The organism is Phytohabitans sp. LZ39, assembly GCF_059359075.1.
The window spans coordinates 1-115343 of the sequence record NZ_JCADBM010000006.1 but is presented as its reverse complement, the minus strand read 5'-3'; the positions used below and the strand labels follow the sequence as shown (position 1 = coordinate 115343).

The 115343-nt window shown below is 69.2% G+C and carries 96 protein-coding genes and 7 pseudogenes (1 of these 103 running past the window's edge); 48 read left to right on the top strand and 55 right to left on the bottom strand.

Annotated elements, in window-relative coordinates; genetic code table 11:
- A protein-coding gene (locus AC5L36_RS14220; RefSeq protein WP_441218821.1) for a glycoside hydrolase family 130 protein crosses the window boundary here: on the bottom strand, positions 1 to 1774 show its 5' portion. Its footprint begins 1445 nt before the window's first position; 1774 of the gene's 3219 nt are visible here — the first part of the coding sequence; the start codon lies at positions 1772 to 1774; its stop codon lies off the left edge, out of view.
- Positions 1775 to 1982: 208 nt separating this feature from the next.
- Between AC5L36_RS14220 and AC5L36_RS14215 the strand changes: the two genes are divergently transcribed.
- On the top strand, positions 1983 to 3032 hold the full coding sequence (locus AC5L36_RS14215; RefSeq protein WP_441218819.1) for a LuxR C-terminal-related transcriptional regulator: 1050 nt from the start codon (positions 1983 to 1985) through the stop codon (positions 3030 to 3032).
- 5 nt (positions 3033 to 3037) lie between these two features.
- Positions 3038 to 3529, top strand: a complete 492-nt coding sequence (locus AC5L36_RS14210; RefSeq protein WP_441218817.1) for a hypothetical protein — start codon at positions 3038 to 3040, stop codon at positions 3527 to 3529.
- Positions 3530 to 3593: 64 nt separating this feature from the next.
- Here AC5L36_RS14210 and AC5L36_RS14205 read toward each other — a convergent pair whose 3' ends face one another.
- From AC5L36_RS14205 to AC5L36_RS14185, 5 genes are all read right to left on the bottom strand, one after another.
- On the bottom strand, positions 3594 to 4292 hold the full coding sequence (locus tag AC5L36_RS14205) for a hypothetical protein (protein WP_441218815.1): 699 nt from the start codon (positions 4290 to 4292) through the stop codon (positions 3594 to 3596).
- A gap of 44 nt (positions 4293 to 4336) precedes the next feature.
- Positions 4337 to 5197, bottom strand: a complete 861-nt coding sequence (locus AC5L36_RS14200) for an alpha/beta fold hydrolase (protein WP_441218813.1) — start codon at positions 5195 to 5197, stop codon at positions 4337 to 4339.
- Between the two features lie 54 nt (positions 5198 to 5251).
- On the bottom strand, positions 5252 to 5887 hold the full coding sequence (locus tag AC5L36_RS14195) for a class I SAM-dependent methyltransferase (RefSeq protein WP_494908168.1): 636 nt from the start codon (positions 5885 to 5887) through the stop codon (positions 5252 to 5254).
- A gap of 769 nt (positions 5888 to 6656) precedes the next feature.
- Positions 6657 to 8549: a 5'-methylthioadenosine/S-adenosylhomocysteine nucleosidase family protein gene (locus AC5L36_RS14190; protein WP_494908167.1), complete on the bottom strand. Its 1893-nt coding sequence runs from the start codon at positions 8547 to 8549 to the stop codon at positions 6657 to 6659.
- A 103-nt stretch (positions 8550 to 8652) separates the two neighbouring features.
- Positions 8653 to 9339, bottom strand: coding sequence for an SDR family NAD(P)-dependent oxidoreductase (locus AC5L36_RS14185; protein WP_441218807.1), 687 nt, complete (start codon positions 9337 to 9339; stop codon positions 8653 to 8655).
- Between the two features lie 79 nt (positions 9340 to 9418).
- On the opposite strand from AC5L36_RS14185, the gene AC5L36_RS14180 reads away from it, so the two are divergent.
- Together AC5L36_RS14180 and AC5L36_RS14175 are read left to right on the top strand one after the other, a co-directional pair.
- Positions 9419 to 10027 (top strand): TetR/AcrR family transcriptional regulator, encoded by a 609-nt coding sequence (locus tag AC5L36_RS14180; protein WP_441218805.1) that lies wholly within the window; start codon positions 9419 to 9421, stop codon positions 10025 to 10027.
- A 51-nt stretch (positions 10028 to 10078) separates the two neighbouring features.
- Entirely contained in the window at positions 10079 to 10681 is a 603-nt protein-coding gene (locus AC5L36_RS14175; protein ID WP_441218803.1) for a hypothetical protein, read from the top strand.
- Between the two features lie 611 nt (positions 10682 to 11292).
- On the opposite strand, the gene AC5L36_RS14170 is transcribed toward AC5L36_RS14175, so the two are convergent.
- The 3 genes from AC5L36_RS14170 to AC5L36_RS14160 all read right to left on the bottom strand — a co-directional run bounded on the left by AC5L36_RS14170 (position 11293) and on the right by AC5L36_RS14160 (position 17138).
- A complete protein-coding gene (locus tag AC5L36_RS14170) occupies positions 11293 to 13629 on the bottom strand; it encodes a beta-L-arabinofuranosidase domain-containing protein (protein WP_441218801.1) in 2337 nt (778 codons plus the stop codon).
- A 64-nt stretch (positions 13630 to 13693) separates the two neighbouring features.
- Positions 13694 to 15784 carry a family 43 glycosylhydrolase gene (locus AC5L36_RS14165; RefSeq protein ID WP_441218799.1) on the bottom strand — a complete coding sequence of 697 codons (2091 nt, stop codon included), beginning with the start codon at positions 15782 to 15784 and terminating at the stop codon, positions 13694 to 13696.
- A gap of 259 nt (positions 15785 to 16043) precedes the next feature.
- On the bottom strand, positions 16044 to 17138 hold the full coding sequence (locus tag AC5L36_RS14160; RefSeq protein ID WP_441218797.1) for a GNAT family N-acetyltransferase: 1095 nt from the start codon (positions 17136 to 17138) through the stop codon (positions 16044 to 16046).
- A gap of 289 nt (positions 17139 to 17427) precedes the next feature.
- Between AC5L36_RS14160 and AC5L36_RS14155 the strand changes: the two genes are divergently transcribed.
- From AC5L36_RS14155 to AC5L36_RS14115, 9 genes are all read left to right on the top strand, one after another.
- Positions 17428 to 18390, top strand: coding sequence for an endo-1,4-beta-xylanase (locus tag AC5L36_RS14155; RefSeq protein ID WP_441218795.1), 963 nt, complete (start codon positions 17428 to 17430; stop codon positions 18388 to 18390).
- A gap of 116 nt (positions 18391 to 18506) precedes the next feature.
- Positions 18507 to 21161 (top strand): ATP-binding protein, encoded by a 2655-nt coding sequence (locus tag AC5L36_RS14150; protein WP_441218793.1) that lies wholly within the window; start codon positions 18507 to 18509, stop codon positions 21159 to 21161.
- 210 nt (positions 21162 to 21371) lie between these two features.
- Positions 21372 to 23966, top strand: a complete 2595-nt coding sequence (locus AC5L36_RS14145) for a choice-of-anchor P family protein (RefSeq protein WP_441219283.1) — start codon at positions 21372 to 21374, stop codon at positions 23964 to 23966.
- 346 nt (positions 23967 to 24312) lie between these two features.
- On the top strand, positions 24313 to 25698 hold the full coding sequence (locus tag AC5L36_RS14140) for a glycoside hydrolase family 43 protein (protein ID WP_441218791.1): 1386 nt from the start codon (positions 24313 to 24315) through the stop codon (positions 25696 to 25698).
- 450 nt (positions 25699 to 26148) lie between these two features.
- Positions 26149 to 27813, top strand: coding sequence for a hypothetical protein (locus AC5L36_RS14135; protein WP_441218790.1), 1665 nt, complete (start codon positions 26149 to 26151; stop codon positions 27811 to 27813).
- A 56-nt stretch (positions 27814 to 27869) separates the two neighbouring features.
- Positions 27870 to 28514: a GNAT family N-acetyltransferase gene (locus AC5L36_RS14130; RefSeq protein ID WP_441218788.1), complete on the top strand. Its 645-nt coding sequence runs from the start codon at positions 27870 to 27872 to the stop codon at positions 28512 to 28514.
- A 113-nt stretch (positions 28515 to 28627) separates the two neighbouring features.
- Positions 28628 to 29800, top strand: coding sequence for a serine hydrolase domain-containing protein (locus AC5L36_RS14125; protein ID WP_441218786.1), 1173 nt, complete (start codon positions 28628 to 28630; stop codon positions 29798 to 29800).
- A gap of 51 nt (positions 29801 to 29851) precedes the next feature.
- Complete coding sequence (locus AC5L36_RS14120) at positions 29852 to 30190, top strand: hypothetical protein (RefSeq protein WP_494908161.1); 339 nt, start codon at positions 29852 to 29854, stop codon at positions 30188 to 30190.
- A gap of 53 nt (positions 30191 to 30243) precedes the next feature.
- Entirely contained in the window at positions 30244 to 31257 is a 1014-nt protein-coding gene (locus AC5L36_RS14115) for a phosphotransferase enzyme family protein (RefSeq protein ID WP_441218782.1), read from the top strand.
- Positions 31258 to 31369: 112 nt separating this feature from the next.
- Here the strand turns inward: AC5L36_RS14115 and AC5L36_RS14110 are convergent, their stop codons facing one another.
- The 8 genes and pseudogenes from AC5L36_RS14110 to AC5L36_RS14075 form a co-directional block, all read right to left on the bottom strand.
- Positions 31370 to 35257 carry an ALF repeat-containing protein gene (locus AC5L36_RS14110; protein WP_494908158.1) on the bottom strand — a complete coding sequence of 1296 codons (3888 nt, stop codon included), beginning with the start codon at positions 35255 to 35257 and terminating at the stop codon, positions 31370 to 31372.
- Positions 35258 to 35268: 11 nt separating this feature from the next.
- Complete coding sequence (locus AC5L36_RS14105) at positions 35269 to 37626, bottom strand: S1 family peptidase (protein WP_441224356.1); 2358 nt, start codon at positions 37624 to 37626, stop codon at positions 35269 to 35271.
- Between the two features lie 118 nt (positions 37627 to 37744).
- A complete protein-coding gene (locus AC5L36_RS14100) occupies positions 37745 to 38392 on the bottom strand; it encodes a DUF5825 family protein (protein ID WP_441224355.1) in 648 nt (215 codons plus the stop codon).
- Complete coding sequence (locus tag AC5L36_RS14095; protein ID WP_441224354.1) at positions 38389 to 40326, bottom strand: RiPP maturation radical SAM C-methyltransferase; 1938 nt, start codon at positions 40324 to 40326, stop codon at positions 38389 to 38391. The genes AC5L36_RS14100 and AC5L36_RS14095 overlap by 4 nt, the downstream gene beginning before the upstream one ends.
- Before the next feature lie 16 nt (positions 40327 to 40342).
- Positions 40343 to 41617, bottom strand: a complete 1275-nt coding sequence (locus tag AC5L36_RS14090) for an MFS transporter (RefSeq protein ID WP_441224360.1) — start codon at positions 41615 to 41617, stop codon at positions 40343 to 40345.
- 17 nt (positions 41618 to 41634) lie between these two features.
- Positions 41635 to 42045, bottom strand: a complete 411-nt coding sequence (locus tag AC5L36_RS14085) for a radical SAM protein (RefSeq protein ID WP_441224361.1) — start codon at positions 42043 to 42045, stop codon at positions 41635 to 41637.
- 301 nt (positions 42046 to 42346) lie between these two features.
- A pseudogene (locus AC5L36_RS14080) lies at positions 42347 to 42769 on the bottom strand (radical SAM protein); the annotation flags it as partial.
- Positions 42770 to 43088: 319 nt separating this feature from the next.
- Positions 43089 to 45980 (bottom strand): AfsR/SARP family transcriptional regulator, encoded by a 2892-nt coding sequence (locus tag AC5L36_RS14075; protein ID WP_441224353.1) that lies wholly within the window; start codon positions 45978 to 45980, stop codon positions 43089 to 43091.
- Positions 45981 to 46290: 310 nt separating this feature from the next.
- Between AC5L36_RS14075 and AC5L36_RS14070 the strand changes: the two are divergent.
- The 3 genes and pseudogenes from AC5L36_RS14070 to AC5L36_RS14060 form a co-directional block, all read left to right on the top strand.
- Positions 46291 to 46620: pseudogene (locus tag AC5L36_RS14070) on the top strand (hypothetical protein); the annotation flags it as partial.
- Between the two features lie 162 nt (positions 46621 to 46782).
- A pseudogene (locus AC5L36_RS14065) lies at positions 46783 to 46884 on the top strand (hypothetical protein); the annotation flags it as partial.
- 50 nt (positions 46885 to 46934) lie between these two features.
- Entirely contained in the window at positions 46935 to 47495 is a 561-nt protein-coding gene (locus AC5L36_RS14060; RefSeq protein ID WP_441224352.1) for an RCC1 domain-containing protein, read from the top strand.
- Between the two features lie 12 nt (positions 47496 to 47507).
- On the opposite strand, the gene AC5L36_RS14055 is transcribed toward AC5L36_RS14060, so the two are convergent.
- From AC5L36_RS14055 to AC5L36_RS14040, 4 genes are all read right to left on the bottom strand, one after another.
- Positions 47508 to 47822 carry a hypothetical protein gene (locus tag AC5L36_RS14055; RefSeq protein WP_441224351.1) on the bottom strand — a complete coding sequence of 105 codons (315 nt, stop codon included), beginning with the start codon at positions 47820 to 47822 and terminating at the stop codon, positions 47508 to 47510.
- A 13-nt stretch (positions 47823 to 47835) separates the two neighbouring features.
- Positions 47836 to 49095 carry an amidase domain-containing protein gene (locus AC5L36_RS14050; RefSeq protein WP_441224350.1) on the bottom strand — a complete coding sequence of 420 codons (1260 nt, stop codon included), beginning with the start codon at positions 49093 to 49095 and terminating at the stop codon, positions 47836 to 47838.
- A gap of 139 nt (positions 49096 to 49234) precedes the next feature.
- Complete coding sequence (locus AC5L36_RS14045) at positions 49235 to 50647, bottom strand: glycoside hydrolase family 62 protein (protein WP_441224349.1); 1413 nt, start codon at positions 50645 to 50647, stop codon at positions 49235 to 49237.
- 73 nt (positions 50648 to 50720) lie between these two features.
- Complete coding sequence (locus AC5L36_RS14040) at positions 50721 to 54227, bottom strand: ThuA domain-containing protein (RefSeq protein WP_441224348.1); 3507 nt, start codon at positions 54225 to 54227, stop codon at positions 50721 to 50723.
- Positions 54228 to 54980: 753 nt separating this feature from the next.
- On the opposite strand from AC5L36_RS14040, the gene AC5L36_RS14035 reads away from it, so the two are divergent.
- Positions 54981 to 56279 (top strand): ricin-type beta-trefoil lectin domain protein, encoded by a 1299-nt coding sequence (locus AC5L36_RS14035; protein ID WP_441224347.1) that lies wholly within the window; start codon positions 54981 to 54983, stop codon positions 56277 to 56279.
- Here AC5L36_RS14035 and AC5L36_RS14030 read toward each other — a convergent pair.
- Positions 56276 to 56719 (bottom strand): hypothetical protein, encoded by a 444-nt coding sequence (locus AC5L36_RS14030; protein WP_441224346.1) that lies wholly within the window; start codon positions 56717 to 56719, stop codon positions 56276 to 56278. The two genes, AC5L36_RS14035 and AC5L36_RS14030, sit on opposite strands and share 4 nt — an antisense overlap.
- Before the next feature lie 130 nt (positions 56720 to 56849).
- Between AC5L36_RS14030 and AC5L36_RS14025 the strand changes: the two genes are divergently transcribed.
- From AC5L36_RS14025 to AC5L36_RS14010, 4 genes are all read left to right on the top strand, one after another.
- On the top strand, positions 56850 to 57227 hold the full coding sequence (locus tag AC5L36_RS14025; protein WP_441224345.1) for a VOC family protein: 378 nt from the start codon (positions 56850 to 56852) through the stop codon (positions 57225 to 57227).
- Between the two features lie 78 nt (positions 57228 to 57305).
- Positions 57306 to 58640, top strand: coding sequence for an ABC transporter substrate-binding protein (locus tag AC5L36_RS14020; protein WP_441224344.1), 1335 nt, complete (start codon positions 57306 to 57308; stop codon positions 58638 to 58640).
- Complete coding sequence (locus AC5L36_RS14015) at positions 58640 to 59566, top strand: carbohydrate ABC transporter permease (RefSeq protein WP_441224343.1); 927 nt, start codon at positions 58640 to 58642, stop codon at positions 59564 to 59566. The genes AC5L36_RS14020 and AC5L36_RS14015 overlap by 1 nt, the downstream gene beginning before the upstream one ends.
- On the top strand, positions 59563 to 60402 hold the full coding sequence (locus AC5L36_RS14010; RefSeq protein ID WP_441224342.1) for a carbohydrate ABC transporter permease: 840 nt from the start codon (positions 59563 to 59565) through the stop codon (positions 60400 to 60402). The genes AC5L36_RS14015 and AC5L36_RS14010 overlap by 4 nt, the downstream gene beginning before the upstream one ends.
- 44 nt (positions 60403 to 60446) lie before the next feature.
- Here the strand turns inward: AC5L36_RS14010 and AC5L36_RS14005 are convergent, their stop codons facing one another.
- On the bottom strand, positions 60447 to 61091 hold the full coding sequence (locus AC5L36_RS14005) for a substrate-binding domain-containing protein (protein WP_494908152.1): 645 nt from the start codon (positions 61089 to 61091) through the stop codon (positions 60447 to 60449).
- Between the two features lie 236 nt (positions 61092 to 61327).
- A pseudogene (locus tag AC5L36_RS14000) lies at positions 61328 to 61528 on the bottom strand (LacI family DNA-binding transcriptional regulator); the annotation flags it as partial.
- A 243-nt stretch (positions 61529 to 61771) separates the two neighbouring features.
- On the opposite strand from AC5L36_RS14000, the gene AC5L36_RS13995 reads away from it, so the two are divergent.
- The 3 genes from AC5L36_RS13995 to AC5L36_RS13985 are packed head-to-tail and all read left to right on the top strand — an operon-like array spanning position 61772 to position 65643.
- Entirely contained in the window at positions 61772 to 63244 is a 1473-nt protein-coding gene (locus AC5L36_RS13995) for a glycoside hydrolase family 62 protein (RefSeq protein ID WP_441224340.1), read from the top strand.
- Between the two features lie 16 nt (positions 63245 to 63260).
- Positions 63261 to 64316: a cellulose binding domain-containing protein gene (locus AC5L36_RS13990; protein WP_441224339.1), complete on the top strand. Its 1056-nt coding sequence runs from the start codon at positions 63261 to 63263 to the stop codon at positions 64314 to 64316.
- A gap of 10 nt (positions 64317 to 64326) precedes the next feature.
- Entirely contained in the window at positions 64327 to 65643 is a 1317-nt protein-coding gene (locus tag AC5L36_RS13985; RefSeq protein ID WP_441224338.1) for an extracellular catalytic domain type 1 short-chain-length polyhydroxyalkanoate depolymerase, read from the top strand.
- Between the two features lie 79 nt (positions 65644 to 65722).
- Here the strand turns inward: AC5L36_RS13985 and AC5L36_RS13980 are convergent, their stop codons facing one another.
- Both AC5L36_RS13980 and AC5L36_RS13975 read right to left on the bottom strand, forming a co-directional pair.
- Positions 65723 to 66571, bottom strand: coding sequence for a spermidine synthase (locus AC5L36_RS13980; protein WP_441224337.1), 849 nt, complete (start codon positions 66569 to 66571; stop codon positions 65723 to 65725).
- 117 nt (positions 66572 to 66688) lie between these two features.
- Positions 66689 to 67027 carry a hypothetical protein gene (locus AC5L36_RS13975; RefSeq protein WP_441224336.1) on the bottom strand — a complete coding sequence of 113 codons (339 nt, stop codon included), beginning with the start codon at positions 67025 to 67027 and terminating at the stop codon, positions 66689 to 66691.
- A 206-nt stretch (positions 67028 to 67233) separates the two neighbouring features.
- Here AC5L36_RS13975 and AC5L36_RS13970 point away from each other — a divergent pair, with 206 nt between their 5' ends.
- Positions 67234 to 67818 (top strand): carbonic anhydrase, encoded by a 585-nt coding sequence (locus tag AC5L36_RS13970; RefSeq protein WP_441224335.1) that lies wholly within the window; start codon positions 67234 to 67236, stop codon positions 67816 to 67818.
- A gap of 162 nt (positions 67819 to 67980) precedes the next feature.
- Entirely contained in the window at positions 67981 to 68202 is a 222-nt protein-coding gene (locus AC5L36_RS13965) for a hypothetical protein (protein ID WP_441224334.1), read from the top strand.
- 9 nt (positions 68203 to 68211) lie between these two features.
- On the opposite strand, the gene AC5L36_RS13960 is transcribed toward AC5L36_RS13965, so the two are convergent.
- Entirely contained in the window at positions 68212 to 68712 is a 501-nt protein-coding gene (locus AC5L36_RS13960; RefSeq protein WP_441224333.1) for a MarR family winged helix-turn-helix transcriptional regulator, read from the bottom strand.
- A gap of 66 nt (positions 68713 to 68778) precedes the next feature.
- On the opposite strand from AC5L36_RS13960, the gene AC5L36_RS13955 reads away from it, so the two are divergent.
- Entirely contained in the window at positions 68779 to 69615 is an 837-nt protein-coding gene (locus tag AC5L36_RS13955) for an NAD(P)H-binding protein (protein WP_441224332.1), read from the top strand.
- A complete protein-coding gene (locus tag AC5L36_RS13950; RefSeq protein ID WP_441224331.1) occupies positions 69612 to 70073 on the top strand; it encodes an anthrone oxygenase family protein in 462 nt (153 codons plus the stop codon). The genes AC5L36_RS13955 and AC5L36_RS13950 overlap by 4 nt, the downstream gene beginning before the upstream one ends.
- A 422-nt stretch (positions 70074 to 70495) precedes the next feature.
- Here the strand turns inward: AC5L36_RS13950 and AC5L36_RS13945 are convergent, their stop codons facing one another.
- Positions 70496 to 70729, bottom strand: a complete 234-nt coding sequence (locus AC5L36_RS13945; RefSeq protein ID WP_441224330.1) for a hypothetical protein — start codon at positions 70727 to 70729, stop codon at positions 70496 to 70498.
- 299 nt (positions 70730 to 71028) lie between these two features.
- On the opposite strand from AC5L36_RS13945, the gene AC5L36_RS13940 reads away from it, so the two are divergent.
- Together AC5L36_RS13940 and AC5L36_RS13935 are read left to right on the top strand one after the other, a co-directional pair.
- Positions 71029 to 71880 carry an oxygen-binding di-iron domain-containing protein gene (locus AC5L36_RS13940; protein ID WP_441224329.1) on the top strand — a complete coding sequence of 284 codons (852 nt, stop codon included), beginning with the start codon at positions 71029 to 71031 and terminating at the stop codon, positions 71878 to 71880.
- A gap of 168 nt (positions 71881 to 72048) precedes the next feature.
- Positions 72049 to 72277 (top strand): annotated as a pseudogene (locus AC5L36_RS13935) (ADP-ribosylglycohydrolase family protein); the annotation flags it as partial.
- A 217-nt stretch (positions 72278 to 72494) separates the two neighbouring features.
- On the opposite strand, the gene AC5L36_RS13930 reads toward AC5L36_RS13935, so the two are convergent.
- From AC5L36_RS13930 to AC5L36_RS13915, 4 genes are all read right to left on the bottom strand, one after another.
- The gene (locus AC5L36_RS13930) at positions 72495 to 72641 is read right to left on the bottom strand and encodes a hypothetical protein (RefSeq protein WP_441224328.1); all 147 of its coding nucleotides are present in this window, start codon (positions 72639 to 72641) and stop codon (positions 72495 to 72497) included.
- A 274-nt stretch (positions 72642 to 72915) separates the two neighbouring features.
- Positions 72916 to 73860: a C45 family autoproteolytic acyltransferase/hydrolase gene (locus tag AC5L36_RS13925; RefSeq protein WP_441224327.1), complete on the bottom strand. Its 945-nt coding sequence runs from the start codon at positions 73858 to 73860 to the stop codon at positions 72916 to 72918.
- Positions 73861 to 73902: 42 nt separating this feature from the next.
- Positions 73903 to 74031: a hypothetical protein gene (locus tag AC5L36_RS13920; protein ID WP_441224326.1), complete on the bottom strand. Its 129-nt coding sequence runs from the start codon at positions 74029 to 74031 to the stop codon at positions 73903 to 73905.
- A gap of 227 nt (positions 74032 to 74258) precedes the next feature.
- On the bottom strand, positions 74259 to 74459 hold the full coding sequence (locus AC5L36_RS13915) for a LuxR C-terminal-related transcriptional regulator (protein ID WP_441224325.1): 201 nt from the start codon (positions 74457 to 74459) through the stop codon (positions 74259 to 74261).
- A 180-nt stretch (positions 74460 to 74639) separates the two neighbouring features.
- Between AC5L36_RS13915 and AC5L36_RS13910 the strand changes: the two genes are divergently transcribed.
- Complete coding sequence (locus tag AC5L36_RS13910) at positions 74640 to 74909, top strand: transposase (protein ID WP_494908146.1); 270 nt, start codon at positions 74640 to 74642, stop codon at positions 74907 to 74909.
- A 205-nt stretch (positions 74910 to 75114) separates the two neighbouring features.
- A complete protein-coding gene (locus AC5L36_RS13905) occupies positions 75115 to 75426 on the top strand; it encodes a transposase (RefSeq protein WP_441224359.1) in 312 nt (103 codons plus the stop codon).
- 22 nt (positions 75427 to 75448) lie between these two features.
- On the opposite strand, the gene AC5L36_RS13900 is transcribed toward AC5L36_RS13905, so the two are convergent.
- On the bottom strand, positions 75449 to 75934 hold the full coding sequence (locus AC5L36_RS13900; RefSeq protein ID WP_441224323.1) for a PaaI family thioesterase: 486 nt from the start codon (positions 75932 to 75934) through the stop codon (positions 75449 to 75451).
- A 65-nt stretch (positions 75935 to 75999) separates the two neighbouring features.
- On the opposite strand from AC5L36_RS13900, the gene AC5L36_RS13895 reads away from it, so the two are divergent.
- Together AC5L36_RS13895 and AC5L36_RS13890 are read left to right on the top strand one after the other, a co-directional pair.
- The gene (locus tag AC5L36_RS13895; protein ID WP_441224322.1) at positions 76000 to 77328 is read left to right on the top strand and encodes an aminotransferase-like domain-containing protein; all 1329 of its coding nucleotides are present in this window, start codon (positions 76000 to 76002) and stop codon (positions 77326 to 77328) included.
- Positions 77329 to 77858: 530 nt separating this feature from the next.
- Complete coding sequence (locus AC5L36_RS13890; RefSeq protein WP_441224321.1) at positions 77859 to 79478, top strand: PHP domain-containing protein; 1620 nt, start codon at positions 77859 to 77861, stop codon at positions 79476 to 79478.
- A gap of 420 nt (positions 79479 to 79898) precedes the next feature.
- Here AC5L36_RS13890 and AC5L36_RS13885 read toward each other — a convergent pair whose 3' ends face one another.
- Together AC5L36_RS13885 and AC5L36_RS13880 are read right to left on the bottom strand one after the other, a co-directional pair.
- Complete coding sequence (locus tag AC5L36_RS13885; RefSeq protein ID WP_441224320.1) at positions 79899 to 80105, bottom strand: RNA-binding S4 domain-containing protein; 207 nt, start codon at positions 80103 to 80105, stop codon at positions 79899 to 79901.
- Between the two features lie 93 nt (positions 80106 to 80198).
- Positions 80199 to 80684: a MarR family winged helix-turn-helix transcriptional regulator gene (locus tag AC5L36_RS13880; protein WP_441224319.1), complete on the bottom strand. Its 486-nt coding sequence runs from the start codon at positions 80682 to 80684 to the stop codon at positions 80199 to 80201.
- A 119-nt stretch (positions 80685 to 80803) separates the two neighbouring features.
- Here AC5L36_RS13880 and AC5L36_RS13875 point away from each other — a divergent pair, with 119 nt between their 5' ends.
- Complete coding sequence (locus AC5L36_RS13875; RefSeq protein WP_441224318.1) at positions 80804 to 81451, top strand: FMN-dependent NADH-azoreductase; 648 nt, start codon at positions 80804 to 80806, stop codon at positions 81449 to 81451.
- 20 nt (positions 81452 to 81471) lie between these two features.
- On the top strand, positions 81472 to 81600 hold the full coding sequence (locus AC5L36_RS13870; protein ID WP_441224317.1) for a hypothetical protein: 129 nt from the start codon (positions 81472 to 81474) through the stop codon (positions 81598 to 81600).
- Between the two features lie 241 nt (positions 81601 to 81841).
- Here AC5L36_RS13870 and AC5L36_RS13865 read toward each other — a convergent pair whose 3' ends face one another.
- Complete coding sequence (locus AC5L36_RS13865; protein WP_441224316.1) at positions 81842 to 82810, bottom strand: glycoside hydrolase family 6 protein; 969 nt, start codon at positions 82808 to 82810, stop codon at positions 81842 to 81844.
- A 335-nt stretch (positions 82811 to 83145) separates the two neighbouring features.
- Here AC5L36_RS13865 and AC5L36_RS13860 point away from each other — a divergent pair, with 335 nt between their 5' ends.
- A complete protein-coding gene (locus tag AC5L36_RS13860) occupies positions 83146 to 84159 on the top strand; it encodes a LacI family DNA-binding transcriptional regulator (RefSeq protein WP_441224315.1) in 1014 nt (337 codons plus the stop codon).
- A 275-nt stretch (positions 84160 to 84434) separates the two neighbouring features.
- Here the strand turns inward: AC5L36_RS13860 and AC5L36_RS13855 are convergent, their stop codons facing one another.
- Positions 84435 to 84956, bottom strand: coding sequence for a hypothetical protein (locus AC5L36_RS13855; protein ID WP_441224314.1), 522 nt, complete (start codon positions 84954 to 84956; stop codon positions 84435 to 84437).
- A gap of 454 nt (positions 84957 to 85410) precedes the next feature.
- On the opposite strand from AC5L36_RS13855, the gene AC5L36_RS13850 reads away from it, so the two are divergent.
- The 3 genes from AC5L36_RS13850 (at position 85411) to AC5L36_RS13840 (ending at position 87877) form a co-directional block, all read left to right on the top strand.
- The gene (locus AC5L36_RS13850) at positions 85411 to 85971 is read left to right on the top strand and encodes an RNA polymerase sigma factor (protein ID WP_441224313.1); all 561 of its coding nucleotides are present in this window, start codon (positions 85411 to 85413) and stop codon (positions 85969 to 85971) included.
- Positions 85964 to 87010, top strand: coding sequence for a CU044_5270 family protein (locus tag AC5L36_RS13845; protein WP_441224312.1), 1047 nt, complete (start codon positions 85964 to 85966; stop codon positions 87008 to 87010). The genes AC5L36_RS13850 and AC5L36_RS13845 overlap by 8 nt, the downstream gene beginning before the upstream one ends.
- A 402-nt stretch (positions 87011 to 87412) precedes the next feature.
- Entirely contained in the window at positions 87413 to 87877 is a 465-nt protein-coding gene (locus AC5L36_RS13840) for a hypothetical protein (RefSeq protein ID WP_441224311.1), read from the top strand.
- Here the strand turns inward: AC5L36_RS13840 and AC5L36_RS13835 are convergent, their stop codons facing one another.
- From AC5L36_RS13835 to AC5L36_RS13800, 8 genes are all read right to left on the bottom strand, one after another.
- On the bottom strand, positions 87878 to 88549 hold the full coding sequence (locus AC5L36_RS13835) for a LiaF transmembrane domain-containing protein (RefSeq protein WP_441224310.1): 672 nt from the start codon (positions 88547 to 88549) through the stop codon (positions 87878 to 87880).
- A 421-nt stretch (positions 88550 to 88970) separates the two neighbouring features.
- The gene (locus tag AC5L36_RS13830) at positions 88971 to 90260 is read right to left on the bottom strand and encodes a vanadium-dependent haloperoxidase (RefSeq protein ID WP_441224309.1); all 1290 of its coding nucleotides are present in this window, start codon (positions 90258 to 90260) and stop codon (positions 88971 to 88973) included.
- A gap of 548 nt (positions 90261 to 90808) precedes the next feature.
- On the bottom strand, positions 90809 to 91327 hold the full coding sequence (locus tag AC5L36_RS13825; RefSeq protein ID WP_441224308.1) for a hypothetical protein: 519 nt from the start codon (positions 91325 to 91327) through the stop codon (positions 90809 to 90811).
- Between the two features lie 18 nt (positions 91328 to 91345).
- On the bottom strand, positions 91346 to 91675 hold the full coding sequence (locus AC5L36_RS13820; RefSeq protein ID WP_441224307.1) for a hypothetical protein: 330 nt from the start codon (positions 91673 to 91675) through the stop codon (positions 91346 to 91348).
- A 1-nt stretch (position 91676) separates the two neighbouring features.
- Positions 91677 to 95834 (bottom strand): polymorphic toxin-type HINT domain-containing protein, encoded by a 4158-nt coding sequence (locus AC5L36_RS13815; protein WP_441224306.1) that lies wholly within the window; start codon positions 95832 to 95834, stop codon positions 91677 to 91679.
- 50 nt (positions 95835 to 95884) lie between these two features.
- Positions 95885 to 97747, bottom strand: a complete 1863-nt coding sequence (locus AC5L36_RS13810) for a S1 family peptidase (protein WP_441224305.1) — start codon at positions 97745 to 97747, stop codon at positions 95885 to 95887.
- 252 nt (positions 97748 to 97999) lie between these two features.
- Positions 98000 to 99871: a S1 family peptidase gene (locus tag AC5L36_RS13805; RefSeq protein WP_441224304.1), complete on the bottom strand. Its 1872-nt coding sequence runs from the start codon at positions 99869 to 99871 to the stop codon at positions 98000 to 98002.
- Positions 99872 to 100407: 536 nt separating this feature from the next.
- Positions 100408 to 100806, bottom strand: coding sequence for a VOC family protein (locus AC5L36_RS13800; protein WP_441224303.1), 399 nt, complete (start codon positions 100804 to 100806; stop codon positions 100408 to 100410).
- A gap of 348 nt (positions 100807 to 101154) precedes the next feature.
- Between AC5L36_RS13800 and AC5L36_RS13795 the strand changes: the two genes are divergently transcribed.
- The 3 genes from AC5L36_RS13795 to AC5L36_RS13785 all read left to right on the top strand — a co-directional run bounded on the left by AC5L36_RS13795 (position 101155) and on the right by AC5L36_RS13785 (position 103895).
- Positions 101155 to 102174, top strand: a complete 1020-nt coding sequence (locus AC5L36_RS13795; protein WP_441224302.1) for an alcohol dehydrogenase catalytic domain-containing protein — start codon at positions 101155 to 101157, stop codon at positions 102172 to 102174.
- A gap of 19 nt (positions 102175 to 102193) precedes the next feature.
- Positions 102194 to 103075, top strand: a complete 882-nt coding sequence (locus tag AC5L36_RS13790; protein WP_441224301.1) for a LysR family transcriptional regulator — start codon at positions 102194 to 102196, stop codon at positions 103073 to 103075.
- A 442-nt stretch (positions 103076 to 103517) separates the two neighbouring features.
- Positions 103518 to 103895 (top strand): hypothetical protein, encoded by a 378-nt coding sequence (locus AC5L36_RS13785; RefSeq protein WP_441224300.1) that lies wholly within the window; start codon positions 103518 to 103520, stop codon positions 103893 to 103895.
- 160 nt (positions 103896 to 104055) lie between these two features.
- On the opposite strand, the gene AC5L36_RS13780 is transcribed toward AC5L36_RS13785, so the two are convergent.
- Complete coding sequence (locus AC5L36_RS13780; RefSeq protein WP_441224299.1) at positions 104056 to 104478, bottom strand: hypothetical protein; 423 nt, start codon at positions 104476 to 104478, stop codon at positions 104056 to 104058.
- 256 nt (positions 104479 to 104734) lie between these two features.
- On the bottom strand, positions 104735 to 104980 hold the full coding sequence (locus AC5L36_RS13775; RefSeq protein WP_441224298.1) for a hypothetical protein: 246 nt from the start codon (positions 104978 to 104980) through the stop codon (positions 104735 to 104737).
- A gap of 366 nt (positions 104981 to 105346) precedes the next feature.
- Here AC5L36_RS13775 and AC5L36_RS13770 point away from each other — a divergent pair, with 366 nt between their 5' ends.
- Together AC5L36_RS13770 and AC5L36_RS13765 are read left to right on the top strand one after the other, a co-directional pair.
- The gene (locus AC5L36_RS13770; RefSeq protein WP_441224297.1) at positions 105347 to 105652 is read left to right on the top strand and encodes a hypothetical protein; all 306 of its coding nucleotides are present in this window, start codon (positions 105347 to 105349) and stop codon (positions 105650 to 105652) included.
- 164 nt (positions 105653 to 105816) lie between these two features.
- On the top strand, positions 105817 to 106206 hold the full coding sequence (locus tag AC5L36_RS13765; RefSeq protein WP_441224296.1) for a hypothetical protein: 390 nt from the start codon (positions 105817 to 105819) through the stop codon (positions 106204 to 106206).
- A gap of 466 nt (positions 106207 to 106672) precedes the next feature.
- On the opposite strand, the gene AC5L36_RS13760 is transcribed toward AC5L36_RS13765, so the two are convergent.
- From AC5L36_RS13760 to AC5L36_RS13740, 5 genes and pseudogenes are all read right to left on the bottom strand, one after another.
- Positions 106673 to 107311: a hypothetical protein gene (locus AC5L36_RS13760; RefSeq protein WP_441224295.1), complete on the bottom strand. Its 639-nt coding sequence runs from the start codon at positions 107309 to 107311 to the stop codon at positions 106673 to 106675.
- A 341-nt stretch (positions 107312 to 107652) separates the two neighbouring features.
- A pseudogene (locus AC5L36_RS13755) lies at positions 107653 to 107841 on the bottom strand (VOC family protein); the annotation flags it as partial.
- A gap of 92 nt (positions 107842 to 107933) precedes the next feature.
- On the bottom strand, positions 107934 to 108602 hold the full coding sequence (locus tag AC5L36_RS13750; protein WP_441224294.1) for an HAD family hydrolase: 669 nt from the start codon (positions 108600 to 108602) through the stop codon (positions 107934 to 107936).
- A 334-nt stretch (positions 108603 to 108936) separates the two neighbouring features.
- Positions 108937 to 109200, bottom strand: a complete 264-nt coding sequence (locus tag AC5L36_RS13745) for a VOC family protein (protein WP_441224293.1) — start codon at positions 109198 to 109200, stop codon at positions 108937 to 108939.
- Between the two features lie 364 nt (positions 109201 to 109564).
- Entirely contained in the window at positions 109565 to 109903 is a 339-nt protein-coding gene (locus AC5L36_RS13740; protein ID WP_441224292.1) for a hypothetical protein, read from the bottom strand.
- A gap of 375 nt (positions 109904 to 110278) precedes the next feature.
- Between AC5L36_RS13740 and AC5L36_RS13735 the strand changes: the two genes are divergently transcribed.
- Positions 110279 to 110665 (top strand): VOC family protein, encoded by a 387-nt coding sequence (locus AC5L36_RS13735; protein WP_441224291.1) that lies wholly within the window; start codon positions 110279 to 110281, stop codon positions 110663 to 110665.
- 1576 nt (positions 110666 to 112241) lie between these two features.
- On the opposite strand, the gene AC5L36_RS13730 is transcribed toward AC5L36_RS13735, so the two are convergent.
- Complete coding sequence (locus tag AC5L36_RS13730; protein WP_441224290.1) at positions 112242 to 112556, bottom strand: histone-like nucleoid-structuring protein Lsr2; 315 nt, start codon at positions 112554 to 112556, stop codon at positions 112242 to 112244.
- Positions 112557 to 113313: 757 nt separating this feature from the next.
- Here AC5L36_RS13730 and AC5L36_RS13725 point away from each other — a divergent pair.
- Positions 113314 to 113429 (top strand): annotated as a pseudogene (locus AC5L36_RS13725) (ISAzo13-like element transposase-related protein); the annotation flags it as partial.
- 137 nt (positions 113430 to 113566) lie between these two features.
- Here AC5L36_RS13725 and AC5L36_RS13720 read toward each other — a convergent pair.
- Positions 113567 to 114151: a dihydrofolate reductase family protein gene (locus AC5L36_RS13720; protein ID WP_441224289.1), complete on the bottom strand. Its 585-nt coding sequence runs from the start codon at positions 114149 to 114151 to the stop codon at positions 113567 to 113569.
- 524 nt (positions 114152 to 114675) lie between these two features.
- Positions 114676 to 115059: a MerR family transcriptional regulator gene (locus AC5L36_RS13715; RefSeq protein ID WP_441224358.1), complete on the bottom strand. Its 384-nt coding sequence runs from the start codon at positions 115057 to 115059 to the stop codon at positions 114676 to 114678.
- 59 nt (positions 115060 to 115118) lie between these two features.
- On the opposite strand from AC5L36_RS13715, the gene AC5L36_RS13710 reads away from it, so the two are divergent.
- Positions 115119 to 115343, top strand: a 225-nt coding sequence (locus AC5L36_RS13710; RefSeq protein WP_441224288.1) for an SDR family NAD(P)-dependent oxidoreductase, incomplete at its 3' end; no start/stop codon positions are given.

Genomic DNA, 115343 nt, shown 5'->3' with positions numbered 1-115343 from the left:
CGCTCACCGCGTGGTCGGCCTCGTCGAGCGTCGCGGCCGCCATCGCATAGTCACCGGCGCGCGTCGCGGCGATCGCGGTGCTTTCGAGCGCACGGAGCAGCACGTTGCGGCGGTACCGGTCCACGACCGGATGGGCGGCCCGGTCGAGGATGGGGCGGATCAGCTCGACCGCCGAGCGGATCAGCTCGGGACGGGCGAAGTCGGGATTCGCGTTCGACTCGATGCCCGCCATCATCAGCATGTCGGCCCGGACCACGGGATCGGAATGCTCACCGAGCGCTTGCGCGGCCTGTAGCGCGGCGCGGGCGTCGTCGAAGCGCTGGAGGTAGTTCAACGCGCGGGCCACCGCGACCTCGGCCGACGCGCGAAGGGCGATCGTCCCGTCATTCGCGGTCCACGTCCGCGCCGCCTCCGCCAGGGCCAGCGTCGAGCGCCTCAGGCCTTGGCGCACACCAGCTTCTACCCCACGGTGAACACAGATCAGGGCATGTTCGACCTGGCCGGCCTCGTACCAATGGTGGGCCATCGCCCGGTAGCCGCCGAACGTGTGACCTCCCTGCCGCTCCAGCAGCTCGGCACAGCGCTCGTGCAGATACGCGTGGTCGTACCGGTCGGTGGAGACGCGGGCGAGCAGCAGGTCTTGCAGCAGGTTGACGGCGAAGGCGTAGCTGCCACTCTGCGGACCGTCACCGCTGACCAGCATCGCCCGCCCGCGGCACAGCCGGCGCAGGGCACCACGCACCTCTGACAGTGGCAGCTCCGCCACCTCGGCGATGTCGTCCGGACGCATCGGCGGGCCCAACACGGCGCAGACCTCCAGCACTCGGAGGTCGACCTCGGGCACCCCGTCGAGCCGCTCGTTGAGCACCGCCTCGAGCCGCTCGGGCAGCAGCAGGCTCCTCTCGTCCAGGCCGCGGATCGCGTCCTGCACCGACGACTCGGTCCACGTGGTCGGGTCCGGAAACCCGCGGTGGGTCAGCGCGTACAGGTACTCCCCGAGATAGAGCGGGTTTCCTCCGGTGCGGACACCCACCCAGCGGGACAAGCTCGACGGCGGAGCGAACCCGGTCAGCTGTCGCACCAGCTCCGCCACATGCCGGTCGCCCAGACCCCCCAGAGTTAGGCGCGTGGTCGTAACGAACCGCGACAGGTCACGCACGATCCGCTCGATCACGTCGCTCGTCGCGCCGTGCGGTCGGTACGCCGCGACGAGCAGCATGGGCACCGGATCGTCACTCGCCCGGCGCATGATGTCGAACAGCAACGCCGCGCTGTCCTCGTCCATCCACTGAAGATCGTCGAGCACCAACACCAGCGGCCGCTCCGCCGCCAGCCGGTGGGCCAGGTCGACAAGTTGGTCGGCGAGGGCTGTCGCCGGGTGACGACTCGCGCCACGCTCGGCCTGCACCGCCTCGATCGTGGCGCCGAGGATGCTGCCGACGGCGGGCACCGCGGCGATCACCTTCGGCGCCACCGCCCACACCAGCCTGCCCAACCGACTGACGCGACCGGCACGCTGCTCCCGCTCGGCCAGGGTGCGCAACGCCGAGGCGAGTGGACCGTAGCCTTCGCGATGCCTGGTGGAATGCCCCAATCCCACCCACGGCGGACTCGGACCCGCCTCTTGGCCCAGCTCGGCGACGAAACTCCGCAACAGCATCGTCTTACCGATCCCGGCATCGCCAATGATCGGAACCACATGCCCCGAACCGGCACCCACGACATTCGCATACGCCTGCCGCAGCATGCCCAACTCGTGATCCCGATCGATCATGGGCGGACGCGGCAGGCCGACGGACATCAGCACATCCTCTATCCCCTCCCCCGCCGCCGCAGTCCCGATCACGACAAGTCGAGGGCCGCGCTAGTTGCGGAATCTAGCAATGAATTCTGTGATGATCCTTCAGGAATGCAGACATCGTCGTACTCCAGTGCTTGTATCGCTGCGTACCGAGGTCTGTCGGTTCGGGGGAGGGTCGTACGTGGCAGGCAGGAAAACGGGGGTGCTCGCCATTGGTAAGGCCGTACCGGCGCTGGTCCGCTGGGGTGTCTCGGCGGACGCCGATTTGGTGTATCGGTGTCTGCTGACCCTCGGGCCGCAGACCGCCGGGGAGGTCGCGGTCGAGCTCGGCCTGGGGATGCGGAGGGTCCGGGCCGCGCTAGACGAGTTGCTGGCCGTCGCCATCGTCGAGGTGGAGCGCGAGCCGTCGGGGCACGGCACGGACGCCTCGGCCTGGCGGGCGCTGCCCGCGGACGCGGTCGTGACGGCCCTGCGGCGGCAGGCGTTCCGGCGCGCCGCCGCGGCCACCGGCGCCGATACTGAGCCGTTCGAGCGGCTCACGCTTCCGGCGCGGCTCCTGCCGGACCGCGAGTCCCGCCGCCGGCGCATAGCCGAGTTGGCGGCCGTGGAGCGGGTCGAGCACCTGTCGATGCAGCCCGAGCAGGTTTTCAGCACGGACGAGCTGGCCGTCGGGGCGCCGCTGGATGTCGCGGCCCTGCGTCGCGGCGTCCGGATGCGCACGCTGAGCCGCCCGCCCGCGGACGGCGACCGCTCGGCGCAGCACGCGATCGAGTTCGGTCGGCTCGGCGGCGAGTACCGGGAGGCGGCGCGGCTGCCACAAAAGCTCATGATCTTCGACCGGCGGGTGGCGCTCCTGGCCGTCGAGCCCTTCGACCTGGACCGTGGCACGTGGGAAGTCGTGGACCGAGCCGCGGTCGATTCGCTCGTCAGGCTGTTCGTCCGCCATTGGGGAAACGCGGTGGACCCGAGCCGAAACGGCGTACCCGCGATCGTGTTGACATCGCGGGAGAAAGCGATCGTCGCGCTGCTCGCCAAGGGGCATACCGACGCCGCCTCCGCGCATCAGCTCGGCATGTCCACCCGTTCGCTCACCTACACGCTGCGGGGGTTGATGGACCGTCTCGGCGTCGACAATCGCTTCCAGTTGGGCCTCGCACTCGGCGCACTGAACGCGGCGACACCACCCGGCCTATCCACACCCGCCGACATCATCGATGGGGGAAACCATTGAAATACTTGACCGTGCTGGCCGCCGTGCTCGTCACGCTGTTCGTCGTCGCTTCACCCGCGGCGGCGGATCCCGGATGGGAGCGCATCCCGTGCTTCTCCGGAGCCATCGAGCACGCGGAAGCCACCGGCGGCGACTACATCACATTGACCGGATATCTGGACTGCGGTGTGTCGCCCGACAACCCGGGGCCGCGGTGGGGATACGCGGCCTACATCGCGGGCCTGCCCCACGGGACCCTGAACGACGAGGACATGCACTGGTACTCATTTGGGGACAGGACGGCCTTCTCCAACATGATGCTGGTCGAGCCGCTCCCAGAGCTGGGGATCTGTGTCGTCACGGACTACGACGTGCGGATCGCGTGCGTCAAAGTGACCCGAAAGAGCTCGACTTCGCCGGTCCAGGTGTGGGCCACGTCCGTCGACGACGAACTTGTCAACAAGCCGTTCCAACGCCGGTCCGAGGGGGATCCCAATCCGGTCTGCGGCCATTGCTAGTGCGCTGGCCCGGGTGGGCGGCCGAAGGCCGCCCACCCGGTGGCGTCCGGTTCGTCGCCGGCCGTCACAGAAATTGCTCCTGCCGCCATGAGCGAGGCGCGATCGTGGGCGGCCCAGGCAGCGCCGGCTTGATGGCGTGCCAGCTCGCCCGCCATGTGCTCGGCCCACGTGCGAGAGTCTCGCAAACGTCGTCGGCCAGCTCTACGGGGCGGCGGCCGCGCCAGGGGGTATCGACGAATATCTGATAGTCGTCGTCCAACCGGAGGGCCACCCGAAACAGTTCAGGGTCACGATAGTGATTGGCCACCCAACTGACGGTGAGGCTGTGAGTCCGCAGCACATCGCGGTCCACGTGGGTCAGGACGAGTCGCCCGGCGGTCCGCTCGGCGGTCTCCCAGGAATGGTCACCGGCCGCCCGCCGCACTTCCGCCTCGTATTGAGCGGTCCGGAAGGAGACACCGCGCCGCATGGGCACCTCGAGCAGCCACTCCCAGTGCACCAGGTCGCCGTCAGCGCTGATGGTCACGTCGGTCGATCCGCAGCCGTACACGCCGCAGGTGCACCGGGCGATCGGCACCGTCCGCGGCCGGGGGCCGGCGAGAAGCCGGTTCGTGGGAATCAGCAAGTCGTACGGGTCCATCCCGAGACCCGCGCCCGCCGACGTCATCTCGGTGCCGTTGACGTAGACCTCGACCTGAAAGCCACCCCTGGCATCCTCGGGCGCGGGCACCACCGCCAGGCGGAGGGTATCGATCCCAGTCATGCCAACATCATCCCCGCGGCCGGCACGAACTCGTACCGAATTCACTACGCGAGGAAGCGGTGCAGCGCCGCCGCCAGGTCGTCGGGGTTTTCCTCGGCAACGTGATGTCCGGACTCAATCGGCTCGCCCCGCAGGTCCGGAGCCCACGACCGCCACACAGCGAGCGGATCGCCGTAGAGATCCTCCATGTCGTCACGGGTCGACCACAGAAACAGCGTCGGACAACGGACGGTGCGACCGGCACGCCGATCGGCTTCCTCATGATCGCGGTCGACGCCGAGACCGGCGCGGTAGTCCTCCAACATCGCCCGCACGGTGGCTTCGTCGTGGATGGCTTCCCGAAGTTCGCGGTAGTTTTCGACGCCCATGGTCTGCGGCCGCGCGCTGTCGTACCAGGCGTCAGGATCGGCGGCGATGGCCCGTTCCGGCTTGTCCGGCTGGGCGAAGAAGAACCAGTGGTACCAGTCTCGGGCGAACCTCGCGTCGCATCTGGCGAGGGCTTCGCTGATGGGCACACCGTCCATGACCACCAGCCGGCTGACCGCGCCGGGATGATCCAGCGCCAGACGTAACACCACGTAGCAGCCGCGGTCGTGGCCAACCACGGCGAACGTCGAATGGCCCAACTCCGCCATCAACCGGACCATGTCTCCGGCCACCGCACGCTTGGACTGCTGGAGGTGGTCCGCACGAAGCTCCGCTTTACCGGACTGCCCGTAACCGCGCATGTCAGGGCAGACGACTGTGAAGCCACGACTCACCAGCCGTGGAGCGACACGATGCCACGTCGACCCGGTACGCGGATGCCCGTGAATGAGCAGAACCGGAAGCCCTTGCCCGGCATACCGGACCCGCAGCTCCACCTCCCCCACCCCGACCCGCGTGTCGATGAAACCGTCGAACATACGCGGCAAGTACCCAACCCGACGTGTTTCATCGCCTGTTGGCCGTTCCCCTGGCTAGGCGGCCTGCTCCGGGCGGTTTCCGCTGCCCCAGTAGAACGGACCGGCGGTCGGATGTACCTTGATGCGCCAACCGATCCGGTCCAGCTGTCGTTCGAGGTCCGCCGGCGAATGCGGGACCTTGAGGATCCGATAGGCCGTCCCGTCCGTGAGCCGCCGTTGAATCACCGGGGAACGCTCCCCCTCGATGAGCTCCTCGTCCGTGCGATACCCGTCGTCGACGAAGAACACCCGTCCGTCCGGTTGGAGACAGTCGGCGACCAGCGACCAGAACGACGCGAAGCGTTCGGCCGGAACGTGCGACAGCCAGAACCCGAAGAACACGACATCGTAGCGACGGTCCGGCCGCCAATCGAACAGGTCTGCCAGCACGAATCGCACCCGCCGCGGGCCCACCTTTGCCGCGGCGATGCCGAGCATCTCGGCGGAGGCGTCCACGGCCGTGAGCTCCGTGGCGTGTCGCAGCAGCTGGCTCGTCCAGGTGCCTGGACCACAGGCGAGCTCGAGCACGCTGCCGGCAGGCCGGAAGGCGTCCAGCGCCTCGACCAGCTCACCACCGCCGGGAAGCGGGAGCGCGTGGTCGTCGTACTCGGGCGCGACCGCCCGATAGAACGCGGCCTGCTCGTCGAGCAACGCCGCCAGATGATCACCATCGCCCATCCGTCGACTATCGCCGAACCTCGGCCGAGCCGCAACGGCAAGGCGGCACGCTCGGGGCCCCGACCGTCCGCTGCCAGGCCCGCGGCGATCTCGGCCCGGCGGGTCCGCGGCGGCCGGGGTGGCGCGGAGCCGGGGGGCGGTGCTGGGGTGCGGCCGCGGGCGAAGACGTACAGGCGCAGCACCAGAAACCGGCCGATGCCGGCCAGCGCGGAGGCGCCGAGGTAGACGGCCTGCTCCCAGCGGATGCCGGCGGATGGCCGCACCGCGTGCAGAAGGAGGACAGCAGCGGAGGTGACCAGGTAGGCGGCGGTGGCCGAGCCGGCGGACTGAAGGTGCTCGTGCCATCGCGCGCGCCGGCCGGCGCCGAAGGTGAAGCGTGCGTGCAGCTCCGTGCAGAGCAGCGTGGTGGCGACGGTGATCAGCGCGTTCGCCGCCACCCATGGCATGAGGGTGGCCACCAGCGGCACCGCGGCGCTGGAGGCGAGACCGACACCACCGCCGAACAGGACGAACCTGGCGAACGAGCCGAGTGCGCTCTGGCCAACCGGTCGGGTGGCGGCGGTGTCGGGCTTTCGCATCATGCTCTCCAACGGCCGGTCGTCATCTGGCGCCCGGCGGCTCGTATCTCCGCCGTGCACACCGACCCTGGCCGCCCCCGCTGACACCGCCCTATCAGCGCGCTGACACGCACGCCTCGCCCGCCTCCACGCGATGACAGGCGCTCACCCGGCGTGGGACGCCGCTAGCAGGCGGGGCGGGTCCAGGCCTCGCCGTCGTCCGGTAGCGCGGCGTCGGGCACGAGCCGCACCTCGTAGTCGGCCGAGGGCAGCCGGACCACCTCGGGCGGCACCGTGCTGTCGCCGATCGGCCGCAGGAGCACCCAGTACGAGTCGCCGTCGCTGGCGACCACGCTGGCGGCGCGGTCCGGTGGGCGCCGGCACAGCGCCAGCGGGTCCTCGCCGGGGTGCCGTGGTGTGATCGTCGCTGGGCGTACCGGCGTCGGCAGAGCCGCGGATTCGTGGTCGAACGGCACGTAGCCGAGGTCCAGCGCGATGCGACCGGCGGTCGCCCGCCCGTCGAGCCAACTCACGATTCCCCAGAGCACCGCGGCGAGCAGAGCCGACGACGCCACGAGGGAGGCGGCGACGATCCGGTGTGCCCGCCACCGAGGAGCCGCGCCGCGAAAGTCGCGGATCGAGGGCATGACGTCGGTCCACGCCTGTTTGACGAACGCCCAGGGTGTGGTCTCACCCGTGTCTTCGGCTCGCCGGTGGAGCCGCAGCTCGCGGCGGATCCACAGCCCGAGGAACGCCATCGCGACGCACACGGTCGTGAAGAACAGCACGAGGGGCCACGGTCCGGGCAGCCATCTGTTGGTCGCGGCGGCCAGGACGAAGAGGAGCGCGAGTGTCGCCGCACCGATTCCGGCACCGCCAAACAGGTGCTGCGCCTTCTGCCTGCCCGCGCGGCCGGTGAGTCCAAGGGCGAGCATCCCGACGATCACCACGGCCAACGACCGCCCGACGCTGTCCGAGATGAACGCCAAGCCGCTGAAGGTCGTCAGGCACAGCATGGTGGCCAGGGCGGTTGCGGGTACGGCGGCGCGGGTCGGTTCACCCGCGGGCAGCAGTGCGGCACCCGCGACGAGGGCGATCAGCGCGACCGCGGTGACGGCGAGACCGAGGACCGCCTGGAAGAGGAGCGGGCCCACCATGTCGGCGACGCCGATGGGCAGCTCGCTCGCCTCGGCACCGAGCGCCCCGTAGAACCCGTCGAGGGCCAGCCGGATCGCGTAGTACGCGACGATCCCGAACACCAGGAGCGACACGACCGCCGCGGTCGCGAGACGGCGGCGGGTGACCCGCCTGGCCCATCGCTCGCGCGCTTCGTCCTCCGCCCGCACATCGCTGAAAGACCTGATCAGCGCCATCGCGAACGCGGCGGCGTTCGCCGCCGCTTTCGGTTTCCACCCCGCGGCGTCGGTCTCTTTCTTGGTGCCGTCGGCGGGGTCGCTGATCCCACGGATCGTGAGCGCCACTCGCGCACCGCTCAGATGGTCCGCCCGCAGCACGCCGGAATCCTCCATGTCGACCGCGGCGGCGTCGTCGTACCGGGCACGGATCGAACCCACGTCGCCGTCCTGGAGCACCTCTCCGGCGACGATCGGCGCGAAATGCACCGCGGTCGACGACTCCAGATGCGCCTTCCACGCGCCGGTGCGTTCGACCTGGTGAGCTATCTGGACCAATTCGTGCGCGGCTTCCCAACTGCGGACCCGTGGGCGAAACCCGTCCGGCGTCCGCACTCCGCTGTGGTAGTTGTAAACGAGGGTCCCGACGACCACGTCGCCGAGCTTGACCTCTTTCCTGAGCCCGCCGGCCACCCCGACGAACAGCATCGCTTTCGGGGTGAACAGCGCGCTCGCGCGCTCGGTCAGCGTCGCGGCGGTCTGGTTGCCGTCACCGATGATCGCGAGCGCCACCCGGCAGGTGCTGCCACGACCGGTGCCGATCTCGAAAAAGGTCCCCCGATGGCGGATCACCTTCAACTCCACAAGGTGGGAGCGGATCGCCTCGTACTCGGTCTTGATAGCGGTAAGCACCACGACATCGGCGTGGACCCCGGACTGGTTCAACAATCTCCCTCCGCAAGCGACCGATAGTCACATCGACGCAGCGGAGATCGCATCCGTCAATCGGTTGACTTCTTCCGGGACCGACCTCGGCGGTCCGGTACACCTACCAACTCAGGTGGCCGAACTCGTCGGTGAAGGTCCCGGTCGGGCCGTCCGCGTCGAGCGTCGCCAGGCGTACGACGGTCTTGGCGCTTTCCACCGCTGGCCTTCCGACGCCGAAGGCGGCGGTCATGTCGGTGGCGGTGGTGCCGGGCTCGAGTGCGTTGAACTTAACGCCCGGCTCGGACTTGGCGTACTGGACGGTGAGCATGGTGGCCGCCGACTTGGACGCCGCATAGAGCGCGAGCGGCAGGTTGAACTCCGGCCGGTCGGGATTGGTCACGGCCCAGAAAGATCCCATGCTGCTCGACAGGGTGACCACCGTGGGGTTCGAGGACTTTCGCAGCAGGGGCAGGGCTGCCTCCGTGACCCGGACGATCCCGACCACGTTGGTGTCGAACACGCGCAGGGCCGTTGGTCCGTCGACGCCTCCGGCTCCGAGGATGCCCGCGTTGTTCACCAGGACGTCGAGTCGACCCTCGGCTGCGTCGATCGTCGCCAGCGCTTCGCTCACGGACGCGTCGTCGGTCACGTCGAGCCGCACGAATCGTGAGCCGAGCGCCGCCGCGGCCTTCTCGCCCCGCTCGGCGTCGCGTGCGCCTATGTAGACGGTGTGGCCCAGTTCGAGAAGCTGTTTGGCGGTCTCGAAACCGATGCCCTTGTTCGCGCCGGTGATCAGTGTGACGGTCATGCCGGCCACGCTAGCCCACTTTTGTACCGATCGGTTGGTGAGGCGAGTCACGTTTTGTACCGAGCGGTAGGCTAAGCGCATGAGCACCGATAGGCCGACCACCGGACGACCCCGGGCTTTCGACGAGGAGACGGTCCTCGGCCGCGCCGCCGAGGTCTTCTGGCGCTACGGCTACGAGGGGGCTTCGCTGAGCGCCCTCACCAGCGCGATGGGCATCAACCGGCCGAGCCTGTACGCCACGTTCGGAAGCAAGGAGCAGCTGTTTCAGCGCGCCTTCGCCCGCTATCACGCGACCCAGGTGGCCAGTGCCCGCGCCGCACTCGCACAACCCACCGCGCGCGCCGCCATAGAAGCCTTTCTCCGCTCCAGTGCCGACGCCCTCACCGCCGACGACCACCCCGCCGGCTGCCTGTCCATCCAGGGAGGCCTGGCCTGCTCGCCGGAAAACACCCACATCTCGGAGATCCTCGCCACCGGCCGGGCCGCCACCGAGTCCGCCCTCGAAGAACGACTGTCCCGCGCGGCGAAGGAGGGAGACCTCCCGCCGGGGATGGACGTCCGGGCGCTGGCACGATTCGTGATGGCACTCAGCGAGGGCCACGCCGTCCACGCCGCCGCCGGCGCGAGCCGCGAAGACCTCCACGCCTCCATCGACATCGCCCTACGGGCCGTCGCGCTCCGGTCCTGATTGCTATCGTGGCGCGGTCGTTATGGATGGTTGCTAACCAAGGGGGATCCGTTGACGCCAGTAGCCGCCGCGTGGACTGTTCGCGAAGCAGTCGACCGGATCGTCCAGCTCGGGCTCACCAGCCCTGACTCCGCGGACGCGATGACGAGTTCCGGGCACCGCGACGACCTGGATCAGTCGTTGCTGGACGGCTATGACTCGCTGCCCGAGGCGCTGGCCGAGATCCTCGAAGAAGCCGGCATCGGGTTTCAGGTCGGCACCGACGACGACGTGACGCCCGGCTACGAGGCTGACGCGTACGGCTCACTTCTCGAGGAAGCCGCGCAGTGCACCGGCGGCCTGATCACCATCACCGACGTCGAGATGGGCCAGGACGACGGGTCCGGGCCGCGTCTCGAGTTCCGGTGCAACGACAAGCCGTGCTCGTGGCCGGTCGAGCTGCGGGGCGAGTACCTCGACCTGATGGCCTTCACCCAGTACATCGACGACCTGAACGCGCCACCACGGGTGTGGGACAGCATCGACGTCGACGAGAGCGAAGGCTGCGACCCCGGAAACCTCGAACTGAGAAACTTCTACTTCTTCGGCGAGCGCACCGCACTCCGTCAGCTCGCCACCGACTTCGGCGTCAAGCTCGTCCGACTCGGCGACTGAGATTTGACCTCCGCGCCCCTGACACAGCGTCACCAGCACTCGGACAGGACTCCGAGATCTAGCGACCTTTCGGAGTCAGGGTCTGCTCGAAACAGGTTTCCCGGATTCGCGTCAGCGGCGGACCGCCGCTCCCGCCGGAGACCGCTGCGGCCGGCGGCTCGCAGCGCTCGCCGAAACCCCCGGCCTCCGCTGCCACGCTCGCGCGGCAAGCCCTGGTGAGGAGATCGTGGTACTTGAGACCCCCTATGGGGGTCTGGAATACCACGATCTCTTGGGCACGACTGGAGGCCTTCGCGGGCCGGCTGTGGGCCGATCTGTCGGGAAGGCGATCGAGCTGCACGCAGCAATGCGTCCACACCCGACGGCCTCCCCTGCTGGCGGCGGGCCGAATAGGGGTGGCCACTCCAGGGAAGCAGAGCAAAGGCACCCCCGCCCGCACCTACCCAGCCGGGGCCGTAAGGCCCGGCGCAGCCGCCGGGGTGAGCGCGACCAGCGGCGGACGAGTGAGGCCGCGGGAGCAGCGGTCTGGACCACGACGGACATCGCGGTAGCTCACATCTCTGTCCAAATAGGCATCCAGAGGCCGAAGCTACCCCGACTCCGAATGCTGTCTAGTTGACGCGGACGAGGCGCCAGCGGTTGTCGGCGCTGCCGTTGTCGGGGTCCTGGACGGCTTGCGTGCCCCAGGCGGTGCCGCCGTTGAGGACGCCGAGGAGCTTGCCGCTGTTGGCGTTGCGGATCTTGTACGTGCCGTCGCCGTTGTCGACCAGCGTCCAGCGGTGGTCGGCGGTGCCGTTGTCCGCCCACTGGAGCACGCGCGCGTTGTCGGCGGTCGACATGTTCTCCACGCCCAGCACCTTGCCGCTGTGGGCGTTGCGGAACCTGACCGCGTTGCCGTCGGTCACCATCACCCAGTTGTGGTCGGCGGTGCCGGTGTCGCCCCACATGACGGCCAGGCCACCGTCCGCTGTGGACATGTTCTGCACGCCCAGGACCAGACCGGTGGCGGCGTTGGTCAGCTTGTACGTGCCGCCGGTGCCCCCGCCCGATCCGGTGTTCCAGTACACGGTGTAGTTGAAGCCGTGCGCGTCGTGGAACGGGCCGATGTTCACGGTCGCGCCGTTGGCCGTCGCCGTGAACGCGAGCGCGGTGGTGCTGGTCCGGGTGATCGTCGAGGTGTTCAGCGAGGGCAGCGCGCTGAGCGACGTGTTGCCGTAGTTGCCGCACAGCACCGCCGGGCCGTACGTGATCGCCTGGACGTTGGTGTTGTCGTTGGCTGCCTGCATGATGACCCGCATGGGCAGGCGTACGGTGATCGTGTCACCCGCCGCCCAGGTCCGGGTGACGGTCGCGTAGCTGCCCGGCGTCGTCGAGACGCTCTGTGCCTGGCCGTTGACGCTGATCGTCGCGCCGCTGGTCCACGCGGGGATCCGGATCCGGACGCTCCACGAGCCGCTCATCGTGCCGGCGAGCGTGAGCGTCGTGGTGTCGGCGACCGGGTACGTGGTGCTCTGCGTGACGGTGATGCCCCGCTGCGACCAGTCCAGCACCGACGGCACGAACAGGTTAACGGTGAGGGTGGTGCCCTCGTAGAAGTAGATGGAGTCCATCAGCCTCGTGTTGACCTCGACGCCGGTGCCCTGGCAGCACCAGAACGAGTTGTAGTCGGTGCTCCACGTGCCACCGCCCCACGCCGGGCCGACGCCGCGGCGGCCACCCGGGTTGAGTGGCGTGAAGTAGGTGATGTGGCCGCGGCTGTCGGCGGGGTTCTGCGCGCCGATGAGGTGGTTGAGCAGCGCTCGCTCGTAGTAGTCGAAGTAGGCCGCCCGGTTCGGGTCGATCAGCCACAGCTCGCGGGTCAGCTTCAACATGTTGTACGTGTTGCACTGCTCGCACGTGTCGGTGTTGAGGTAACCGGCGATCGCGTTGGGCGCCCGGAAGTGCTCGGCCTGGCTGTTGCCCCCGATCGCGTACGTGTGCGCGTTGACGGTGATGTTCCAGGCGTTGGTGGCGATGTCGCGGTAGCGGGTGGTGCCGGTGGCCTTGTACTCGCGGGCGGCGCCGATCCACTTGGGCACCTGCGTGTTGGCGTGCAGCCCGTTGAGCTGGTCCTGATTGGACGCGAGCGGGTTGAACACCGCGGCGTGGTCGAACCGTTGCGCGGTCGTCAGCCAGCGGCCGTCGCCGGTCTGCTGGTAGATGTCGGTCAGCACGGCGTTCATGCCGCCGAACTCGGTGCCCAGCATGGCCTGCATCTGGCTGGCGGACAGCCGCGAGGTACGCGTGTCCACCCATCCGGCGAGCGCCAGCAGCACGGTGCGGGCCTGTGTGTTTCCGATGTACCGCCACGCGTCGAGCAGTCCGGCGAGCGTCTTGTGGATGCAGTAGTAGGGCACGTTGCCGTTGCTGAGCGTGCGTGCCTCCAGCGCGGCGAACTCGGACTCCGGGAAGCCGGACAGGTAACCGGCGCCGAACCCGGCGGCGCCGTTGTTGGCCTGGCACTTGGCCATCTCGGCGACCATGTAGTTGGCCTTGTCACGGCACGTGGTGTCGCCCAGCACCGCCCACGCCTGGGCCCACGCGGTCAGGAAATGCCCCTGCATGTGTGTGCGGAACGGGAAGGTCGGGCTGTCCCAGCCTCCGTTGGACGCCGCGCCGTTCGTGGAGAGCCGGTGGTTGGCGCGGAAGTTGTAGAGCAACCGGTCGACGTCGACGAACCGCAGGTAGTTGAGCGTGCGGGTCTGGTTGTCCATGAACCGGCCGGCGGTGAGCCGCACCTGGCCCAGCGGAAACGAGTACGCCGAGACACCGAGGTCCGCGCGTGCCGGCGGGAGCTCGGCGGCCGACGCCGCACGCGGGCCGAGGAGCTCGGCTCCGGTCGCCGACACGAGGGCACCGCCCGCGGCGGCCTGCATCAGGCGGCGCCGGCTCAGAGGCTGGGAAGGCATGAGAACTCCAAGGCTCGTGTCAGGTCCGGACGCCGGTGCCGGCGTCCGGACCTGACGGACAGGGTCAGGGGGTGGTGAGGTCGAAGCGGCGCACGGTCACCGCGCCGCCCAACGCCGACGTGGCGTAGTTGAAGACGCCGAACCGGTAACCCATGAAGAACTGCCACGCGTTGTTGAGCGTGAACGCCGGCCCGAGGGCCGTGAAGGTGGTGCCGTCGGTGCTGTACGAGAACGTGGCCTGACGGCCGGAGCCGGGCCTGATGTCCGCGCTGGCGCGCAGCCAGATCCGGCCGCCGGAGATGCTCGCGGAGGCCTGTTCGCTGCCGGTGCCGGTGGTGGCCCAGCTGGAGTTCATGGTCAGCCCGTTGGTCATCGACACCCGGTAGGCGCCGTTGTCCCGCCGCACACCGATCCACGCCGACGAGTCCCGCAGCATCGCCAGGCCGGCCCGGTCGCCGTTGGCCATCGTCGAGTAGTCCAGCTCGATCGTGGCCGTCGAGCTCGGCCCCTGGATCCGATGCGTGACCGTGTTCCGGGCGTTGTACAGGTCGTTGGTCACGGTGGCGGTCTGAAGGCGCAGGCCGTTGGCGACGGTGAACCGGCTGGTGTCCGGGTTGTGGTTCCACTCCCACCGGTGTCCCAGAGTGGGGCCCGTGAAGGTGTCCGGTCCGGTCATCGGCGCCACGGTCATCGAGGTCGTGATGTTGGGCTTGGGGTAGTTGACCGCCCAGCGGCCGTTGACCGTCTGCACGCTCGGCCAGCCGTCCGACGACCAGTTCAGCGGCGCCAGGGTCGGCATGCGGCCGCCGGGGTAGGCGTCGGTGAAGGCCATGTAGTACCAGTCGCCGTTCTGGGTCTGCACGATCCCGCCCTGGTGCGGCACGCCGCCTCCGCTGATGGGGCCGGGCAGGTCGAGCAGCACCTGCCGCTGCTCGTACGGGCCCCACGGGCTGGACGAGCGCAGCACGTACTGTCCGTTGGCCGGTCGGGTGAGCCAGATGTAGTAGTAGTTGCCACGCTTGTACATCCGGGCGCCCTCGAGGGTGCCGATGTTGGACGGGGTCTGGTACACCGTCTGCGCCCGCACCTGGCTGGTCAGATCCGGCGAGAGCTGCGCCACGCTGATCGTTCCGTTGCCGTACGCGACGTACGGGGTGTCGTTCGTGTCGAACAGCAGGCCGGCGTCGTAGTAGCAGGGCAGCCGGGCCCGCTTGGTCCAAGTGCCGTCGACCGCCGCCGCCGTGTACACATAGGAGCGGTTGAACTCGATGCAGCCCAGCCAGTAGTAGGTGCTGTTGCTGGCGCGATAGTTGAGCGTGGACGCCCAGATGCCCTTGACGTAGGCCCGGCCGCCGCTCATGTCGTAGGCCGAGGACTCGAAGTCCAGCCGCGGCACCGAGTGCCCGGCGTACTCCCAGTTGACCAGGTCGTACGAGCGCAGGATCGGCGCGCCCGGCGAGTAGTGCATCGTCGAGGCCGAGTAGTAGTACGCGTCGCCGACCCGGATGATGTCGCCGTCGGCGAAGTCCTGCCACACCACCGGATTGGTGAACTGACCGGTGCTCGGCGGCGGCGTGGTGGGAGTGGGTGTGCTGCCGCCGACCTGCACGAGCTGCCACTGCTGGTTGTTGCCACCCCAGTCGGTGTACTGCACGATGTTCGCCCCGTCCGCCGTCGACGCGTTCTGCACCTCGACGGCTTTGCCGCTCTGCCGGCCGATCAGCCGCACATAGCCGCCGGCCGAGTCGGCCAGCCGAAACTGCTGGTTCTGGCCGTTGCCGTCGGCCCACTGCACGATCGCGGCTCCGTCGGCGGTGGAGAGGTTGTAGACGTCGAGCACCTTGCCCGAGTGCCGCGACTTCAGCCGGTAGTAACCTCCACCGGAGTCCACGAACTGCCACTGCTGGTTGTTTCCACTGCTACGTGTCCACTGCGTGATCCGCGCACCGTCGTTGGTGGCGAAGTTGTACACGTCCAGTGCCTTGCCACTGTTGCGATTCACCAGCACGTACCAGGCGCTGGTGTCCACTGTGGCCGCTGACGCCGACGACGCGGCGACCGCGACAAGAGCGCCACCCACGACCACCGCCGCCGCTGCGCCGGCGAGCCCCGCTCGCCAGCCGCGACGCCATCGTGTGGAAGACCCAACCGGCATCCCTGCTCCTCCGTTATCCACGGGCTAGGCGGATCGAGGAGCCTGACTGTTAGCGTTAACAGACGGTGCCCACTTGACCCGGACAGCGATATACAAAGTTGTCGGCCGATGACGATGGCCCGCACAAGGACTTTGAACGATGACAGTGACCCTCGTCAAGATGTTACGCAAAATTTTCGGAATCGAATCGCTCTTTGCTAAAACGATCCACGTCGGTTGGGGCGGTCACGGAGGGCACGTTCGACGGACCCAGCCGGTCTCAGGCGTGCAAGGCCTTGACGGCACGCAGCACCGCGGCCTGGCCCCCGCTCGACAGGCGATCGCGCACGCGCACCGCCGCGGTGACGACTCGGGGCTCGAAGCACAGTTCGTCGAACGAGGACGGCTCCGCCCGGAAGTGCTCCTTGAACTGCTCAAGCGACACCACACCCCCGGATTGTCCCATGTGGACATACCCGCAACCGGCGTCCGCGGCGCGCTCCAGCGTGCGCGCCAGGAGCAGGTAGTTGAGGTACCGGTTCCGGGCCCGGACGAGGTCCTTGTCGCTCGTCGCGCGCCAGTAGTGTGCGTGATGGTGGCCGACCAGCGCGATCACCGCCGCCGCCGGTTCCCCGCCGATCCGGGCCACCGCGATCTGCCAGCGGTCACCGAGAAGGCGGGCGATCGTCTCGAAGCGCCGGTACGAGTCGCGTCGCTTGGCCGCGGCGACGGCCAGGGCCGTCGGGATGCCGCGCTCCTTCGCCCGCTGCGCCGCCCACCGCAGGTAGAGCTCCCAGTACGTGCCCAACTGCTCGGGGCCCGGCGCCCACCGCACCTCGACGCCGTCCTTCTCCGCCTTCCGGATCTTGTAACGGGTGCCCTGGCCGAGGCTCGCGTGCAGCGCCGCGTATCCGCCGCGCAGATCCACGAGGTGTACGTCGTGCCGGACCCGCCGGCGCGCGCTGACCCGGTCCCAGGCCACGGTCGTCATCGGACCGGGCGAGATGACCAGCCTGCGCGACGCCGCGAGCAGGTCCGGCAGCACCGCCGCCACATCCTGTGCCGCCAACGGCGTGGTCCCGAACGCACCGGCCCACTCGCGCGGCAGCGACCACGAGGTACGCCGCCGCAGCGGGCCCAGCGCACGGCGGCGCACCAGCGGCACGACGATCCGCGCTCCGTCGACGGTCTCGTAGAGCCGGCTGGCGTCCTCCAGCCCGTCCGCCGCACAGATCGCGTCGAGCCACTCCGGCAGGTGGAAGACCGTGGCCTCGGTGCTCGCCGCCCAGGCGGCCCGCCACTCGTCCCGGGGCGCGGGACTTACGACGCTCCGTACCGGTGGGCGGATCGCTGCCGGGCGCGGTATGCCGGCCATAAGACCATGCTGGGCCGACACGCCGGGTCACGACTCCGGAAACGCCGGAAGTCGCCCGACCCGCCGCCCGCGTAGCGATAATGCCGGCGTCCACCCGGCTCGCCGAGCTACAGGCAAGCCAGGTCTGTCGATCCACGGGCCGCCGATGCCGTACATTGATGGGCATCTAAGTGTTGCCGCGCTGGGCCACCGAGGAGGAACCATGGTGAACGGGCCATCCAGCGGCAGGGCAAGACGGTGGCATCGCTTACTCCTCTCCGCCGCCGTCGGGGCGCTGACCCTGACCGGCGTGACGGCGGTCCCCGGCGTGGCCAGCGCGGCGACCGGCCTCGGTGATGCCGCCGCCACCCGTGGTCGCTACTTCGGCGCCGCCGTCCAGCCAGCCAAGCTCACCGACACGGCCTACACCCGGATCCTCGACCAGGAGTTCAACTCGGTCACACCGGAAAACGCGCTGGAATGGGATGCGGTGGAGCCCGCTCGTAACCAGTTCGTCTTCACCGTCGCCGACCGGGTGGTGGACTACGCCCGGTCACAGGGCGCCAGCGTCCGGGGTCGAGGACTCGTGTCGCCGAACGCCAACACCGTCGCCTGGGTGACCCGGCTCGGCACCGCCGACGACGCGCGAGCGGCGCTGCACAGCCACGTCACTGCCACCGTGAGCCACTTTCGCGGCCAGGTCAGGACCTGGGACGTGGTCAGCGAGGCGTTCGCCGACAACGGTGCCGTCCGGCAATCGGTGTTCGCGAACCGCCTCGGACCGGCCTACATCGAGGAGGCGTTCCGCGTCGCCAGGGCGGCCGACCCCGCCGCCCGACTGTGCTACAACGACTTCAACATCGAGGACATCAACCTCGCCAAGACGCAGGCCGTCTACAACCTGATCCGCGACTTCAAGACCCGCGGAGTGCCGATCGACTGCGTCGGGTTGGAGAGCCACTTCATCGGCACCACCGCCATTCCCGCCGCCTACCAGCAGACCATCTCGGCCTTCGCGGCCCTCGGCGTGGACGTGGAGATCACCGAACTCGACATCGGGGGCTCGGGAACGGCACAGGCCGAGGCGTACCGGCGCGTCGTCAGCGCCTGTCTCGCGGTGCCGCGCTGCGCCGGCATCACGGTCTGGGGCGTACGCGACAGCGACTCGTGGCGCGCCGGCCTGACCCCGCTGCTGTTCGACTCCGCCGGTGCCCGCAAGCCCGCCTACCACGGGGCACGCTCCGCGCTGGGCCTCTGCACACCGATCGGTTGACCCCTCCCGCGTCAAAGTGCGTCTGTCTTGGTTTGCGCAGTGACCGGATGCCGACTCTTATCGTGTCATTTCGGGCGTACAACCGTACAGTCAGCGCACCTGATCTGGAGGTCGCCATGGGTTCGCTGCCTAGGCCGGACCTGCCCGACGGCCCGGCCCGCGATCTGTTCGACGAGCTGCACGACCTGCACCATGAGGCCGGGTGGCCGAGCCTGCGCGACATGGCGAAAGAGGTCGGGTGCAGCCACACGACCGTGTCGGCGGCGTTCTCGGGTCCACGGCCGCCGCGGTGGGGGCTGCTGGAGCTGATCGTCGAGGCGCTCGGCGGTGACACCGAGCGTTTCCACCAGCTGTGGCTGGCCGCCAGCGCGGCACCGGACGACGGGCAACGCGTCCGCGCCGACCCGCTCGTACCCGAGCCGACCAGGCGACCCGTGCCGCCGCGCGAGCTGCCCGGCGACGTCGCCGCCTTTACCGGCCGGGCGGACCAGCTCGCTCACCTGGACGGCTTGCTGGACCGGCCGCGCACCGCGGTGGTCGTCTCGGCGGTGTGCGGGACGGCGGGTGTCGGCAAGACCGCGCTCGCGGTGCACTGGGCGCACCGGGTGGCCGACCGCTTTCCAGACGGCCAGCTCTACGTCAACCTCCGCGGTTACGACCCGGAGCGGCCGATGCGGGCGGCCGAGGCGCTCGGGGTGCTGCTCCGCGCGCTCGGTGTCGAGGATGCGGCGATGCCGCACGACGTGGCGGAACGCGCCGCTCGGTACCGGACTCTCGCGTCCGGCCGGCGGATGCTGATCCTGCTGGACAACGTGCACTCGGTCGACCAGGTGCGCGATCTGCTTCCCGGCACCGGGTCCTGCCTTGTCGTGGTCACCAGCCGGGCCAGCCTGCCCGCCTTGGTGGCCCGGCACGGGGCGGAGCGGGTCAATCTCGACCTGCTGCCGCGGGACGAGGCGGTCGCGCTGCTGCGCACCCTCATCGGTGCCCGCGTGGAGGCGGAGCCGGCGGCCGCGGTGGCGCTGGCCTCGCGCTGCGCGCGGCTCCCGCTCGCGCTGCGGATCGCCGCGGAGCTGGCCGTGTCCCGTCCGGCGGTGCCGCTCGCCGCGCTGGTCGGTGAGCTCGGCGACGAGTCGCGCAGGCTCGATCTGCTGGCCGCCGGCGAGGACGGCTACACCGCCGTGCGGTCCGTGTTCTCCTGGTCCTGCCGGTATCTCGACCCGGCCGCGATGCGGGCGTTCCAGCTCCTCGGTCTACATCCGGGCCAGGACGTCGGGGTCGACGCCGCCGCGGCGCTGCTGGACACCGGCGTGGCGGAAGCCCGCGCGCGAATCGACGCGCTGGTCCGCGCCCACCTGGTCGGTGAGTACACCGCTGGCCGGTTCGGCATGCACGACCTGCTGCGGGCGTACGCGGCGGAGCGGGCGGCCAGCCGTCCGGAGGCTGACCGGCGCGCGGCGCTGGACCGGCTGTCCGATCACTACCTGCGCACCGCGACGGCGGCGGTGCGGGTCGCCTTCCCGACCGGCGTGGCGCGGCCGCCGGCCCAGCCGTTCGCCAGCAGCGACGAGGCCCGGTCCTGGCTGGACACCGAACGCTCGAACCTGCTCGCCGTCGCCGACGGCGGGTACGCCTCTCAGTTCTCGGCCGTCCTGGCCGGCTACCTCGAGGTGCGTGCGCACTACGCGGACGCGCTGACCCTGCACGACCTGGCCTACCAGGCGGCCTGTGCCGGCGGGGACCGGGTGGGTGAGGCCGCCGCGCGAAACCGGCTGGGCGGCATCCGTCGCCTCATGGGCCACTATGGACTTGCCTCGGCCCACTACGAACGGGCCCTGGCCCTGGCCCAGGAGCTCGGTGACCAGGCGGTGGCGGCCACCGCGCGGTACGGGCTTGGCACCCTTTGCTGGCGGTCCGGACGGCTCGACGACGCGCGCGAGCACCTCGCCGCGGCCCTGGCCTGCTGGCGCGGAAACGGCGACCGCGCGGGCGAAGGCGCGGCGCTGTACCGCCTGGGCACCGTCTTCCGCCGGATGGGCCGGTACCGCGACGCCCTCGACCACCACCTGCTGGCCCTGGCCACCAGCCGGGCCATCGACGACCAGGTCGGCGCGAGCCGGGCCCTCAACAACCTGGGCTCCACACTGGAACGAATGGGCGACCACGCGCAGGCCTTCGCGCAGTACCAGCGGTCCCTGGCCATCTGCCGCGAGCTGGGCAACCGGGTGGGCGTCGCGGTCGCGCTGACCAACCTCGGCAACGTCAACTCGGCGTTGGGACGGTTCGACGAGGCGCTCCACCAGCACCAGGAGGCGCTGCCGATCTACTCGGAGACCGGCAACCGGGTCGGCCAGGGCGAGGCGATGCACGGCCTCGGGCTGCTGTACTACCGGTGGGGCCGGTACGGCGAGGCCGCCGCCCACCTGCGACAGGCTGCCGCCGTCGGCCACGAGCTCGGCGACGTCGACCTGGAGTGCACCGCGCTCATCGACCTGGCGGACACGCTGCGCGCGGCCGGCGATCCCGGCGAGGCCGCGGCGCACTACCAGGCCGGGCTCGCGCTCGCCGACCACGGCGGCGACCGGTACCTGCGGGCCCGTGCCCTGACCGGCCTCGCCCACCTGCGGTGCGCGGCGGGAGACACGGCCTCGGCCGAGCGGCACCACGGGCAGGCGCTGGCCATCCTCACCGACCTCGGCCTGTCCGAGACCCACGAGGCGCGGGCCAGCCTCGCCGCCCTCCGCGACCCGGTCGGCATCCCGGTCGGGTAAGGGATTCGCCAACGCCGGGAGTGTCGCAAGGGCGACAGATCCTGGCCAGTCGTGTACGGATCCGTCAAGTACGCCGGTCCACTTCGAACACTTCGTACGTCGTTATCGCCGTTCGAAGGAGGTCCCGTGCGTTCTCAATCCGTACGACGAAGGTCCGCGCCGCGGGCCCGCAGTAGCCCGCGACCGCGACTGGCTTGGCGCTTGCTCATTGTGCTGGCGCTCGTCCTGTCCGGCCTGACGGGCTTCGCTCAGCCGGCCGGTGCGATCGGGGGCGGCTCCAACGCCACCGCCGGCCAGTTTCCCTTCATCGCCCGGGTCACCACCGGTGGCCTCGTGTGCAGTGGTGCGCTGATCCGGCCGGAGTGGGTGTTGACCGCCGGGCACTGCGTCGACGCGCTGCGCCCGTACAACATGAACGTCGCGCTCGGCGGCACCACGACGGCCAACGCGACACCCGTGGCGGTGGCCGGCGCGCGCCGCCATCCCGCGTGGCCCGGGCAGCCGGGTTCCGACCCGATCCTCGACCTCGCGGTGATCCGGCTGGCCACCCCGGTGGCGACCGCGCCGGTGCCGTTGGCCGACCCTGGCGAATCGGCGGCGTGGGACGGCCCGGCCGACCCGATGACGGCCGTGGGCTGGGGCATCACCACGGCCGGTGGACCACCGACCGACACCCTCCAGACCACGACCGGCACCGTGTCGTCCAGTGGTGGCGTGCTGGTCGCCAGCTTCGCCAACGGTGGAGTCTGCCCGGGCGACAGCGGCAGCCCGGCGCTGGTGCGGACGGCTCGCGGCTTTGTGGTCGCCGGGGCGTTGTCCAAGGCGCCCGCGGGGTGTGGCACCGGTACGTACGCGATGGTGGGCAGCGGGCCGGGTCGTGACTGGCTGCTCAGCGTTCTCGACTCGGGTCCGACCTCGCGGACCGAAAGTCCGTGGACCGGCGCACCGATCACCGACAGCCGGGTGTGTGTCGACGCGTCGGAACGCTCGACCAATCCCGGCGAGCAGCAGCTGATCCCCGGGATCGCGCCGCAGCACACCTCGTGGTGGATTTACGACCCGCCGCCGGCGTCCACCCGGGTTGTCGTCTCCACCGCCGGAAGCACGGCGAACACAGTCGTCGGCGTCTTCCACTCGACCGGGGACACCCTCCAGCACGATCTGATGACCCGGTGGACAACGGGCAACGACGACGCGCAGGGAACACCGCAGAGCCTGCACGCGTGGACGACCGCGGGCAACGAGCCGTCGGAACGGGTCTACCTCATCGGGGTCGGCACCCGTACGGCGGGCGACACCGGCCGGGTCTGTGTACAGACCCTTCCCGACTACCCGCTCAACGACCTGCCCGCCGGAGCCGTGCCCATCAGCGGTGCGACCGGCTCGCAGAGCACCACCGAGCGGGCGGGAACCGGCGATCCGGCGGAAGGCGCCGACTCCGCGCAGGCGACCGCCTGGTACCGCTGGACGGCGACGGCTGGCGTTGTCGGGTTCAGCCACGACCGCGCCAACGTGTCGGTCTATCGCGGCAGTGTCGTTGCCGGAAACCGGGTCGCGTTCGGATCGAGCGTGACCTTCCCGGCGGCCGCCGGCGAGACCTACTACATCGGAGTCGGCTGGTCCAGGTCGCCGTTGAGCGGTGCGTTGACCTGGAAGCAGGGCACGTCGCTGCGCTTTGACGGGCCCGCGTCGGCCACGTACCACGCGCCGATCACGTTGCGCGGGACGCTGACGTCCGGACCGGGCACGCCGGTCGCCGGGCGGGCGGTCGCCTTCGCGCTCGGCACGGGTGCGGCCGCGCAGAGCTGCACCGGCACGACCGACGCCAACGGCGTGGCACAGTGCCAGATCGGCTCGGTCGAGCAGGTGCCCGGCACCGTACCGGTCACGCTCACCTTCGCTGGCGACGGGCAGTTCCTACCGTCCACAGTGGCCGGATCGGTCACCGTGGAGAAACGCGCCACGGTGCTGACCTACACCGGTCCGGTCAACGTAGCCAACGACTTCCCGGCCACGCTCCGCGCGACACTGGCCGAGCAGGGCGGTGGCCCGATCGGCGGTCGGACCGTCACGTTCACGTTGGGCGCCGGCTCGTCGGCGCAGCAGTGCGGCGGCACGACCACCGGTGCCGGGGTCGTCACCTGCACGATCCCGAACGTGGCACAGCCGGCGGGTGCGACCGGCGCACCGATCCAGGTGGCCTTCGCCGGCGACAACTTCTACCGGTCGTCGACGGCCTCGGCGTCCGCGAAGTTGTTGTTCTACACCGGTCGGGCCACCGGCTTGTCGACGAGGCTGGCGATCCTGCCGCCGACGCTGGTGGGCGACACCGGTGAGGTGTCTACCGCGTCGCGGTCCACCACCGAGCGGACAGTGGCGACGGTACCCACCGGACCGGTGGTCGCCACGGGGATCAGCGCCCGCGTCACCACCGGTGACGGCGCCTCCTCGGCTACGACGACGACCGCTGACCTGACCGTCGGACTGCCCGGCCTGCCGGTCATCCGCGCGACGAACCTGCGGGCGACGTCGCAGACGAACTGCCAGACCGGTGCGTTCACCGCGAGCGCCTCCGGGTCGGCGACCATCGGCTCGCTGAGCATCGGCGGCGTCACGCAGCCGGTCGTGGCAGTCCGTCCGAACACGGTGATCACCGTGGGCGTACTGACGATCACGCTCAACGAGCAGAGCGCGGTCGACGGAGCATCGGCCGGCCTGCGGGTCGCCGCGATGCGGGTCAGTGCTCCTGGAGTCGCCGACGTGGTGGTCTCCCAGGCAAGAAGCGACATCCACAACTGCCCATAGGCATCACCGATGACGTGGTAGCCCCGGTCCCCGTCGGGGCTACCACCACGTCGGCGCGGCGCAGGTTGGATTGACGTTTGTCGAGGGCTTGACAGGCCGGTTGTTATCGCTAACATTTTCAGGTGACGCGGCCTCGACCGGCGCGTCGCAGGCGATGGCGTCAGCCCCACCGCTCGCCGCGAACCCTTTGGACCCGCGGCGAATCCCACACTTCAACGGCCTCCGGTTCCCTCCGAAGATCTGTTAACGCTAACAAGCACAGCGGTGCCGAAGTGTAGGACAGCTGCGCCCCGCGCCCGCCACGACGAATGCCCGACCGGATCACTAGAGGAATGAGGTCGCCATCGTGCTCCTGGGCCGAAGAGCGTTCGCACTGCTCGCAACCTTGTCGACGGCGGTCACCGCGGCGGTGGTGGTGACCGCGCCACAGGCCGTGTCGGCGGCGAACACGGCGTACGTGTTCGCGTACTTCACGGAGACGCCCAACATGTCCGGCGCCAACTACGGGCTGCACTTGGCGGTCAGCCAGGACGGCCTGAACTGGTCGCCCCTCAACCAGAACAACCCGGTGGCCACCCCGACCGCGGGCACGCTCGGGCTGCGTGACCCCTTCATCCTGCGCAAGCAGGACGGCACCTTCGTGGTGCTGGCCACCGACCTCAACGGCACCGATTTCGGCCAGAACAACCAGTACCTGCACGTGTGGGACTCGACGAACCTGACCAGCTTCACCGGCTACCGCCGGATCCGGATGCACGGCCTGAACACGCACACGTGGGCGCCGACCGCCTTCTGGGACGCCGCCCGTGGCCAGTACGGCATCGTCTACTCCGCCAACAACGGCACCGACGTGTTCATGGTGAACTACACGTCGGACTTTCGCACCGTCTCGACCAACCAGGTCTACTTCAGCCCCGGCTTCCCGGTGCTGGACAGCGACATCGTGGTCGACGGCGCCACGTACTACATGTACTACAAGAACCTCTCCAACGGCCTGATCTACGGCGCGCGCTCGAGCACCGGCGCGCCGAACAGCTACACCACGTACACCAGCGGGCTGCGGCAGGGCAACGCGATGGAAGCACCGCTGCTGGTCAAGAACAACGAGGGCAACGGCTGGCGGCTGTGGGGCGACTCGTTCAGCCCGGTCAACAACGACTTCTACGCCTGGTCGAGCTCCAATGTGGGCGGCAACTCGTGGACGGTGTTGAACCAGCGCACGTACACACCGCCGTTGAACGCCAAGCACGGCTCGATCGTCGGGATCAGCTCCACCGAGTACAGCGCCCTCGTGTCCCGGTGGGGGCTGCCCAACTGGACGCGGCTGAAGTCGTCGAACTTCCCCGACCGGTACGTGCGGCACGCCAACAACGTCGGTCGGATCGACGCGTACCCGTTCGACCCGCATCAGGACCAGCTGTGGCGGATGGTGCCGGGCCTGGCGGACTCCGCGGGCGTGTCGTTCCAGTCGGTCAACGTCCCCACCCGGTACCTGCGGCACAGCGACTACGCGATCCGGCTGGACGTCGACGACAGCACCGCCACATTCCGCGCGGACGCGACGTTCTACCGGGTCGCCGGGCTGGCGGACGCGGCGTGGTCGTCGTTCCGTTCCTACAACTTCCCGGACCGCTACCTGCGCCACTCCAACTACCTGCTGCGCATCGACCCGCTCAGCGCCAGCTCCAGCGCCAGCGATCGACAGGACGCGACCTTCCGGGTCGCCCCCTAGCCTGCCACCGCAACCCCACAGGCCGGGGAGCGGGTGGCGATGCCTCCCCCACAACGCCGCCCGCTCCCTTGGCTACCGGCCGCCTCCGCGAGGAGGCGGCAACGGCCGGCGGCTCGGGGCCGCCGTCGGGGACGAACGCCGGCAGGTCGGCCAGACCGCTGTACAAAGTGGTCGCGACCGGATCCGGGCTCACGGCGGCGACGCGGGTGAACCCGCTCACCGACCCGGTCGTACGCAAGGTGTGGGGATTGGATGGGATGGTTCTCGGCGCGCACGAGGCGCTGTCGCGTGGGTCCGCGCAGTCATTGTGCGAGTGGAGCGTGCGGGCGATGTCGCTGTCATGGCGCGAGCCGTTGTCGGGTACGGCGGGCTGTGGGTGCATGAGCACCGGACGGCCGTCGCCGCGGCCCCTTCGAGGCCCGGTCGGCGTACGTGAACACGTTGATCGCCATGGCTGGCCTCGGCCAGCAGGGCGACGAGGATCTGGAGCTGCGCCTGCGCGTGCGGGCGGCCGGCGAGGCCGACTACCGCGCCGGCCGGTCGGACACGATCCTCGCGTTGCTCGACGAGGCGCGGGCCTCGACCGATGCCGGCGCCCGCATCGAGGCGCTGAGCATCGCGCACCACTGCCTGCTCGCTCCGGAGCACGAGCACCTACGCCGTCGTATCGCCGACGAGCTGATCGGTGAGGCGGCCCGGACGGGTCAACGCGGCCCGGTGGTGATGAGCCTGCTCTGGCAGGTCGTCGACATGCTGCTGAGCGGCGATCGGCACGCCGGGCGGCGGCTGTCCGAGCTGCGGGCCCAACTGGCCGAGGGCCCGTACCTGGCCGCCGAGTTCGTGGTCGGCGCCATGGACGTCATGCTCGCCATCCGCGCGGGCCGTTTCGAGGACGCGGAACAGTTGGCCCAGCACTGTTACGAGCTGGGCAACAAGGCCGGTGACGCGGACGCCGAGGGCTGGTACGCGGCACAGCTCGTGGCGATCCACTGGTATCAGGGCCGGCTCCCGGAGCTGCTGCCGATGCTCGGCGCGACGGCCAGCGCGCCCACGCTGAGCGCGATCGACAACTCCCTGTTCGGTGCCGTCGCGGTCGCCTCGGCCTTGGCCGGTGACCGGCGTGCGGCGGAAAACGCGCTGGCGTCGCTGCGCGGGCCCGGCCTGGACCGGCTGCCGCGCTCGTCCAGCTGGCTGGTCACGATGTACGGCATCGTCGAGGCCGCCTACCTGCTGGACAACCGGCACGCCGCCGCGCGGGTCTACGGCCTGCTGCTCCCGTTCGCCCACCTGCCGATGATGGCCAGCCTCGGGGTGGCCTGCTTCGGCTCGGTGGAGCACGCCCTCGGTGTGGCCGCGTTGACGACCGGACACGTGGACCGGGCGATCGGGCACCTACGCGAGGCGGTGCACCGAAACCTGGCGCTCGGGCATTGGCCGGCGGTACGCAACTCGCGGCTCCGCTTCGCCGAGGCCCTGGACCGCCGCGGCGGTCCCGACGACGCCGCGGCCGCGGCGGCACAGCGCGCCGCCGCCGGCGAGTTGGCGCCGCAGAACGAGTCCGCCGCCACCGCCCACGCGGTCACCTGTGTGCGGCAGGGCCGGCGGTGGCGGGTGGAGCTTGGCGTCCGGTCGGTCACGGTCGACCACATGGTCGGCATGCTGCACCTGGCCGTGCTCACGGCCAACCCGGGTGCGGAGATCCGGTCGATCGAGCTGGCGGCGGGTGTGGAAGCACTCGGCCGTGCCGCCGCGACCGATGCGGGCCCGGCCCAGGAACTGCTCGACGAGACCGCCGTGCGCAGCTACCGGCAACGGGTGGCCGAGCTCACCGAGGCCATCGACGTGGCTGGGCGCCGCGGGGACGCCGAGGCCGTCGCCGCCATGGAGCAGGAGCGGGATTGGGTACTCGCGCAGCTGAGCGCCGGCACCGGTCTGGCCGGACGACGACGCTCTTTCGCGAACGACGAGGAGCGGGCCCGGCTGGCGGTGGGCCGGGCGATCCGGCGCGCGGTCGCGCAGATAAACCGCGTCGACCCAGTCATCGGCGCACATCTACACGCGACCGTACACAGTGGAATGCGATGCTGGTACCAGCCGGCCGGCCCGGCCGCGTAGGTGGCCGCTAGGGAAACCGGGTGCGGCGGCCGGGCGGGCTGGCTACCGTCCGAGGTGTGCCACACACCTATCCCCCGCTGAACGTCGAAGTCCGCACGCCGCGCCTGGCACTGGCCGGCGCCTCCGACGCGCTGCTGGAACGTCTCGTGCCGCTCGTGCGGGCCGGGGTCGCCGACGCCGAGCCGTGGCCGTTCGACGACCCGATGTCGTTGTACGCCGACAACCCCGAACGCGAATGGCAATGGCTGCGCGGGATCTGGGCCGGCCGCGCCCGGGTGACCCCGGACTCGTGGCGGCTGTACTTCGCCGTGCTCGTCGACGGCGAACCGGTCGGCATGCAGGACCTCATCGGCACGAACTTCACGCGGTTCGGCACCGTGTCCAGCTTCTCGTGGCTGGCCCCCGGCAGCCGCGGGCAAGGGCTCGGAAAGGAGATGCGGGCGGCGATCCTGCATCTGGCCTTCGCCGGGCTGGGCGCACGCGAAGCCGGCAGCGACGCCTTCGTCGACAACGAAGCGTCCAACCGCGTTTCCCGGTCCCTGGGCTACGAGCCGAACGGCACGGACTGGGACACCCGCCGCGGCGAGCCCGCCCGGATCCAGCGGTGGCGGCTCACCCGGGATGCGTGGGAGCGGGTCCGCCGGGACGACATCGAGCTGACCGGCGTCAAGGAATGCCTGCCCGTCCTGGGCATCAGCTAGTGCGGTGGCCGGGGGGTTAGCCTCACCTCTTATTCGCGGGCCAGCCGGATGGTCGATACATTGATCGTTTTCTTACGGTGAGTTCCTCCGCAGTCAAGAGATGGAGGAACAAGATGAAAGCACAGCTTGCCGCGTTCGTAGCAATCGTGGCTGTTGCCGGCGGCGCCACATTCGCGGCCCAGATCCCGGCCGTGGCGCGGGCCGCGCCGGTGGCCGACCGGCACCAACTACAGGCCGGTCTCGACGACTTACGCGACCTGGGTGTCGTCGGGACGCAGGGGCTGGTACAGACCGGCGACCGCGTCACGCGGGCACGCAGCGGCGTCGCGGACCGGCGGACCGGCGCGCCGATGCCGCCCGACGGCTACTTCCGGATCGGCAGTAACACCAAGACGTTCGTGGCGGTCGTCGTGCTCCAGCTGGTGGGTGAGGGCCGGCTGGCCCTGACCGACCCGGTCGAGCGCTGGCTGCCCGGTGTAGTGTCCGGCAACGGCAACGACGGCAGCAGGATCAGTGTCCGGCAGCTTCTCCAGCAGACCAGCGGGATTCCCGACTACCTCGAGGACCTGCCCGCGTTCGGCTCCGCCGACGGCTACCGCCAGCATCGGCTCGACCGCGTCACCGCCGCGGACCTCGTGGCGCTGGCGATGCGACACGAACCGGTGTTCGCACCGGGTACACACTGGGCCTACTCGAACACCAACTACATCTTGGCCGGCATGCTCATCGAGAAGGTGACCGGACGGCCATGGCCGCAGGCCGTGCAGTCGCGAATCATCAACCCGCTGCGTTTGCGGCACACATCCTATGTGGACGGCCGATCCCACCTACCCCGACCGCATGCGAGGGGTTACCATCAGTTCGTCCCTGGCGACCCGCTGGTGGACACCACCGTGCTGAACGCCAGCTACGGCGGAGCCGCCGGCGGTCTGGTGAGCACCACGACGGACCTGACCAGGTTCTGGCAAGCGTTGCAGCGCGGCCAGCTGCTGCGCCCACAGCAGATGACGCAGATGCACGACACCGTCCTGGCCGAGACGTTCCAGGGCTTGTACCCCGGACTCCGGTACGGGCTGGGCATCTTCTGGGCCCCCAACCGGTGCGGCGGGTACTGGGCACACCCAGGCGACTTGCCCGGCACCGTCGTGGTCAACGCGGTCACCGCCGACGGGAGCCGGGCCGCGGTGGTGTACATGACCACAAAGCTGGCCGACGAGGCCGCCGCCGGTGCGGTGCTGGCCCGCAGCTTCCAGCTGATGGACGACGCCGTCTGCGGAGCCGAGTGACCCGTCGGCCTGGTTGGCCGGCGGTGGAGCGCAGCCACTAGCCTCGGCGGCGTGAACACGTCGCACGCCGCCACTCTGGGTGTAGTTCTGGACGCTACGGTGATGCCTTCCGAGGTCACTGTGGAGGACGGCCGGCTGTCGGTCGTCGGCTACGTATGGGAACCCACCACCGAGCTGATCGGGGTCGACGACTCCGGCGCGGTGTGGTCGTACTCGCCGGCGCGCGGCAGCCGTGCCCGCGGCAAGATAAAGCCCGCCGCTGTCCCGCCGGACAACCGCGATGCCCGGGTAAAGCAGCTCAAGAAGGCGTTGAAGGAAATCGACCGACCCGCGGTCAAGCACGAGTGGTGGTCCGTCATCCTGGAACAGGTCGACGACGGCATCCTGTGACCGGCCGCGCCGAAGCAGCGCGGCCACCTGGTCCGCTTATAGGCTCACTCGATATGCGCGTGACCCACTCGCTCCTACACGCTGGTGACCTCGCCCAGCTCGTGAAACGGGAGTATGCCATCGCCGCGCCCGTCAAGGTGAGCTTGCTCAACCGCGGCTTCAACGACTCCTACCTCGTCACCGACGTCGAGGGTGGTCGCCGCGTGCTGCGGGTCTACAACCGGGAGAAGTACTGGATCCGTTCGGAATCCGACCTCCGCTTCGAGCTCGACCTGCTCGATCACCTGGCCGCGTCCGGGCTGGGTGTCATCCGTCCGTACCCGCGGGCTGCCGGCGACCGGCTCGGCCGGCTGATGGCGCCCGAAGGCGAACGGTGCTTCGCCCTGTTCACCCACGCGCCTGGAGCGCCCTTGCACGAAGGCACGCTGACCGCCGAGCAGTGGCGCGAGTTCGGCTCCGGCATCGCCCGGATGCACTTGGCGATGGACGCCTTCGTCACCAGCCACGACCGCTACCACCTCGACGAACGCATCCTCGTCGAACGGCCGCTGGCCAGCCTGGCTCCCTACGCCGGCTCGGGCCGGGCCGCGGCGCACCTCGCCGAGCTCGGCAAGCTCGGCGATTGGCTGACCGGCGAGATCCAGCGGCTCCGAGCGATCGACGGCGCGTACGGAATCATCCACGCGGACCTGCACCTGGGCAACGCCAACATCGACGGCGACGGACGGTTCGTGACGTTCGACTTCGACCACTGCGGGTTCGGGTTACGCGCGTACGACCTTGTCGCTCTCTACCGCGGGCCGGACGCGCCGGAGGCGGACCGCGAACGCTGGGCGGCGGTCCTCGCCGGCTACCAGCAGGTCCGTCCGCTGAGCCAGAGCGAGGTGGCCGGCTTCCCCGTACTGGCCGCCTGCCGGGAGATGTGGGACGTCGGCGATTGGCTGGGTGCCGCCGACCGTACCGGCGACGCCTGGGTGACCGACGCGGTGTTCGCCAAGCTGCTGGCGGACGTCCGCAAGGCAGGAGTGCCTTCCGATCTGGGAAGCTCTGGCTCGTCGAAGGCTTGATCCTCCGTCGAGGAAGCGCTTGCCAGACGGTCCACCGCGCCGTGTGAAGGATTCTGGACCGCCGATGAGGGCGCCGGGCATACCCGCCCGACGCCCTCCGGCTTACGTGCCTTCAGTTCTTACACTTGTTGTCCGTGTTCAGCCTGGGGAATGCGGTGACCAGATCCGGGATACCAATGATCTCTTCCTCGGTCGTGATCCAAAGGTGTTTCTCCCCGTGCGTGCCGACGACCCGGCCCATCGGGATGCACCAGACCTTGCGGCCATTGGCTTGTATCTCGATGAAGTAAGCGTCGTCGTCCGCCCGCCTGACCCACGCGGAATCGATCATTTCGAAGACGTTTTCGCCCGGCCGCAGCACGAATACCGAGTGCATTGTTTTGGTGGGGTCCGGCTGCATGTGGTCCAGCACGTGCATGAGCCGGTGCAGCTGGCCCCCGTCGCCGTACGTCGTGTAGGAGAGGCCCCCCGGGCTGACAAATGTCGCGTTGCCAACGTAGGTGAACCAACATCCGGCTTCGCGGGCGAGGTTACGCGGGCGTAAGCAGGAGCCGATCTCGAGGCCGAACATTCGGGTGAGGTTCGAGTTCGTCAGCCCGGTAAGTGCGGCGTCGGCGCCTTTCTTGGACTGGTAGAGCGCCTTGATGCTCTGGAAGCCGACGGACAGCAGCTTGCCGACTCCGTTGAGCAGCAACGCCTCGAGAGCCATCTGGCCGAGGTTGAGTATGGTCTGCCCCAGCGACTGGTCGCCGTTGAAGAGATTGACGAAGTTGAGCCCAACCTCGCCGATCGTCAGCAACGTCCCGGCCACGAGGCCGCAGACGGTCAGCATGCATCCGACGAGGGCACCCACCGCGAGCGGAGTGAACAGGGCGGTCATGGCCTGGATCGCCGCCACGAACAGCGCCATCTTCTGCCCGGCCTCGAACATCGGGTCGAGGACAGCCCCGATGCAGTTGTCGTAGCCCTGGCTGCCCTCGTCATAGAGGTACACGCACGTCGCGCTGTTTTGGTACGCCCGCTTGGCGAGTTCGTCGGGATCACCGATGGCGTTGCGGACGCAGGCCTCGATCGCCTGGCCCGCCTGCCCCGTATAGAGCTTCTCCAGAGCCTCCCCGATCGTGCCGGGACCGAAGTCCTTCATGCACTTCGTGATGTTGCCCTGGTGGTTGTACATGCCCCGGTCGAACGCGGCCTTCGCTGCCGCCGCCGCGGCCTCGGCGTCCCCATGCGCCTCCATCGCCGAGTCGTAGGCGGCCTTCGCGGCGGCGTTCGCCTCCTGAGCGGCCTGCACGGCGTTACCGTGCGACACGATCGCCCACGTGGCGGAGCGGATCGCGCTGCGGGCCGAGGTGTCGGCCCGGGTGGCGGCCGCGCGGGCGGTGGCGACCGCGGCGGCCGCCTTTTCCACCGACCGTTTGGCATCGTCCGCGTACGCCTGCGCCTGCTCTGCGTACTCGCCGGCCCGGGTCGCCGACTCGGTCGCCTGCTTCGCGTACTCGATCGCCTGCTCGGCGTCACCGCGGGCCTTCGCCGCCACCTCCTGCGCCTGCAAGGCGTTCGTGGTGGCGGTCGTGGCGACCTCGTGGATCTTCTCCAGCAGCCCACCGACGTTGGCCAGGTGAGCGGCGGCCTCGTTGTCGCGCTCCGCGGCCACGTACCGGTCGGTGCTGAGGAAGTCGCGCAGGTAGCTCGGCGGCCCGTCCAGCGCGACCTGAGCCGCCGCCTTGACCTCGGGGCCGCTGTCCGCGGCGGCGAGGATCTGGTTGACCCGCACCCGCTCACCGACGGCCTCCGCGTCGAACCGCCCGGTGTCCAGGAAGTCGCGCAGCGCCTGGAGGGTGCCGGCGTCGAGCGCGGCCTGGGCCCGCTGGGCCGTCACCGTGTCGCCGTTGGCCCGCGCCGTGGACAGGATCTGGTTGACCTTGATCCGGTCCTGTGCGTACCGGCCGGGATACTCCTGCGTCCGCAGGAACTGGCGCACCTGGGCGTCGGTGCCCTCCAGCGCGGCCTGCGCGGCGGTGGCCAGGGCGGCGTTCTCGGTGACCGCGATCCTCATCACCGCGGCGCGGTCGTCCAGGCCGTTGGCTCGGGCCACCCCGGTACGGGCGAAGACGAGGACCTCGTCGTCGCTGGCCGCGAGGGCGGCGAGCGCGGCTTCCCGGGTGTGCGGGCCCTGCGCCTTGGTCAGGTTGAGCGCGGCCGTCCGGCCGGCCTTGACCGCGTCCGCTTGCGGCGTCGCCGGGTTCTGGGCGAGGGCGAGCAGTTGGTTGGTCTGCGTGTCGCGTTTGGCGGCCTCCTCGACATCCCAGTCGGCGGCCTGTTCCAGCGCGTCGTACTGGGCCTTGGCGGCCCGCGACGCCTCGATGCCTTGGTCCTTGGCGACGGCGAGCCGCTCGGCGTCCGCCCGGCGGGCCGCCTCGTACACAGTGGACGCCTGGTTTGCCGCGTCGACCGCGGCGATCGCCGCCTCGGTCGCGGCCTTGGCGTGCTCCGTCGCCCGGTTGGCCGCCTCCGCCGCCTCACCCGCGTGCTCGGCCGCCTCTATCGCCGCCCGCGCCGCGGCTTCAGCGTTCGCCACCGCGCGGTTGGCCGCGTCCTGCGCCGCGTCCGCGGCTTGCCGCGCCACGTTGAGGTACCGCTCGGCCGCCTGGGCCGCGCGCCTGGCCTGGGTCGCCGCGGCTCGGGCGCGATTCGCCGCCGCCACCGCCTCGGACGCGCCGGCGCCCGCCGCGTTCGCGGCCTGGATCGCGTTGTCGTTTGCCGTGGCCGCCGCCTCCGCGTTGGCCGCGGCGGCGTTGGCCTGGTCGACCGCGTACATCCCGGCGTCGATCGCGAGCCGCACCGCCACGAAAAGCACGAGCTTGTGCCGCGCCTCGAGGGCGATGCGGCTCGCCTCTTCTGCCTTCTGGCGTGCCTGGTCGGCCGCCGCCTCGTTCGTCGCCGCGTCCGCGGCCGCCTTGCGCGCCGCCGCGGCCGCCTGCTGCGCCCGCGCCGCCGCCGCCGCGGTACGGGACGCCGCCGCCGCGGCCGCCCGCGCCGCCCGGGACGCCGCCGCCGCGGCACCGACCGCGACGCGCGCGGCCTGGGCCGCCTGCTCCGCCGCGTACGCCGCCCGCTTGGCGTGCGCCGCCGCCTCGTCCCGGTTGTTCCGGGCGGCTTCCGTCGCCGCCGCGGCCTCCTCGGCCGCCTTGCGCGCGGCCTCCGCCGCTTCCTTGGCCCGCACGCCCTCGTCCTTGGCGGACTGTGTCTCCTTGGTGGCCAGCGCGCTGGCCGCCTCCGCCTGGGCGAGCAGGTCGGTCAGCGAGGTGACCTCGTCGTCGTGGGCCGACGCGGTCGCCCAGCCGTACTCCAGGAACTGCTCCAGCGCCTCCGGTGTACCGGCGTCCAGCGCCCGCTGGGCGGCGGCCTTGACCTGTGGCCCCCCGCTGACCATCGCCTGGTTGACCCGCAGCCGCTGGTCGACGACCCACTTCGCCTGCCAGCCGGAGTCCACGAACTCCCGCAGCGCCACCGGGTCCTGCCGGTCGAGCGCGGCCTGGGAGGCCTCGCGTACCTGCGGGCCGGCGCCCGCCATCAGCTGGTTGACCTGTATCCGCGTGTCGGTGTCGGCGGCCTGCTGCCAGCCGCCGTTGAGGAACGTGCTGATCGCGTTCTGGTCGCCGGCGTCGGCGGCGGCCAGCGCCTGCTTGCCCGCCGCCCGTACGGTCGGGCCTGACCGGCCGATCGCGTCGAGGACGGCCTCCCGCTCGTCGAGACGCTGGGCCTCCTGCCAGCCGCCGTCGAGAAACGCCCGTACCTGCTCGTCGGAGCCGAGCAGCGCCCGCTCGGCGGCGGCACGCACCTGGGCATCGCTGCCCCGCCAGGCCGCCGCCACCAGGGACCGGTCCGCGGCTATCGGCTCCACGGCCGCCGCCGGGCTGGCGTGCAGCAGGCCGGTGAGCATCGCGAGCACCGTGAACGCGGCGATCCGCGCCCGGGGTCGACGTCGCTTGTTCATCGCCATTCCCCTCATCCGCCCGCGGTCAGGCGCAGCAGCGTGGTGGGCGAGTTGTTTTCGTCCACGCCGACGCCCACCTGGGTGCTGCCGTCGGGGTCGAGCTCGACGGTGACCTCCTGACCGTCGTCGCCGATCAGCTCCGCGGTGACCTCGTGGCCGGTGCCCTCGGTCTGGCCGTCGCCGCGGATCTCGAAGACGCCGGGCAGTTCGAGGTTGAGGATCCCGGTCGCGGAGCGGACCCGGAAGCAGACCACGTGCCCGGAGGCGACGTTCTCGGTCGTGTAGACCTCGATCAGGCCCACGCCGGCGGACGGCTGGTCGGCGCAGTCGGCGAGCACGATGTGGCCGTCGCCGGAGATCAGGCGCACGTTCATCTCGGCGAGGATCCGGTCGGCGTTCGGGTACAGGTAGTCTTCGACCGTCCCCTGTGGCGTGTCGGCCGCCGAAGCGGCGGCACGCTTGTCCACCGCGTCCACAGTGGCCGTGGCGGCACCGGCGGGCGGCGGCGCGTACCAGCCTTGCAGGTCGACGATGATGTGCGTGGCGCCGCCGCTGGCGTTGCGGATCCGGATCTTGCCGTCGGTGCCGACCCGCACCGCGGCGAGGCCGGAGCGGGCGGTGGTGTTGGGCGCCGGGTAGTTCGTCAGGGACGCGTCCGGCTCCGTACCGCCGACCGGCCAGGCCCGCAGCGACCCGATCGCGGTGTTTTCGAAGACGGTCAGGTTCACCAGCGCCGTCGTGCCCGCGGGTACCCCGAGCGCGACGTCGACGGTGCCGTTGGCGGTCACCGGCGAGCCGGTGCCGGCCTCGCGGGTGTCAAGCCTGCGCGTGCCGGCGAGGGTGCGCAGGCCGGACCCCGCGGTCGCGCTGGTGGTGAAGTAGCCCGTCGCGGTCACCACGACGTGCACCGACGATGCGCCGTTGTTCGTGATCGTGACCCGCCCGTCCGCGTCGAGCGGCACCGAGACGGCGTGCGCGGTCGTGCCCGCCACGTAGTCCATGGCGCTGCGGTCGTTGGCGCCGCCCGGTGGGTACACGCCGATCCAGCCCTGACCCGTCGCGTCGGTGACGATGAGGTCGACGAACGCGGTGCGGGTGCCGTTGGGGATGACCGTGCCGGTCAGTTTGAACGTCCGGCTGCCGCCCCAGGCCGGCACGACGCCGGTGCCGCCGCCGCCGAGCCCGGTGCGGGTGTCGACGAGCCGCGTGTAGTCGACCGGCGTGAAGCCGCCGCCGATGACGTCGGTGGTGAAGTAGCCCTGCACGTCGACCAGCACGTCGGCGGGTGAGCTGTGGTTGAAGAGGGAAAGCTTGCCGCTGGCCGGCACCGGCACCACCGCGGTGTTGGAGAGGATCTGGCCGGCGTCCGCGTTCAGCATCGACAGGGCATGGTTGAGCGGCGTCCCGTCCGGAAACAAGGTCAGGAACGTGGGCCCGGTCGTCACCGCGGTGACGTCGATGAGCACGGCGGTGACCCCGCTGGACGGGATGCCGCCGACACCGGTCACCTGGAAGGAGCCGATGCTTCCGGCCGGCCGCTGCCCCTTCGGCAGGCCCAGGTCGCTGCGGGTGTCGAGCACCTGCGCGCTGCTGGGCAGCCGGACGAAGTTGCCGCCGCGCACGGTCCGCCGCACCCAGTCCCGTACGTTGTCGAGCCGGGTCTCGGTGGCCCCGTTGCGGGTCTCCGCCGCGGCGGTACCGAGGCAACCGGCCTGCCACGAGGTCCCGTTGAGGGCGACGAGCTCGTACCCGCCGGCGACCGCGCGCACCGCCGGCCCGCCCGCGTCACCCTTGCAGATGCTCGCCGGCTGCGCCTGGCTGCCGACGACGTTCACCGTGGCGACGGCGACCGACTGGACCGCGAACGAGCCCACGTGCAGCCTGTCCGGCACCCAGTCCCCGGCGGTACGCCCGAAGCCGGCCACTTGCAGCGCTTCGCCGGCGGCTGGGGCGGTCGTCGCGAACTTCACCGGGGCCACTTCGACGACCGGGGTGTCCAGCTTCGCCAGCAGCAGGTCGCGTTGCACGTGCGGCACCACGAGGCTGACCGAGCGCACCTGTCCTTCGGCGGTCGTGGTGAGGTCTTCGCGGCCGACGGTCACCGTGGTCGGGTACACCGGCGGACCGGCCGGCACCGGCGCGGCACCCTCCGCGAAGCACGACTTCGCCGTGACTACCCACTCTGGATCGACCAGCGCGCCGGAGCAGCCGCGTGCCGCCTTGCCCACCTTGACGTCGGCCACGAAGCCGAACCCGTTCGCCGGCGCCGCGGTGCCGCCCGCGACCCCGTAGGCCGGGGCGGACAGCAGTGACCCGGAAAACAGGACCGCGGCTGTCGCCAACAGCCCACGCCGAAATAGCACCCGCATCGAGACCTCTCCCCCGTACACGACCGTCCATAGTCGGCACACATATGTGCGCGTTGGGAGTCTGACGGGGGTCGGCTTCAAACCGGTTTCAGATGGGCGTCGGCGCGGGCAGCCGCTCTCAGACCGTCATCGCGGGGATCGGCCACCGCCGGATCAGGTAGGGGAGCCAAAGCGCGCGGTCGCCGACGTGCAGGACGAGATCCTCGCCGACGAAGTCGGCGAGCGCCTGCGATGGCACGGTCGACGTCTCGGCGCAGTCCAACAGCAGCCGGATGGCTTCGAGGTGCTCGGTCTCGTCGATGGTGATGATCTTCTCGAGGCCCTTGAAGCGCCGGTCCCGTACCTGCACGAAACCTGGCCCGCGCCGGTAGACGCACTGCCCGATGAAGTGCCGCCCCGACCAGCCGCGGTGAATCTCCAACCCACGCGGATCCAGCACGGCGGACGGCGGGTAGAGGTGGCACAGCTGGCGCCAGAGCTCGACGTGACCACCGAGATGGAGCCGCCAGTCGACGACGATCGCGTACGAGGTCAGCTCCCGGATCAGCGCGAGCGCCCGCCCGGTGGCGGGGTCTTCGAGGCCTCGGCTCAGGTCGACCTCGTCATGCAGCACGACACGGCCGGTGCCTTCGGCGAAGTACCGGCGGGCCACCTCGGCCGGCTCGGACCAGACGTGATCGGGCCCCTGCGCGAGCTCTGGCAGGGTTGACAGGTCCGACGCGCTGTGCCGGTACCGGGACAACGCGAGGGCGGTCGCGGTGGTCATACCGGCACCACTTCCTCGCGTCGCTCCGCCGTGGCCGCCTCGTCCATCGCGGGTGGGTCGACCGGCAGGGCGGAGGGCAGCCGGAGCATCTCGTAGTTGGTCGCCTCCGGGACCACGTGGACGAACTGGTCCGCGTCGGTGAAGACGAGACCGAGCTCCCGCCACCGGTCGAGCAGGTCGGCGACGTCCGGCTCGCTGGTCGTCACACCCGTCTGCGCGGTGGCCTTCCGGGCCAGCGCCGCCACGCCGTGCGGCTGGTCGAGCAGCCGGAACACGGCGGCCTCCACCGGATCGTCGATGCGCAAGGTGCGCCAGGGAAAGTGCCGGCGGCGGTTGACCAGGACGATCGAGTCGCCCAGGTCGCAGTGGGCGAGCTCGGACTCCAGATGCGCGTCGGCCCATTCGGCCAATCCGGTGCGCAGCAGGTCCAGGGTCGCTTCCCCGATGCCTTGCTCGGGTGCCGTGAAGAGGTACGCGAGCCCTTCCAGCTCCTCGTCCGGCAGGTCGTAGATCAGCGCGTACTGCTCGTCGGCCCGGCGGTCCGCGAAGCCGAGCTCGGGTCGGTTGAAGTACGGGCTGAAGCGTTCGAGCGCGATGCGGGTGGCGCCTCCGCACGGCATCAGGTGGTGCAGTACGCCAAGCTGCCGGATGACCGGGAGGTAGTCGGCCTCGGTCTCACCGGGAAACCCGACGAGGAAGTTCCAGGCCACGGTCAGGCCGAGTGCCGCGGCGTCGCGGAGCATGCGGACGTTCTGGCACCCGCTGACGCCCTTGTCCATCAGCTTGAGCACCCGCGTACTGAGGCTTTCGATGCCCGGCTGGACGTTCACGACGCCCGCGTCACGAAGCAGCTCGAGCTGCGGACGACGCATGTTCGACTTGATTTCGTAGTGCATCCGCAGCGTGTAGCCGCTCTCGGCGAGCCGCGGCAGCAGCGAGGTGACGTACGACATGTCCATGATGTTGTCCACGACGACCACGTCGAGCACCTTGTGTCGCCGGACCAGGTCTTCGATCTCGTCGAAGAAGCGCACCGGGCTCTTGCTGCGAAACGCCATGGACGAGCCGTTCAGCCCGCAGAAGGTGCAGTGGTGCTTCTCGCCCCACCAACAGCCCCGCGCCCCTTCCACCACCAGCTTGGGTTCGACCACGAGCATCGCCGGGGAGCGGGCGATCCGTTCGAAGTAGCCGGTGAACTCCGGGCTGACGATGTCCTTGGGCGCCAGCGGCCGGGCACTCATCGGATTCGCCACCGGCGTGCCGTCCGCCGCACGCCAGCAGAGGCTGTCGACAGTGTCCAATGTGGTCTTCTGGTCGATGGCGTCGAGCAGCTTCGGGAAGGACACCTCTCCCTCGCCCCGGATCACGAAGTCCACGAAGGTGAAGTTGCGGTGCAGCGCCACGCCTTGTTCGCTGTCGCAGTTGGCACCGCCGAACACCGTGGTGATCCGCGGGTCGAGGCGCTTGACGTGCTTGGCGGCGGCCAGGGCGGCGACGTTCTGCTGGAAGGTGGTCGTGAAGCCGACGATGTCCGGGCGCCACCGCACGACGCGCTCGGCCAGCTGGTGGATGAATTCCGGTGTGGTCCCGTGCAGCTCGCGCGCCATCGCGATGCGGTTGCTCGGATAGGACTTGCCCTTCCGGGTGGCGTACCGGTCGAACTCGGCGATCCTCCACATCGGATCGTCGTAGAGCGCCGAGGAGAAGATCCAGTCGCCAAAGCCGGAGAAGTAGGTCTCCAGCCCGTAGTACTGGTAGTCGTATCCGTTGAACGGCCGCCTTTCGAGTACCCACTCGAAGTAGTCGATGTTGGCGTCCCACACCTCGACGGTCGCGTCCGGGTACTTCTCCGCCGCGCTGTTCTTCAGGATGCCGAGTGCCAGCGACGGCAGATCGAGCGCTCCCCAGGGCATGTTCACCAGCAGCAGGCGCACTGTCCCTCCCTTGTGGTCATTGGGCGTCGATGCTTCGAACCGAGCGGGCGGCCATGCCTACCGCGGCCGTCGCGGCCATCGCGAGGCCGGCGATGCCCAGCGCCACCGTCGATCCCCACGTGGCGATCAGGGCACCGGCGGACAGGTGGCCGACCGGGGCCAGGACCGACGTGGCCACCGCCTCCAGCGCGAAGACCCGCCCGAGAAAGCGATCGTCGATGACGGTCTGTACGAGGCCGGCGAAGGCGACGTTGGAGATGCCGTTGGCCGCCCCGACCAGCGCCAGGTCGACCACCCCGGGCCCGGAGGGCAGCAGCCCGAGCATCGCCAGCAGGACGCCCTGACTCAGCAGCAGCGCGCAGATCAGCAGCGCCCGCCGCCCGGTCCGGCGGGCGAGTCCTCCGAACCACAACATGCCGACGATCGAGCCCGCACCGAAACCCGCCACGAGAAACCCGTAGGCCTGGCTTCCACCGAGCTTGTCGGCGTAGAACGGCAACGCGATGACCATCGCCCCGGCCGCGGCGGCGCTGCCCACCATTTCGACGACGAGCAGGAGCCGGAGCCACGGCTCACCCGAGGCGAACCGCAGCCCGGCCAGCCCGTCGCGCAGGGTCTCGCGAAACGACGCACGCCCACTCGCCTGTGGCACGCCACCGGCCCGGCGGCGCCGGTACACGGCGAACCCGGCGGCGACCGCGAAGGCGTACGACACCACGTTGATGCCTATCGCGGTGCCCTCCCCCGCGGCGCTGGCCACGATGCCGGCGGCCGGGGCGGCCACCACCGCCGGAAGTTGCGACAGCATCTGGATGAGGGCGTTGCCGGACGCCAGCTTCTCGGGCGGCAGCACCGACGGGGCGATCGAGCTCATCGCGGTGAGGTAGGCCCCGGCGGTCATCGCCTGTACGGCGAGCAACGGGACCAGCAACCAGATCCCCTGACCGGTCAGGGTGAGCAGGAGGACGGAGCCGCTGGCTCCGAACGCCACCACGTTGGCGCACAACAGGAAGTTCACCCGCGGGTAGCGGTCGAGGAGCGGACCGGCGACGAAACCCCCGACGGTGCGCGACACGCTGAAGACCGCGATCACCAGAGCGAACACGAACGGCCCGAGCCCTTGGTGGATGAGGAAGAACGCGATCGCGATGCCCTGGAACGGGCCGCCGAACGAGGACACCAGCTCCCCGAACCACAACAGGGCGAAGTCTCGCTCCCGCAGCGGGCCGACGGTACGCTGCCATCGATTCGTCGGCGCTGGCCGGGCCGGGGCGTCGTCGACGGCGGTCACGGCCGATCCGGCGCCACTCAGATCACCTCCTGGGCGCGAAGCCAACCGTCGACGTGTGCGAACATCGACTTGAACTCCTTGCAGTAGACGGTGCGCTGCCCGAACCCCTCGGCCACGCTGTACCGGGTGGACATCGGTCCGCCGGCGCAGATCTGGACGAAAGCGCAGTCGCGGCACGCGTCCGGCACCCGGCCCACGGTGTCCACACAGTTCTTGAAGAACTCGTCGTAGTAGAGGTCGTCGAAGGTGTTCCGGAAGATGTCCAGACCGAGATCGGTCATCCGGTCGGCGCACGCCTTGAAGTTGTCCGTCGGCTCGACACTGCCGTCCGTCTCGATGACGGCGACCCGCACCGGCGCCGAGCCGAACTGGTCGCTCTGTGGCCGCTGGCCGACCAGGCCCTGCACCACCGCGGTGAGCAGCCCCACCCGGACGCTCTCGTCGTCCTCGCTGATCCACGCGTCGAAGACCTCGTTGAGAAAGTCCGTACGGCGTGTCCGGCCCGCTGGGGACGTAGTCGGCGGGCGGGTGCGCGTAGTTCGACTCCGGCAGCAGGAAGCTCATCCGGTCGACGCCCAGCGAACGCAGATGCTGGTACATCTCCCGTCCGGAGGCGGACGGATCGATCACGCTCAGGGCGCTTACCCCCAGCCCGCGATCGCGCCAGGCCAGCGCGGTACGCAGCCCGCGCACCACCCGGTCGTAGCTGCCGCGGCCCGCGTGGTCGACCCTGGCCCGGTCGTGCACCTCGCGCGGACCGTCGATGCTCACCGCGACCTGGAACCGGTGGGCCGCGAGCAGCCGCGCCCACTCGTCGTCCAGCAGCACACCGTTCGTGGTGATCTTGTAGGTGACCCCTATACCGGCCCGGGGGATCTCCGCCAGCCGCTCCATGATCCCCTGGTAGGTCGACTTCGACACGAGCAGCGGCTCACCGCCGTGCAGATCGATCCGGATCTGCTTTATCTGATGCTCGTCGCAATGAGAGATGACCTTGGGGACAAGCGCGTCGATGACATCCAGTCCCATTTCCCGGGGCCGGCCGAGGAAAGAGGTATCCGCGCCGTGGTAGTAGTAGCAGTAGGTGCAGTCGAGATTGCACCATGACGCGATCTTGAGAATGTATTCGTCGATCCCGGTTCCAACGGCCATGCCGGCACGCGCCTTTCTTCGCTGATGTGCCGCCCCCGCACCCGACCGCGGCCCGAGGGCGACACAGCGTCTGCCTTGCTTCCTAGCCGCTGACTTCGACGGTGGAGCTGAACTTCCAGTCGCTGATCCGCGACTCGGCGTTGGCGCCCTCACGGATCACCCGCTTGATGACGGACATACTCACCTCCTCTCTGGTGACCGTCCGCCGGCGCGAGAGTCGACCCGCGGACGTCCGGCTATGCACCGAGGCTCGCAGGAGGCATTGGCGGCCAAATATGCCGCGATTGGTTGTCGACTGGTCGGGCCCGCCAACCAGGGGTCAGTCGGCTCCCCCCGCGCGCGTCGGCGCGGACCGCTCCAGCCGGTCGAGGCTCTCCCTGATCGTGTCGGCGTCGCAGTCGACGAACGTGGTGTGGCCGAGCTCGTCGAGCAGCGCCAGGGCCGCCCGCCAGGAGTCGCGGGCCGCGTCGGCGTCGCCGGTGGCCAGCTGGCTCCCGCCGAGCTTGGCCAGCGTGTCCGCCTCGTACTGGCGGGCGCCCACCTCCCGGTACCGGTCGAGCGCGTGCCCGTAACAGGCGACGGCCTCGGCGTACTCGCCCCGCTGGTGGCGGGCGTAGCCGAGGCTGTCCCAGGTGTCGGCCTCGCCCCGGCGGTTGCCGATCGCCTGGTTGAGGGCCAGCGCCTGTTCGCAGTGGGTCAGCGCGGCACCGGGGTCGCCGAGGGCGGTGAGGTAGTAGCCGATCATGTTGAGCGTGGCGGCCTGCCCGCGCTGGTCGCCGGCGCCGCGGTACAGCTCGAGGGCGCGCTCGGCCTGCCGCAGGGCCTTGGCGTGCTCGCCTTGACCGGCCCAGGTGAAGCTGGTGCCGAGCAGGGTGTGCGCCTGCCCGACCAGGTCGTCCAGCGCGGTGAACAGGTCGAGGGCCCGAGCGAAGTGGGCGTGTGCCGGTTCGTGCTTGCCCAGCCGGGCGTGTGCCCGGGCCAGGCCCCGGTGGGCCCTTGCCCGCACCGCCGGATCCGCGAGCCGTTCCCCGGCGGTGAGCGCGGTGCGCTGGATGGCGACCCAGTCGGCGAAATGCCCTCGCCGGTTGAGGAACTCTTCCAGAGCCGAGGCGAGCCGCCACGCGTAGCCGTCCCATCCGCGGCTGCCGGCCTGCTCGACCGTCCGCACGAGGGCGGAGTGCTCGATCGCGAGCCAGGCCAGCGCGGCCGCATGACCGGTCAGCGGCTCCGGTGTCACCCCGGGCTCGGGCGGGGCCAGCGGGAGCGGGGCCTGGTGGGGATCGAGCAGAGCGGCCGCCGCGTGCGCGGTGTGCAGGTAGTAGTCGAGCATCCGGCCCGCCGCCGCCTCCCGCCGCGGTTCGGGATCGAGATCGCCGGCAAGCTCAGCGGCGTACGCGCGCAGCAGATCGTGCATCCGGTACCGGCCGGGGGTGGGCTCGGTGATCAGGTGTGCGCGGGTGAGCTCGCCGAGCTGCGCGCGGGAGACGTCCGCGGACACCCCGGCGAGGCTGGCCGCCGCCGCGACCGTAACCTCCGCGCCCGGGAGCAGCCCGAGCAGCCGGAACAGCCCGGCGGTCCGGTCGCTGAGAGCCTCGTACGACAGGGAGAACGCCGCCCGCGCGTCGGTGACCGCGTCCTCGCCGGCCAGGGCGTCCAAGGTGCTCCGGCCCCCGCGAAGCTGGCCGACCAACTCGTCCAGCGCCAGCCCGGGATCGGTGGCGATGCGGGCGGCCACGATGGCCAAGGCGAGCGGCAGCCGCGCGCACGCATCGATGATCTCCCATACGGCATCCGGGTTGGCGCCGATCCGCGCGGCACCCGCCCGGTGGGCGAGCAGCTGCCGCGATTCACCGACCGACAGCAGGTCCAACGCGATCGACCGGGCCCCTTCGGCGGCGACCAGGCTGGAGAGGCGGTTTCTGCTGGTGACCACCACGAGGCTGCCGGCCGCGCCCGGCAGCAGCGGTCGCACCTGCTCGGCGTCCCGGGCGTCGTCCAGCACGATCAAGACCCGCTTGTCGGCCAGCACGCTGCGGTACAGACCGACGAGCGCCACCGGGTTGGCGGGCATCTGCTGCGCGGGCAGCCCGAACGCGTCCAGGAACCCCTGCATCACCTCGACCGGCTTGAGCGCGGCGTCCGGCGCGCCGAACCCGCGCAGGTTCGCGTACAGCTGGCCGTCGGGAAACCGGTCGCGGACCCGGTGTGCCCACCGCACCGCGAGCGTCGTCTTGCCGACCCCGGCGGTCCCCGAGATCACGCAGATGAACGCGGGAGCCGCGCCGGACGCCTCCGCGAGCAGCGCGTCGAGCTGCCGCAACTGCGCTTCCCGACCGGTGAACCCCGCCGTGTCGGCGGGCAGATGAGCCGGCGGCGGCCGTCGCTGGACCGCTCGCCATCCGGCCTCCTGCGGAGCATCGCCGTCCGGCGCCGCCACGATCGGCGAGGCCGCGGGCACCGCGGTGTCGTCGTGCAGCAGGGCGGCGTGGGCGGCGACAAGCTCCGGCCCGGGATCGATGCCGAGCTCGTCGACCAACCGGCCGCGCATCTCGTGGTACGCGGCGAAGGCGCGCGCCCGTCGCCCGGCGGCCCGGTAGGCGTCGATCAGCCTCGCCCAGGCGACCTCGTCGAACGGCTGGCTCGCGGCCGCCTCCTCCAGCGCGGGCAGCGCGTCGACCACGGCGCCGGACGCCAGCAGCGCGTCGCCGTACTGCGCCAACGCGGTCCGCCGCTGGTCGGCGAGGCTGGTGACCTTGGGGTGCGCGGCCAGCGCCGGTACGTCGGCCAGCGGCGAGCCGTGCCACAGCTGAAGCGCTTCGGTCAGCAGCGCCGACGCCTGCCGGAGGTCGCCGCCGCGTCGCGCCGCGTTCGCGTCCGCGAGCAGACCGCGAAACCGGGCCAGGTCGAGGTCTACATCGGACAGTTCGAGCGCGTAGCCATCCCCCACGGACGGCAGGACCGCGCTGCGCGTATACGACCGGCGCCCTGGCTCCAACGCGCGGCGCAGGTGTTTCACCCGGCTCTGGATCATGTTCGTCGCGCTCGGCGGCGGTCGCTCACCCCAGAGCGCCGCGACAAGGTCGGCCCGCGACACCGGCTCGCCGCAGGCAAGCGCCAGCAGCCCCAACACCGCCCGGTGGCCGGCCGGCCCGAGGTCGATGGGGTCCTCGCCGCGCCAGGCTCTGACCGGGCCGAGTATCTGCAAGCGCACGCGACCTCCCGACCACCCGCCCCGACCAGCCGCCCCTCCGACCAGTCGGCAACCATTTGTCAGCCAGTTCCGCAGGCTAGTCTCATCCTGCCATCGGGGCATAGACCCACCACAACGGCAGCTTCCGGATCCCGCACCCCAAAGGAACCGAAACGACATGAGCCGAAAAAGCCGCATAATCCTCGCCGCGTTGCTGACGGCGATGTTCGCACTGGTCGGCGTCGGCGCCTCGTCAGCGGCGCATGCCGACCCCTTCGTCCCGCATTGCAGCGAGTGCCGATAGGACCGACCTCCAGCGGTCCACAAGGGAATGTCGAGCGCTCGCGGGCGGGCCTCACCTACGGTGACCGTCATGAATGGGCGCCTCACCCGCCGTGGCCTCGTCGCCGCCGCCTTGGTGGCCGCACTCGTCACCTCGGTCGTCTCGGCACCGCCGGCGCACGCCGCCGTGCAGTGGAGCAGCGTGTCGGCCGGCAACAGTCACGCGTGTGCGATCCGCGTCGACCACACCCTGTGGTGCTGGGGAGAGGCGGCCTACGGCCAGCTCGGCCTGGGCCGCGACCAGATCCTGCCGCGCACCGTCCCGACCAGGGTCGGCACCCGTACGGACTGGTCGTTCGTGTACGCGGGCGGCCGGCACACGTGCGCCCTCACGATGGGTGGTGTGCGCTACTGCTGGGGTGAGTCCTTGGAAGGAGCGGTCGGGCTGCCCGACATCGCCGGCCCCGTCTACGTGCCGACCAGCCAGCCCGGTGAGCAGACCTGGTGGGTGCTGACGGCCGGCAGCGAGAACACGTGCGGGATGAACGCCGGCCGGCTGTACTGCTGGGGAGACAACCAGTACGGCACGGCCGGCATCGACTCGGAGGGCGACCCGATCAACAGCCCCGAGCAGGTCTACGGATCGGACACCAACTGGGCCACCGGCTGGTTCGCGATCGGTGACCGGCACGCTTGCGCCCTCAAGAGCGGCGGCCAGCGCTACTGCTGGGATTCAACGGCTGGGGGCAGCTGGGGATGGGCCACACCCTCGAACGGCGCAAGCCGGTCACCCGGACCAACGACGGCACCTGGACGGGCGTCGCGGCCGGCGCCGACCACACCTGCGGCATCCGGCCCGACGACGAGCTGCTCTGCTGGGGCGGCAATACCAGTGGTCAGCTCGGCCTCGGCGACCTCGAAACCCGCATGCTGCCCACGGTCGTCGGGACCGAGGGCGACTGGCAAACGGTGGAAATCGCCAACCGGAGCCGGCACACCTGCGCGTTGAAGAACGACGGCCGGCGCTACTGCTGGGGTCACAACGGCGACGGTCGGCTCGGCCTCGGCGACACCAACCGCCGGACCACCCCCGCACGGCTCAGCGGTGAGGGCAGCTGGCTGTCGCTCGCGGTCGGCGCCAACTTCACCTGCGGCCTCCGAACCGACCGCTCGCTGCACTGCTGGGGTTACAACTACCACGGCCAACTCGGTGTCGGCGACACCAACGACCGGACGGTCCCGACGGCCCTCTGAGGGGACGGGCGGTCAGCGGCCGGCCAAGCCGTGGAGGACGTCGTCGATGCGGTCGGCGGCCTCGACGTCCTCGGCGGTGATCTGGACAGCGGATGAGGTGAGGTTGAGACCGACGTTGGTGATGTAGTCGATCATCTGCTCCAGTTGGGCCCTCCACGCCTGGCCACAGGCGAGCAACTGGGCTGAGGACTGCCAGCCGGCGTGCCCGTTCGCCGCCGCTTCGCCGCTGGCGAAGAGGCTGCCGACCTTGGCTTTGGCCTCGGCCCCCAGGCTCTGTAGATCGGTGCCGGCACGGGCGACCGATGTCGGTTCGATGTCGAGCACCACGTCGCTCCCGTCCTTACCACGTCTGCCGGGGCCGCACGATGACCACGTCCTGCTCAGGACCGGTCACCTCGTACTGGGCCAGCCGGCTGTCCAGGCTCCTGTTCAGCTGCGAGTCCGTGTGCTGGGTGTAGAGGATGTCGCCATCCGGCGTGACCGCCGTGACCACCGCGGCGTGGTGTGCCCGGTCTTCGCCGGCGTTTTCGAAGTAGATGACGTCGCCGGGCCTGGCATCCGTCGTGGACACCTGTGATCCGCCGTTGTCCAGGAAGAAGTCCCGCTGCGCCTCGGACTGGGTCCAGGGCCTGCTGTGCGATCGGTCGTTGCTGTCGAGCCAATCCCAGCCGGTCTGGAGGCCCCGGCCCCACGAGTTGTCGCTCCATGTGCCCCAGGGGTCCATCTTCTGCTCCAGTCCGCCATTCAGCAGCGAGTGCGAGACGAAGTTGGCGCAGTTGTTGTCGAAGATGTCGATGCCGGCGTCGTCCCAGTGCTCCTGTGCCCAGCGGATCGTCTCCACCCGGTCGTAGCCATCCGAGCCGCGCAGGCCCGCTTTGACCTCGGCCGGGATGCCGTCGAGGTCGTGCAGGTCGACCGGCACGGCGCGCTCGTACTCCGCGCGTTGATCAGGAGTGAGCGCGGCCCACCACGCCGCCACCACCTGCGGGCTCTCTCCGATGGGCAGGCTCTCCCGGATCAGGTCGATCTGGTTCTGCGCGGCCGACTGTTGCACGCGCTGCGCCAGCGTCAGGGCCTCGTCCAGGCGCCCGCCGGCCACCGCCGCCGCGACGTCCGCCGCCGCCTGGGTCAACCTACCCAGCTCCGCCTTGACCTCTTCGTCGATCCGCGTCGCCGACTCGACGGCCTCGGCGATGATCTGGTTCGCCTGGCCAACCTCCGGCGGCACTTCCAGCCGGGTGAACTCCTGCGCGCTGACCCGACCGGAATCGCTGACGGTGAGCCCGTGCCGACGCGCGTAGTCGACGGCCGACAGCAGCGTCTGCTGTAGAGCCTCGACCGACTCGCCAAGTCCGTCGAGCGTCATCGCGACGCCCCGCAGCGTGATCGCGGCCGTCTCGAACCGTCTCGCCAGCCGCCGCAGGTTGGCGGCCGCGCGCGTGCCGACCTCGTCAGTCCAGTTTTCACCGACGGGCGCCGCGCCCCGCTCGTAGATATCGCCGGCCGACTCCTCCGCCAACTGCGCCAACGCGACCGCGTCGTCGGCCGCCGACTTCCACAGCTCAGGTCTCGCGTCACGGAGTTCCAGAAATGTAACCAAAACGCACACCCTGTCCAACACCCGCTCTTACCACCGCTACGTCCAGGTGGGGCGGCTGGTTCAGAGCAAGCCCTCCGGAACGCCGCTCACACGCGGGCGGGCTCGGCACAAGGCCGAGCCCGCCGCTGCGTGCCACCGGCTAGCGCCGCAAGGTGAGCAGGCCCGGTCGGTAAGGGAGGAGGCCGTAGTCGCCGCCGGAGTTGGGGGCGCGGCCTTGGTAGAGCAGTTGGAGGTTGCAAGGGTCGACGGTCATGGTCTGGTCGGCGTTGCTACGGATCAGCTCGCCGTGACTGATGTCGTTGGTCCACGTCGCGCCGCTGTTGGCCTTGCCCGCGAACGGGTTGCTCTCACTGGCCGCCTGCGGCGTCCACGTCCCACCCAAGCTGGTCGCCGTGAACGAGCGGAAGTAGCGACCCTGCGCGCCGATCGCCTCGACGATCATCAGGTACAGGTTCTGGTTTTGGAGCTTGTAGACCTGGACCGCCTCGAACAGGTTGTTCGTGCTGTCCGTCATGATCACCGTGGCCTGGTTGCCGAAGCTGCCCGGGAAGTTCCCGATCGGCATGCTGGCCCGGTAGATGCGGCCGTTGTCCCCGGCGAAGAACAAGTACATGTTGCTGCTGTCACCGATCAACGCCTGGTCGATTGGACCGGTGTCGGAGTTGGAGATGCTCGCCGTGGACAGCACCTGCTGCGACGACCAGCCATTCGGATTGGTCGGATCGCTGGACGTGCGGTAGGAGAACGCCGTACCACCCCACTGGTAGGCCAGCACCCAAATGTTTCTGGGAGCGAAGTAGAACAACGACGGCGCCACCGTGCCCGACGACATCGTGTTCTGGCTCGCCGAGGCCATCTGCGACCAGTCGGAGAAAAGACTGAAGTTCATCGAACCCCACGACGTACCAAAATCGTGCGTCGTCGCGTAGACAAGATGCCGCCCGTTGTACGGAGCATAGGTAAAGTCCTTCAACGACACCCACCCCGACTTCGGGTTCGCCAACGGACCCGTCGACGACCAGCTGTACCTCGACGGAAGTGGGCACGTGGGGGGCGGTGTCGTCGGGGGCGGCGACGTCGGCGGCGACGTCGTGGGCGTGGTGGTCGGGGGCGTGGTCGGCACGGTCGTCGGCGGCACGCCGCCACACGCCACGCCGTTTACGGCGAAACTCGTCGGTGCCGGGTTGCTGCTCGTCCAGGACCCGTTGAAGCCGAACGACACCGTGCCGTTGGTCGGTACCGAGCCGTTGTAACTCATGCTCCTGGCGGTCACGGCCGCGCCGCTCTGCGTCAACGACGTGTTCCACGCCTGGGTCACGGTCTGCCCGGCACCGAACGACCACGTCAACGTCCAACTGGTCAACGGGTCACCCAGGTTGGTGATCGACACGTTGGCGCCGAATCCGCCGGGCCACTGCGAGGACACGGCATAGTTTACCGAGCAGCCGGCGGCCGCGGCGCCAGCCGGCAAGGCCACGACAACAGCAGCCGACGCCAGCAAGGCGGCACCCGCCGACGCCAGGCCGAGCCTTGTCGCTCTGGATCCAGTCATGAATTACTCCTAATAGGATAGTGGCGACACCGCCGGGCGGCGCGGCACCGGCTGGTGCCGCGCCGCGCCTAGATCACGTGGCGGTGCAGCTGAGCGACGACACGGCGGACGCGCCGGTCCCCGTGCCGATGAAGCCGAACGCCGTGCCGGCACCCGCGCCGAGCGACCCGTTGTAGGAGACGTTTCGCGCGGTCACGCCGGTGCCGCTCGACGTGACGGTGGCGTTCCAGGACTGGCTGATGCTCTGGCCGTTGCCCAACGTCCAGGTCACCGTCCAGCCGCTGATCGGTTCGGAGCCGGCCGTGACCCGCATCTCGGCCTGGAAGCCACCGGACCATTGGCTCGTCACCGAGTACGCCGCCGTACACGACCGGCCACCTGGCGGCGGAGTCGTGGGTGGTGGCGTGGTCGGCGGAGGCGTTGTCGGGGGCGGGGTCGTGGGCGGCGGTGTTGTCGGCGGTGGCGTGGTGGGCGGAGGCGTCGTGGGCGGAGGCGTGCCGCCGCCGAAGGTGAACGCGTCCACGTCGAACAGGTAGCCCGATCCACCGGTGAACACGAGGAACAGGTTGGTGGTGCCGGCCGGCGGGTTGACCGTGCCGGTGACGTTGGTCCAGGTCTCCCAGCCGCCGGTGGGCGCGACGGTAGCGGTGCCGACCACCGGTCCGGTGGCTGAGCCGCTGCGCAGGGAGATGGTGCCACCCGAGCCGGCGGAGGCGACCCGCGCGGTGAACGACGTGGCGCCGCTCAAGTTGTACGGGGTGAACGAGATCCAGTCGCCGTTTTCGACGAAGCCGACCGCGTTGCCGCCGTTGGCCGACGGCTTGGCCACGATGGTGGTGCCCTGCTGGCCGCTGTAGTGCTCGGCCTGCCGGGTCCGTGGCTGCATGACCACCTGCGACGAGGTCACCGCCGTGGTCCAGCCGGCCGGGGTGTACTCGGCCATCAGCGCGCCGACGATGTTCGCGTTGGCGTCGTGTTCACCGTCCACGGTGGTCTGTATCGTGCCCGAGCACCCGGTGGTGCTGGTGATGTCATGACCGTGGCTGTCGTGCCCCAGGATGTACTTGACCTTCACACGGCTACAGTCGACCGTCGGCGTGTTCGGGTCGGTGACAGTGACCTCGAACGGGATGGCGTCACCAAAGTTGAACAGCCTCCCGTTCACCGGCAGGGTGAGGGCGACCGTCGGCCGGCCCACCCCGATCACCAGGCTCGCCGTCGAGCTGCGGCCGGTGCTGTCGGTGACCGTGAGCGTGGCGGTGAACTCGCCGTTGGCCGTGTACGTGAACGCCGGGTTGGCCGCGGTCGAGTCGGTGCTGCCGTTGGTGGTGAAGTCCCACGCGTAGGTGATCGGGTCGCCGTCCGGGTCGCTCGAACCCGCCGAGCTGAACTGCACGGTCAGCGGCGCGTTTCCGCTCGTCGGATTCGCCGACGCGGAGGCGGTCGGCGAGCGACCGCCACCGGAGTTGTACTCGATCCGGTACACCGCCGAGCTTGCGTCACCGCTGCCCCAGCCGGTGCCGTAGTCGAGCACGTACAACGCGCCGTCCGGCCCGAACTCCATGTCCATCACCTGGGTGCCGGTGTAGGCCGAGAACGCGTCGATCGCACCGACCCCGCCCGATGAGGTCACGGTCGCCGTCTTGATCCACCGCCGGCCGAACTCACCGAGGAAGACCTTGCCGTTCATCGACGCCGGGAACTTCACGTCCGACGCGAGCGTGGCGCTGTAGTTGTAGACCGGGCCCCCCATCGGCGACAGGCCTCCAGAGCCGAGCGCCGGCGGATTCTGCTCCCCGCCGTACGGCAGCCACGCCCTCTGCGAGGGTGGCAGCTGGGTGATGCCGGTGTTGTTGCGCGAGTTGTTCACCGGCCCGCCGGAGCAGTTGAACGCGGAGCCCGAAGGCCCGGACGGGAAGGTGTAGTCGATGTACGGCGTGTTGTAGTTCGAGCAGTACGGCCAGCCGTAGAAGCCGGGCTGCGTGATGCGCTCGAACGCGACATGGTTTGCCGGCCCGCGGGTGGGGCTGCTCGTGCCGGCGTCCGGTCCGTACTCGCCGAGATAGACGATGCCGGTCGCCTTGTCCACCGCCATCCGGAACGGGTTGCGGAACCCCATCGCGTAGATCTCGGGCTTGGTGTTCGCCGTACCCTGCGCGAACATGTTGCCCGCCGGGATCGTGTACCCGCCGCCCGTGCTCGGCCGGATCCGCAGCACCTTGCCGCGCAGGTCGTTGCTGCTGCCCGCCGAGCGCTGCGCGTCGTAAGCCGGGTTGCGGTCGGCCCGCTCGTCGATCGGCGTGTAACCGCTGGAGTCGAACGGGTTGGTGTCGTCCCCTGTGGACAGGTAGAGGTTGCCGGCCGCGTCGAAGTCGATGTCACCGCCGACGTGACAGCACATGCCGCGACTTGTCGGCACATCGAGGACCGTCACCTCGGACGCCGCGTTCAGCGTGAAGTCCGCGTTGACGGTGAAGCGGGACAGCCGGTTCACCCCGTTGAACGGCGCGAACTGGGCAGCCGAACCCGTGGCGGGCGCGTCACCGTTCGGCGTGGACAACCTGGGCGAGTAGTACACGTACACCCACCGGTTCGACGCGAAGTTGGGATCGGCCTTGATGCTCTGAAGCCCCTCCTCGTCGTGCGTGTACACCGGGATGGTCAGCGCCACCTTCGTGTTGCCGGCCGGATCGGTGTAGCGGACCGTGCCATCCCGCGAGGTGTGCAGCACGCCCCGGTTGGGCAGGACCGTCAGGCCCATCGGCTCGCCGACCTCGGCGACGCCCTTGGCCAGCGTCACCTGGCGGTAGCCGGCCTGCGGCGGCTGGCCGGTCGAGCAGTTGCCGGTCCCCTGCGCCGCGTACCGGATACCACCCAACAGATGCCTGCGGAAGTTCGCGTCGCTGAAGCTCTCGATGGTGTGGCCCATGCCGGTGTACCACGAGCGGCCGCCGTCGTAACCACGGCACCACGCGATCGGATGATCCCCACCCATCGAGCCACCGGAATAGGTGCTCTCGTCCAATGTGGCCAGCACGTGGGTCTGCGAACGCGGGTTGGTCCGGAAGTTGTACCACTCGTCGAATCGCTGCCACGCGGTCGGCAGACCGGTCGTCGACGGATGGGCCGTGTCCTCGATCCGCACGGTGGCGTTCTGGTTGGCCGGGTGGCTGGCGAAGTAGGCGCCGACGAGGTTGCCGTACCACGGCCAGTCGTACTCGGTGTCGGACGCCGCGTGGATACCCGCGTATCCCCCGCCGCCCCGGATGAAGCCCTCGAACGCCGCCTGCTGACTGGCGTTCAGCACGTCCGCGGTGGTGGAGAGCCAGACGACCGCCTGGAAACGCGCCAAGTTCGCCGCGGTGAACTGCGCCGCGTCCTCCGTGGTCTCCACGGTGAAGTTGTTTTGGGTGCCCAGCTGCTGGATCGCGGCGATGCCCGCCGGGATCGAGTCGTGCCGGAAGCCGGCCGTCTTACTGAAGACCAGGACACTGAAGTCCGCCGCCGCCCGAGCCGGGACGGCGGTGAAGCCGACCGCCGCCATGATCAAGGCAAGGCAGAAGGCCAATCTTCGAAACATTGGTCTTGAGGTATGCGGCATCATAGGCCTTTCTCTGATGTGGACGGTGGTGGGTGACGTCTCGTGGCACGCGCCGCCCGGCCTCCGGCCGCACGCGAGGCCCGCCGAGGCTCACACCGCCGTGATGGTCCACTTGTTGTCGGTGCTGGCGTTGGGAGTCCACATGCCCGCGGCGGAGCCGGCGGTGTGTATCGTCGTCCCGCCACCTCCGCCAGCTGGAGCGTGAAATGCTGTCGTCGGTCAGCCAGTAGGGGACCTGGATGTCGGCCGGGCCGCCACGCTCGAAGTCGAAGACCGAGCCGGCTGGAGGGCCCAGCGGTGGCGAACGCGACCCCACCCCTCCGAAGACCGGTAGCGGCGGCGCCGGGGATCCCGGCCATCGTGACAAGCCCGCGTCGCGTGAACGTGAACATAGACGACGAGGACATCGTCGGGGATTCCTCTCGCGTGGGTGCCCAGCAGCGCACGAGCGCCAGGCATCACACGTTAGATCACCGTTCGAACGGAGTCAACATCTTCGATGTTCGCTATGAGCAGGGCATCCTCCATCGCGAGGACGGCGCTCTTCTAGCTGAGCGTGATAAGTCATCTGATGTATCAACCGGCCGCCACATCGACCGGGATCCATGGTTGACATCATACATCATACGACTTATGTTTCAGCCACTCGCGCATCGTCGGGGTAGGCAAGGAGACATACCTGTGCTACGTCGAGCAATCTCGGCCCCATGGCTCGGGGCGATCATGGCGGCCATGCTCACGGTCGCCGTCGGGGCGTATGTCCTCACGACCGTCACATCAGCGGCGGCGGCCACGACCGCCGGCTGTGGCAAGGCCCCGGGGCTGAACAGCGGCACCCACACCATCCAGAGCAGCGGCAAAAGCCGCAGCTTCATCCTGCGGCTGCCCGACAGCTACAACAACGCCTATCCACACCGGCTGGCCTTCGGCTTTCACTGGTTGGGCGGCACGGCGGACCAGGTCGCTTCGGGTGGGACCGACGGAGCCGCCTGGGCGTACTACGGCATGCTCTCGCAGTCGAACAACACCACGATCTTCGTCGCCCCGCAGGGGATCGGCAACGGCTGGGCCAACTCCAACGGCGAGGACGTCACCTTCACCGACGACATGATCCGCATGATCGACAACGCCCTGTGCGTCGACACGACGCAGCGGTTCTCGGTGGGGTTCAGCTACGGCGGCGCGATGAGCTACTCGCTGGCCTGTTCCCGGCCGACCGTCTTCCGCGCGGTCGCGGCGATCGCGGCGCCCGGGGCGATCAGCGGATGCAGCGGCGGCACCCAGCCGGTGGCGTACATGGGGATCCACGGCATCAACGACAACATCCAGAGTGGACGCTCGCTACGCGACAGGTTTCTCAGGAACAACGGCTGTGCCGCGCAGAACGCCCCCGAGCCCGCGGCGGGCAGCCGCACCCACATAATCACCACCTACTCGTGCCAGGCTGGGTACCCGGTCGTCTGGGCCCCGTTCGACGGCGGCCACCAGCAAGGTCCGGTGGATGGTTGCGCTGGCTGTGAGAGCGGGGCGCGGAGCTGGGTCAAGCCCGAGGTGTGGCGGTTCTTCACCCAGTTCGGACCCACTCCGCCGACCTCTCCCCCGCCGTCGAGCCCTCCGCCGTCGAGCCCACCGCCCGGCCAGCAGAACGTGATGGTCGCCGGTGGCCAGTCGGGCCGCTGCCTCGACATCCCCAACTCCAGCACCAGCAACGGCACCCGGGTGCAGCTGTGGGACTGTCACGGCAGCACCAACCAGCGCTGGACGCACACCGCCAACCGCACATTGACCGTCTACGGCAACAAATGCCTGGACGCCAGCGGGGCGGGCGGCGGCAACGGCACCGCTGTGATCATCTGGGACTGCCACGGCGGCACCAACCAGCAGTGGAACCTGAACTCCAACGGGACCATCACCGCCGTCCAATCAGGACTCTGCCTGGACGCCGTCGGTGCCGGCACGAACAACGGCACGCAACTGCACCTGTGGACCTGTCACGGCGGCGCCAACCAGCAGTGGAGCACCCGCGGCTAGCCGGCGGGCGCTTCCCGTGCGGGTGAGCCGCGCAGAAGGCGGTACGCGAGGTACAGCGTGGCGAGGCTCAGCAAGACGTTCGCCACTCCACTGAAGATCAGCACGGCGGTGGGCACGTCCGGGCTGGGTATCCCGAACGCCTCGCCGCTGCCGCCGATGATGATCAGCAACGACACGAGGACGATCACGATCGTGCCCACGGTGCCGATCCGGCCGAAGCTGGCGGCGGCGAGTGTCGCCGCCGCCAGCACGATCGTCAGGACCACGGGCGCACCGATGGCGGTGCCTCGCAGCCACATCTCCGCGGTCACGTTGTCCGGATCGCCCGCTCCGCCGAATTGCGCCGGCCAGCGCAACGCCACGCAGATCGCCGTGGTGACGACGTGAAACGCGACCACTGCGACGTTGAGCTGGATGAAGCGGCTTCTCACCTGGTCCATCGCCAATCTCCCTCGGTCGTCGGCATCAACCTACGCCGCGCCGCATGTCGCGGGTGAACAGCGTGGACGGCGGCGTTCCTGGTGTAGACAGGTAGGAGGTCGCCGAATCCGGGGAAGGGACAGATCTGCCATGCCCGTACAGCTCAACCACACCATCGTCGAGGCTCAGGACCGCGACGCCACGGCAGAGTTCCTGGTCGAGATCCTGGGGCTGGAGCCGGCTGGGACGTTCGGGCCGTTTCGCGTCGTCGAGCTCGGCAACGGAGTCTCCCTCGACGTCGCCCAGGCCGGCGGGCCGGTGCACTCCCAGCACTACGCGTTTCTGGTCAGCGAGGACGAGTTCGACCAGATCTGGACCCGCATCAAGGATCGCGGGCTCGCCTTCTGGGCCGACCCGTTCCACCGCCAGCCCGGGCGGATCAACACCAACGACGGCGGCCGTGGTCTCTACTGGACCGACCCGAACGGCCACAACCTCGAGATCATCACCCGCCCATACGGGGGATAAGTTTCAATATCTTGCCGCCGGGGAACAAGCGCCTCTCGGCCGACATCGACGCCGGTCGGTCCTGTGGGGGAGGCGCAGATGGCAAGGGTTCGCAGGGTCGCGGTGCTGGCGGCGGTCACCCTCGCCGTCACGGGGTGTGGCGGGGTCGGCGGCGGCGACGACACGGCCGGCAAGGGTGCGATCAGCACCCTCGGTTTCAGCCTGCCGGACGAGATCGCCACGACCCGGGTGGAGACCTTCAAGAAGGCTCATCCCGACATCCCGGTGACGATCACCGAGGGCGCGTTCGACGAGCAGCAGTTCCTCTCGGCCGTCGCGTCCGGCAACCCGCCGGACCTGGTCTACATGAACCGCAAGCTGATCGGCACGTACGCCAAGCAGGGCTCGGTGCTGGCGCTCGACGACTGCGTCGCCAAGCAGGGCATCGACATGGCGCAGTACCGGCCGGCCGCCAAGGACGAGGTCACCCTCGACGGCAAGGTCTACGGCATCCCCGAGTTCTACAGCGTCCGAGTCGTCTACATGAACGAGGCGATCCTGCGCGAGGCGGGCCTGACGCCGGACGACGTCGACCTCTCCGACTGGGCCGGCCTGGCCGGCGTCAACGCCAAGCTGGCCAAGGTACAGGGCGGCAAGCTCACCCGGATCGGCATCGATCCCAAGCTCCCCGAGTTCCTGCCGATGTGGGCCAAGGCCAACGGCGCCGACCTGCTCCTGCCCGGCGGCAAGACGGCCAACCTGGACCATCCGAAGGTGGCCGAAGCGCTGGCCACGGGCCTGTCGTTGATCCGGGCCCAGGGCGGTTGGGGCAACTTCAAGGCGTTCCGCGACACGTTCGACTTCTTCGGCGCGCAGAGCCCGCTGGCCAAGAACCAGATCGCGGTGTGGCCGATGGAGGACTGGTACCTCAACGTCGCCGGCCGGGAGACGCCGGAGGCGGAGCTGGCCGTGCGGCCGTTCGTCGACCGGTCGGGCAACCCGCTGACGTTCGCGTCCGGCTCCGCGTGGGTGATCCCGAAGGGCGCGAAGAACCCGGACGCCGCCTGCACGTTCGCCAAGACCATGACGGCCACCGACACCTGGTACGCGGCGGCCAAGGTGCGGGCGGACAAGCGCGCGGCCGACAAGACGCCGTTCACCGGGCTCTACACCGGCAACATCGAAGCCGACAAGCGGATCTTCGACGAGCTCTACAAGCCCAGCGGCAACAAACGCTTCGACGACGCGGTGCAGACCATCCTCTCGGTGCAGGACAAGGGATTCTCGCTGCCCGCGTCACCGGCCGGCGCCGAATTCGACAAGGCATGGTACGACGCCGTCAACCGGGCGCTGTCCAGCGGCGGTGACGGAAGCGCGGAGCTCGCCCGCGGCCAGCGCGAGGCGTCAGCCGCGCTGAGCCGCGCCGCCGGCTGATGACCGCCCGGCGCCACCGCTCGACCCTCACCCGGCAGGAGGGTAGATGGGCGCTGCTCTTCCTGGCCCCGTGGATCGTCGGCTTCCTGGTGTTCTACGCCGGACCGATGCTCGCGAGCCTGTGGCTGAGCTTCACCGACTACGACATCGTCAATCCGCCGAGGTTCGTCGGACTCGACAACTACCGGCAGATGGTCGCCGACCCGATGGTCGCGCGGAGCCTGCGCAACACCGTCTACTACACCGTGCTGCACGTGCCGTTGGCGATGGCCATCTCGCTCGGCCTGGCGCTGCTGCTCAACCGGGTCGGTCGGCTGTCCGGCTTCTTCCGTACCGTGTTCTACCTGCCGGTGATGACGCCGGCCGTGGCGGTCGGCATCCTGTTCCTGCTGCTGCTCAACACGCAGGACGGGTTGGTCAACAGGTTCCTCGGCTGGTTCGGCGTCGACGGGCCGAGCTGGACCACCGACCCGGATTGGGTGATGCCGGGCATCGTGCTGATGAGTCTGTGGAGCCTCGGCTCCACGGTGATCATCTACCTCGCCGCGCTCCAGAACGTACCGCGCGAGCTGCACGAAGCGGCCATCGTGGACGGTGCCGGACCGTGGCAGCGGTTTCGGGCCGTCACGCTGCCGATGATTTCGGGCGCGCTGTTCTTCACGTTGGTGGTCAACACGATCGCGTCGCTCCAGATGTTCAGCGAGGTCTACACGATGTACTTCGGCAACCAGACCACGCAGCAGCGGTTCAACGCCGACGCCGCCACGTTCTACGTCATCTACCTGTTCCAGCAGGCCTTCCAGTTCCTCCACATGGGATTCGCCTCGGCCCTGGCCTGGCTGCTCTTCCTGGTGATCCTCCTCATCACCGTCATACAGGTGCGCCTGTCGAAACGGTGGGTCTACTACGAGAGCGAGGAGTCGTGACGTCGCACCGGCGCGGCCCGTGGCGGATCGTCTTCCTGGCGGCCCTCTCGGCCGCGGCCGTGGTCTTCATGTTGCCGTTCGTGTGGCTGATCAGCGCGTCGCTGCGGGAGCCCGGCTACGTCTTCTCCCCTGGCCTGCTACCGCTGCCGTTCCGCCCGGAGAACTACCACGAGGCCCTCAACGCGGTGCCGCTGCCGCTGTGGCTTTTCAACAGCCTGCTCGTCGGCGTCGCCGCGGCGGTCTCGGTGACCCTCTCCAGCGCCTGGGTGGCGTTCGGCTTCGCGTACTTCCGGTTTCCCGGCCGGGACCTGCTCTTCGGCCTGGTGCTGGCAACGATGATGCTTCCGTTCGCGGTCACCATGATCCCGACCTACTTGATCTGGTCGGAGCTGCGGTTGGCCGACACCCAGGTGCCGCTGTGGGCGGGCAACCTGTTCGGGTCGGCGTTCTACATCTTCCTGCTCCGCCAGTTTCTGCTGTCGCTGCCGCGCGACCTGTTCGAGGCCGCCCGGGTCGACGGCGCCAGCTATCCCGGGCTGTTCTGGCGGGTGGCGTTTCCGCTGATCCGGCCGGCGCTGCTGGTGGTGCTCGTCTTCGAGTTCAAGGCGAGCTGGACCGATCTGATGAAGCCGCTGATCTACCTGCGCGACGAGAGCCTGTTCACCCTGCCGCGCGGCCTCAAGGTCGTGCTCGACCGGTTCGGCTACGGCGGCGAGCAGGACTGGCACGTGGTGCTCGCGGGCAGCGTCATCGCGACGATACCGATGATCATCGTGTTCTTCCTCGGCCAGCGCCACTTCATCCAGGGCATCGCGACCACGGGCCGCAAGGGCTGACACCACGGCCGCCGGTTCGCGGGTCGATCGGCCGGTCGACGCGGTCAGGGCCGGGCCGGCGGCGCGGTGCTGTCGCGGACGACCAGTGTGGTGGCCAGCTCGGTCCGCGGCTGGCTCAGGGCCTCGCCTGCGGCGAGGGCGAGGACCATCCGGGCGGCCACGGCGCCCATTTCGGTGAACGGCTGCCGCACGGTCGTCATCGGTGGCCAGCACCAGTTGGTGGTGTCGATGTCGTCGAAGCCGACCACGCTCAGCTCGTGCGGGATGCGCAGGCCGAGCTCGGCGGCGGCCGTGTACACGCCGAGGGCCTGGAGATCGTTGCCGCACAGCACGGCGGTCGGCGGGTCCGGCAGGCGCAGCAGCTCGCGGCCGAAGTCGCGACCGGCCCCGAAGTCGAAGGGCCCGGTGCGCACCAGCCGGGGATCCAGCGGGCTGCCGGCGGCGTCCAGCGCCGCTCGGCAGCCCTCCAGCCTGGCCCGCGCGCCGAGGTACTCGGCCGGTCCGCCCGGGTGGCGGCGATCGCGCCGCTCCAGTTGGTCGCGCCGACCGAGGGGGTCGGGTGCACCGGCTCTCCCGTCGGGTCGAGGGTCACCATCGGGATCGCGCTGGCGGCCAGTTGCGCGCGCTGCGACGGGGTGGTGTTCGGGTACACGGCGATCACGCCTATCGGGCGCCGCGCCAGGACCCACTCGGTCCAGGGCCGGCCCTGTGAGGTGCCCTCGTCGTTCACCTCGGTGAAGCCGAGGGCGAGCTCGTGCTGGCGGGCCACCTGCTCCACCCCACGCATGATCTTGATCGCCTGATTGCTCTCCAGCCCGTGGAACACCACTTCGACGGTGGCCGTGGGAGGCACCGCGTCGGGCCGCCGGTAACCGTGCTCGGCCAGGAGCGCCTCGACCCGCTGCCGGGTCTCCACCGCGACACCGGTCCTTCCGTTGAGCACCTTGGACACGGTCGGCTTCGACACGCCGGCCAGGCGCGCGATCGTCGCGATGGTCAACTCTCCGCGCCGACGGCCGCGCCGCTGGCCTTCCACAATCCGTTCCGTCACGGCGGCAGTGTATGAGGCGGCCCCGATCAAATCGATGACGATCACGGCGCATCGGTCAAAACCGAGCTTGGTCATCACCGGGGCCGGGTTGCCAACCGAACTGTTTCCATCGATACTGCTAACTGTTTCGAGCCGGACGCGGTCGGACGGAGTGGCAGTCCACGACCGCATCGCTGGACGTCGCCCCGCGACGCCCCGGCGCCTCGGTGCCGCCTGACCACGAGGCGGGCCGCCCCCTGATCGGCCAGCACCGGCATCGTCTCACCGCGATGTTAACGCTCACTTCCTCACCCCCATCCCCCACCGAAAGGGTTCGAGATGCGCAATCGCATACCGCTACGCGCTCGTCTGGCAACCGTCGCGGTCGCCGGCCTGGCCATAGCCGGGACGGCTGTCGCCTTGTCCGGTCAGGCCTCCGCCGCCGCCGGTTGTCAGGTGAACTACTCGGTCAGCTCGCAGTGGCAGAGCGGGTTCGGCGCCAACGTCACCATCACCAACCTCGGCGACCCGATCAACGGGTGGACGCTGACCTGGTCGTACTCAGCCGGGCAGCAGATCACCCAGGCGTGGAACGCGACGGTGACGCAGTCCGGCGGTCAGGTCACCGCCCGCAACGCCAGCTACAACGCGGCGATCGCCACCAACGCCAACGTCGCGTTCGGGTTCAACGGCTCCTGGAGCGGCAGCAACCCGGCCCCGACCAGCTTCACGTTGAACGGCACGGTGTGCACCGGCGGCGTGAACCCGACCACCGGGCCGCCCACCAGCAACCCGCCGACCAGCGCTCCGCCCACGAGCGCGCCACCGACGACGACACCGCCGTCGGGCAGCCTGCCGACCAGCTTCCGGTGGCGGTCGACCGGGCCACTGATCGCGCCGAAGTCGGACGCCACCCACAACATCCTCGCGGTGAAGGACCCGTCCGTCGTGTACCACAACGGCCGGTACCACGTCTTCGCCAGCACCGCCAACAGCAACGGCAACTACAGCATGGTGTACATGAACTTCACCGACTGGTCGCAGGCCGGCTCGGCACAGCACCACTACCTGGACCAGACCCCGGTCGGCGGCGGGTACAAGGCCGCGCCGCACGTGTTCTTCTTCGCCCCGCAGAACCGCTGGTACCTGGTCTTCCAGACCGGTGACAACGCGGCGTACTCCACCACCAGCGACATCAGCAACCCGCAGTCGTGGACCGCGCCGCAGCGTTTCTACCCGGGCGGCATGCCACAGATCATCCGGGACAACATCGGCAACGGCTACTGGGTCGACATGTGGGTCATCTGCGACACCGCGAAGTGCTACCTGTTCTCCGACGACGACAACGGTCACCTGTACCGGTCCGAGACGTCCATCGGCCAGTTCCCGAGCGGCATGACGAACACCGTCATCGCGATGCAGGACACCCGGAACCGGCTCTTCGAAGCGCCGAACATCTACAAGATCACCGGGTCCAACACGTACCTGATGATCCACGAGGCGATCGGCTCGGACGGCAAGCGCTGGTTCCGGTCCTGGACGGCACCGGCCATCACCGGCCCGTGGCGGGCACTCGCGGACACCGAGGCGAACCCGTTCGCGCGGGCCAACAACGTCACCTTCGACGGCGCCGCGTGGACCCGGGACATCAGCCACGGCGAGGCGATCCGCGCCGGCAACGACCAGACCCAACCGCTCAGCCCGTGCAACATCCGCTACCTGTACCAGGGCATGGATCCCAACGCCGGCGGCGACTACAACCGCCTGCCGTGGCGGCTCGGCCTGCTCACCCAGACCAACTCCACGTGCTGACCGAAAGGAGGACCCGATGCGGAGGATAAGCGGCCTGCTCGCCGCGGCGTCGGCCGCCGCGATCGCCGTCGCCGGAACGCTGCTGGCCATCAGTCCCGCCAGCGCCGAGTCGAACGGCGGCGTGCGCGTCATGCCGCTCGGCGACTCGATCACCGACGGCCTGAACGTGCCCGGCGGCTACCGGATCGAGCTGTGGCAGAAGTTCGTCGCCGGCGGATACAAGATTGACTTCGTCGGCTCCCAGTTCAACGGGCCACCCAGCCTCGGCGACCACGACCACCAAGGCCACTCGGGCTGGACCATCGCGCAGATCGACGCCAACGTGGTGAACTGGCTGCGCGCCACCACCCCGCGCACCGTCCTGCTGCACATCGGCACCAACGACATGTTCAGCCAGTCCGCCGGCGCGCCGCAGCGACTGTCCACATTGATCGACCGGATCACGAACACCGTGCCGGACGCCGAGGTCTTCGTCGCCTCGATCATCCGGTTGAACGGTGCCGACGCGCAGGTGCGCACCTACAACGCGGCGATACCGGGGATCGTGCAGAGCAAGGTCAACGCCGGCAAGCGGGTGCACTTCGTGGACATGTACCCCGCGCTGGGCGCCGGTGACCTGGCCGACGGCGTGCACCCCAACGCGGGCGGCTACGCCAAGATGGCAACGGTCTGGTTCGACGCGCTACGCGCGGTGCCACGCAGCATCACGGACGGCACCACGCCCACGTCGCCGCCGCCGACCACCACACCGCCGACGAGCGCACCGCCAGCGGGTGCTTGCTCCGCTACATATCGGACGGTCAACTCGTGGGGCGGTGGGTTCCAGGGTGAGGTGACGGTGCGTGCCGGCAACGCGGCGATCAACGGTTGGACGGTGCGGATGACCCTCGCGAGTGGACAGAGCATCACCAACTTGTGGAACGGCGTGAACACGGGCACCAGCGGTCCGGTCAGCGTGCGGAACGCGGCGTACAACGGGGCGCTGGGTGCCACCGCGTCGACCACGTTCGGGTACGTCGCCAACGGCAACGGCGCCGCCGCTCCCACCGGTATCACCTGCACCAGCCCCTGATTGGAGAAGAGTGAAGAAGAAACTGTTCTGCGCGTTGGCGGCGGCCGTGCTGGCCGCCGCCACGGCGGCGGTGACGTTCGCGGCGCCCGCGTCGGCGGCGACGCTGACCGAGGTGACCGGCTTCGGCACCAACCCCAGCAACATCCGCATGCACATCTACGTGCCGGACCGCCTCGCCGCCCGGCCGCCCATCGTGGTCGCCGTGCACTACTGCGGCGGCTCCGGGCCGGGCTTCTACAACCAGACCGGATACGCCGGGCTGGCCGACCGCTACGGCTTCATCGTCATCTACCCCTCGGTCACCCGTAGCAGCGGCTGCTGGGACGTCTCCTCGCCGTCCGCGTTGCGCCGCGGCGGCGGCAGCGACCCGGTCGGGATCGCCTCGATGGTCAGCTACACCCAGCAGCGGTACAACGCCGACCCCAACCGGATCTTCGTCACCGGCAGCTCCTCCGGAGCCATGATGACCAACGTGCTGCTCGGCGACTACCCGGACGTGTTCAAAGCCGGCGCCTCGTTCGCCGGTGTGCCGTTCGCCTGCTTCGCCACCACGAACGGCTCGGAGTGGAACAGCACCTGCTCCGGCGGCCAGCTCATCAAGACGCCGCAGGAGTGGGGCGACCTGGTCCGCAACGCCTACCCCGGCTACACCGGCCCCCGACCGCGGATGCAGATCTGGCACGGCACCAACGACGACACCCTGCGCTACCCGAACTTCGGTGAGCAGGTCAAGCAGTGGACGAACGTGCACGGGCTGAGCCAGACGCCGTCGTTCACGGACACGCCGCAATCCGGGTACACGCGGACCCGGTACGGCGGCACGGGTGGCATGGCGCCGGTCGAGGCGATCAGCATGCAGGGCGTCACCCACAACCTGCCGATCGACGCCGCCCAGGTGATCCGGTTCTTCGGCCTGGACAGCTCCACACCGCCGACGTCCAGCCCGCCGACGTCGGGTCCGCCCACGTCCGGTCCGCCGACCTCGGCGCCGCCCACGACGGCGCCACCCGGTGCGTGCCGGGTGACGTACGCGGTCAACGCCTGGAACACCGGCCTCACCACGGCGATCACCATCACGAACACGAGCACAGCCGCGGTCAACGGCTGGAACCTGGCCTTCACGCTCCCCAGTGGACAGACGATCACCAGCGGGTGGAACGCCTCCTACACGCCGAACACCGGGTCGGTGACCGCCCGCAACGTCTCCTACAACGGGGCGATCGCGCCGAGCGCGTCGGTCGGGATCGGCTTCCAGGCGACCCACACCGGCAACACCGGCCGGCCGCCGTCGTTCACTCTCAACGGATCCGCCTGCACGGTGGGCTGACCGACCGCCGAACGTGAGGCCATCGCAGCGCCCCGGGCGGCGGTGGCCTCACCGGCCCGTCGCGGGCTCCCGCCGGACGCTAGACCGGGTCGGCGCCGGCGCCGGTGTTGGTCGGGCGGGGATCGCGCAACGGCCGGGCGCCGGCGACGAAGCGGTCCAGGGCCGCGCCGTGCAGCACGGTGCCGGCGGCCGGGTCACGCAGCGCGCGGGTGGTCAGCCGGGCCACCGGCAGCCGGCCAGGTTTCCGCGCGGCGGCCAGAACGACGTTGCCGTGCCGCCGGCCGCGTAGCATCGCCCGGCCGGCGATCAGGCAGACGTCGGGGAACACGGCGCGCAGCGTCGCCGCCTGGACCCGCGAGTAGCCAAGGGGCGGCAGGTCGGTCAGGTTGACGGTGTAGAGCCCGTCGGGCCGCAGCACCCGCGCCACCTCCGCCGCGAACTCGACACCGGCCAGATGCGCCGGCATCTGGGCCGCCTGGTAGACGTCGGCGAGCACCAGGTCGTAGCTGGCCGCCGGCTCGGCCTCGACCGCCTCCCGGGCATCGGCCAGCAGGACCCGCAGATCCCCCCGGGGTAGCGGGAGCTCGCGCCGGACCAGGTCGAGCACGGCGGCGTCGCGCTCCACCACGACCTGGGTCGAGGCCGGGCGGGTCGCGGCCAGATAACGCGGCAGCGTGAAGCCGCCACCGCCCAGGTGAAGGGCGCGTACCGGCTCACGCGTGGGCGCCGCCGCGTCGACGACCGAGGCCATCCAGCGCACGTAGTCGAAATGCAGGTAGGTCGGGTCCGCCACGTCTACATAGGACTGGGCGACCCCGTCGACATACAGGATATGGGCCTCCGGGCGGCCCGAAACGGGCGTGAGCTCGGCCACCTGCGACCCGCCCGGCGCCCGGTCGGCGGCACGTCGTCGCTGGTGTCGGGCCATAGCGCCCACGCTAGCCCGGTCTGGCCGTACCAGCGACGACGCCGCCACGACCATCGTCGTGAACGCGCCGAAGGTCTCCCCCGGCGACGTCGTCGAGACACCCGGCAGGCGACGACCTCAGGCTTCGCCGTGGCCGATGACCACGAAGCCGAGCGGGTCGGCGAAGATCGCCGGCACGGCCTCCCACTTGTCGGAGAAGATCGCCGGCGCGGCCTCCCACTTGTCGGAGAAGATCGCCGGCGCGAAGCCGAAAGGATCCTCGAAGGCCGCGTGCGCGAAGTGGAACGGGTCTTCGAAGATCGCGTGCGCGAAGTCGAACGGGTTTTCGAAGATCGCCGGTGCGACGGCCACCGACTCGTTCCAACCCACCTGGGCCGATGCCGCGGCGGCAGGCTGGACCGGCGCCAACACCACCGCCGCGGTGGCAACCAGGACAGCAACGCGGGACAGGTTCACGATCGTCCTCCTCGAGGAGCTGGGCGAATCTACGGCGCCAAGCCTGCGCCAACGCGTTCATCGAAATCGCATCACCTGATTCATCGATCAGGGTGCCGCCGCGACGACGGCAGTCCCCGCCCATGGGGCGGGCGTGTCATCCTCGTCCGGTGGAACCGGGCCGATTGTTCTCCGATGCGACGGCTGCGCCGATCCCGTCGCAACATGTGTCGCGATACCTCGGTCGTCCGGACCCGGTCGAGGCGCTGGCCCGCCTGCGCGCCGGCAATGTCCGGTTCACCCTGGGCACCTCGCCTCCCGCCCGCGCGCTGAACGGCGGCGTCGCCCCGCAGCCCTTCGCGGTCGTCGTCGGCTGCATCGACGCGCGGGTGCCGGTGGAAGCGGTGTTCGGGCAGGGCATCGGCGCGATCTGCGTGGTCCGTTCCGCCGGCCACGTACTGGACCGCGCCGTGATGGGTTCGGTCGAGTTCGCGGTGACCGACCTGGAGGTGCCGCTGGTGGTCGTGCTCGGCCACGACGACTGTCGCGCGGTAGCGGCCGCGTACGAGGCCGTCCGCACCGGACGCCGACCCGCCGGCGCTCGCCAGTACCTGGTCGACGAGATCGCTCCCGCGATGCCGACGGCCGGATCGGTCGACTACAGCCTCGACGAGGCCACGCGCAGCCACATCCATCGCACGGTGGCCACTCTCCGGCAAGCCGACTACCTGAAAGAGGCACTCGCGGCCCACCGGATCGACGTCGTCGGTGGGATCTACCGGCTGGAGAGCGGTCACGTCGAAATGCTGTAGTCCCTTCGGGCGCTCAAGGGTCGCCGGTCGTCCCGGCGGTCGTCGGGGAGGCCGCGTGCGGCCGGACCGCGCCGCGACATCCATGCGACCAGCGCGCACGATCGGCGGTAGAGTACGCAGCTGACCGCGCTCATCGGGCCGTTCGTCCGTATCGGCGGCGTCGTGGAGCCGTACCAGGTCAACGGGCAGCCGGGTGCGATCCTCCGCGACCGCGACGGCAAGGTCGTCAACACCGTGGCGCTCGACATCCTCGACGGACAGATCCAGGCGATCCGCACGGTGCTCAACCCCGACAAGCTCACCCACGTAGGCCCGGTGGCCGACGCTTGGACCGTCCTCCGCGAGACGACCCAGGCACGCACGCGCGGCGACCGCGAGGACTGACCACGCCGGTCAGGTAGTTACGGGGCCGGTGCCGGCCGTGAGAGTGCGGGTCGCGGTGAGACCGGCGTCCGTGGTCCTGCGGAGGAAGTCGGCGAGCAGCTCGAGCTGCTGCTCGTCGTAGTCGCCGCAGATCGAGTCCATCGCCGAGTTCATGCCGGCGAACAGCTTGTACATCTCGCGGCCGCGGTCGGGCAGCGCCCGGACGGTGACCGCGCGCCGGTCCGCGGGGTCGCGTTCACGAGCGATCCAGCCGGCGTTTTCGAGCCGGTCGAGGATTCCGGTCACGGTGGCCGGATGCAGCCCGGCCTGGCGGGCGAGGTTGCTGGGGCTCAGCGGCCCGTGCCGGTTGACGAGGTCGAGGCAGTCCATATCGGTGTCCTTGATGGCGAGTTGGACGCCGACCTGGCGGTTGAGCGTCGACAGCTGGTTGTGCAGGTCACGCAGGGCGTCCTTGATCTGGGTGGTGAGTTGCCTGCGGGCACGCCCGCTTCCGGATGTTACGTGACTCATATTGTTTGGAATCCAAAGTCAAGATAGTTTGAGTCTCATACGATACGAGATAGAGAGGGGTTAGTCATGATCCTGGTTACGGGCGCCACCGGCGTCGTCGGCAGGCACGCCGTCCGGCTACTTGTCGAGCAGGGGGCGAAGGTCGCCGCCGTCACCCGCGACCCGCAGGCCGACCTCCCGGCGGAGGCACATCTCGTCCACCCCAGCGAGGTCACCACCCTGCCCGGCGTGGAGGCCATCCTGCTCAGCCCGCGCGCCACCGGAGCCGCCACCGTCGACCTGCTGGCCCACGCGCGCGAAACAGGCGCGACGAGGGTGGTCGTGCTGTCCTCCCTGACCGTGCCGTACCCGGCCGGGCACGCGCGCTTCCGGCAGCAGTTCCAGGCGGTGGAGAACCTCGCCAAGGAGTCCGGCCTGGACTGGACGATCCTGCGCTGCGCCGACTTCGCCGCCAACACCCTCGCCTGGGCCGGGCAGATCCAGGCGACCGGCACCGTGCGAGGGGCATACCCCGACGCGAGGACCTCGACCATCGACGAACGCGACATCGCCGCGGTGGCGGCCATCGCCCTGACCCAGCCGGACCACACCGGCCAGACGTACCTGCTCACCGGCGAGCAGTCGCTGAGCCAGCCGGAGAAGGTCGCCGCGCTCGGTGCCGCGCTCGACCGGACACTGTCGTTCGTCGAGGCCACACCGGACGAGATCCGTCGCGGCATGCTCGCCGCCGGCCTGCCCGACGAGGTACCCGACCGGCTGCTCGGCTCGCTGGCCGACTACGCCCGCGAAGCCGGACCCACCACCGGCACCGTGCGGCGGCTGCTGGGACGCCTGCCGCGCGCGTACGCCACCTGGGCGGAAGACCACAGCGCCGCCTTCACCCGGAAGCAGACAGGATCATGACCAGGTACGCCCGTTTCGCCAGCCTCGTGTTCGCGGGACTGTTCGCCGGGTTTCTCACCGGAGTCCTCGTCCTGGAGCTCTCGCTGCGAGGCTTCGACAGCGCGGTCTACACCCAGGTCCGGTTGGTCGAGCTCGACTCTCTCGACAATCTCGCCGTCGCCACGCTCCTGCCGGCGTTGATGGCCACAGCGGTGCTGGTCTACCGGACCTTCCAGACAAACACCCGATGGTTGACCGTCGCCGCCCTGGCCCTCCTGGTCTTCATCTTCGGCCTAACGCTCATCGTCAACCTGCCCATCAACTCCGACCAGCTCGGCTGGAACGCCCAGTCCCCGCCCTCCGACTGGGCCGACGTGCGGGATCGCTGGCAGATCGCCCACACCGTCCGCACGGTGGCCGCGGTCCTCGCCTTCGCGGTCCTCGCCCTCGCCGCGCCGATGTCCACCCGGAGCCGATAGAAACCCAACACACGCCCAGCCCGCCCCGATGGCGAGCTGGGCGTGCCCAGTTGAACTTCAGCGGCCCGACGCGGCCCGCCCGTCGCAGAACGCCTCGTCGACGCGCCTACGCACCGCCTTGCGGAACGCCGCCACCATCGACATCGCGATATCGTCCACATAGGTCACTTAGGCAGTCAGGATCTTAGCGCCGCCGGGTGTGCTGTACATCAGCGTCGCGTAGCCCTGGACGCCGCCGTTGTGGTGAGGACGGTGACGCCGCAGCTTGGCGGGGGAAACGGAGTCGGCGTGGTGCCGTCCTGCACGAACAGCGCCCTGCCTAGCACACGTCGGTCAGCCACCGGCCCGCCTTCGAGCCACGCCTCCGCCGTTGAGCAGGGCCGATGTGTGGTAGGTGCTGGGCGTGGCCCTGCCGGGCGGGATCATCGAGCGGATGCTGTTAGCGCGTTACGTGGGTACCGCGCTGCAAGGCGCGATGGCAGCGGAACGTCGCCGCCTTCTTCCCAGTCCTGGCAGTCCTCGATGAGCACCGCGACCGGCCATTGTGGATCGTCCTCGTTGAGCTCACCCCACGACACCGGGTCGATCTCCTCGACCGTCTCCCACGCCTCGTCGTCCTCCCACCACGTGTCGGCGCCCCGGCCGAACTCGGCCATCACCGGCTAGTCGAGGGAGCCCTGTGGGCATGATCGAGTGCGCGCTCATCGGCATTACCGGACACCGACGAGCGATGTCGCCGTCCGTTCGTGACGCCATGGAGGCTTGCACCCTTGGAGGTACGCACCTTGCCTACTGGCGGGACTGGGCGATGGACCCGGAGTGGGCAGAAGCCGACATAAGGCCTGACTCGTGACGATGGCCCCCAGACAGGCGTGCGGTATTGACGCGTGCATGCTTGAGGGCTGCACTGGATTCGGGGGCGCTGCACCACGACTCGGTTCGAGGGAGAGCAGCGATGACTACGACCGAGACGTTCAACCTCTTGCAGCCGTACCAGATCGCCGACGAGACGTTCGTTATCCCGTGGGCGCTGGAGGCCCCACCGGTCGGACACTTCCCGATGAATTCGATGGTGATTCGCGGGGCCGAGCCGGTGCTCGTGGACACCGGGGCACCGGCGGTGCGGCCACAGTGGCTCGAGGCCGCGTGGTCCGTGGTCGACCCTATGGACGTGCGATGGATCTTCCTCACGCACGACGACCGTGACCACGCCGGCAATCTGCTACCGGTCCTCGCCGCATGCCAAAACGCGACGCTGCTGACCACCTGGTTCTCGATCGGACGCATGGCCGAGGAGTGGGAGACGCCCATCAACCGGTGCCGCTTCATGAACGAAGGCGACACGATCGACCTGGCCGACCGGACGCTGGTGGCCAAGCGACCGCCGCTGTTCGACAATCCGACGACACGCGCCCTGTTCGACACGAAGACCAGTGTCCTGTGGTCGGTGGACACCTTCGCAACGAACGTGCCCACACCCATGCCTGAGATCGCGGAGCTGTCCGCCGACGAGTTCCGCGACGGTCAGTTCTTCGGCGGGCGTCTGGTCTCGCCCTGGGCGACGCTGCTGGACAGCCGCAAGTTCCAGGCGGTGGTAGACGACATCCAACGACTCGACGCCGAAGTCATCGCCGGCTGTCACACGCCGGTCCTGCGTGGCCCACGGGTCGCGGAGGCCTTCGACCTCCTGCGCCAGCTCCCCGACATTCCGCCGTGGCAGGAGTTCACACAGGAGGACCTCGACCAGTGGATGGCGGCCGCCGAGAGCACCGTGCCACCGGAACAGCCACGGCCGTCGGCCACCTAACAATTTGTCCAACGAGTAACCACGCTCCACACCGGACAGAGCCGAAGCGAGAAAGCGCAGGTCAGAGGGTGGCCGCCGGGGACTCGAACCCCGAACCTACGGACTAAAAGAGGTGGGTCATAAACGGACCATGCACCCGTTGCTGAGATCCGCCAGCGGTACGGTCCCCGCGCACCACGCATGACCTGCCTGCGGGCCTGCGGTGGCCTCTCCGTCGGACTGCCCTGGACACCGGCCACCATCACCAACTCCAAGGGCCTGCGGCGCGAACCCCACCGCACTAGCGGCCAGCGAACTGACCGCGTACACCGTCCGACTCCTGCGCGACGGCGCCGACCTGGCATCCATGCCCACCCTGCTACGCACCAGATGCCACCAGCAGCGCACCATCTACCGGAAGAGGACAACCTGTTAGGTCGTCCGGCCGTGGACGCCAGCCGATCTACGGCGGCGGCCTGGCCGCACACGGTCCGACGGTCGACTATTGGTTCCTGTTGGATCCGTAGGGCCCAGACGCCACCCTTGCCCCGTTCCGGACACGATCCTGACCAGAGGCCCGACGGTTGATCGCGGCTTGCCTCGGGCATTCGCTAGATCACCCTCACTCACATCGGCTACGACCGCTGCGGCCAGGCCGACGTCAGCGCGGCGCGGACCGTGCGGCGGCTGACCTGGTACTTCTGAGCGATCGTCCGGCCCGACATTCCCGCGTGGGAGTCACGCCGGATCGCCGCGAACAGGTCAACCTTCGACGTCGGCATCGGCGGGCTCCGTCCAGACCCCGCCGATGCTCCCACCGTCGCCGGTGGCGCCAAAACTCGCGAACATTGAATCCATCCGATCGAGGCAGGAAACCCTGGTGTGCCCGGACAAGCGAACAAACCCCAGCTCAATGGCGGTGGAGCCGTTCAACAATCGGTGGAATGTCAGCAAGCCCGTGCGTCGCGGGACTGTCAGCCGTCTTCCAGGGCAAATCTGGCTCTGGCCAGAGTGAGCAGGCCGAGGTCGACCCAGATGTCGCGGGCGGAAAGCCTCTCAGCCGGCCCGGCCCAAGGTCACAGTGCGGGATCCGGGCGCGAAGTCACCGAAGGACTGTTGCCAGGACTCGCCGGGCCAGTAGTACGTCACACGGCCCTCGATGGGCTGGTAGCGGGCTGTGTAGAGCGTTCTCGACCCCTGCTCGTCGACGGATCGATAAAGCGGCGGCTTCAGCATCGCCGCCACATCCGCGCCCGCGGCGCGGATGGCTCGCAGCCGCTCCTGCGTCCGCATGGCCCGTTCCTGCTCGTCGGTCACCGGCAGGTGCTGGTGATTGGCGGCGCAGGCGTCCGGCGCCACCGTCGGCGAGATATCCGGCCCCACGAACACCGTCATCGCCTTCTTGGGATCGACAAGGGTGAGGTTCTGGGGGACGGCGACCGGTAGGGACCGCAGCCTGTCGACCGCCTCATCAACGGTGTCGCACCTCTCCAGTAGGTAGCGCACGAGGATGAGAATGGCGAAGCCGCGTCCGTAGACGGAACGTCCGCCCCAGGTGAGCGAGACCGCGAGACCAGCGTCGTTCATCCCGTCCAGCAGCCCCCACAGCATGTCCTGCATCCCGATCACGGGGCGCAGGAAGCAGGAGGAGACGATGGTCCCTTCGCACTGGTCGGGCCGTAGGTCATAGTTGCGCAGGAGAGTGCCGTTCCTGCCGATCTGGGTGCAGCCCTGCGAGAACGGCCGCAGTGCCGCGTGGGTGAGGAAGGCTTCCGCCTCGGGCCGGTCGAGTTGGCCGGCAAGGCGGTCCAGAACCGGGACCAGTTCCGGCATGTGCGCACGGAACAGCGCCCGAACACGATCCGCGCCCTCCGGAGTCCGGCCCTCCTCGGTCAGCAGGCCCTCCATCTCCTGCCACAGGCCCCGGGCGTAGGCGGCCCACCGCCCGTCGCCGCCGTCGCCGACCTCGATCGCCCGGAAGGTCTTGCGCTGTTGCCGCACGACTGCCACTCCCCTGCGAGGATCGGATGAGGTGAGGGCAACCTAGCCAATTGGGCAGGTATTCACCAGGTGACCGCCGTCGGCGACCGCCGGGCGCTGGACCCGGTCCCGCTCGTCATCCAGCAGCGTCCAGTGCTCGACCAGCTCATCGAGATCCAGCGATCGCGCCATGGCCGGAGATCCTTGCGCACCCAACCCCGGACCCCGGAGAGCGGGATTACCTGAAGGACGCCGGGTAGCGCTGACCAGTGCGATCACTGTCGTCTGCGGCTGGTGACACGTTTCTTACCGGCACCCCTGGTCCGAAACTCACGAACACCGACTCGTGATCCAAAACGATGGATCCCGAAATCGCGAACAGGTGGAGCCCACAGTTCGCGGCGATTGGAGAGTTGGAGCTAGCGGAGGACAGCGGCGATGTGGGTCTCGACAGTGCGGGCGGAGATTTGCCAGCCGCGTACCGATCTCCTTGTCAGTGTGCCAGCGGCGACGAGGCGCAGCACGTCGCGTTCGCGGAAGGTGAGTTGGTCGAGTTGCGGGTCGAGGCCTGGGCGGACGCCGCATTCCCTCACCGACGCCCGCGTGCGGGAGACGTACACCGGCGACACGATCGGTTCATCACTTTCGGGGATGCCAGCAGCCGCCCGGCAATGGAAGCGTCTAAGAGAGTGTTGGGTTACTGGGTGATCACGTGACGTCGCACTGGGGCGGTGAAGACCGGAGTGGTGGGCGTGTTGGTGCGCCAATGAGAGCGTCGTCCCCGTCAAGATCCTGTGTTTGTGGACAACGTGAATGTCGGCGGGGACGGCGCCGGGATAGCCTACCCCTGCGTGTTGACCGACCAGATGTGGCAGGTCATCTCGGCTGTCCTGCCTGAGCGGGACCCGGCTCGTGGTGGCCGGCCGCGCAAGTACGGTCACCGGCTGATCATCGACACGATCCTGTACGTGCTGGTGGCCGGATGCGCCTGGCGGCTGGTCCCGCGCGATCTGGCACCGTGGGACGCGGCCTACCGCTGGTTTCGCCGCTGGAGCGCATTGGGGGTCTGAGACAAGATCCACCACGCTCTGCGTGAACAGGTCCGCCGGGCGGAAGGCCGCGATTCGGAACCAACCGCGGCGGTCTTGGACTCCCAGACTGCCCGGTCCGCCTGCGGCGGTGAGCAGATCGGCTACGACGCCGGCAAACGAACCCGAGGCCGCAAGCGGCACCTGCTGGTGGACACCTGTGGCTTGCTACTGATCTGCGTGGCTCATCTGGGTCGACGGCGGCTACGTCAACAGCGTCGACGCCAGCCTTGTCGGCTGGGCCGACCACGAACTCGGTATCCGGTTGGAAGTCGTCAGACGCAACGATGACCTCAAAGGCTTCCACGTCCTACCCCGCCGTTGGGTGGTCGAGCGCACTCTCGGCTGGCTGACCCGCTGCCGGCGGCTGTGCCGCGACCACGAACGCACCATCGCCCACGCCGAAGACTTCGTCAAACTCGCCATGATCCGACTCATGGCCGCCCGCCTGGCCGGGCAGCAAACCCGCTACCGCAACATCCGACCGCAGGCCGTCTGAAACCGGCTGTGATGAGCTCGCCTTACCGGCCGTGGGATTGGTCGCCGCGCAGGGTGGTGATGATGCTCGTGATCGTGGCAACAGGCTTGCCGTCGCTGCGGATAACCTCGCACGTGTAGTGGGTGATGGTGCGGCCGGCGTGGGCAGGGCGGGCGGTGGCGCGCAGCGTGTCCTGCCAGACCGGGCGCAGGAACACCGCCCGCAGGTCGATGCTGGTGAACGTCTCGTCAGGGCCGACGACGGTGGAGTGGGCGGTGCCGATAGCGGCGTCGGCGAGCTCGACGATCAGGCCCCCGTGCACGGTGCCCTGCTGGTTGCCATGGACCGCCGGATCAGCGTCGATCTCCACCGTCGCCGTTCCGAGGTCGACCTCGACCAGCCGGAGGCCGAGGGTACGCGAAATCGCTGTCGGGTAACGGAATCGGCACTGCTCGGTCCCGGTGGCGGTGCCGGCGATCTGCCGGCGCAGAAGCTCAAGAACCGGCAGCTGGCGACCTCTGACAATCATGAGACGGCACGCTACGGACCACTGGTTAGGACAATCAAGAAATTGTCCTCGGTACAGTCAGCCACATGCGGTCCTACCAGGAAGTCGCCAACGCGCTCGCGGCACAGATCCATGACGGGCATCTGGCACCGGGGCAGCGGCTGCCCACCCATCGGCGGCTCGCCGCGCAGTGGGGCATCGCGGTGGCGACCGCCACCCGGGCGATGGCGGAACTGAAACGGATCGGTCTGGTCGTCGGTGAACCCGGTCGGGGCACCTTCGTCCGCGACCAGACGGTGAGGCTGGTGCCGGCCGAGTACGGACCCGGCGCGGACACCGTCTGGGCGGACCTGTCATTGACCCAACCACTGTCGCCGCCTCGGGCGCGACTGCTGCGCTCGGCGCTGCGACAGCTCGCCGCGGCCGGCGACCTGGACGCGCTGCTGCGGCAGCAGCCACCCGGCGGCCGGCCTCAAGACCGGGCGGTCACCGCCGCGTTCCTGGCCACTCACCGGATCGACGCCGACCCGGACCGGGTCTTCCTGACCGGCGGCGCCCAGCACGGGCTCGACCTGGTCGCCCGCGCGGTGCTGGCCCCCGGGGACGCGGTCGCGGTGGATGCGCTCACCTATCCCGGGTTCAAACTGATCGCCCAGACCCACCGGCTCAAGCTGATACCCATCCCCGCCGGCGGGGAAGGCCCCGACCTCGCCGGGCTGGCGCAGCTGTGCCGGCGACGGCGAATCCGCGCCATCTATACGATGCCGACACTGCACAACCCGCTCGGCTGGGTTCTCGACTCGTCATCCCGCCAGCGGCTGGTCGCCGTCGCCCGCGACCACGACCTGGTCCTGATCGAGGACGCCGCATACGCATTCCTCGCCCACCCGGCACCGCCACCACTGGTCACGCTGGCCCCGGAGCGCACCTTCTGGGTCTCCAGCCTGTCCAAGAGCGTGGCCGCCGGCCTGCGCTTCGGCATCCTCGTCACACCCGTCCCAGCCCGGCCCGTGATCGCACACGCGCTACGGGCGAACATGGCCAGCCTGCCCGGCCTCGTCACCGCCCTCGCGGTGCGGTGGCTGGGCGACGGCACGGTCACCGCGCTCGAGGCGGCCAGCCGACACGCTGCCGAACAGCATCAGAGCGTGCTACGCCGCCAGCTCGGTGACCTCCCGGTGACCGCCCACCCCAGGTCGTACTTCGCCTGGCTAGCCATCGACCCAGAACAGCGGATGGACCGGGTCGCCGCCGAACTTTCCCGCCGCGGGATCCGCATCAGCACCGCCGACACGTTCGCCACCACCACCCATGCCCCACACGCAATCCGGATCGCATTGGGAACACCGACCCCGACGGAACTCCCGGCAGCGCTCGCCGCCCTCCGCGAGGCACTGAACACCGTACAGATCTGACGCGTAACGAGAGCCAAGACGAACAGCTCGAACTGGCCAGAGAACCACACCTGCGTTCCCAACCAGTGCGTCACGTGATCAGCCGGTAACCCAACACTCTCTAAGCCAAGCCGTAGGCGTGTTCGAGAATACCGTGCCGAAATGGCTCGCATAGCGGATACCAGTGGCTTGCCACTCGTCGAAACCCACGGCTGGCCCAAGACCGCATCCGTCGGTAGATCTTGACTGACACGTCCTCCACTTGTGAGTGCCAGCAGGGCCACAGTCGGCATACGGGTCTGGGAGCACGGGCGGATGAGATGGACACTCCTGGAAAGGGATCACCGGAGCAAGGCGCCGCTGACTCGTGCCGTGCGTTCGTCCCTCAAGTGCGGCAACAGGTCAGCTGGGAGCGGTCGGCTGCCGCGGGCGGTATTCAGATGTGGCACTCGCCCCCGTCTCGCGGCGTTAACCTGAGATCTTTTCGGAATCGGCCACGGATGGGTACTGTCCCCGCCGGTGATCTTCAGTGCGGGTGGGTGGAGGAAACGATGGACCTGAGTACTGGCCGGCGCGGCTTCCTGGTGGGAACGGGCCTCGCCAGCGCCGGCGCCGTCCTGGGCCACGGCACGGCCGCGGCCGGCGCGCCCCGGGCCCGCGAGCCGCGGGACGGCTACGTCTGGCTGGCCGGTGACCATCACATCCACACCCAGTACAGCAACGACGCCATGTACCCGGTCGCCACCCAGGTGGAGCGTGCCGCCACCTACGGGCTCGACTGGCTGGTCGTCACCGACCACGGCAACGTCCCGTTCGCCACCTACAGCATTCCGCCGCTCGTGGCCGACATCGTCGCGGCGAGAAGGACATATCGCGACGACGTCCTGGTCTTCACCGGCCTGGAGTGGAACATCCCCGCCGGTGAGCACACCACGCTGATACTGGCCCCGGGCCCCAACGAGGCGTCCCTGCTCCAGGAGTTCGTCGACCGTTATGACGCCCGGGTCAACGGCACCCGCAACGGCACCCCGGAGAACGAGGCCATCGCCCTGCAGGCACTCACGTTTCTCAAGGACGCGGTGGCCAACGGCCGGATCGCCGACGCGCTGGTACTACCGAACCACCCGTCCAGGCTGGGCATCAACTCCCCTTCGGAGACCCGCAACTGGCGTGACGCCGCGCCCGGCATCGTCATCGGCATGGAAGGCGCCCCCGGCCACCAGGCGGCCGGCCTGCCCGCGCCGGGTATGGCACGCGGACGCGGCCTGTACGACTCCGCTCCCGGCACCTGGTCGTTCCCCGGCTATCCGGCCGAAAGCTACCGCACCTGGGGTGGGTTCGACTGGATGACGGCCACCGTCGGCGGGCTGTGGGACAGCCTCCTCGCCGAGGGCAAGCCCTGGTGGATCACCACCACGTCCGACGGTCATCAGGGCTGCGGCGACTGGGTCAAGAATCCGGTCGACCCACTCAACCAAACCGGGTACGACAGCATCCCGTACGACAGCGACGGACACACGTTCAACAACACCGGCCGGTTTCCCGACCCGGTCGACTCCGGCCGTCCGATCATCGAGTACAGCTCCTTCCCGCCCGGTGCCTACAACAAGACCTGGGTTGGCGCCACCGGGTACGGCTACCGTCAGGTGATGCAGGCCATGCGGGCCGGCCGGATGTGGGTATGCCTCGGCGACCTCATCGCCGGTCTGGACCTGCGCCTTCGCCCAGGCGGCTCGCGCCAGCCCGGAGTGCCGATGGGCGGCACCCTGAAGACGCGGGCCGGCCGCACCGCCGAGGTGGTGATCCGGATCGACCTGGCCGCCCATGCCAACTTCGCCGGACTGATGCCGGTACTCGCCAGGGTCGACCTGATCGTCGGCAGGATCACCGGACCCGCCGCCGACCGCTCCACCTTCCGCGCCCCGGATACCAAGGTCGTCAAGTCCTGGAACATCGACAAGCGGGCCGGCACCGTCGAGCTCGTCCACGAGATCGCCGTCGACGGGCCGTTCTACATCCGGGTACGTGGCACCGACGGCAAGCGCGGCGCTCCTGGCTACTTCGGCGCCGGTGTCGACCCGGCCGGACCCGCCCTCGACGTCATCGGCGAGGCCAATCCCTGGGAAGACCTGTGGTTCTACTCCAATCCCGTCTTCGCCACGACGCAGTGACGGAGTCCGGCGGGTCGACGAGCGTCACGTCGTTCGGGTCCGATTGAGTACTCGGGACAGCAACGGCTGGACCTGGGGCGGCGGAACACTGATCATGTGGTGGGGCACGGATGCATTCCCTCATCGCGGATCCACGTGAATGGTTGAGACGTGTCGAACACTGCTAAATCGCCGGCACGGAACACTGCCTGGCCATCGCCCTGCGCAGAGCTCATCCGCCCGTCCAAGCTCATGATTTGCGCCACCACTTCTGGCCGGACTCGGGCCGCGGTCTCCGCGTCCGGGACCCGGCCGCCGCCACTGCCCATCAGATCGCCCGCTGGGCAACGGCGAGCGAACCCCGACTCCGCCACAGGACGTAGCGAGCGGATCGCGGCTACTTGAGAGTGCGCTGAAGTTCTCGATGTCGTGGTTGTGCGGTCAGATCACCTGAAGGCGTTCGCCACCGATTTCGACGACGTCCCCGCGATGGAGCTGCCGCCCCCGACGCAGTTCGGCCTCACCGTTGACCGCAACCTCGCCCGCGACGATGGCGGATTTGGCTTCACCACCCGATTCGATGACGCCGGCCAGCTTGAGGAACTGGCCCAGCCGAATCATGTCGTCGCGGATCGGAACGTCTCTCATCGCTGCATCATCGGCCCTGCGAGGTGGACCAGTCCACCGCGACTCGCGGCTACTTATCCGCGCACACGATCTTGGTGTGGTGGCCGGGCGAGGTTAGCCGCGTCGTGTGCCTTCCTCTGCGGCCTTGTCGATTTGTTGGGTGACGTGGCAGGCGATGTCGCGGAGCACGTTGACCTGCTGCTCGGTGAGTCCGTCGATGACGTAGCGCCGCACCGCCGCGACGTGGCCCGGTGCCGCGGCGACCACGACATCCCACCCGGCGTCGGTCAGTACGGCCCTGGTGTAGCGAGGGTTTTCCGGGTCCGGCTCGCGGCGCAGCAGGTCCCGCTGCTCCAGGCGTTTGACGACGTTCGACAGCCGAGACAGCGAGCTGCCGATGTGGCCGGCCAGGTCGCTGAGGCGCTGTGTTCGGCCCGGTGTCATCGAAAGGTTGCTGAGCACGAAGTAGTCGAACAGGGTCAGCCTGCTGTCTCGTAGCAGCTGCGCGTCGAGCGCGCCGGGCAGGTTGAAGACGAGCTTGGCCAGGGCGATCCAAGCGTCGCGCTCACAGTCGGTCAGCCACCGCGGTTCGTCCGGCACGCTACCCAGCCTACGACGTGACTTCAGCCGTGAAGTGAGGCATGTCGCACCAGGTTCAAGATTGAAGTGTAATCGGATAGGTTCGACTTCAAGCTTGAACCTCATCCTTAGGAGTGGTCGTGACCCTGTTCCGGCTGGATGCCAGCATCCGTACCCACGGCTCCGCGAGCCGCGAGATCGCGGACATCGTCGAGGAAGAGTGGCTCGCCGCCCACCCGGGCGACCGGGTCGAGCACCGCCACATCGGCGTCGACACCCTGCCCGCGACCGCCTGGGCAGCGGCGGTCACTGCCGGCATGACCGCACCGCAGGAACGCACCGCCGAACAGCGGGACGCCGTCACACTCGCCGCGACGCTGGTGGACGAACTGCTGTCCGCGGACGCGATCCTGTTCGCCGTGCCGCTCTACAACTACGGTGTCTCCCAACACTTCAAGACGTACATCGACGTCGTCTGCACCGACCCGCGAGCGTCTGGCACACCGTTCCTGGCCGGCAAGCCGGTGGTGCTGGCCACCGTCCGCGGCGGCGCATACGGCGGCGGCACCCCGCGGGAGGGCTGGGATCACTCCACCCCATACCTGCGGCGCATCCTCGCCGACTGCTGGGGCGCCCACCTGTCCGTCGTCGAGCGGGAGTTCACCCTCGTCGGCGTCAACCCCGCCCTGGACCCATTCACCGAGCAGGCCTCGCAGATGCACGCCGGCGCCCTACTGGCAGCCCGCGAGGCCGGCCGCGCACTCGGCACGCTGCCCATACCCGCCTGAGAGCCGGCCAACCATTACCGGTGACGATGGCGGCCGGGCACGACCACGTAGCCCGGTGGGAACGACACCTCGACATCCACGACGGCTTGGTCAGCCTCGCCCGCGTCCTGATCTGCTGGTGCCGACTGACCAACTGGACGACCCAGTGATCGTTATAAGAGTTCTCAGTGCCGAGGTAGTTGGTCGGGGGCCAGAGACTTCCGCTTCTGGCCCCGGGCCGGCGCCGCGGCGTGAATCGGCGAGATGCTCGACGAGCCACACACCCGCGCAGTGCTCCACGCACTGCTACACACGATTTCCAGCACGACCCGACCAACGCCACTGTGGCTACCCGGGCAGCAAGATCCCAGCCGAACCGGATCCTGAACAAGGCCAGCCCTCACAACGCAGCTAATACCCGTAGATCATCTTGTAGGCCACCTCGGGTAGGAACTGCCCGGCGCTGGATCCGCCGCCGACGCCGCAATTGCCGTCGGATTCGCCCGGCGTCTTGAGCCATAGCAGCATCTCCGCGCCGCCGCCCATCTGGCTCGGCGTGCCGATCCGGCGGCCGCTCGGGTTGCACCATTCACCGTTTGAGCCGTTGCCGTTGCGGCTGGTGTCGATCACATATGGCTTGCTGTACCCGAACCGCTGAAGCGCGGCAGCGACCCGGTTGCCGTAGTTGGTGTTCTCGCCGGTGGTGAAGTAGTTCGACACGTTGAGCGCGAAGCCGCGCGCGTTGGCCACACCGGCCATGTGGAGGCGCTGTGCCATCGTCTGTGCGTCGACCCAACCGGGATTGCCGGCGTCGACGTAGGCCCACGTATTGGGCGCCTTGGACCGGAACTGACCGACGGCGCGGGACAGCATGCCCACGCGGTCGTTGATCTGCGCCTGGCTCATGCAGTTGAAGTCGCCTAGGGAGTCCGGTTCGAGAACCACCACGGCGGGACGGCTGCCGATGGCGGAGGCGAAGGAGGCGATCCACGAGTCGTAGGCGGCGACGCTGCCGGCACCGCCACCGGAGTGGCCGCCGCAGGCATCCCGGCCGGGAAGGTTGTAGGCGACCAGCAGCGGCAGCTTGTCGACGGCGTCGGCGGCCCCGACATAGTTTCTGACCGCGCTGCCGATGTCGCCGCTCCAGTTGCCGAACCAGCTGGCCATCGGCTTCTGCGCGATCTGGGTGCGGATCGCGGCGGCGCGTCCGTCACCGGGATTGGCGGCCGCCCACGTGGCGGGGCTGGAGTTGGGGTTGACGTAGAACCCGCTGGTCTGGCTGACCGGATCCGCGTAGGCAGCCGGCGCGCCGAGCAGGACCGCGGGAGCCGCCAAGGCCAGCGCGGCAGCAAGCACCCGAGGACGGGTCAGTCGTTTCATGGGCGTGTCTCCTCGTACGTGGGGGACCTTGGCGGGCGTCGACCCGTAAAGCTGGAAGCGCTTCCAGTCGGCTACATCTATATATATCTATCCGATGGTCAGTAAGAAGCGGGCGAAAGTCAAGAGATGCGTCGCCTTACCCCCTTCTCAGGGGAGACCCACCGTGAGGTTTCCTGGGACCGCTTCCAGTTCCCACGTTCCGTTCCGGGTCGAAGGTGACGGCTCGGTGAAGCACATCGACGCTGTCGTCACCGATCGATACGATCGATCAGCGATAACGGCGCCGCCGGTGGTAACGCCTGCCCGACGTCGGACAGGAAGGACTCGGCATCGCGATGGCAGCGCAGAAGCCTCGACGGCAGCCCACCCTCGACGAGGTGGCCGAACGGGCTGGCGTGTCACGGTCCGCCGCGTCCCGGGTCATCAACAAGGCACCCCACGTCAGCCGCGCCACACGCGATGCCGTCGAGCGGGCCGTCAAGGAGATGGGCTACCTGCCCAACCGAACCGCCCGTGCCCTGGCCACTCAGCAGACCGGAATCGTCGCCCTCGCGGTCTCCCATGACGATCCACAGTTGTTCGCCGACCCGTTCTTCGCCCAAGTCATCGTCGGCGTGTCCGCAGCGCTCGAGGAGACCGACCTCCACCTGCTGCTGTGCCTTGCCAGCTCGCGCCGGGGCCGGTCCCGACTGACCAACCTCCTGCACACACGCGGCGTCGACGGCATCATGCTAATGGCCTTGAAAGGCGACGATCCGTTGACCCACATCGTGCGCCGGACCGGCCTGCCCGCGGTGTACGGCGGCCGGCCGCTGAACTTCGAGCCGCAGTGGTACGTCGACTCCGACAACCTCGGCGGGGCGCGGCTCGCCACCGAGCACCTCATCGGGCTCGGTCGAACCCGGATCGCCACCATCACCGGGCAGATGTCCACCGACGTCGGCCGAGCCCGCCACCGCGGCTACATCGAAGCGATGATCATGGCAGGTCTCACCCCGTACGGGACAGCGGAGGGCGACTTCACCGAGGCCAGCGGCGCCGTGGCGATGAAAACACTGCTCGACCGCCACCCCGACCTCGACGCCGTATTCGCCGCTAGCGACAACATGGCGGCCAGCGCCCTGCGCGTGCTGGGCGAGACCGGCCGGACCGTGCCGACCGACGTAGCGGTGGTGGGCTTCGACGATCTCGGCGTAGCCGAACGAACCGATCCGCCGTTGACCACGATCCACCAGCCGATCCAAGCACTGGGGAAGGAGATGACCCGGATGCTCATCGGACTGATCGCAGGGCAGGAACCTACGTCCATCATCCTGCCCACAAAATTGGTGCTGCGCGACTCCGCATGACGCACTGGCTCAACGGCCCTCGACTGGCGGGGCCTCCCAGCCAGAGGCGAACCACCGGACCGCCCCTGTCGCCGGCCGTACGACCGCCTATGCGGCCTGGCCCAATTCAGGCAACCGCCCGACCAGCGGCAGATCCGGACGCCAAGATCAAGGGCTCGCTCGCCATCAGCACGCCGCCGAAGCCGCGCGCGACCAGCGGCATGAGCGTGCACGTGATCTTGTCGCCAGCACCGCGCGGATCGCGGCAGATCCGGATGCCCCCGGCGGACATTGGGCTAGCGTCGCCCAACCGTCGTCCAGTCGGTCGCTGAGGGTGGGACGAGCTCACCGGCTTCGTAGCGGTCGATCCGCCGATGGATCTCAGGCAGGTCCGAGACAGGAAAGCAGACCTGCATCAACCGCATCGCGAAACTCGACGCTATCGTCTCGTCGAACATCGCCAGGTCCATCGGTTTGACACTGACGTCCCAGGCATGCGGGGCAGCCCAGTGAGTCATCCTTACGTAAAACGCGTCGCGTGGGCCGGCCTGCGCGACAGCGGTCAGGAACCGGAGGCCGTCCTGGATCGGAAGGTCGATGAAAGCCCATCCCTTGCGGGACTCCACGTATGCAGCCATGTGAGGCAACAGGTCCACCCAGTCCGCGTTGCTCTCACCGGCGTCCTGGCAGCTGGTGAACGTCTGAAACCCGTTACGCCACAACGCCTCGACCAGTGGTGCCAGCATCTCATCAATGTCGGCGCTCCGGTCACCGACACGTACGGTGCGCACCGGGTGGACATTGGTCGGGTCCGTCATGCACAGCAGGTTACTCGATCATCAACTGCGTGAACGGTCGCAGTGTCTTCCGCAGTTCAGTGCGCGCACATCGGCATGAGAGGGCGTCCGGGTCGGCCGTCGTGCGCGATTCCGATCAACACAACAGCCAAGGGCTATAGGACGAGGACCGCCTACGCCCGCTCGACGGCGCTGCGCTCGACGCAGAACAGGTTGCCCTCCAGGTCGGCCATCGTCATCCAACCCCGTGCCGTCGGGCTTGCGGTGATCCTCGTGCTCGGTAGCGACGATCTCCACCGTGTCGGTGCTCGGGGCGGGAGCCGGGTCTGCGGTGCTGTGCCGCAGGTACGCCCCATCTTGCAACACATGGATCGTGGACAGGACAGGAGTCCGTTACACAGCACGACTGGTGTAATCGTCGGCGAGTTGGCGACACAAGTAACGGTGTACCCGTTGACGATAGTCAGGAGAGTCTATGCCCGTGCTGCGAGAGCGCGGCGAAGGCTGGTTCACCGCCTCATATTCCGCTCACTATCCGCAGGTCGCTCGTTACGTGCTGCGTCGGCTCGCTGACCCGGACGCCGCGGCGGAGTTGGCGCAGGAGGTTTTTGTCATCGCTTGGCGCCGCCGTGCCGAGGTGCCCGATCGTCAGCTGCCTTGGTTGTACGGCGTGGCGCGCCGCGTGCTTGCGAACCATTGGCGTGCTCGTCAAGCCACGCCGGTGCGGGTAGACGAGGAGCAACTGTCCATCGCGGTCGACGAGCACAGCGTGGCCGATCGGCTGACCGATATTCGCCGGGCGCTGGCCACCCTCTCGGAGGCCGACCAGGAGTTGCTGCGCCTGATCGGTTGGGAGGAGCTTTCGCTCGCCGAGGCCGCCGCCGTCCTCGGTTGCAGCCGAGCCACCGCGGCCGTCCGGTTGCACCGCGCGCGGGGGCGGTTGGCCCGCGCCATCGAAGCGCCGACCACGCCGGCCGCTCGCGTGCCGGTATCGAAGCATCTGGAACGACAGCAGAGAAGGAACAACCATGTTTGACACCAGCAGCACCAAGGCGCTCCTCGGCCCGACGGATCCGGCGCGTGGCGTGCGGATCCCCCCGCCGCGCGCGCAGGCCGCCGACATCATCGCCCTCGCCGAGGCGACCGCCGCCATCGTGGCACCGTCCGGCGTCCGGCGCCGCCGCATCCTCGTCCCGGTCGCGGCCGGGGTCGCCGCCGCTGGTCTCGTCGCGACCGGCCTGGTCGCCAGCGGACTGACCGGCGCGGATCCGTCCAGCGTCACGGCCGGCGAGACGACCGGACCGACGCCCACCCGGACGGTTGTACCGACGCCAACGCTCGGGCCCGTTATCCGGCCCGTAGGGTTCCAGATCGACCAGCGGCCACCCGCCGCGGGCGACCAGCTGCGTGCCCTCGCCGCGCAACTGGCACCCGGCCGGTGCGACACCACCACGGGCAAGTACACCTTTGTACACACCATCGGGTGGAACGCCGTCTTCGACGACCTGCCCAACGGCAAGGCACAGCGGATCATCCCCAGTGAGAGGCGGGAGTGGAGCGCCCCCGACGGCTCCGCCCGGATCCGCACCACCGTTCTGCCGACGGTGTATCCGAACGAGGAGTCGTATCGGTACTTCCAGAGGCATCCGGTCGAGCCGACCGCCACCCACACGACGGTCGAGGACGTCGACGCCCCGCCAGCGGCCGAGCGAGACCGAGCGAAACCGCCGCTGCCGACCGACCCGGCCGAGATCGCCAAGCGCATCGACGACCAGAACCCGTTCCGCACGGTGCGCGACTGGTCCAGCAACTACCCGGTTCCCCTCGCCACGCGGGCCGAACTGCTGCGCATCCTCGCGAAGACGCCGGGTGTCGTCTGGCGAGGTGAGGCCACCGACCGCGCCGGCCGCAAGGGTGTGGCGGTGAGCCTCGACAACGGCGAGATCGAGAACGTGCTCATCTTCGACCCGCGTACCGCAGAAATGCTCGCCTGGGACGAGATCGAGCAGCCCACCGACACGGTCGCAGGCGCGACGCTGGTCCTCGGCTGCGAACACACCGACCAGTTCGGCTGAACCGACACCGCCGGATTGCCCGCCGGAGCCTGGAGCAGTGCACACTGCTCCAGGCTCCGGCGGGCTTTGTCTACTGTGGAGAGAATTCGCTGTAATCGTTGCCATCGCTTCGACACAGGTATATGCGTAGGCATCTCGGTCGAGTCCCACAGGGCCTGGTCGTGCCAGTTGGCGGAAGGCCATCGGCTGCGGCGGACCAACGCAGTCCGTCGAGCCGAATCCCGGTCAGGTCGATCCCGAGCAGGTCGCCCAGGCGCCGGCCCACCCCAACTGCTCGGCGGAACAGGTCCGACAACCACGACCTCTCCCCTACCTGGCTGCGACACAGCAGTCCTTCTCAGCCGACCACAACGCCGACCGGCAGGAATCCAACGTTGGGGCCATCGACCGCCGGATAAACAGATGCATAAGCCCGTGACACCGGCAACACCGCCGAACGTGGCCTGGCCCCGGCTCTTCGAGGCGCTGCCGGAACAGACGCTCAAACAGGTGGCCGAGGCGCGCAACCAACTCGACACGGCGGCGCGCCTGTGCTTAAGTCTGGGGGTCTCCGCATTGGCATCGGCCGTCCTCCTCCTCAGGCATGGCTGGTGGCTGCTCACGCCTGCCGTCATGATCCTGCTTGCAGCAATCGCGTACCGGGCTGCAGTGGCAGCCGCTGGGGTCTACGGGACTGCGGTCTGCGCCGCATTCGATGTGCATCGACTCAAGCTGCTACAGCTCATGCACATCGATCTGCCGCAGAACCTCAGTGAGGAACGGGAGCTCAACGAGACGTTGACGACCTTGTGGGAGCGTGCGACGATCCCGAGCGCCGAGATCAAGTACTCACGCACCGACACGGACGTCGGACTGTATCATCAATGATCATGGTCGGATCAACGTGACACCTGATCCGATCACCAGACTCTCCACTATCAGAATCGGCTTCGAAGGGTCGGTCTCCACGGTCGAAAGCCGATTACGGCTCCGGCCGAGGATGTTCCGGCTGCTCATCTCGATGCGCCAACCTTGAGGCACGACGACGTCAACCGCGCTGCCGAACGCCGTGATCTCAAGCCTGGCCTCTTTCAACCCGTCTGGCTTGGGTAGCTCGACCGCACATCCGCTTAGCACCGACACCAACTGGGCCAGTGACCTCTCGTGGTGCGGCCACGAAATCTTCCGCGATTCGGCGATCGATGTCATTCGCCCAGCCACCGGGGAGTCCGCCGCCTTGCGTCTGTTGGCTGCCGCAAACCCTAGAAACCCCGCCCCAGCCATGCACGCCAGAAGCGGCAAGATGAACCGGTCCATCGATGACGGAACGACACCCGTCGTCCGCAGCGCCAGCGCACCACCGAGGATGGTCATCGCCAGGGGCACCAGCAACGCCGGTCGGTGCGAGGCAAGTCGGATCAAGCCGCCAACTCCAAACAGAACCAGCACGATGGGCCACCACATCGCGATCAGATGCGGCACGTTGGCGGACGGCACCAACCGATCTACAAACAGCAGGGCGCCCAAGATCAATAGACCGGCGCCGATCCATAGCCGCATGCCCGTACATGGCCGAGAGTGAACCACTAGACCGCCGCCCGGTGCCCATGACGCGCCGCTGATGGAGACGGATGCCTGCGAGATGCCGGCAGCCGTCCGGTTCCTACCGAAGTTCACGGCGGCCTTCAAGTTCAACTACCCGTTCACGCCGTCGCTGTGGTCGCCGTTCGACGGGATCTCGCAGGCCTGGAGCGCCCAGATCAAGGCCATGCTGCCCCGTTGGACGCGTTCCGGCCGTTGCTGGCAACGGTCGAGCGGCTGCGGGAGATGCTGCCGCCGAACTGGCGGGACCCGGCCCTGGACGGCCCGCGGCTCAGCACCTTCATCGAGCGCCGCGTCGGGGGCTGGCCTCGGATTTGGATGGATGGTGGGGTGGCGGTTGAGCGTGGACGCGTTCTGCGCTATCTCTCGTGCGGTGTACTCACCTGTGCGGCTGGAAGTGGTGTTGGGCGATATAGTCAGCGACGGCCTGGCCGAGTTCGGCGCCGTTGACGTCGGCGGTGCGGAAGTGGATGCCGCCCCAGATGCGTGCTTCGATGACTTCGGCGGTGGCTTGGGAGAAGCTGCGAAAGTGCCTTGTGGTGCCGGTGTCGACGCTGTCGGCGCTGAACGGGATCCGGTCGGTGCCGAAGAACAACCGGTAGGCGGCCATCCGGGCGCTGGTGCCGCAGGTGTTTCCGGACGGGTAGTCGGGCTGGGCCGGGGTGACCAGCAGTGGCGTCCAATTCGGGTCCGCCTGAGTACGCGGGTTGCCGTCGGTGTCGGCCAGTTGGACAGCGGTTACCGGCCGCCAGAAGCTGAAGTGTTCCCGGTCGTTGTTGCAAGCGACGGCGGCGTCCGTGGCGGTGATGTCGTCCATGGCGAACATGCGTGCGGTCTGCAGCACGCTCAGCCGTTGGCTGGTGGCCAGCTGCCGTTTGATCTCCCAGTTGGGGGACTTTCGGTCGTGCCACCATCGTGCGGCGTCGGTCTGGTCGGCGGTCCGGGTCGTGCTGGTCGCCGAGCCGACCCGCTGGATCTCGTTGAGGTCACGGGCGTAGGCGCGGCTGGACAACGCGGGCGGCCCCTGCGTACGGAACATCGCCGGATTGGGGATCAGGAACGGTTTCATGTAAGCGAACCAAGCCCCGGAATTGGCGAAAGCCGGCGGGGTGGGCCGCCACTCGCCCGGCTCGGTGCCGACCGACCACATCTGGTCCCCGAACGCCCCATCATCCTGCCGTGCCGCGATCATCGCGGCCGCGGCCTGCTCACCGACCGCGATCCCGCCCCGTTTGGCCCGGCCGTCCGCGATCCCGGCCAGCCACAGCTCGTACTGCGCCTGTAGCCGCTGCTGCTGCTCGGGGAACAGGGCCTGCAGCACCCGGTGCGCGGCGGCACCGACCGCGGCGTCCGTGGACTCGAACCCCCAGGCCCGCGGCGCGACCAGGTACGGCTGATACGGCGTCCCGGCGATCGCGTTCACCGCGTCGTAGACCGCACCACTGACCATCGCGAAACTGCGCCCCGCCACCTGCGCCGGCTGCTGACCGGCAACATCCCAAATCGCCGTCTGCGCATACCCATCCCACACCACGGCCGCGTTGACCGAAGCACCCGAAGCGGACACCGGACCTACCGGCGACGCGACCGCGACCGGCACCACCAGCGCGAGCATCGCGGCGACCGCCACCCCACGAGCGCAGCGGCGCGACCGATCCTGACCTGCCATGACTGACCTCCCCAGGCTGGCATGCCGATCACTACCACCGAACCCCGAATCGCCAAGATCGGTCTATCTCGACCGGCGCTGAAGCGACCGTAACAGGGAACCATCACACCAACAATGCAACGAACTTGATCGATATGATCCGGCCCTAAAGTCGATTACAGGGCCAACCTCACGCCACAAGACAACGACACGGCAACCCGACCCTCTCGCGCCTACCGAATTCGGCGAGATCGCGCACCAACCCGGGCCAACCCTTCATCACTCTGCTCGCACGCGGGCGCCACGGCCGCGAGGTCAGGCTGCGCCGCACCCAGCGCGGCGACGCGCTGGTCGACCTAATGTCCTGAGGGTGGGCCACGTCTTGAAGCCCTCGACATCATCCGGCCACCCCGGGACCTGGTCCCAACCGGCGCGACGAATGCTGAGACCCAACCGGGCCACCCTCGGCAGCCGCGAGATCTCTTGGTCCGATTCAGTGTCGCTGCTGGGAGATTCCTCTAAGCGGTCATCGATGTCATCGAGCACAGCACCGTCGGCAGCTGTGCCGATTAGCCCGCAGCCAACCGCAGCTCGACGAGTACGGCCTGAGGAATCTCGCCGCCGGAGCCCGGCTCGACCGCGACGAACGCGTTTGGCGGCACCTCCCACGTGCGTTCGCCGTCCGGCAGCTCGGCGGTCGCCTCGATCGGCTTGTCACCGCCGCGGATGCCGAACGTGGCGGGCACCTCGAGCGTCAGAAAACCCGCCGTGCCCCGCGTGCGGAAGCAGTAGTAGACGCCGTACGGCTCGGCTTCGAGTGCCTTTTCGACCTGGATCTGGCCGGTGGCACATTGTCCCTCGTCATAGGTGCGCGAGGTGACAAAGACGATGTGCCCGTCGCCCTTGAAGACCTTCAGGCCGTGCTCGGCCAGGATCCGCTCGGCGCCCGGGTGGGTGAAGTCTTCCACGGCCGGGGTTTGCGTATCGGCCACCTCCCGGGCCGCCGAACCGGCGCCGGGCAGGACGAGCACGGAGGCGGCCACCACCGTCGCCGCGCCAAGCCATGGCATGATCTTCCGCTTCGTCACCGTGCTCCCCCGCCCACGTTATTCACCGGCCTGCATACGCACGACCTCGTCGGTCAACTTGGCCACGAGATCGCGAAGCTTTTGCGCGTAGCCGCGCTGGTACTCGTCGCCGCTGTGCTCGTGCTTGCTGATCAGCTCTTGTGCGGCACGTAGCAGCGTGGTGGCGACCGGCACGCGATCGGCCTCCGGCAGCAGCGACAGCGTCAGCCCCGGCTGGACCCGGTAGTACTCGATCTGCTCGCGACGCTCCGGCGGGGCGACGCGTATCGCCTCGTCGATGAGCTGGCGGTAGCCCCAGCCGTTCGTGTACCAGGTGACGGTGTCGGAGACGCCGATCGAGCCAGCCATGTCAGTCTCCCACGAGCTTGATCTTGTTTTGCTCTGCCCGACTCAACGAGTCGAAGAACGTGAAGATCTCGTCGAGTTGGCTCGAGTTCGCACCGGTCACATCCAGCACGACGAAGTCGAGCCCTTGCTTGTCGATGTGCCGGCGGAACTGGTCGAAGTACTGCTGCGGATTCCAGTGCTCGTAGGCACCGGGCTGCCCGAACGCATCGTAGGTGCGACGGTAGTCGTCGACGTAGTCGTACGCGTCGTCGGTCGACTCGTGCAGCTTGCGGCCGGTGAAGGAGCGGTCGTTGAGCAGCCGGCCCGCGGTCGCCTGCTCCGCGTCGCTCAGGCGGGTCGCGCCCGGAATGGCCACGCAAGGCGGGTCTTCGTTGTGGGTCAGGACCGCGGTGCCGCCGGCCACCACGTAGTACGTGTGGTAGTCGGCCACCGTCAAGTTGTGGACGCGGGTGGTGACCTGGCGGGTGGTAACCGCGACGATCCCCACGGACGTGCCGCCCGCGCCGCCGACCCGGACGCCGGCTAGGAGCGTGGCCGCCGGCACCCAGGAGCGGAGCTGCGGCACCCAGAACTGGTGGCTGTCGGTGGCCGACAGGGTCGCGGTGCGGGAGCCCCGGCCGCCGTCGACGTCGATACGGATGTCGACGATGGTCTTGGCGCCGTAGCTGCTGCGTGTCGCCGTCGTGGACTTCGCCGCGGTGACGCCCACGACCGGCTGAGTGGCGACGACCCGGTCGCCGGCGCTGACTTTCTCGATGGGCACGGTGCGTCCGCCGGCCAGCAGTACCGGGGTGCCCGGCACGAAGCTGCTGGGACGCTTGCAGGCCCGGGCCAGGTCTTCGGCGAGGTTGACGGCGCCGCGCAGCTTGTCGGCCATCCGGCCGCCCTTGGCCGCGGTGGCGACCCAGCCGAGGAACGGGACCATCGCGCCGATCGAGAGCAGCCCGCCGACCCAATCGCCTCGGCCGAACGAGATCGCGGCGTCGATGCCGTCGCACACCTCGCCGGCGCCGGGGACCAAGCCGCACGCCATGAGCACGAGCTGGAGCATGTCGAGGACGAGGTCCGGGTTTTCCTCGACGAACGTCAGGATGTCGTCGAGCATCTGGCAGCCGGGCGAGGCGCTGTTGGCCGGCGAGGAGCACCGGGCCGGGTTGATCAGCGTCTGCGCGAAGTCGCCGTAGACCTTCAGGCACTCGGAGGTCATCGACGTGGGCTGCACAAGGCATCCCCAGGTGCGGTGGGCGTCGTTGGCGGTGCCGGTGCCGCCCGGACCGCTGCCCGGCTCGGTGCTGCGCTGCCGCTGCTCCCACTCGCGGAGCCTGGCGGCGTAGATGTCGGCCGCCTCCTTGGCCGCCATGTTGGCCGCCACGGCGTCCCGGCCCGCCGCGTTGGCCGCCTCACGCGCGGCCCGCTTGGCCTCCTGCGCGGCCTTGGCGTCGGCGCTGGCACGCTGTGCGGCCGCGGATGCGGTGGCCGCGGACCGCGCGGCGGAGTTCGCGCTGGCCTGGGCCGCGTTGGCCGCGTTTCGGGCGACCGCCGCCGACTGCGCCGCCTCGTCCGCCGAGCGCTTGGCGGCGGCTGCCGACGCCTGCGCGGCCGCCGCGTGCTGGGCCGCCTGGTTGGCCGAGGCGGCCGCCTGGTTGGCCCACTGCCGCGCCTCTTCGGCGGCGTTACGGGCCACCGCCGCCACCCGGTTGGCCTCGGCGGCGTCGGCGAGGGCGGTCTGGGCGTACTGCTGAGTCTGGCGAATCAGCGCCCGGACCGACTCCACGTGCGTGGCCTGCTCCAGGTCACGCTGTGCGGCCTGGTAGCGCCCGGCGGCCAGGAAGTACGACACGTACGACGCGGGGCCGGCGAGCGCGACCTGACCGGCGGCCTTGACCTCCGGGCCACCGCTGTCGATCACGCGGAACGCCTCGAGGCGCTCGTCCGCGGTGCGTGCCACGTGCTGGCCGCTGCGCAGGAACTGGTGCGCGTCGGCGGGCGTGCCGGCCAGCGCCCGCTCGGCGGCGGCCTTCAGGTTGGGGCCGGGGTTGGCGCCGAGGATGGTGTAGATCGCGCGCCGGTCGTTGGCCGCTTTGCCCGTGTAGTTGCGGGTGCGCAGGAACGTGGCCACCGCGGCGTCGTCACCGGCGAGCGCGGTCTGCGCCGCCGTCTTCTCCGGCCCGTCCGGCAGCGTGTCGACCAGGTGCCACAGTCGGGACCGGTTGTCCTGGGCGACCGCGAAACGCCGCCCGTCAGTCAGCCACGACCGCAGCTCGACCTCGCCGCCGGCCAGTGCTTCCCGGGCCGCTTCCTTGGTCCAGTCGCCGCCGGTGGAAAGCAGCGCCAACGCCGCCCGCCGGCCCTGGTCGAGCACCACCTCGGTCGACGCGCCGGCCGCCGTGGCCTGGTCAAGGAGGACCCGCGTGGCCGGGTCGACCCGCTGTTCCTCCTCGGTGTCCCAAAGCAGCTTACGGTTCCACGCGGTGTACTCGCCGGCGTCCGCGTCGGCGGCCTGCTCGGCGGCGAGGGCGTCCTGTGCCGCCTTGACGCCCTGTTCGGTGTACTCGGCGAGCCGCGCCTCGTCTTCCTGGCGGGCCAGCTGCTCCAGCGTCACAGCCTGGTTGGCCGCCGACACGGCGACGTTGGCGGCGTCTACGGCGGCGGCCGCGTGCTTGGCCGACTCCTCCGCCGCCTTCTCCGCGATGCCCGCCTGCTCGGCTGCGGTGTCCGCCGCCGCGGCCGCCCGCTCGGCGTGCGTAGCCGCCTGCTCAGCGAACCGGAAAGCCTCGTCCGACGCCTGCGCGGCGGCCTGCGCCAGCGAGTACGCCCGGTTGGCCGCCCGCGCGGCGGCGGCCGCCTCCCGTTGCGCGGTGGCCGCCGCGTTACGCGCCCGCTGTGCCTGCGCCTGCGATACACCCGCCTGCCGGCTCGCGTCATCGGCCGCCGCGGCGGCCGCGTCGGCGTTGGCGCTGGCGCTGCGGGCCGCGTCGGTCGCCGCCTTCGCCTGGGCCAGGGCGCGGTCCCGCTCCGCTCGGACCTCTTGCAGCTCGCGCGCCTTGCGCGCCGCGTCTCGGGCCGCCTCCGCCGCCGCCCGCGCCGCGGCCGCCTTGCCCGCGTCGGTACGGGCGTCCGCCGCCGCGCGCTGTGCCCGCGAGGCCGCCTGCGCGGTCAGCGACGCCGCGGCCGTCGCCCGCCGTGCCCCGTCGGCCGCGATCCGCGCCGCGCGCATCGCCGCATTGGAGGCAGCCACCGCCTCCCGCGCCGCCTGCGCCGCGCCGGCCGCCGCGTCCGCGGCCCGACCGGCCGCCGCCGACGCCTTCGCCGCGGCGCCGCCGGCCGCGCGGGCCTCCGCGGCCGCGGTCTGTGCCGCCTTCTTCGCCTCCAGCGACGCGTTCACCGCGCGGGCCGACGCCTCCGCCGCTGCCAGCGACTCGCGGGAGGTGATCTCACCGGCCTGCTTGGCCTGCTCGGTCAGGCTCCGGATGGACGCCAGCTCCTGGTCGCGGGCGCGGGCCACGAACTGCCCGTAGACCAGGAACTCGCGTAACTCCTGCGCCGTGCCGGCCAGCGCACGCTGTGCCGCGGCGTCGAGCACCGGGCCGCTGTTGTTGGCACCGCCCGTGAGCATGGTCGTGGCGGCCAGCCGGTCGTCTGCCAGCTCGGCGACCTTGCGGCCGGAGGCCAGGAACCGCGACCAGTCTTCCGCCGTGCCGGCCAAAGCCGCGGTGGCTGCCGCCTTTGTGTGCGGGCCGCCGGACTCCCAGGCCCGGAAGACGCGCAGCCGCTCGTCAGCGCTCCAGGACTGCTTCCATCCGCTGTTGACGAAAGTGCGGAGCCCTTCGGGGGAGCCGTCGAGTGCCCGCAGCGCGGCCTCGCGGGTCGCGGGACCGTCGAGACCGGCCAGCACCTGCGCCGCCGCCCGCTCGTCGGCCTGCTGGGCGGCTGCCCGGCCGGTGTCGAGGAAGGACTGGAGATCCTGCTCGGAACCGAGTAGCGCGACCTCGGCCGCCCGCCGCACCGAGGGACCGCCGGACAGCATTGCCTCGACCGCCAGGCGCCGGTTGGTGTCGGCGGACAGCGCCGCCTCGGCCCGGCCGGGTGCGACCAACAACCCCGCACCGACCACAGCGACCACCGCCGCGGACAGGACACCTCTGACCCTTAACCGCATGCTTGCCTTCACGGTCTCCCCCGGTGTGTATCAGCTTGTGGAATCGACGGTCATTGGATCGGCGGCGCGAACCACGCCTGCAGGTCGGCAAGGATGTGCGCGGTGCCCGGGCTCGTGTTCTTGATCCGCACCGTGCCGCCGGTGCCGACCTGGACCACGGCCAACCCGGACCGGGCGCTGGTGGCCGGATCGGGATAGTTGACGAGCGACGGCACGGGCTCCGCGGCCCCCGCCGGCCAGGCGCGCAGGAAGCCGCCCGCGGTGTTGTTGACGACGGTGAGGTTGAGTACTGCCGCCGAGCCGGCCGGCACGCTGAGCGGGACGTCGACGACGGCGTTTGCCGCCACCGGGGCGCCGGGGCTGAGGCGGGTGTCGAGGACCCGGGTGCCCGCCATGGCCCTCAGCCCCCAACCCGTGGTCTGGCTAGCTGTGTAGTAGCCCTCGGCGGTGAGCACCAGATGGATCGACGAGCCGCCGTGGTTGGTGAACGTGGCCCGCCCGGCCGAGTCGAGCCGGACCGCCAGGCCGTGCGCGAACGTGCCGGGCAGGTAGTCCATGACGCTCTTTTCGCCGTCGGTCGGTGCACGCGCCCCGAGCCAGCCGTGTCCGGTCGAGCCGGTGACGATCACGTCGAGGAAAACGGCGGCGGCACCGGCCGGCACGGCGCCGCCGGTCAGCGTGAACGTGCGGCTCGCCCCGCTGGGGAGCGCGCCGCCACTGGTGCGCGTGTCGACGAGCCGGCTGTGCGCGACCGGGACGAACCCGCCGCCGGTCGTGCCGAACGGCGCCGTGTAGTAGCCCTGCACGTCGACGGTGATATGGGTGTTGCCAGAGGCGTTGTAGACGGAGAGCTTGCCGCCGGCCCGCAGCGGGACGACGGCCGTGTTGGAGATGACCTGGCCCGGCGCCGTGTTGACCATCGACAGCGGGATGGGGCGGCTCGTGCCCTCCGGAAACAGCGTCAGGTAGGTGGCGTTGACCGGCTGCACGGCCGTCACGTCGACCAGCACCGCTCGCACGCCGGTGGCCGGCACTCCGCCCACCCCGGTCACCTGGAAGCTCGTGACGCTGCCGCCAGCGCGAAGGCCGGCCGGCGCCCCGAGACCGATGCGGGTGTCGAGCACCGACGCGCTGGTCGCCAGCCGCACGAAGTCGCCGCCCCGGATCGCCTGCTGTATCCACGGCTTGATGTCGTCGAGCCGGACCTCCGTCGCGCCGTTGCGGGTCTCGGTCTCGTTGAAGCAACCACCCTGCCAGGTCGTGCTGCTGAGCGCGACGACCTCGACCCCGCCGGCGACCTCCCGCAGCGCCGGGCCGCCCGCGTCGCCCCGGCAGACGCCCGGCGGCGCGGCGCCGGTGCCGGCAATGTCCACAGTGGTCGACGTGGTGCCCTGCACGGTGAACGGGGCGGTGCTCAACCTGTCGGGCACCCACTCGGTGGCGGTGCGCCCGAACCCGGCTACCCGCAGCACGTCGCCCACCGCCGGCGCCGTGGTGCCGATCTTCGCCGGTGCGACGTCGATCACCGGCTTGGCCAACCGGGCCAGTGCCACGTCGCGGTCGGTCCGTGGCACGATGTCGATCACGGTGCGCACCTGCCCACCGGAGCCGACCAGCAGGTCGGCGCGGCCGACGGTGACCGTGGTGGGCTGCGCCGGAGGGCCGGAGGGGACCGGCTGCCCCGCCTCGCCGAAACAGCTCGCCGCCGTGACGATCCACTCCGGGTCGATGAGCACACCGGAACAACCACGCACGTCGCCGATCTTGACGTCCGCCACGAAGTCATACGCCCCCTGGGCCGCCGCGGTGCCGCCGGCGATGCCGAACGCCGGGGCCGGCGTCAACGCCCCGACGACCGCCACGACCCAGGCCAGCAGGCCAGCCATCCATACCTGCCGGAACACGAACCGCATCTCAATCTCCCCCGCGCAGCACCGACGCGACCGTCCACTGTGGGCAGGGAGGGCAGACCGATCCCATGGTGAAGCCCCCGTGCGTCACATAGAAGGGAACGCATCCATGAAGCTAGAGGACGACACCGGCAGGACGCTGCCCCGAGCGTCTAAATTGGACGGCATATCCGATTAGCGTGTTTACCCTCTGGGGGACAGCCGTTACGGTGAGTGTCTGCGCCGCCGATCCCCACCCAGCATCCGTCTGCCCGGTCAGTTCATCGGCAGGCGCGCGCCGAGGGTGTTGAGGCCGGTGCCGCCGGCGCCCGGATAGAGCCACAGCCGACCGGCGTTTCCGTCGAAGGCAAGCAGGTCGTGGGTGCCACCGGCATCGATCCGGCCGGCCGCCAGTTCCGTCATCACCGCCCAGCCGCTCAGGCCGATCTCCACCCGGGCGCCAAGCGTGTTCAGCCCCGTACCCGAGGCCGTTCCCGGGTACCGCCACAGCTTGCCCGTGGTGCGGTCCAGCGCGATCAGATCGTCGCGGGCGTCCTGGTTGAAGGCGCCCGCGGTCAGCTCGCTCATCACGGCCCAACCGCTGCGACCGATTTCCACCCGGGCGCCGAGCGTGTTGAGCCCCGTACCCGCGGCGGTCCCTGGATAGAGCCACAGCTTCCCTGTGTCCCCGTCCAGAGCGACCAGGTCCTCGTACGCGTCGTGATTGAACCGGCCCGCCGCCAGCTCACTCATGACGGCCCAACCGCTGCGACCGATCTCCACCCGGGCGCCCAATCCCGTGCCGGACGCCAAGCCCGGATACAGCCACAGCTTCCCCGTGTTGCCGTCCAGAGCGACCAGATCGTCGTACTCGTCGTGATTGAAGCGTCCGGCCGTCAGCGTGGTCATCACGTTCCAACCGCTGCGGCCGATCTCCACGCGTTCGGCGAACCGCCGGCTCTCAGTCGTGCCGGGGAAGAGCCAGAGCCGCCCGGTCGCCGGGTCGGTGCCCAGCAGGTCGTCGTTGTCGTCGGCGGTGAACTCACCCATCGTGAGCCGGTCGACCCCCTGCGGCTGGGCAGCCGTGGTCTGCCGGATCCAACCGGCCAGATCGTCGACGCGGGCCTCGACCGCCTCCCGGCGGGACTCAGTCTCGGCCAGGCAACCGCCCTGCCAGGATCCACTATGGACGGCGACCAGCTCGAACGTTCCGCCCGTCAACTCCCGGAAGGCCGGTCCGCCGGCGTCGCCCTTGCACGTGCCCGGCTGAGCCGGATCGGCCACACCGACGTCGACCGACGTCGCCGCGACCGCTTGGACGGTAAGTGCCGGGGCGTGCAGCGTGCCCGGTGCCCATTCGGTCGCCGTACGGCCGAAGCCCGCGCCCCGCAGCGTCTCGCCGATCACCGGCGCGGGCCCGAGCGTGGCGACCGGCACCTGCGCCGCCGGCGTCGCGAGCCTGGCGAGCAGTACGTCCCGGTCCAGGCGCGGAACAAGGTCGACGACGGTCGTGGCGTGCCCCTCCGTGGAGGCCAGATCCAACCGCCCGACGACCGCCGTCGTCGCCGCGGCCGGGGGACCCGCCGCCGCGCCCTGGCCGCCGGTCTCGAAGCAGCGCTTCGCGGTGAGGACCCACTCCGGGTGGACCAGGACGCCCGTGCACGCCAAGCCGCCGCCCTCGATCCTGGCCACCGGCCGGTACCGGTCGCCGGTCACGACCGGCCCCCCGCCGGTGGCGGCGGGCGGCGCCGTGCCGGTCAGCCGCAGCTCCACCAACACCGCTTCCGGCGGCTCGTCGCCCGTGCCCGGACTGATCGCCACGAACTCGTTCGGGTCAACCTCGTACGTCCGCTGCCCGTCTGGCAGCTCCGCCGTGGCGCGCAGCGACACACTGCCACCCCGCACCCCGAACGTGCCCGGCACCTCCAACGACAGGTAGCCCTGCGATCCGATCGTCCGGAAGCAGTAGTAGACACCGAACGGCGCCTCGTCCAACCACTTCTCGACCTGTATTTCACCGGTCGCGCATTGCTGCTCGCCGAACGGCCGCGACGTCACGAACAGGATGTGCCCGTCGCCCTTGGACACCCGCAGGCCGTGCTGCGCCAGGATCTGCTCGGCGCCCGGGTACGAGAAGTCCTCTACCACCGACGGCGGGGCATCGCCGTCCGCCGACACACGCGCGGGTCCGCGGGCCGCGACGTCAGTCGGTGCCGCGGTCGCCGGGCCTCCTGGCTGCACCAACGAACCAATCAGCACCAGCACGGCAACCATGGCGACATCGCGCACCCATCGGCGACCAGTCGGTCCAATGTGGAACGATACAGCGCGCGTCGACGGCAGTGAATCCACCGCAACCCCCCGTGAACGGTGAACCGGACCAGACCCAGGCAGGCTATCGACCACCGTCGCTGACCACAAGGGGTGTCCGGTCGCGGCTGATGCTTGACACTCGCGGGGTGTCTCGGCAGAGCGTGCACACCTGGCTGAGCCGGTATGCCGAGCAGGGTTCGGCGCGGTTGGCGGATCGGTCCCGGCGGCCGGATTCCTGCCCGCATCAGGCCTTGCCGGAAGTCGATGCCTATGCCCCACGGGCCGGGCATCGGTCCACAGCCTGAACCGGTGGCCAGCGGTCACAGTCCCGCAGCACCTGCTGCCCCCTGCATCGCGTCCCCGGCTGGGACTCAGACGTCGGCTTCGAGGGCGAAGGTATTGCCGTCTGGGTCCTGGAACCAGGCGATACGTCCACCGCCGGCCCGGGCAGTGATCCCCTTGGCGTCGTGTTCGAACTGGTCGTAGCGGACGAACTCGACACCGGACGAGACAAGCTCGTCGACGACCCGGTCGATGTCGTCGACATACCACGTCGCCAGCGTTGCCGCGGTCTTCCCGGCAGTGTCCGACTGATACACGTTCAACGCTGGCCCGCCACCGGAACCATAGACACGGCTGCCGTCGGCGATGTGGGCGCTGGGGCCGGACTCCAGCACCTGCAAGCCCAGCTTGCCTTCGTAGAACCCAATCGCCTTCTGTATATCGGACACGGCGATCGAAGTCCTGACGTGATACGCGCTCAAGGGCATGAACCACCCTCTCACACCCGATCGATGGGCCGGTTCCGCTGCCCAGAGCGCCTCTCCGAAGGCATCAGCGGACCCGGTGCCGGCAACTTCCCCCCGGTCACCTTCGGTGACGAGCGGATCGCGGCTACTTATCCGTGCGTCAGATCAAGCTCGGCCCTCATCGCGGGCCTGACGCGCGGCGTCGCGCCGGCAGGTACGGGAGTGATGTGCATCGTGCGTGTCCTCCTCCGCGGAACCGGGAACACCATGCAGGACAGGCATGAAGGGGATGCGGAACAGGTCTTGGACGCCTGAGTCCGGCCGTTCGTAGCGTCAAGCCGTGATCTCTCGAGCCGAGGAGGAGTGGACATGGCTACCCAGATGCAGGCGGTCGTCGTTCCGAAGGTGAACGCCCCGTGGGAACTACAGAACGTGGACCGGCCGGAGGCCGGCCCCAACCAGGTGCTGGTGCGCGTCCACGCCTGCGCGATCTGCGGCACGGACGTGTGGATGGCGAACGGCACGTTGTCGTTCCGCGAGTTCCCCCTGGTGCTCGGGCACGAAGGCGTCGGCGAGGTGGTGGCCGTGGGCGCCGGTGTCACCCAGCGCGCGATCGGCGACCGCGTCGGCCTCCCGATGGTGCAGAAGCGGTGCGGTAGGTGTGATTTCTGCCGTGAGCAGCACCCGAACAGCTTCGTCACCGCCGCGAACTGCGCGGCCCCGATCCTCACCGGCGTCAACGTCGACGGCGCGCACGCGGAGTACATCGTCGCCGACGTCGATGGGACCGTACTGCTGCCCGACGGGGTCTCGTACGAGCTCGCGGCGCCGACCCTGTGTGCCGGCTTCACCGTCTGGGCCGGCCTGCGCCGGGCGGAGGTCAAGCCGTCCGGTCGGGTCGCCGTGGTCGGCATCGGCGGACTCGGTCACCTCGCGATCCAGTACGCGACGGCCGCGGGTTACCACGTCACCGCGGTGACCCACAGCCCCGACAAGGAGGACCTTGCGCGGCAGCTCGGCGCTGACAAGGTCGTCGCCGACGGCGCGGGGCTCAAGGCCGCCGGCGGCGCTGATCTGATCATGTACACGGGCAGCAACCACGCGGCGCTCGCCAGCGCGATGGACGGCCTGCGTCCGTGGGGCAAGGTCGTCATGATGGGCATCGCCACCGACGAGCTGACGCTGCCCGCGCTGCCACTGGTGTCGAACAGCCACCAGATCATCGGCTCCGCCCACAACGGCTACGAGTACCTCGTCGAGGCGCTCGACTTCGTCGCACGCGGCGCCGTCAAGCCGATGATCGAGCTCTTCCCCAAGGATCGCGTGGCCGAGGCGTACGACAGGGTCGCCAACGGCGACGTCCGGTTCAAGGCTGTAGTGACCTACTGACTCTCCCTATCATGTGTGCATGGCGGACCTCGACCTCCGACTGGTGCGGTACTTCACGGTCGTGGCCGTTCATCAGCACATCGGCCGGGCCGCCGCCGAGCTGCGCGTCGCGCAACCGTCGCTGAGTCGTCAGATCCAGCGGCTCGAGGAGCAGCTCGGTGTGCGGCTGTTCGACCGCACCGCACACGGCAGCCAGCTCACGCCGGCCGGCCGCGCCTTCCTCGTGCAGGCGAACGAGCTGCTCGGGGCCGCCCGCCACGCCGTCACGAACGTCCGGGCCGCCGCGACGTCGGGAACGATCACCATCGGCTACATGCCCGGCCTGCCGATCACCCCGGCGGTGCGCGACCTGCGCGAGCGCCACCCCGACGCGGAGATCCACACCCGCTACCTGACGTGGGAGGACACCCGGTGCCTCGCAGAGCACCGGGTCGACGTGGTGATCGCCTGGCAGCCGTTCGTGTTCCCGATGGAGGGTTACCGCGTGACGGTGCTGTACGAGGACCCCCGGCTGCTCGTGGTTCCCACCACGCACCGGCTGGCCGGGCGCACGTCCGTTACCTTGGCCGACTTCGCCGACGAACCGCTGGTGGAGTTCCCGATGCCCGGCGCGTCTGCGGAGTGGCGGGCCTTCTGGTGGCCGGAGCGTCCGGACGGCGGCCGGCGCCCGGTGGGCCCGGCCGTGCACACCGTGCAGGACAAGTTCGAGGTGGTCGCGTGCGGCAAGGCCGTGATCATGCATCCGCGCAGCGACCAGAGCGGCCTCCTCCGCCCCGACCTGACCTCGATCCCGATCGACGACCTCCCGCCGTGCCAGGCCGTGATGTTGACCCGCCCCGTCGAGGAAAACACCATGGTCGACGAGTTCCGCAGGTCGGCGCTGAGCTGTCTCCCCGGCTAAGGAGACGACGTCAGCGCCCGGGCGATGTGACCGGCGGCAGCCGGGTCGGTCAGGATCGTGTAGTGGTTGCAGTCGGGCACCAGGTGAGCCCTGAGCGGGCTCTCCCGGGTCCAGTGGTCGACCAGCGGACCGCGACCGCGGCCACCGCCAACGGCAACTTCGAACTTCCCGTGCCGCAGCGCCGACCGACCGCCCAACTACTCGCCCGCGGACTACGCGCCACGCCACCCGAAGCGGACCTATCCAGCTGGCTCCACGGCCTCGACGAAGCCCTCGGTCTAACCCAGCTCGGCCGGCAGAGTCCGCAGCGGCGTGACCGCAACGCCATCGAAGATTTGAAGCAGGCGGCTGAGCACCACACATTGACCATCGGCGACATCGCCGGCGCCCTCCGTACCGGCAAGATCACCCTCACGACCTACCACGCCGCCAAAAGGCGGGAATGGACTACGTCATCCTCCCAGGCCTCATCGACGGCCTCATCCCGCGCAAACGCTGGAACCGAACAAACAACGACTGGATCCTCACCAAAGACAGCGACTACGAACAAGCCCGATCCAGCTTCTACGTCGGCCTGACCCGCGCCAAACGCGCCGCAATCCTGATCGAAGGGACACTCTGGCACAGCTACAAAGGCATACTCAACCAGTCGACCCCTTCAACATTCGTCAGCTCTATCAGGAACACGCCGCGCCAGCCGTGCTTCCCGGTGCAAGCAATGGCCGGTGACAACGGTCAACGGTATCGGCCGCTGCGTGAAGCTGGGGCTGCAAAGGCCGAGCCCAGCACGCGCGTACGCGCCGACGACTTGGGCCATTGATCACACTCGACTCCATGCCCCCGTTGCTGCCCACCTTGCCACGTTGCGCGCCCGTGGGCGAGGAAGTGGTCTCAGAGTCAGACGTGCAGGAGGGGCAATACCGCACAAAAGGATTTAAGCAAGCTGGCGCCGACGTCAGAGGCCTTGAACTGGGGATTAGTTAATGCTCGGCCAACGGCTCCCATTGAGGGCCGGAGAATGGCGCATACCCGCTAGGCTGATCCGCCGACATCACCGTCATCGCAGCAGCCATCGCGGCGTGCGCCAGCGCCGCCGGCCGGCCCCACCGCACCGCGACCACCAGCCACACCAGCGACGCTGCCGCGGCGTACCCGGCCACGAACGCCGCCGCACCACCAGTGCCATGCCCATGGTGGCCGGGCACCGCCGTCATCCACGCCATCGCCGCCGCGAGCGCCGCGTGGTGCGCCTGCCAGCCCGCACCGCCACCACTCGCAGCGCGAACCAGAACGCGACCACCGTGAACAGGCCCGACTGCAACCAACCCGCGACAACCCCGCCCCGCCACCATCGCCACGACCATCGCGATGTGGCCGGCAAGCGACACCCGTTCCACTGCCATACCAAGACTGATCCGGGCAGCCCCACCGATTCCTCGCCGACGACTGCCGGGCGCCGCACTGGCGGTTGAGCGGCGGGCCGGCCGAGCAAGAGCGATCACCAGCATTGCCTGACGACTTACGAGGAACCACCCGGATGCGGCAGATCCGGGCGTTTCCCGGTGTCAGCGATGGAGGCGGATTGGCCTGACGATGATCTCGAAGGACGCCCGGGGTGCTCGGCAAGGCCGAGGGTCAGATCCATGGGCTTCGTCCGTCCTACAAGACCTTATAGTTTGCCCAGAGCCTGTCGAAGATGGGGCGCACGGTTCGCCGTTGCTCAGGGGTCAAGTTGACGTCTTCCTCCTCCAGCCGGTCGAGGAGTTCCTGCCACACCATCTCCGCGTCGTCGAACGGCATGTGCTCGTCGTGCTTCCACGTATCGAAGGAAAGATCGATTCCCTCGAACCAGCCTTCTTCGCCCTCACCGTCGTTCCACGGGAAGGTCGGAAGCTTCTCCGTCACGGACGGAGTGTATGCAAGACGGGCTACGTCGACGAAGTCCGACGACACCGGGCCGCGCCCTGGCCACTGCCTAGCAACGCGCGCTCATCGGCAGTTGAGCGTCCTCGCTCCGTGCGTTTCGGCGTGGCTGGCAGCGTCGCGCGGCGGACGGGCGAAGCGCTCGATTAGCACCACTGGGCCTAGCGGGAGCGCAGCCGCGTGCCCGTCGAGCCGCAGCAGCAGGATCGGCAGGAGGACGACGAACGCAGCATGGCAAGCGGCCCGCGGCCCGCTCAGGCGACCAGACCCTTCCGGTCGGGTTGACGCCGCAGCTCCCGCAGGACCCCGTGCCGCTTCAAGCCCCACGCCAGGCGCCGGGGCGTGCCGATGCCGCACGAGCAGAACCACGGCGTGTCGGATGAGCGCCCAACGCCGGCCCTGGAACTGGTTCTCCGTCGCCTGCCAGATCACCGCGCGTACGGGTGCGGATTCGAGCACGGCGCGGATCTCGGCGCGGACGCCGCGGTCGTCCAGCGCGGACTGGATCGACCGGGCCAGCTCCGGGCGGTCGGCCAGACTTTCGGTGATCCCGGCGACGAGGCCGTGCCGGACATCCTCGGCCTCGAGCAGCAGCAGCGTCGCACGCCGGATTCCCCGTGGCGGGACGCTGGCATTCCGCCATTGTCCGCCTAACCGACGCGGCGCAGGACGTACACAGGACCCACCGCCGACTGCCCGCCGGCCACGACCGGAGCTGCGGCATTCGTCGCCGCCTGTCCGGAGAGCGGCGTAGCCCGGCGTTTGCCGTCCCCCCGATCCGGGGCATCACTGGCTCGACCCCTGATCGAGGAAGTGGCATGGGATGGCTGCGGGACTGGCTGCGCCGGCGTAAACCGCCTCAGGACGTAGCGGAGCGGCTCACCGGCGCGGGCCTGTTTCGGGTGCACACCGAGCGGGTGCCGCTGACCGACGCGCAGACGGTACAGCGGTGGCTACGCCAACTCGACCCCGACCTGGACCACCAGGTGCACATCCGCCGGCCGTGGGGCGTCATCGCGGCGGTCACCGACCGCCGCAACCCGGTCGCCGTGGTGATGTCCGACGTCGAAGACCGCAGCTGGAGCGCCTACCCGCCGGGCGGCGACGGGCACGCAGAGCTGACACCAGACCAGATGGAGCACGTGATGCTGGACGCGCTCACGTCAGCAGAACGGCCCGCCTGGCCGGACTGGCGGCGCCTCGACTGAGCTCCACGAGCCGGCGCAGGTCCGCCGGCACCTCCCAGCCGCGCAGCCGGTCACCGTGGAACTGCCGTACCCGATCCATCGTCATCGAACCTAGAACGGCCGGCAAACCCCGGGTTACCGGCGGCTCAGCGCCGCAGGTCGGCGTCAACCTCGCGCAGGTGGCGCAACGCGATACGTACGAGCCGAACAGGCCGGTGCTCTCGTACGGCACGCCAAGCGGGCAGCACCGGCAACGTCCCGGCCACCGCCGTGGGCGCGACGGTCCGCGGAGTTAGGCGTCCCGGGCGAGACTACGGCGGCGGATAGACACGGTCATCGGGTGGAGCAGCGTGTGCGTTGTCCGGGCTTGACGCAGACCAGACCAGCCACCGTGAATAAGGCGAACACCTCGATTCGAAGGTGACGCCGTTAACCTGTCCGCCCTGCCGCTGCCGGATCCAGTAACGATTCATTCACCTCCTCACGATCAGGTCCTCACGCGCCCATTGAACGATCGTTGTCGCCACCTGCACGACGATCCGGCCCTCCTCCGCCGTGGGCTCGCGGCGGTCCTTGCGGCGTGTCGGTCAGGGTTGGGGTAGACGAGGCGAAGCATCCCGACTAGTGCCTCCACCGGCCGGAAAGGCGGTGTCTTCGCAGGGTCGGTCTGGTTGAACAGCAAGCCGACATCCCATTTGTCCCCTTTGCTACCAAGCTCACCGACGACTTGGCCGATCTTCGCCTGGTCCTGCTTCGGCACGACGATCGGCAGCAGGATCGCCTCCACCGCCTTGATCGCATGGTCCCAAGCATCGGACGGGTCACCATCGCGGTCGTACGCCTTGTCCCATGCCTTCGCCAGCTCCACGCTGGCCACATCGGACGGAGACGACGCGAGGACGTATGACTCGTGGGCCGTTGGCTCAGCTCGCCTCACCAGACCACGCTCCGTTGCCATCCAGATCGAGCGGGCGTAGGCGAGCTGGCGCTCGACCTCCTCGTGCGGCGGCGGCGGCCGGAAAACGACGGTCCCGTCGTTGAGCACGAGGATCGTCTGGTGCACGACGTCGAGCAACTCCTCGTCGCCCCTGTCGAGGTAGTCGATGACGTAGCCGAAGGCACTCACCGTCCCGCCGGTCTCGATCGGCAGATCGAGCGCAGTGGCAACCGCGCTCGCGCGCTCGGAGCCCTTCGGGGGGTCATACAGGTACCGCTTCAGCCACCCCTCGACGAACGCCTTGAAGGCGGGACTGACCTCACCCCGCCTCTGCCCCGGCGCAGAGCCGTTTCGTGGTCGCGGTCCCGGGGGGAAACTTCGAAGGACGCGAGCAACGTGATCTCCTTCGGCAGGTCGACCTAGACACGACCTGCGTACCAGGTGCTTATAGAGGCTCCACGAGCTTGGTGGGGAAGGGGTTCTCGCAGCCCATGAGCTTGTCGGCCCGGGTGTGAGGGGCACCGGTTCGATCAGTTGACGCAAAACTCGTTGCCTTCCGGGTCCTGCATGATCAGCCAGAATCCTTCGTCGTTGTCGACGCGGCGGTAGATCGACCCGCCAGCAGCTACGAGCTGGTCCCCGACTGCCTCGATCCGGACCCGGCGCTCTGCATCGGGCACCGCGCCGCCGGCCTTCACATCGAGGTGGACCCGGTTCTTTGTGGTCTTCGGTTCGGGGTCATATAGGAAGAATCAGACATCTATTGCGAAGTGCATAGGGCAACCTTGACAAACCAAGAACCGAACCAGTTTCAAATTCCGGCCAACGTCAGCACGTGATCGAATCCGCGAAGCTGGGCCGGCGAACTCGTCATCGGTAGCACCAGGGCCGGTATGCCGGCGGCCACGGAACCGCCGTCGCCGCTGGGATGGTCGCCGACCATCAGCGTCCGATCTGGCTGTGCCTCCAGGGCATCGAGTGCGGTGCGCCAGATCTGTACATCGGGTTTGACGAAGCCGACCTCGTAGGAAAGTACGAATGCATCGATGTAGCGGTCAAGCCCGTGCCGGGCAAAGCATTTGCGAATATCCCAGCCAATGTTGCTCACCACGCCAAGGCGAATACCGCGGGCGCTCAGGGCGGCGAGAGTGGATGACGTGTCCGCGTACGGCTCGAGTGCTTCGGCGTGCGTTTGGTGCAGGGCTCGCGCAAACGGCAGGTCCACCCCACGGATCTGCCGCAGGACAGCCAGAATCGCCCGGTCCCACACCTGCGGGTCCAAGTCGCGGGCAATATGAGCAGGGTCCGTGGCCGTTGTCCGCAACAACTCAGCGAAATCCGCGGCGATGCGCTGAGCGTCACCGGCGGCCACCTCCCGGCCGATCAATGCCGCGGCGCTGCCGACCCAGCGGTTAGGGTCTCTGGCGAACAGGGTCCAAGCGAAGTCGAACAGGACGGTTGTCACGGGTTTCGAAGCCACCAGGTCACCCTAGATAAGCAGGACGACTCCCGTGGGGCCATGATGCTCCTGACTGCACTCGTGATGCGCAGGGACCGAGCGTGTTCTTGGAGGAGATCGGGCACGGAAGTGCCAGGACGTCAGCGAACAGACCGTCATGCAGGTCGCGGCGGCCTGGAGCCTGGACCCGACCACCCTGCACCTGGTGGAGTCGAGCCTGCGTACGGGAATCTGCGGCACGATGGCTGGAAAGGCGTAGCATCCGGCTCAAGACTTCACGACTATGTCCGGGCCGAAGTTCGCGAGGTCGTGCACGGCAGGCCCAAGTGCAGGGGCCAAGCGCTACGCGAACCGACTAGACCCGCTCGGTGGGGTCAGGTTTCCCCTCTGGAACGCGTAGGAAGAAGATGTCGGGACGGTGGCCCTGCTTGTCAACCAGGGTGCGGCCGGCGTTGCGCTGCTGCTCGGGGATCTGGTTCGCGTCGGCCCACTCCTGCCAGGTGGTGAAGCCGTCCGGTGGGCCGTGCGGGAAGTCGTAGCCAGGTAGCGCCACCATCCAGAAACGAGCCAGCCGGTCCGGATCGGCGCAGTCGAACACGATGTGGATGTCGGGAATCATGCGCCCGACCGTAGTCCGGACCGCGGACCACCGCGGCCCTACCGGATGGGCTCCACGCCGTGTCAGCAACGGGGTTGAGGGTGCCCCACGGGCCTTCCTGGTCATGACGGTTCGGGTTCATAGGCGCTGGGCGCTGGCTGACCAGGCTGCGGAACCCGTAGGCGGCGCGGGCGATGGCTTTGACGACCCGGTTGGCTTCGGAGCCGGCGTCCGTGCTCCCGGTGTGCTGGGATGCGTTATAGATCAACCGACTTTGCAATCGGCCTGGCTACGGACCTTGTCCCATCCGCCTTAATCTCGGACAACTCCTGCGACGCCAGCGGCGCCGCCATCATCGCCATTGCGAGAGAGAGACGGTGCGTGTTCAGTAGGTTCGGGTCTCGATTGCCATAAAGTCGAGAAGGCCGCTCGCTGGTATCGGCTGCGGGCTGATAGTGACAAAGTTGATCGTGGCCTTGGGCGGCAGCGGTTGTGGGTTCAGGGCCACCAGTCTGATGCGCGCTCCCGGTGGGAGCGGCTGCGGATTGAGTGCGACGAGATTGATCGTCAGTTCTGGAGGCAGCGGCTGGGGGTTGAGCGTCAGGATCTCGATCGTCGCATCGGGCGGCAGCGGTTGTGGGTTCAGCGCCACGAGGTTGATCGTGGCGTCGGGCGGCAGCGGTTGTGGGTTCAGCGCGATGAGGTTGGCGGTCGGCTGCTCCATCGACTTCTCCTTTCCCGAGAGCATGGCAGAAGCGTACCCGTGCGGGTGGGGTTACCGGTTGAGACGCGGGTCAGCCTCTGCGGCGAGCCACCGATTTGGCCAGCCGCGGCCCGGGTTTGGCGTCATTCCGGTGGTTCCGCCCCCCCGGCGCCGGTCGGCGGAAAGTGACTACGGCGACTCCGGTGCAGACCCACCACCCGCACCTATCATTCGCACCTATCATTCGCACGAGCCGCGAAGCCGTGCCTATCCACGTCGGACTCGCTCGGCGTAGGGACCGCCCCGTGCCGAACCGACAACCTGCTCGTTCCAGGCGATGACTTTCGCCTCGCTGGCTCGTCTGTACTAGTGACACCCATACGATGAGGAGGAACCATGACGGGCACCAGCCTGAACAGCATGCTGCTGGCCAGCGCGGACCCAGATCGGCTGCGGTCCTGGTACGTCGCCGCGCTGGAGCCGCAGGAGAGCACCGAGATGGACCAGTACCGGGTGCTTCGGTTCGACGCGTTCAATTTGATGATCGACAGCCGCGCCGACGTGGGCGACAAGAACCCCGAACCCGGCCGGGTGATCCTCAACTTCGAGGTGCCGGACGCGCGAGCGGCTGTGACGCGCGTCGACGAGCTGGGCGGGGCCTGGCTGGCCGAGATCGAAGACCGTGACGGCAGCCTCTTCGCGACCGCGATCGACCCGGACGGCAACTATGTCCAGATCATCCAGCTGAGCGAGGAGCACCGGGCGGCCATGACGCAGAAGTGAGCCCGTGCCCGGGGCAGGCCGGCCGCCGGCGCGTCAACATAGCGTGTCAGACCCGCTGTACCACCGCGAACACCAGCAGGGGCGGCGCCGACCGCAACCGGCTTGCCCTGGGCTTCATACTTGGCACTCAGCTGCTGGCCGGAGAGCTGGCCACCGCCGGGTGGGACCCGCGGGCCGGGGTTCGCCAGTATTATCAGCCGCGCCATGCCTGAGCTAGGCGGCGGCACGATTTGTACCAAGCTCCCGACGCACTCTCATCGACTATGATCGAATGTTGCGCCCAGGCATGAGCATCTCGACTCGGACGTGGAAGCTTTCCGCTACGCTCGCGCCCGGTAAAGATCATGGGCCGTGGCACGCGAGTGATGTTGACCGCCGCGTGGACCGGCGGTCGCATCATCCGGCGGGCCAGCCCATGACCGCCCGACCAAGGCGGGCCATCGAGGCAGCACACTGCCCGTTCGAGGCCGACCCGGCCGTGCCCGCCGACCCCCGATCACCCATCAGCACCGCGTCGGGACTGGCCTTGGATTTGGATGGATGGATGGTGGGGTGTGGCGGTTGAGCGTGGACACGTTCTGCGCTATCTGGTGCGGGTGTTGTCACCTGCGCGGCTGGAAGTGGTGTTGGGCGATGTAGTCGGCGACGGCATGGCCGAGATTGATCGATACGATGCAGCCCCAGATGTCATCACACGGTCAACCCCCACGCGCGGTCCCGGAAGCTCAACGAGCCGGGCGGGCCAGGGGCCAGGAGTAGGTTGCGGTAGGCGGCCGTCCACGACGGCGTGCCTTCGGGTCCGGACTGTCGGCCTGCTGCATCATGACCGGAAGCCGCCATCGGTAAGGTCTGGGACGGAGAGGCCGGTCTCGGCGAGGGTCCTGGCACCGGGGATGCTGCTCGGTTGCGGTCGATCGGGCCGGCGAGTCCTGCTGGGTACAACGTCTTCGACCGAATGGGCGCGAGCTGGCTGCGGCCAGCGTGGCGACGTTGAGGTCAGGGCCGGTAGCGGTCCTGTTCTGGCCGGCGGAGGCAGGTCAAGCCCGCGCGCTGTCATCGACAGTCGGCTGTTTGATGGTGGCGTGGCCGTGTTTTGCGATGTCGACTACCCGGCTGGCAAGATCGTATCCGTCCGGAGCCTGGCAGTTCTACCGCGAAGACGCTGATGCTGCGTGGTTCGCGTGGGTGGTGAGGTGGCTGGCATCATGGTGCCGCTACCGGGCGCGGCTCCCACCCGTCGTTCGCGGTGTCCGCCTACCCCGACGGCTGCGAAGACGACGAGCAGTCGCGATTTCGCCGAGTCGGCGGGCGGGGACCCCGCCGGCATCCACCGTCGACCGCCTGTGCAGCTTCGTCACGGATCGTCGCGACCGCCGCCGGCGAGAGGATCACCCGACCGATCTAGGCCACACCGGTCCTCGCAAGGTAAGGAACCGGACTTGTGCGGTCCCTGGCGCCACTTGACGGGCCGAGCGGTGTGGCGGCGGCTCAGCCTCCTGGCACTCAGTCGTGGTCACCGCCGTACAAGCTGCACGGCTGTCGCTAGGCGACCAGACCTCACACTCCAGCTGAGCCACTATCTGGCGGAAGCGTAATATTCGTCCACGATGGCCGCGGGAATCCGGCCTCGGTCCGACAGTTCTTTACCCTGTGTGGCAGCCCACTTCCGGATGGCTTTGTTCTCCTCCCGGCCACCGGCGCGGCGCCGGTCGGCCGTTGCCCGCCGTCCCGGTGTGGGCGCCCCCGCCCGGCCAAGACGAGTACCGGCATCCTGGTAGGCGGACAACAGGGTACGGAGCTTGCTCGCGTTCCTGCCCGATAGGTCGATGGAGTAGTCGACCCCGTCGAGTTTCCCGGAACACCACCCCGATCTGCTGAGCTGAATCGACACACACCAGCAACCGCAGGCCTCGGTTGTGACCGCCAGTACCCCTATCGCCGAACAGCGACGCCCTCAAGCACAGCCACCCAAGACAGCCATACAGGGTCACCGACCGGTCTGCCTTCTCCGAGGCTTTGCCGAACCTTCCCGGCTCCCAAGCCAGTGCGTCGGTACCGATCGCCAGCCTCCCCCGACTCCAAGCAGGAGTACCAGGACCAGACATCGTCGGCGCGTTGCAGCTCGGCGTCGCCAACGAGCGGTCACCGGTGGGTGCGGGGCGTGATCCGCATGGGGCTCGGCGCTGACCAAGCCGGACTGGGCAACCGTGACCCGGCATCTGCACGCCATGGGGGCGGTGCGACATCTACGATGCGATCTTGTTCGAGGACACCTACCCTCGACAACGATGAAACATCGCAGCACACGTGGTTGGTGCGACGGGCCGGTCCGCGGTGAGCGGACCAGCACCCACCCCAGCGGCATCACGGTCGAGTACGGACACTGCTCCCGCTGCGGCACCTCTTTCCGGCGGGTCACCGACTACGGCGACTGCGGACTACTCGACCTGTCCGCCCGGCCATGGATCGAGATAACCCCGGCCGCGCCGGCACCGTTACCGCCTCCACCGAAACGGCACTCGCCGAGCAACCGCACCAGGCCGCCCACACGGGTTGGAGCTACCCGGCCCCGCCGCTGAGCTGCTCTCCTCCACGGCCGTCGTCGCGCACGACCAGGTCGACGTCCGGCCGCGTTGGAGTGAAGGATGGATCCGGCGCTGGTGCCAACGCTGTTGGCGTTGTCGAACCGGACGAGCAGGATGATCCGATGTCGCCGTTACGGTGGACGACGAAGTCGTTGTCGAACCTGGCCGAACAGTTGACCGCTGCGCAACCGCGCACGCGCAACTCAAGGCAAGAGCGTGCACCTGATCTTGCCGCCAGCACCGCACGGATGGCGGCTACTTACGTACCTGATCTTGCGGGCGTCGGTGGGCGACTGCCGAAGCAGGTACGGCGCCCTCACATGCGGGCGTAGCGGGCGATGATCACGCCGGTGGTGGTCGTAACGCTACGCGTGAGCTGAAACCCGGTCCGCGGCGCCGGGCCTTCGAACAGCCGACTGCCGCTGCCCAAGGTCATCGGGTGGATCACCAGCGTGTACTGGTCGACCAGCCCGGCGGCGTGCAAGGTGCGCACCAGCGATGCACTCCCGATGATCGACAGATCCCTGTCCGACTCAACCTTGAGCTCGGTCACCGTCTCGACCGCGTCCCCACGCAACAACACCGAGTTCTGCCACGCATCGACGTCCACCAGACTCCTGGACACGACATACTTGGTCGCCGCGTTCATGTGCGTGCTGAACGGGTTGCCATCACTCGCGCGTCCCCAAGCCGTGACGAAATCCTGCCAGGTGCGGCGGCCCAGCAGCATGTCACCCGGCGCGCTCATACCCATACCCATCTCCCGGGCCATCACACCGTCCCAGTACCCCTGGCCCCAGCCGCCGTGCATGAATCCCCCGCGAGTGTCCTCGTCAGCCCGGCCCGGGCTCTGCACGACACCGTCGAGCGTGACACTCATCGTCACCGTGATCGAACGCATGGAATGCTCCTCGGTCTGCGCAGCCCGCCCCGCTCGCGAGCCGTCAATTCCCAAACGAACGACCACCAACCAACTCGACACACGCCAAGAATCTGCCGGACGAGACGCCAGCGTCCGGCCTAGGCTTGATCGCGTGGGAGATCAGGCGCTTCGCCTCGGTGTGCTCACACCGCGGGTGCCGCCGGCCCGAAGATCGAGTTCGCGGCGATGACGGGCGCGCGGTGGAGACCCAATTCGCGCGCGTCTCGGCGAAGGCGTCGTCGAGCAGCGGCGGCCGGGTCAGCAAGTGGGCTGCGGCCGCCATGGCCGCCGCCGGTGCAGCTCACCGCGATAGCCGCCGCCGAAGACCTTGCCCCCTTGAGCGGCCACTGACCCTGACGACATGGTCCGTCGGCACGCCCTGTCGGCGGCAGAAGAGTATATCGATCTTGAATGGAAACGCGGCATGCCACCCGGGTCGCGGCCCGGCTCTTCACCACGAGAAGAAAGCGCGGTTGCGACCACGTTCCCTCGCTCGCGGTGGTTCAGTCCACTTCGTTGACGGCGGCTTCGTAGTCGCAGCCAACCATTGACTTTCCGATGAGGGCGATTACTTCGTCAAGTTGGGCGCGGGCTGTGGCAAGTTGGGCGATCTGCGCGTCAATCCGTTCTCGTTCGGCGGCCAACCGGGCCCCGGCCTCCGCAGGGGTGATCTTGGCGCCGGCGCAGGGCAACAGCTCGGCGATCGTCCGGCTGGACAGGTTCGCTGCAAAGAGAAGCTGGATGAGCCTGACCCGGTCAACGGCCATCTTCGGGTAGTGACGCTGACCCGTGCGGCTGCGCTCGGAATGCAGCAGCCGCTGCTGCTCGTAATAGCGCAGTGACCGCGTGCTCACACCTGAACGAGCGGCCAGTTCCCCGATTCGCAAAGTGATCACCGCCACAATTCTTTGCCTTTGACATCAATGTCAACTTTTAGCGTACCGCCATGCACATTTCCGGAGCGATTGCCCTGGTCACCGGGGCCAACCGCGGCCTCGGCCGCCACTTCGCCGCGCAACTGCTCGATCGCGGCGCCGCCAAGGTGTACGCCACCGCCCGCCGTCCCGAACTCATCACACTCCCCGGCGTGGAGGTCCTGCCGCTAGACATCACCGACCCCGCTTCAGTGGCGGCCGCCGCCCGAGCTGCCAGCGACGTCAACTTGCTGGTC

Coding starts and splice junctions, on each gene's coding strand:
- AC5L36_RS14205 (WP_441218815.1), bottom strand. CDS start 4,292: ATGACTGGGATCGATACCCTCCGCCTGGCGGTGGTGCCCGCGCCCGAG.
- AC5L36_RS14200 (WP_441218813.1), bottom strand. CDS start 5,197: ATGTTCGACGGTTTCATCGACACGCGGGTCGGGGTGGGGGAGGTGGAG.
- AC5L36_RS14185 (WP_441218807.1), bottom strand. CDS start 9,339: ATGACCGTCACACTGATCACCGGCGCGAACAAGGGCATCGGTTTCGAG.
- AC5L36_RS14180 (WP_441218805.1), top strand. CDS start 9,419: ATGAGCACCGATAGGCCGACCACCGGACGACCCCGGGCTTTCGACGAG.
- AC5L36_RS14170 (WP_441218801.1), bottom strand. CDS start 13,629: ATGCCTTCCCAGCCTCTGAGCCGGCGCCGCCTGATGCAGGCCGCCGCG.
- AC5L36_RS14165 (WP_441218799.1), bottom strand. CDS start 15,784: ATGCCGGTTGGGTCTTCCACACGATGGCGTCGCGGCTGGCGAGCGGGG.
- AC5L36_RS14160 (WP_441218797.1), bottom strand. CDS start 17,138: ATGGCCGGCATACCGCGCCCGGCAGCGATCCGCCCACCGGTACGGAGC.
- AC5L36_RS14150 (WP_441218793.1), top strand. CDS start 18,507: ATGGGTTCGCTGCCTAGGCCGGACCTGCCCGACGGCCCGGCCCGCGAT.
- AC5L36_RS14135 (WP_441218790.1), top strand. CDS start 26,149: ATGGCTGGCCTCGGCCAGCAGGGCGACGAGGATCTGGAGCTGCGCCTG.
- AC5L36_RS14125 (WP_441218786.1), top strand. CDS start 28,628: ATGAAAGCACAGCTTGCCGCGTTCGTAGCAATCGTGGCTGTTGCCGGC.
- AC5L36_RS14115 (WP_441218782.1), top strand. CDS start 30,244: ATGCGCGTGACCCACTCGCTCCTACACGCTGGTGACCTCGCCCAGCTC.
- AC5L36_RS14110 (WP_494908158.1), bottom strand. CDS start 35,257: ATGAACAAGCGACGTCGACCCCGGGCGCGGATCGCCGCGTTCACGGTG.
- AC5L36_RS14105 (WP_441224356.1), bottom strand. CDS start 37,626: ATGCGGGTGCTATTTCGGCGTGGGCTGTTGGCGACAGCCGCGGTCCTG.
- AC5L36_RS14100 (WP_441224355.1), bottom strand. CDS start 38,392: ATGACCACCGCGACCGCCCTCGCGTTGTCCCGGTACCGGCACAGCGCG.
- AC5L36_RS14045 (WP_441224349.1), bottom strand. CDS start 50,647: ATGACTGGATCCAGAGCGACAAGGCTCGGCCTGGCGTCGGCGGGTGCC.
- AC5L36_RS14040 (WP_441224348.1), bottom strand. CDS start 54,227: ATGTTTCGAAGATTGGCCTTCTGCCTTGCCTTGATCATGGCGGCGGTC.
- AC5L36_RS14035 (WP_441224347.1), top strand. CDS start 54,981: ATGCTCACGGTCGCCGTCGGGGCGTATGTCCTCACGACCGTCACATCA.
- AC5L36_RS14030 (WP_441224346.1), bottom strand. CDS start 56,719: ATGGACCAGGTGAGAAGCCGCTTCATCCAGCTCAACGTCGCAGTGGTC.
- AC5L36_RS14025 (WP_441224345.1), top strand. CDS start 56,850: ATGCCCGTACAGCTCAACCACACCATCGTCGAGGCTCAGGACCGCGAC.
- AC5L36_RS14020 (WP_441224344.1), top strand. CDS start 57,306: ATGGCAAGGGTTCGCAGGGTCGCGGTGCTGGCGGCGGTCACCCTCGCC.
- AC5L36_RS14015 (WP_441224343.1), top strand. CDS start 58,640: ATGACCGCCCGGCGCCACCGCTCGACCCTCACCCGGCAGGAGGGTAGA.
- AC5L36_RS13995 (WP_441224340.1), top strand. CDS start 61,772: ATGCGCAATCGCATACCGCTACGCGCTCGTCTGGCAACCGTCGCGGTC.
- AC5L36_RS13990 (WP_441224339.1), top strand. CDS start 63,261: ATGCGGAGGATAAGCGGCCTGCTCGCCGCGGCGTCGGCCGCCGCGATC.
- AC5L36_RS13980 (WP_441224337.1), bottom strand. CDS start 66,571: ATGGCCCGACACCAGCGACGACGTGCCGCCGACCGGGCGCCGGGCGGG.
- AC5L36_RS13960 (WP_441224333.1), bottom strand. CDS start 68,712: ATGAGTCACGTAACATCCGGAAGCGGGCGTGCCCGCAGGCAACTCACC.
- AC5L36_RS13955 (WP_441224332.1), top strand. CDS start 68,779: ATGATCCTGGTTACGGGCGCCACCGGCGTCGTCGGCAGGCACGCCGTC.
- AC5L36_RS13950 (WP_441224331.1), top strand. CDS start 69,612: ATGACCAGGTACGCCCGTTTCGCCAGCCTCGTGTTCGCGGGACTGTTC.
- AC5L36_RS13945 (WP_441224330.1), bottom strand. CDS start 70,729: ATGGCCGAGTTCGGCCGGGGCGCCGACACGTGGTGGGAGGACGACGAG.
- AC5L36_RS13940 (WP_441224329.1), top strand. CDS start 71,029: ATGACTACGACCGAGACGTTCAACCTCTTGCAGCCGTACCAGATCGCC.
- AC5L36_RS13930 (WP_441224328.1), bottom strand. CDS start 72,641: ATGCCGACGTCGAAGGTTGACCTGTTCGCGGCGATCCGGCGTGACTCC.
- AC5L36_RS13920 (WP_441224326.1), bottom strand. CDS start 74,031: ATGGCGCGATCGCTGGATCTCGATGAGCTGGTCGAGCACTGGACGCTG.
- AC5L36_RS13900 (WP_441224323.1), bottom strand. CDS start 75,934: ATGATTGTCAGAGGTCGCCAGCTGCCGGTTCTTGAGCTTCTGCGCCGG.
- AC5L36_RS13895 (WP_441224322.1), top strand. CDS start 76,000: ATGCGGTCCTACCAGGAAGTCGCCAACGCGCTCGCGGCACAGATCCAT.
- AC5L36_RS13890 (WP_441224321.1), top strand. CDS start 77,859: ATGGACCTGAGTACTGGCCGGCGCGGCTTCCTGGTGGGAACGGGCCTC.
- AC5L36_RS13885 (WP_441224320.1), bottom strand. CDS start 80,105: ATGAGAGACGTTCCGATCCGCGACGACATGATTCGGCTGGGCCAGTTC.
- AC5L36_RS13865 (WP_441224316.1), bottom strand. CDS start 82,810: ATGAAACGACTGACCCGTCCTCGGGTGCTTGCTGCCGCGCTGGCCTTG.
- AC5L36_RS13860 (WP_441224315.1), top strand. CDS start 83,146: ATGGCAGCGCAGAAGCCTCGACGGCAGCCCACCCTCGACGAGGTGGCC.
- AC5L36_RS13855 (WP_441224314.1), bottom strand. CDS start 84,956: ATGACGGACCCGACCAATGTCCACCCGGTGCGCACCGTACGTGTCGGT.
- AC5L36_RS13850 (WP_441224313.1), top strand. CDS start 85,411: ATGCCCGTGCTGCGAGAGCGCGGCGAAGGCTGGTTCACCGCCTCATAT.
- AC5L36_RS13845 (WP_441224312.1), top strand. CDS start 85,964: ATGTTTGACACCAGCAGCACCAAGGCGCTCCTCGGCCCGACGGATCCG.
- AC5L36_RS13840 (WP_441224311.1), top strand. CDS start 87,413: ATGCATAAGCCCGTGACACCGGCAACACCGCCGAACGTGGCCTGGCCC.
- AC5L36_RS13835 (WP_441224310.1), bottom strand. CDS start 88,549: ATGCGGCTATGGATCGGCGCCGGTCTATTGATCTTGGGCGCCCTGCTG.
- AC5L36_RS13830 (WP_441224309.1), bottom strand. CDS start 90,260: ATGGCAGGTCAGGATCGGTCGCGCCGCTGCGCTCGTGGGGTGGCGGTC.
- AC5L36_RS13820 (WP_441224307.1), bottom strand. CDS start 91,675: ATGGCTGGCTCGATCGGCGTCTCCGACACCGTCACCTGGTACACGAAC.
- AC5L36_RS13815 (WP_441224306.1), bottom strand. CDS start 95,834: ATGCGGTTAAGGGTCAGAGGTGTCCTGTCCGCGGCGGTGGTCGCTGTG.
- AC5L36_RS13810 (WP_441224305.1), bottom strand. CDS start 97,747: ATGCGGTTCGTGTTCCGGCAGGTATGGATGGCTGGCCTGCTGGCCTGG.
- AC5L36_RS13800 (WP_441224303.1), bottom strand. CDS start 100,806: ATGCCCTTGAGCGCGTATCACGTCAGGACTTCGATCGCCGTGTCCGAT.
- AC5L36_RS13795 (WP_441224302.1), top strand. CDS start 101,155: ATGGCTACCCAGATGCAGGCGGTCGTCGTTCCGAAGGTGAACGCCCCG.
- AC5L36_RS13790 (WP_441224301.1), top strand. CDS start 102,194: ATGGCGGACCTCGACCTCCGACTGGTGCGGTACTTCACGGTCGTGGCC.
- AC5L36_RS13785 (WP_441224300.1), top strand. CDS start 103,518: ATGGACTACGTCATCCTCCCAGGCCTCATCGACGGCCTCATCCCGCGC.
- AC5L36_RS13780 (WP_441224299.1), bottom strand. CDS start 104,478: ATGGCAGTGGAACGGGTGTCGCTTGCCGGCCACATCGCGATGGTCGTG.
- AC5L36_RS13770 (WP_441224297.1), top strand. CDS start 105,347: ATGCCGCACGAGCAGAACCACGGCGTGTCGGATGAGCGCCCAACGCCG.
- AC5L36_RS13765 (WP_441224296.1), top strand. CDS start 105,817: ATGGGATGGCTGCGGGACTGGCTGCGCCGGCGTAAACCGCCTCAGGAC.
- AC5L36_RS13745 (WP_441224293.1), bottom strand. CDS start 109,200: ATGATTCCCGACATCCACATCGTGTTCGACTGCGCCGATCCGGACCGG.
- AC5L36_RS13740 (WP_441224292.1), bottom strand. CDS start 109,903: ATGGAGCAGCCGACCGCCAACCTCATCGCGCTGAACCCACAACCGCTG.
- AC5L36_RS13735 (WP_441224291.1), top strand. CDS start 110,279: ATGACGGGCACCAGCCTGAACAGCATGCTGCTGGCCAGCGCGGACCCA.
- AC5L36_RS13720 (WP_441224289.1), bottom strand. CDS start 114,151: ATGCGTTCGATCACGGTGACGATGAGTGTCACGCTCGACGGTGTCGTG.